At 34.5% G+C, this 115,343-nt stretch carries 83 protein-coding genes and 2 riboswitches; of the genes, 57 read left to right on the top strand and 26 right to left on the bottom strand.

What is annotated here, in order from left to right; genetic code table 11:
- Positions 1-400: 400 nt before the first annotated feature.
- The 5 genes from GIY83_RS17505 (at position 401) to GIY83_RS17485 (ending at position 7,978) form a co-directional block, all read left to right on the top strand.
- Positions 401-1,378 carry a pyruvate dehydrogenase complex E1 component subunit beta gene (locus GIY83_RS17505; RefSeq protein ID WP_072954767.1) on the top strand — a complete coding sequence of 326 codons (978 nt, stop codon included), beginning with the start codon at positions 401-403 and terminating at the stop codon, positions 1,376-1,378.
- Positions 1,379-1,450: 72 nt separating this feature from the next.
- Entirely contained in the window at positions 1,451-3,952 is a 2,502-nt protein-coding gene (locus tag GIY83_RS17500; RefSeq protein ID WP_208682653.1) for a DUF5686 and carboxypeptidase-like regulatory domain-containing protein, read from the top strand.
- A gap of 124 nt (positions 3,953-4,076) precedes the next feature.
- Positions 4,077-4,676, top strand: a complete 600-nt coding sequence (locus GIY83_RS17495; RefSeq protein WP_194615921.1) for a DNA-3-methyladenine glycosylase — start codon at positions 4,077-4,079, stop codon at positions 4,674-4,676.
- 110 nt (positions 4,677-4,786) lie between these two features.
- Positions 4,787-5,317, top strand: coding sequence for an inorganic diphosphatase (locus GIY83_RS17490; protein WP_194615922.1), 531 nt, complete (start codon positions 4,787-4,789; stop codon positions 5,315-5,317).
- A gap of 114 nt (positions 5,318-5,431) precedes the next feature.
- On the top strand, positions 5,432-7,978 hold the full coding sequence (locus GIY83_RS17485; RefSeq protein ID WP_208682652.1) for a sodium-translocating pyrophosphatase: 2,547 nt from the start codon (positions 5,432-5,434) through the stop codon (positions 7,976-7,978).
- Positions 7,979-8,087: 109 nt separating this feature from the next.
- Here GIY83_RS17485 and GIY83_RS17480 read toward each other — a convergent pair whose 3' ends face one another.
- Both GIY83_RS17480 and GIY83_RS17475 read right to left on the bottom strand, forming a co-directional pair.
- Positions 8,088-8,702 (bottom strand): deoxynucleoside kinase, encoded by a 615-nt coding sequence (locus GIY83_RS17480; protein ID WP_041516522.1) that lies wholly within the window; start codon positions 8,700-8,702, stop codon positions 8,088-8,090.
- A complete protein-coding gene (locus GIY83_RS17475; protein WP_208682651.1) occupies positions 8,702-9,517 on the bottom strand; it encodes a hypothetical protein in 816 nt (271 codons plus the stop codon). The genes GIY83_RS17480 and GIY83_RS17475 overlap by 1 nt, the downstream gene beginning before the upstream one ends.
- Before the next feature lie 223 nt (positions 9,518-9,740).
- On the opposite strand from GIY83_RS17475, the gene GIY83_RS17470 reads away from it, so the two are divergent.
- The 3 genes from GIY83_RS17470 (at position 9,741) to GIY83_RS17460 (ending at position 15,684) form a co-directional block, all read left to right on the top strand.
- Positions 9,741-10,631: a GLPGLI family protein gene (locus GIY83_RS17470; protein WP_208682650.1), complete on the top strand. Its 891-nt coding sequence runs from the start codon at positions 9,741-9,743 to the stop codon at positions 10,629-10,631.
- Between the two features lie 40 nt (positions 10,632-10,671).
- Positions 10,672-13,359, top strand: coding sequence for a carboxypeptidase-like regulatory domain-containing protein (locus tag GIY83_RS17465; protein ID WP_208682648.1), 2,688 nt, complete (start codon positions 10,672-10,674; stop codon positions 13,357-13,359).
- Between the two features lie 90 nt (positions 13,360-13,449).
- Positions 13,450-15,684 carry a hypothetical protein gene (locus tag GIY83_RS17460; RefSeq protein WP_208682646.1) on the top strand — a complete coding sequence of 745 codons (2,235 nt, stop codon included), beginning with the start codon at positions 13,450-13,452 and terminating at the stop codon, positions 15,682-15,684.
- A 62-nt stretch (positions 15,685-15,746) separates the two neighbouring features.
- Here the strand turns inward: GIY83_RS17460 and GIY83_RS17455 are convergent, their stop codons facing one another.
- Positions 15,747-17,519: a DUF4153 domain-containing protein gene (locus GIY83_RS17455; protein ID WP_208682644.1), complete on the bottom strand. Its 1,773-nt coding sequence runs from the start codon at positions 17,517-17,519 to the stop codon at positions 15,747-15,749.
- Between the two features lie 180 nt (positions 17,520-17,699).
- On the opposite strand from GIY83_RS17455, the gene GIY83_RS17450 reads away from it, so the two are divergent.
- The gene (locus GIY83_RS17450) at positions 17,700-19,166 is read left to right on the top strand and encodes a M28 family metallopeptidase (RefSeq protein WP_208682642.1); all 1,467 of its coding nucleotides are present in this window, start codon (positions 17,700-17,702) and stop codon (positions 19,164-19,166) included.
- Between the two features lie 341 nt (positions 19,167-19,507).
- On the opposite strand, the gene metK is transcribed toward GIY83_RS17450, so the two are convergent.
- Entirely contained in the window at positions 19,508-20,758 is a 1,251-nt protein-coding gene (gene metK / locus GIY83_RS17445; protein WP_194615930.1) for a methionine adenosyltransferase, read from the bottom strand.
- Positions 20,759-21,288: 530 nt separating this feature from the next.
- Here metK and GIY83_RS17440 point away from each other — a divergent pair.
- The 11 genes from GIY83_RS17440 (at position 21,289) to GIY83_RS17390 (ending at position 35,222) form a co-directional block, all read left to right on the top strand.
- On the top strand, positions 21,289-24,135 hold the full coding sequence (locus GIY83_RS17440; protein ID WP_194615931.1) for a TonB-dependent siderophore receptor: 2,847 nt from the start codon (positions 21,289-21,291) through the stop codon (positions 24,133-24,135).
- A 498-nt stretch (positions 24,136-24,633) separates the two neighbouring features.
- Positions 24,634-24,828, top strand: coding sequence for a hypothetical protein (locus GIY83_RS17435; RefSeq protein ID WP_194615932.1), 195 nt, complete (start codon positions 24,634-24,636; stop codon positions 24,826-24,828).
- A 113-nt stretch (positions 24,829-24,941) separates the two neighbouring features.
- Positions 24,942-26,246 carry an O-acetylhomoserine aminocarboxypropyltransferase/cysteine synthase family protein gene (locus tag GIY83_RS17430; RefSeq protein ID WP_194615933.1) on the top strand — a complete coding sequence of 435 codons (1,305 nt, stop codon included), beginning with the start codon at positions 24,942-24,944 and terminating at the stop codon, positions 26,244-26,246.
- 224 nt (positions 26,247-26,470) lie between these two features.
- Positions 26,471-27,559: an aspartate kinase gene (locus GIY83_RS17425; protein ID WP_194615934.1), complete on the top strand. Its 1,089-nt coding sequence runs from the start codon at positions 26,471-26,473 to the stop codon at positions 27,557-27,559.
- Positions 27,560-28,173: 614 nt separating this feature from the next.
- Complete coding sequence (locus tag GIY83_RS17420) at positions 28,174-28,377, top strand: hypothetical protein (protein WP_194615935.1); 204 nt, start codon at positions 28,174-28,176, stop codon at positions 28,375-28,377.
- Positions 28,378-28,566: 189 nt separating this feature from the next.
- Positions 28,567-28,675, top strand: a riboswitch (SAM riboswitch).
- Positions 28,676-28,752: 77 nt separating this feature from the next.
- On the top strand, positions 28,753-29,736 hold the full coding sequence (locus GIY83_RS17415) for an alpha/beta fold hydrolase (protein WP_228520402.1): 984 nt from the start codon (positions 28,753-28,755) through the stop codon (positions 29,734-29,736).
- A 1-nt stretch (position 29,737) separates the two neighbouring features.
- Entirely contained in the window at positions 29,738-32,152 is a 2,415-nt protein-coding gene (gene thrA, locus GIY83_RS17410) for a bifunctional aspartate kinase/homoserine dehydrogenase I (RefSeq protein ID WP_194615937.1), read from the top strand.
- 68 nt (positions 32,153-32,220) lie between these two features.
- On the top strand, positions 32,221-32,778 hold the full coding sequence (locus GIY83_RS17405) for a hypothetical protein (protein WP_194615938.1): 558 nt from the start codon (positions 32,221-32,223) through the stop codon (positions 32,776-32,778).
- Positions 32,779-32,796: 18 nt separating this feature from the next.
- Positions 32,797-33,222, top strand: coding sequence for an OsmC family protein (locus GIY83_RS17400; RefSeq protein ID WP_194615939.1), 426 nt, complete (start codon positions 32,797-32,799; stop codon positions 33,220-33,222).
- 170 nt (positions 33,223-33,392) lie between these two features.
- Positions 33,393-34,565 carry a PLP-dependent aspartate aminotransferase family protein gene (locus GIY83_RS17395; protein WP_194615940.1) on the top strand — a complete coding sequence of 391 codons (1,173 nt, stop codon included), beginning with the start codon at positions 33,393-33,395 and terminating at the stop codon, positions 34,563-34,565.
- 246 nt (positions 34,566-34,811) lie between these two features.
- On the top strand, positions 34,812-35,222 hold the full coding sequence (locus GIY83_RS17390) for an Rrf2 family transcriptional regulator (RefSeq protein WP_055097114.1): 411 nt from the start codon (positions 34,812-34,814) through the stop codon (positions 35,220-35,222).
- 100 nt (positions 35,223-35,322) lie between these two features.
- On the opposite strand, the gene GIY83_RS17385 is transcribed toward GIY83_RS17390, so the two are convergent.
- Positions 35,323-36,105 (bottom strand): sulfite exporter TauE/SafE family protein, encoded by a 783-nt coding sequence (locus tag GIY83_RS17385; RefSeq protein ID WP_194615941.1) that lies wholly within the window; start codon positions 36,103-36,105, stop codon positions 35,323-35,325.
- Positions 36,106-36,418: 313 nt separating this feature from the next.
- Between GIY83_RS17385 and GIY83_RS17380 the strand changes: the two genes are divergently transcribed.
- The 19 genes from GIY83_RS17380 to GIY83_RS17290 all read left to right on the top strand — a co-directional run bounded on the left by GIY83_RS17380 (position 36,419) and on the right by GIY83_RS17290 (position 61,903).
- On the top strand, positions 36,419-37,321 hold the full coding sequence (locus tag GIY83_RS17380; protein WP_194615942.1) for a sulfite exporter TauE/SafE family protein: 903 nt from the start codon (positions 36,419-36,421) through the stop codon (positions 37,319-37,321).
- Between the two features lie 31 nt (positions 37,322-37,352).
- Positions 37,353-38,063 (top strand): phosphoadenylyl-sulfate reductase, encoded by a 711-nt coding sequence (locus tag GIY83_RS17375; RefSeq protein WP_194615943.1) that lies wholly within the window; start codon positions 37,353-37,355, stop codon positions 38,061-38,063.
- A 257-nt stretch (positions 38,064-38,320) separates the two neighbouring features.
- Positions 38,321-39,226, top strand: a complete 906-nt coding sequence (gene cysD, locus GIY83_RS17370; protein WP_194615944.1) for a sulfate adenylyltransferase subunit CysD — start codon at positions 38,321-38,323, stop codon at positions 39,224-39,226.
- Between the two features lie 132 nt (positions 39,227-39,358).
- Positions 39,359-40,603 (top strand): sulfate adenylyltransferase subunit 1, encoded by a 1,245-nt coding sequence (locus GIY83_RS17365; protein ID WP_194615945.1) that lies wholly within the window; start codon positions 39,359-39,361, stop codon positions 40,601-40,603.
- A gap of 118 nt (positions 40,604-40,721) precedes the next feature.
- Positions 40,722-42,812 carry a HEPN domain-containing protein gene (locus GIY83_RS17360; RefSeq protein WP_208682640.1) on the top strand — a complete coding sequence of 697 codons (2,091 nt, stop codon included), beginning with the start codon at positions 40,722-40,724 and terminating at the stop codon, positions 42,810-42,812.
- Positions 42,805-43,581 (top strand): uroporphyrinogen-III C-methyltransferase, encoded by a 777-nt coding sequence (gene cobA / locus GIY83_RS17355; RefSeq protein ID WP_208682638.1) that lies wholly within the window; start codon positions 42,805-42,807, stop codon positions 43,579-43,581. The genes GIY83_RS17360 and cobA overlap by 8 nt, the downstream gene beginning before the upstream one ends.
- A gap of 147 nt (positions 43,582-43,728) precedes the next feature.
- Positions 43,729-44,310 (top strand): bifunctional precorrin-2 dehydrogenase/sirohydrochlorin ferrochelatase, encoded by a 582-nt coding sequence (locus GIY83_RS17350; RefSeq protein ID WP_194615948.1) that lies wholly within the window; start codon positions 43,729-43,731, stop codon positions 44,308-44,310.
- A 193-nt stretch (positions 44,311-44,503) separates the two neighbouring features.
- Complete coding sequence (locus tag GIY83_RS17345; RefSeq protein WP_055097101.1) at positions 44,504-45,556, top strand: NAD(P)/FAD-dependent oxidoreductase; 1,053 nt, start codon at positions 44,504-44,506, stop codon at positions 45,554-45,556.
- 169 nt (positions 45,557-45,725) lie between these two features.
- Positions 45,726-46,538, top strand: a complete 813-nt coding sequence (locus tag GIY83_RS17340) for a hypothetical protein (protein WP_208682636.1) — start codon at positions 45,726-45,728, stop codon at positions 46,536-46,538.
- A gap of 324 nt (positions 46,539-46,862) precedes the next feature.
- Positions 46,863-46,976: riboswitch (SAM riboswitch) on the top strand.
- 384 nt (positions 46,977-47,360) lie between these two features.
- On the top strand, positions 47,361-48,365 hold the full coding sequence (locus GIY83_RS17335) for a homocysteine S-methyltransferase family protein (protein ID WP_194615950.1): 1,005 nt from the start codon (positions 47,361-47,363) through the stop codon (positions 48,363-48,365).
- An 18-nt stretch (positions 48,366-48,383) separates the two neighbouring features.
- Positions 48,384-48,896: a hypothetical protein gene (locus GIY83_RS17330; RefSeq protein WP_194615951.1), complete on the top strand. Its 513-nt coding sequence runs from the start codon at positions 48,384-48,386 to the stop codon at positions 48,894-48,896.
- Positions 48,897-49,138: 242 nt separating this feature from the next.
- Positions 49,139-51,814 carry a methionine synthase gene (gene metH / locus GIY83_RS17325; RefSeq protein WP_194615952.1) on the top strand — a complete coding sequence of 892 codons (2,676 nt, stop codon included), beginning with the start codon at positions 49,139-49,141 and terminating at the stop codon, positions 51,812-51,814.
- Positions 51,815-51,966: 152 nt separating this feature from the next.
- On the top strand, positions 51,967-52,923 hold the full coding sequence (gene metF, locus GIY83_RS17320; protein WP_194615953.1) for a methylenetetrahydrofolate reductase [NAD(P)H]: 957 nt from the start codon (positions 51,967-51,969) through the stop codon (positions 52,921-52,923).
- Between the two features lie 129 nt (positions 52,924-53,052).
- A complete protein-coding gene (locus tag GIY83_RS17315) occupies positions 53,053-53,706 on the top strand; it encodes a class I SAM-dependent methyltransferase (RefSeq protein ID WP_208682634.1) in 654 nt (217 codons plus the stop codon).
- A 181-nt stretch (positions 53,707-53,887) separates the two neighbouring features.
- Positions 53,888-55,111 (top strand): dicarboxylate/amino acid:cation symporter, encoded by a 1,224-nt coding sequence (locus GIY83_RS17310; RefSeq protein ID WP_194615955.1) that lies wholly within the window; start codon positions 53,888-53,890, stop codon positions 55,109-55,111.
- 130 nt (positions 55,112-55,241) lie between these two features.
- Positions 55,242-56,651: a pyridoxal-dependent decarboxylase gene (locus GIY83_RS17305; RefSeq protein ID WP_208682632.1), complete on the top strand. Its 1,410-nt coding sequence runs from the start codon at positions 55,242-55,244 to the stop codon at positions 56,649-56,651.
- Positions 56,652-56,934: 283 nt separating this feature from the next.
- Positions 56,935-59,301 carry a TonB-dependent receptor gene (locus GIY83_RS17300; RefSeq protein ID WP_194615957.1) on the top strand — a complete coding sequence of 789 codons (2,367 nt, stop codon included), beginning with the start codon at positions 56,935-56,937 and terminating at the stop codon, positions 59,299-59,301.
- A gap of 75 nt (positions 59,302-59,376) precedes the next feature.
- Positions 59,377-60,615 (top strand): DUF4374 domain-containing protein, encoded by a 1,239-nt coding sequence (locus tag GIY83_RS17295; RefSeq protein ID WP_194615958.1) that lies wholly within the window; start codon positions 59,377-59,379, stop codon positions 60,613-60,615.
- Positions 60,616-60,736: 121 nt separating this feature from the next.
- Positions 60,737-61,903, top strand: coding sequence for a PepSY domain-containing protein (locus tag GIY83_RS17290; protein ID WP_194615959.1), 1,167 nt, complete (start codon positions 60,737-60,739; stop codon positions 61,901-61,903).
- 386 nt (positions 61,904-62,289) lie between these two features.
- Here the strand turns inward: GIY83_RS17290 and GIY83_RS17285 are convergent, their stop codons facing one another.
- Together GIY83_RS17285 and gldA are read right to left on the bottom strand one after the other, a co-directional pair.
- Positions 62,290-64,413 carry a TonB-dependent receptor domain-containing protein gene (locus GIY83_RS17285; RefSeq protein WP_208682630.1) on the bottom strand — a complete coding sequence of 708 codons (2,124 nt, stop codon included), beginning with the start codon at positions 64,411-64,413 and terminating at the stop codon, positions 62,290-62,292.
- Positions 64,414-64,912: 499 nt separating this feature from the next.
- Entirely contained in the window at positions 64,913-65,809 is an 897-nt protein-coding gene (gene gldA / locus GIY83_RS17280) for a gliding motility-associated ABC transporter ATP-binding subunit GldA (RefSeq protein WP_194615961.1), read from the bottom strand.
- Between the two features lie 147 nt (positions 65,810-65,956).
- Here gldA and GIY83_RS17275 point away from each other — a divergent pair, with 147 nt between their 5' ends.
- Positions 65,957-66,538, top strand: coding sequence for an outer membrane beta-barrel protein (locus tag GIY83_RS17275; protein ID WP_194615962.1), 582 nt, complete (start codon positions 65,957-65,959; stop codon positions 66,536-66,538).
- A gap of 325 nt (positions 66,539-66,863) precedes the next feature.
- Here GIY83_RS17275 and GIY83_RS17270 read toward each other — a convergent pair whose 3' ends face one another.
- A complete protein-coding gene (locus GIY83_RS17270) occupies positions 66,864-67,013 on the bottom strand; it encodes a hypothetical protein (protein WP_194615963.1) in 150 nt (49 codons plus the stop codon).
- A gap of 140 nt (positions 67,014-67,153) precedes the next feature.
- Here GIY83_RS17270 and GIY83_RS17265 point away from each other — a divergent pair, with 140 nt between their 5' ends.
- The 4 genes from GIY83_RS17265 (at position 67,154) to GIY83_RS17250 (ending at position 73,245) form a co-directional block, all read left to right on the top strand.
- Positions 67,154-68,335 (top strand): OFA family MFS transporter, encoded by a 1,182-nt coding sequence (locus tag GIY83_RS17265; RefSeq protein WP_194615964.1) that lies wholly within the window; start codon positions 67,154-67,156, stop codon positions 68,333-68,335.
- A 108-nt stretch (positions 68,336-68,443) separates the two neighbouring features.
- Positions 68,444-70,678 (top strand): formate C-acetyltransferase, encoded by a 2,235-nt coding sequence (gene pflB, locus GIY83_RS17260; RefSeq protein WP_194615965.1) that lies wholly within the window; start codon positions 68,444-68,446, stop codon positions 70,676-70,678.
- A 298-nt stretch (positions 70,679-70,976) separates the two neighbouring features.
- Positions 70,977-71,759 (top strand): pyruvate formate-lyase-activating protein, encoded by a 783-nt coding sequence (gene pflA / locus GIY83_RS17255; protein ID WP_194615966.1) that lies wholly within the window; start codon positions 70,977-70,979, stop codon positions 71,757-71,759.
- A 139-nt stretch (positions 71,760-71,898) separates the two neighbouring features.
- Positions 71,899-73,245, top strand: coding sequence for a deoxyguanosinetriphosphate triphosphohydrolase (locus tag GIY83_RS17250; RefSeq protein ID WP_194615967.1), 1,347 nt, complete (start codon positions 71,899-71,901; stop codon positions 73,243-73,245).
- 87 nt (positions 73,246-73,332) lie between these two features.
- Here GIY83_RS17250 and GIY83_RS17245 read toward each other — a convergent pair whose 3' ends face one another.
- The 4 genes from GIY83_RS17245 to GIY83_RS17230 are packed head-to-tail and all read right to left on the bottom strand — an operon-like array spanning position 73,333 to position 77,970.
- On the bottom strand, positions 73,333-74,334 hold the full coding sequence (locus tag GIY83_RS17245; RefSeq protein WP_194615968.1) for a DUF3078 domain-containing protein: 1,002 nt from the start codon (positions 74,332-74,334) through the stop codon (positions 73,333-73,335).
- Between the two features lie 31 nt (positions 74,335-74,365).
- Positions 74,366-76,153 carry a 1-deoxy-D-xylulose-5-phosphate synthase gene (locus tag GIY83_RS17240; RefSeq protein WP_208682628.1) on the bottom strand — a complete coding sequence of 596 codons (1,788 nt, stop codon included), beginning with the start codon at positions 76,151-76,153 and terminating at the stop codon, positions 74,366-74,368.
- 36 nt (positions 76,154-76,189) lie between these two features.
- Positions 76,190-77,080, bottom strand: a complete 891-nt coding sequence (locus GIY83_RS17235) for a hypothetical protein (protein ID WP_194615970.1) — start codon at positions 77,078-77,080, stop codon at positions 76,190-76,192.
- A 56-nt stretch (positions 77,081-77,136) separates the two neighbouring features.
- Positions 77,137-77,970 (bottom strand): energy transducer TonB, encoded by an 834-nt coding sequence (locus GIY83_RS17230; RefSeq protein ID WP_208682626.1) that lies wholly within the window; start codon positions 77,968-77,970, stop codon positions 77,137-77,139.
- Positions 77,971-78,030: 60 nt separating this feature from the next.
- Between GIY83_RS17230 and GIY83_RS17225 the strand changes: the two genes are divergently transcribed.
- From GIY83_RS17225 to pbpC, 4 genes are all read left to right on the top strand, one after another.
- The gene (locus tag GIY83_RS17225) at positions 78,031-78,474 is read left to right on the top strand and encodes a nucleoside deaminase (RefSeq protein ID WP_173969762.1); all 444 of its coding nucleotides are present in this window, start codon (positions 78,031-78,033) and stop codon (positions 78,472-78,474) included.
- A 12-nt stretch (positions 78,475-78,486) separates the two neighbouring features.
- Positions 78,487-79,119 (top strand): hypothetical protein, encoded by a 633-nt coding sequence (locus GIY83_RS17220; RefSeq protein ID WP_194615972.1) that lies wholly within the window; start codon positions 78,487-78,489, stop codon positions 79,117-79,119.
- Between the two features lie 308 nt (positions 79,120-79,427).
- Positions 79,428-85,109, top strand: a complete 5,682-nt coding sequence (locus tag GIY83_RS17215) for an alpha-2-macroglobulin (RefSeq protein WP_208682623.1) — start codon at positions 79,428-79,430, stop codon at positions 85,107-85,109.
- 132 nt (positions 85,110-85,241) lie between these two features.
- Positions 85,242-87,617 carry a penicillin-binding protein 1C gene (pbpC, locus tag GIY83_RS17210; RefSeq protein WP_194615974.1) on the top strand — a complete coding sequence of 792 codons (2,376 nt, stop codon included), beginning with the start codon at positions 85,242-85,244 and terminating at the stop codon, positions 87,615-87,617.
- A 565-nt stretch (positions 87,618-88,182) separates the two neighbouring features.
- Here the strand turns inward: pbpC and GIY83_RS17205 are convergent.
- Positions 88,183-89,727 (bottom strand): ribonuclease E/G, encoded by a 1,545-nt coding sequence (locus tag GIY83_RS17205; RefSeq protein ID WP_194615975.1) that lies wholly within the window; start codon positions 89,725-89,727, stop codon positions 88,183-88,185.
- 398 nt (positions 89,728-90,125) lie between these two features.
- Positions 90,126-90,416 (bottom strand): HU family DNA-binding protein, encoded by a 291-nt coding sequence (locus GIY83_RS17200; RefSeq protein WP_007805026.1) that lies wholly within the window; start codon positions 90,414-90,416, stop codon positions 90,126-90,128.
- Positions 90,417-90,556: 140 nt separating this feature from the next.
- Here GIY83_RS17200 and mutY point away from each other — a divergent pair, with 140 nt between their 5' ends.
- The 4 genes from mutY to gldD are packed head-to-tail and all read left to right on the top strand — an operon-like array spanning position 90,557 to position 93,961.
- On the top strand, positions 90,557-91,603 hold the full coding sequence (gene mutY / locus GIY83_RS17195; RefSeq protein ID WP_194615976.1) for an A/G-specific adenine glycosylase: 1,047 nt from the start codon (positions 90,557-90,559) through the stop codon (positions 91,601-91,603).
- A 37-nt stretch (positions 91,604-91,640) separates the two neighbouring features.
- On the top strand, positions 91,641-92,081 hold the full coding sequence (locus GIY83_RS17190; RefSeq protein WP_194615977.1) for a single-stranded DNA-binding protein: 441 nt from the start codon (positions 91,641-91,643) through the stop codon (positions 92,079-92,081).
- A gap of 23 nt (positions 92,082-92,104) precedes the next feature.
- Positions 92,105-93,400, top strand: a complete 1,296-nt coding sequence (locus tag GIY83_RS17185; protein WP_194615978.1) for a gliding motility-associated protein GldE — start codon at positions 92,105-92,107, stop codon at positions 93,398-93,400.
- The gene (gene gldD / locus GIY83_RS17180) at positions 93,401-93,961 is read left to right on the top strand and encodes a gliding motility lipoprotein GldD (protein WP_194615979.1); all 561 of its coding nucleotides are present in this window, start codon (positions 93,401-93,403) and stop codon (positions 93,959-93,961) included. It begins immediately after the preceding gene.
- Positions 93,962-94,125: 164 nt separating this feature from the next.
- On the opposite strand, the gene GIY83_RS17175 is transcribed toward gldD, so the two are convergent.
- Positions 94,126-94,503 (bottom strand): heavy-metal-associated domain-containing protein, encoded by a 378-nt coding sequence (locus GIY83_RS17175; protein WP_194615980.1) that lies wholly within the window; start codon positions 94,501-94,503, stop codon positions 94,126-94,128.
- 103 nt (positions 94,504-94,606) lie between these two features.
- On the opposite strand from GIY83_RS17175, the gene GIY83_RS17170 reads away from it, so the two are divergent.
- Positions 94,607-95,473 (top strand): DMT family transporter, encoded by an 867-nt coding sequence (locus tag GIY83_RS17170; RefSeq protein WP_208682621.1) that lies wholly within the window; start codon positions 94,607-94,609, stop codon positions 95,471-95,473.
- A gap of 188 nt (positions 95,474-95,661) precedes the next feature.
- Here the strand turns inward: GIY83_RS17170 and GIY83_RS17165 are convergent, their stop codons facing one another.
- Both GIY83_RS17165 and GIY83_RS17160 read right to left on the bottom strand, forming a co-directional pair.
- The gene (locus GIY83_RS17165) at positions 95,662-97,710 is read right to left on the bottom strand and encodes a pitrilysin family protein (RefSeq protein WP_194615982.1); all 2,049 of its coding nucleotides are present in this window, start codon (positions 97,708-97,710) and stop codon (positions 95,662-95,664) included.
- A gap of 12 nt (positions 97,711-97,722) precedes the next feature.
- The gene (locus tag GIY83_RS17160) at positions 97,723-99,045 is read right to left on the bottom strand and encodes a pitrilysin family protein (protein ID WP_173969774.1); all 1,323 of its coding nucleotides are present in this window, start codon (positions 99,043-99,045) and stop codon (positions 97,723-97,725) included.
- A 273-nt stretch (positions 99,046-99,318) separates the two neighbouring features.
- Here GIY83_RS17160 and rplU point away from each other — a divergent pair, with 273 nt between their 5' ends.
- The 3 genes from rplU (at position 99,319) to GIY83_RS17145 (ending at position 101,855) form a co-directional block, all read left to right on the top strand.
- The gene (rplU, locus tag GIY83_RS17155) at positions 99,319-99,762 is read left to right on the top strand and encodes a 50S ribosomal protein L21 (protein WP_194615983.1); all 444 of its coding nucleotides are present in this window, start codon (positions 99,319-99,321) and stop codon (positions 99,760-99,762) included.
- Positions 99,763-99,786: 24 nt separating this feature from the next.
- On the top strand, positions 99,787-100,047 hold the full coding sequence (rpmA, locus tag GIY83_RS17150) for a 50S ribosomal protein L27 (protein WP_017497241.1): 261 nt from the start codon (positions 99,787-99,789) through the stop codon (positions 100,045-100,047).
- Between the two features lie 524 nt (positions 100,048-100,571).
- Positions 100,572-101,855, top strand: a complete 1,284-nt coding sequence (locus GIY83_RS17145) for a hypothetical protein (protein WP_228520403.1) — start codon at positions 100,572-100,574, stop codon at positions 101,853-101,855.
- Between the two features lie 238 nt (positions 101,856-102,093).
- On the opposite strand, the gene GIY83_RS17140 is transcribed toward GIY83_RS17145, so the two are convergent.
- Positions 102,094-104,856, bottom strand: coding sequence for an AsmA-like C-terminal region-containing protein (locus GIY83_RS17140; protein ID WP_208682619.1), 2,763 nt, complete (start codon positions 104,854-104,856; stop codon positions 102,094-102,096).
- A gap of 40 nt (positions 104,857-104,896) precedes the next feature.
- Positions 104,897-105,478, bottom strand: coding sequence for a tRNA-(ms[2]io[6]A)-hydroxylase (locus tag GIY83_RS17135; protein ID WP_065448101.1), 582 nt, complete (start codon positions 105,476-105,478; stop codon positions 104,897-104,899).
- A gap of 114 nt (positions 105,479-105,592) precedes the next feature.
- Here GIY83_RS17135 and GIY83_RS17130 point away from each other — a divergent pair, with 114 nt between their 5' ends.
- A complete protein-coding gene (locus tag GIY83_RS17130; protein ID WP_194615985.1) occupies positions 105,593-106,837 on the top strand; it encodes a glycosyltransferase in 1,245 nt (414 codons plus the stop codon).
- On the opposite strand, the gene GIY83_RS17125 is transcribed toward GIY83_RS17130, so the two are convergent.
- The 7 genes from GIY83_RS17125 to porV form a co-directional block, all read right to left on the bottom strand.
- Entirely contained in the window at positions 106,834-107,712 is an 879-nt protein-coding gene (locus GIY83_RS17125; RefSeq protein ID WP_194615986.1) for a helix-turn-helix domain-containing protein, read from the bottom strand. The genes GIY83_RS17130 and GIY83_RS17125 overlap by 4 nt on opposite strands.
- Positions 107,713-107,792: 80 nt before the next feature.
- A complete protein-coding gene (locus GIY83_RS17120) occupies positions 107,793-108,344 on the bottom strand; it encodes a carboxymuconolactone decarboxylase family protein (protein WP_194615987.1) in 552 nt (183 codons plus the stop codon).
- 433 nt (positions 108,345-108,777) lie between these two features.
- The gene (locus GIY83_RS17115) at positions 108,778-110,625 is read right to left on the bottom strand and encodes a hydrolase/aminopeptidase (RefSeq protein ID WP_208682617.1); all 1,848 of its coding nucleotides are present in this window, start codon (positions 110,623-110,625) and stop codon (positions 108,778-108,780) included.
- A 114-nt stretch (positions 110,626-110,739) separates the two neighbouring features.
- Positions 110,740-112,389 (bottom strand): pyruvate dehydrogenase complex dihydrolipoamide acetyltransferase, encoded by a 1,650-nt coding sequence (locus GIY83_RS17110; protein ID WP_208682615.1) that lies wholly within the window; start codon positions 112,387-112,389, stop codon positions 110,740-110,742.
- 6 nt (positions 112,390-112,395) lie between these two features.
- Positions 112,396-113,394 (bottom strand): pyruvate dehydrogenase (acetyl-transferring) E1 component subunit alpha, encoded by a 999-nt coding sequence (pdhA, locus tag GIY83_RS17105; RefSeq protein WP_173969782.1) that lies wholly within the window; start codon positions 113,392-113,394, stop codon positions 112,396-112,398.
- A gap of 158 nt (positions 113,395-113,552) precedes the next feature.
- Complete coding sequence (cdd, locus tag GIY83_RS17100) at positions 113,553-114,035, bottom strand: cytidine deaminase (RefSeq protein ID WP_194615990.1); 483 nt, start codon at positions 114,033-114,035, stop codon at positions 113,553-113,555.
- A 77-nt stretch (positions 114,036-114,112) separates the two neighbouring features.
- On the bottom strand, positions 114,113-115,318 hold the full coding sequence (gene porV / locus GIY83_RS17095) for a type IX secretion system outer membrane channel protein PorV (RefSeq protein ID WP_208682613.1): 1,206 nt from the start codon (positions 115,316-115,318) through the stop codon (positions 114,113-114,115).
- Between the last annotated feature and the right edge of the window lie 25 nt (positions 115,319-115,343).

Here is a 115,343-nt window from a genome sequence, read left to right as displayed (position 1 = left end):
CTATTACGATTTCGCAGATTCTGAAATTTAGAGGCCGTTTTGCTATGTAGAAAAATAAATAATGCAGTCATTTCTACTGATTCTTAGGAATTTTACAAATGCGGTAATCCGGGCAAGTGTTAAATTTTACACTAATTGATACTACTTTTTTGGTTCTTACGTTCTAGTGAGAGAATTTTATGAAATAAAAATTAAACAAAAAGAGTGGAGTTTGTATGATAAGCACTTTATGAAGGAAATAATAGCAATTATATCGATTTCGTAAATGTCACAATAATTTTTAAAAAGTTAAAAGCGTAAGGTATAAGGAAGATCATGTGATTTTAAATCTAATTTATGCTTTTAAGTTATTTAAAATATTTATTTTTGCTCTTCAGAAAATTCAACATACAATATAAATATGAGAACAATACAATTTAGAGAGGCCATTTGCGAAGCGATGAGCGAAGAAATGCGTCACGATGAATCCATATATTTAATGGGCGAAGAAGTTGCAGAATACAACGGAGCATACAAAGCTTCAAAAGGAATGCTTGCTGAGTTTGGCGAAAAAAGAGTAATCGATACTCCAATTGCTGAGCTTGGTTTTACAGGAATTGCAGTAGGATCAGCTATGAATGGTTGTCGTCCTATTGTGGAGTACATGACTTTCAACTTCTGTTTAGTAGGTATTGATCAAATTATAAATAACGCTGCTAAAATGCGTCAAATGACAGGAGGACAATTTAATGTGCCTATCGTTTTTCGTGGACCAACTGCTTCTGCAGGTCAATTAGGAGCTACTCACTCACAAGCTTTAGAAAACTGGTTTGCAAATACTCCAGGTCTTAAAGTTGTTGTGCCTTCTACACCTTATGATGCAAAAGGACTTTTAAAATCTGCAATTCGCGATAACGATCCTGTAATTTTTATGGAGTCTGAGCAAATGTATGGTGACAAAGGTGAAGTGCCGGACGGAGAATACACAATTCCATTAGGAGTTGCAGATATCAAACGTGAAGGAACAGATGTTACTATCGTTTCTTTTGGAAAAATCATCAAAGAAGCTTTTATTGCTGCAGATGAGTTAGCTAAAGAAGGTATTTCTTGTGAGATTATCGATTTAAGAACAGTTCGTCCTATGGACAAAGACGCGATCTTAAAATCGGTTAAAAAAACAAATCGTTTAGTAATTTTAGAAGAAGCCTGGCCATTTGCAAGTATTTCATCTGAAATCACCTATATCGTTCAGGAACAAGCTTTCGATTTCCTTGATGCGCCAATTCAACGTATTACAACTGCAGATACTCCTGCACCTTACTCTCCAGTGTTGTTAAAAGACTGGTTACCAAATGCAGGTGATGTAGTAAAAGCAGTTAAAAAAGTGTTATACAAATAATACACATATAAAATACTCACAAAACTTCATCATTCATAGTTAATTGATGAAGTTTTTTTTTTGCTCAGATAAATGAAAAAAATAATTTTACTCAGCCTATTTTTTGTATTCGCATTTGCGGCTATTGCTACTGCACAAACTAAAGTGAGTGGAATTGTTTTGGACAAATCGAATCAGCCTGTTCCGTTTGCCAATATTGTTTTTAAAGGATCAAATACAGGAATAGTATCTAATGAAGACGGTCGTTTTTATCTTGAATCGCCAACAACTTATACCGCTTTATTAGTAAGTTCTGCAGGATTTTCAGATAGGGAAGTTCCATTAGAGAAAGCAGTAAACTATGATTTTAAAATAGTTTTAAGCGAAGCTGAGGCATTAAATGAAGTAGTAATTTTTACCGGAAAAACATCTAAAAAAAATAATCCTGCATTAGACATATTGAGAAAAATTTGGGAACGAAAACGTAAAAACGGTTTGTACCAATTCAATCAATATCAAATGCAAAAGTACGAGAAGGTTGAGTTTGATATGAACACAATCGATAGTGCTTTTATGAAAAACAAACTCTTTAAGGGAATGGAGTTTGTGTTTAAGCATGTTGACACATCTGATGTTACGGGTAAAACTTATCTTCCAATTTTCATCAACGAATCTGTTTATGATGTTTACGGTGATAATAAATTAAAGAAAGTAAAAGAGAACATTACCGGAAATAAAATGTCAGGTTTCAACGGAAATCAGCAGATTCTTTCCTTTGTAAAAGACCTTTATTCAGATTATAATATTTACGATAATCACCTTAAGTTTTTCGATAAAAGTTTTACTAGTCCGCTTTCAAGAACCGGAATTGACGTTTACAATTATGTCTTAAAAGACAGTGCTTTTATTGATAAAAAATGGTGTTATAATATTGTTTTTTATCCAAGACGTAAAAACGAATTAACCTTCAAAGGAGACTTTTGGGTAAACGATTCAACTTTTGCGATCAAGAAAATTAATATGGGTGTTACCAAAAGTGCCAATATTAACTGGGTAAAAGATATTTATATCGAGCAGGAATTCGAGGTAGAAAACGATTCTGTTTTTCTATTGACCCGCGATTACATGATGTCGGATTTTGCTTTAAACAAAAAAGAAAAATCAAAAGGTGTTTACGGAAAACGAACAACGCTCTATCGTAATCATAAATTTAATATCCAGAAACCGGAGAAGTTTTATAAAGAAGAAGTCAACTATATAGACAATGCTGTTTATGAACGACCGCCTGAATTCTGGGAAGAAAATCGTTTCGAGAAATTAAATAAAGATGAAGCCGGTATTTACAAAATGCTAGATACACTGCAAACCGTCAAGCGATTTAAACAGTTATACAGCCTTGTCTCGATTTTAGGCAGCGGTTACGTCGAATTTAAAAACTTCGATTTCGGACCAATATTCTCCACTTTTGGTTATAATGAAGTCGAAGGTTTAAGGATTAGAGCAGGAGGAAGAACCTATTTTGGACCAAATGATCCTTGGCGTATACAAGCGTATACCGCGTACGGGTTTGATGATAATAAATTCAAATACGGAGTTTCAGGAAAATGGATGCTCGACAAGAAAAAACGAATCATTATTTCCGGAGGAAACAGGCGCGACATCGAGCAAATTGGTGCCAGCTTAACCACAACAAATGATATTTTAGGACGAAGTTTTGCTTCCTCAGCCTTATTTACAACAGGAAGTAACGGAAAATTAACCAATATTAACCTAAGCAACGTTTCAGTCGAAATGGAGCCCTTAAAAAACTTTGTTGTTCAGGCAGGTGTTTCATACAGGACATTAGAATCTGCCTCACCAACGTTTAGTCTTGATTATTATACAACGTTGCCAACGGCCGCAATTCCTGCAGGAGTTATACAAAGTGCAGTAAAGCAGTTTGAAGCCAATGTTCAGTTTGAATTTATGCCCAATCGTAAAACTATTGGTTTTGGGGTAGAACGTAGCCTTGTAGACAGTCCGTTTAGTCATTTCTTTGTTAACTTTAGTTACGGACTAAAAGGAGTTATGCAAAGTGATTTTGCTTACGAAAAAATACAATTATTTTACAAACAGCCTATTATAATTGGGCCATTAGGAAGATCAAACATTATTCTTGAAACCGGAAAAACCTTTGGTACAATTCCGTTAGGATTAATGAGTGTAATTCCGGGTAACCAGACTTATTTTACGATCGAAAACACATTCAGTAACTTAAATTTCTACGAATTTATTACCGACCAGTATACTACTCTGCAATGGAATCATGATTTTGGAGGAAGATTATTCGCCAGAATTCCATTTATGAGAAAACTAAACTGGAGAGAATTCGTTGGAGTAAAAGGAGTTTACGGAACAATTTCAGATGCTAACAGAGCAATCAATGCATCGGCGCAACCCTATAATGCACCAGAAAACGTGTATTGGGAGTACAACGCCGGAATCGGAAATATCTTCAAAGTATTTCGTATCGATTTCTCCTGGAGAGGTAGTTACCTGAATACGCCGGATGCTAATAAATTTGCAGTAAAAGGTTCGTTTGGATTCTATTTCTAAATAAAGCGAAAGCTATTTAATAATCTCGCAAAGACGCAGAGACGCAAAGAATTTAAAAACTTAGCGACTTGGCGTCTTTGCGAGATTCTTTTTTATTTAATTTTGAATAGACTTAAATCAAGCCATGCAAGAAGCCATCGATTTTCTATCCACAAAAAATTCAATATTTCAGGAGATCATCAACAAATACGGATTACCTCCAATCCCGAAACGCCCGCAAGGTTTCGAAACCTTGGTGTTATTGATTCTCGAGCAACAAGTCTCTATAGATTCGGCGAAAGCCACCTTCTTAAAAATAAAAGCCTACACCACTTGCAACCCCGAAACAATGGCTGTTTTGTCAGATGAAGAGTTTCGAACTTTAGGAGTAAGCCGTCAAAAAACAAAATATATTAAAGTATTGGCAGACGCAGTTTTAAACCAGGAATTAGATATCGAAAGTTTAGCAGCAAAAACCGCAAAAGAAGTTCGGGAAGAACTCATTAAGCTAAAAGGAATAGGAAACTGGACCATCGATATTTACTTGATGTTTTGTCTTCAGGAACCCGATTTAATTCCGTTAGGCGATATTGCAGTTGTCAATACAATCAAAGAATTATTGGATATTCATGATAAAAACGAAATGGAAATTCATGCGCAACAGTGGAGTCCGTACCGATCTTATGCAACATATTTGCTGTGGCATTATTACTTAAATAAGAGAAACAGGAAAATTACATATTAACTGTCTGTTATTTAAAAGAAAAGTAGGCATATTAATGAAGTTTTTTATTGTAAAAAAGGATTGTTTAGTTACTTTTGCAATCGAAATTATAGAAATAATAAAAAACGAAAATGACCGCAGACAAATTAACAACTTTCGATGTATTAATCGAAATACCACGTGGAAGTAGAAATAAATACGAGTACGATTTTGAAATCAAAAGAATGCGTTTCGACAGAATGTTATTCTCTTCGATGATGTACCCGGCTGATTACGGATTTATTCCTGAAACTTTAGCACTTGACGGAGATCCTCTTGATGTATTAGTTTTAATAAACGAGCCAACTTTTCCTGGTTGTGTGATAGAAGTAAAGCCAATTGGAGTTTTCCATATGGCAGATGATAAAGGACCAGACGAAAAAATCATTTGTGTACCGGTTTCAGATCCAATCTGGAATTCACTAAATGACCTTTCAGATATTAACGGTCACTTATTAAAAGAAATCGAGCATTTCTTCCAGGTTTACAAAGACCTTGAAAACAAACAAGTAGATGTAGAAGGTTGGGGAGATGTAAACGAAGCATTTACAATTATTGCGGAGTGTACAAAGCGTTTTGATGATATTGAAAATAAACCAGAGGGATTATTTAGTATTAAATAATTTTTACCCTATTCTATTATAAAAAAAGCAATACTGCCGTCAGGAGTATTGCTTTTTTGTTTAAATTCGTTTTACGTAGTGTATTGAATATTAACCAATAACCATTATAATATTATGAACGAATTTATGATTTACTTGCCAATTGTTATGGCAATTATAGGATTACTCTTCATGGCAATAAAAAGGACTTGGGTCCTAAAACAAGATGCTGGCGATGGCAAGATGAAAGAGATCTCAGATTACATCTACGAAGGCGCATTAGCATTTTTAAAAGCAGAATACCGATTACTGACCTTTTTCGTAATTGGTGCCAGTATAGTTTTAGCCGGAATTTCTTTTATTGTTCCTACTACACATATATTAATAGTAGTGGCGTTTATTTTTGGAGCATTTTTCTCGGCGTTAGCTGGAAATATGGGAATGAAAATAGCCACTAAAACAAATGTTAGAACCACGCAGGCTGCCCGTACAAGTTTGCCACAAGCCTTAAAAGTTTCTTTTGGCGGTGGTACCGTAATGGGACTTGGAGTTGCAGGTCTGGCTGTTTTAGGTCTGACAGGATTTTTTATTGTTTTCTTTCAAATATTTATGAATGGGGTTTGGACTTCATCTGAAGATATGACTAAGGTTTTAGAAACTTTAGCCGGATTCTCTTTAGGTGCAGAATCAATTGCTTTGTTTGCCAGAGTTGGTGGAGGAATCTACACAAAAGCAGCGGATGTTGGGGCCGATTTAGTGGGTAAAGTAGAGGCAGGAATTCCGGAAGATGATCCTCGTAATCCGGCTACAATTGCAGATAACGTGGGAGATAATGTTGGAGACGTTGCAGGTATGGGAGCCGATTTATTTGGTTCGTATGTAGCAACTGTTTTGGCAGCTATGGTTTTAGGAAACTACGTGATCAAAGATATGGGCGGAAATATTCAGGATATCTTTGGCGGAATTGGACCAATTTTATTACCAATGGCGATTGCTGGTTTCGGAATATTATTTTCAATTATCGGAACTACATTAGTAAAGATTTCTGATGATAATGCCAAGGAAGCACAGGTACAAAAAGCATTAAATATAGGAAACTGGGTTTCGATTGTTTTAACCGCAATTGCCTGTTTCTTCTTAGTAAAATATATGTTGCCGGAAACCATGCAAATGAGCTTTTTTGGAGAAGGTTCTAAAGATATCTCATCAATGCGTGTTTTTTATGCCACTTTAGTTGGCTTAGTAGTGGGTGGAGCTATTTCATCAGTTACAGAATATTATACAGGATTAGGTACAAAACCTGTTATGGCAATTGTGCAAAAATCATCTACAGGAGCAGGAACAAACGTTATTGCAGGATTGGCAACGGGAATGATTTCTACTTTTCCAACTGTAATTTTGTTCGCAGCCGCAATCTGGATTTCGTATGCCTTGGCAGGATTTTACGGAGTAGCTTTAGCAGCTTCAGCAATGATGGCAACTACAGCAATGCAATTGGCAATTGATGCTTTCGGGCCAATTTCTGACAATGCTGGAGGAATTGCCGAAATGAGCGAATTGCCAAAAGAAGTTCGTACCAGAACCGATATTTTAGATTCAGTAGGAAATACAACTGCAGCAACCGGAAAAGGATTTGCAATTGCTTCTGCCGCTTTAACATCACTAGCTTTATTTGCAGCTTACGTAACATTTACAGGAATTGACGGAATCAATATTTTTAAAGCGCCAGTTTTGGCCATGTTATTTGTGGGTGGAATGATTCCGGTAGTATTCTCGGCTTTGGCCATGAACTCTGTAGGGAAAGCTGCTATGGATATGGTGTATGAAGTTCGTCGTCAGTTTAAGGAGATTCCTGGAATTATGGAAGGAACCGGAAAACCGGAATACGGAAAATGTGTTGAGATTTCTACAAAAGCCGCTTTACGCGAAATGATGTTGCCAGGAATACTTACAATTGGTTTCCCTATTGCAATTGTACTTTTAGGAAAATTAGTTTATGCAGATAACAATCAGTTAATTGCTGAAATGTTAGGAGGATATATGGCTGGAGTTACCGTTTCTGGTGTACTTTGGGCGGTTTTTCAAAACAATGCCGGAGGTGCCTGGGACAATGCTAAAAAATCTTTTGAAGCAGGAGTTTTAATCAACGGAGAGATGACCTACAAAGGTTCTGATGCACATAAAGCAGCCGTAACCGGAGATACAGTTGGAGATCCGTTTAAAGATACTTCTGGGCCATCAATGAATATTTTGATCAAGTTAACTTGCCTTATTGGTTTGGTAATTGCGCCTATTTTAGGTGAAGGACATGCTACAGCAGGTTTGGCTGAAAAAGGTTCGTGTTGTGCTAAAACAGAGATGCATGCAGGTATTTCTAAATGTGGTGACATGTCTGGAATGACAAAAGAAGAATGTATTAAAATGTGTAAAGAAAAAGGCTGCACGGCTGAAGAAACAGCAAAATGTTTAGCCCATTTTGATACCACTGGAAAATACCAAAAAACAGATTGTTTTGATACTAGTAAATATGATAAAACGTCAGTTCGTGTTGATTTAAGAAATGACAATGGCAAAACCGTCGGAACTGTAACGAAAACTGCTAATGGTAAAACAACAACCGAAGTTTACGAAGGAACAGAAGAAGAAGTTGAAGCAAAAATTAGTACAGCTACTGCTAAATAAAACAACTTTGTCAAAGTTTTAAACTTTGACAAAGTTTCTTAAAAACAAAAGTGCCTCTAAATATTTTAGAGGCATTTTTTTATTTCGTGTAAATTCGTGCAATTAGTGTTTAAAACAACCCATTCAATTCAGCATCAATTCTATTAATGATGTTTCCTAAATCTTCCGGATTATCTACAAAGTTTATATTATCAACATCAATAATCAATAATTTTCCTTTAGTATACGTTTGTACCCAGGCTTCGTATCTTTCGTTCAAACGGCTTAAATAATCAATAGAAATAGAGTTTTCGTAATCACGTCCGCGTTTGTGAATTTGTCCAACAAGATTAGGAATAGAACTTCTTAGATAAATTAATAAATCAGGAGCTTTTACCAATGATTCCATTAATTCAAAAAGTGAAGTATAGTTTTCGAAATCGCGACTTGTCATTAATCCCATCGAATATAAGTTGGGAGCAAAGATGTAGGCATCTTCATAAATCGTTCTGTCCTGAATGATTTTCTTTCCGCTTTCGCGAATTTGCAATACCTGACGGAAACGGCTGTTAAGGAAATAAATCTGCAAATTAAACGACCAGCGCTCCATTTGATGGTAAAAATCATCTAAATACGGATTATCAACTACATCTTCATAATGAGGTTCCCATTTGAAATGTTTGGCCAATAATTTAGTTAAAGTTGTTTTTCCTGCTCCTATATTTCCTGCTATTGCTATGTGCATTACGGTGTTACGATTTTATAATTTGTTATTTCTTTAGCTGTAAAAATAGATAAAATTTGGTCTTTGTAGCAGAATTTGTCAAACGATTTTTCTAAAATTTCAATTTCAGAAAATGCACTTGAATTTGTACTTGTAATGTCTTTAAAATACAACAAATTAGCTTTGCTAAAAAGATATTGATGATTATTGATTATTTCGATGGAATCAAAATCAGATACTTTTCCTAAAGCAGTTGTTTTTCCGAAAATATCGCAGGAAAACCAATTGTTTTTTTTATCAATCCAATAAAAGGTATTAAAGTCGGTTTGGTAATATTTTAGGGTTTCTATCAATGGAGTCGAAACTGTTTTGTATTCATTTTTTAAATAGTCGAAAAGGCTTATTTGCTGGTTTAATGCATTGTAAATCCATACCTGATTTTGTGTAGACATTCCGATCGCCGACACAACAATGGGTGTATTGTTGAGAGAAAAATTAATTTCTGTGACCTTATTGAGCTGATTGTCTAATAATACAACGGTATTAAAATCTTCATAGAATAAAACAATCTTAAGTGGATTTTGTAAATCGACTTTGGTAATTTTTCCTAATGAAATATTTTTATACTCAAATAACTCTTTGCCTTTGATTTTGCTGAAAACATTATTTTTAATCTGATAAGAATATCCAAAAGAATCGTAACCTGAAAAATCATCAGCATCAGTTGAGAGACGAGAAACAGAGGTTGCTTTTATTTTTTGATTTTGTGAAAAAACAACAGTAAAAGAGCAGGCTATAAAAAGCAGGTTTAAAAAAAAATGTACCGTTTTACTCATGATGTTGGTTTTCTAAACAGCCAAATTACGAAAAACCATCATAGAAATTACGCAATTAATGGACATTTAGTCCTTAAATCCTATTAGGATCTAATAGTCTAAGTAATAGTCGGTTTTGTCTATATTTTAATGGTATTGATATATTTAACTTTCCGTATTTTAAAATAAATAATACATTTGAGTATATGTTATATTAGGCTAACTCAATTTTAAATAAAACACAATGAAAAAAGTATTCTATTATATGTCTTTCATATTCGCATTTACACAAATGCAGGCTCAAAAAGATTTTCAGGGAATGGCTGTTTATGAATCGAAAACGCAGCCGCCAAAATTTGAAGGCATGCGAGGCGGGAATCGTGATATTACGCCGGAAATGCAAAAGAGTATGGAAGAGCGCATGAAAAAAATGCTGGAAAAAACTTTTATTCTGAATTTTGATAAATCGGCTTCTATTTATAAAGAAGAAGAAAAACTCGAAGCTCCAGGCCAACAAGGTGGTTTTCGTGTTATGGTGAGTTCGATGATGGGAGGCGGAGGCACTTTCTATAAAGATGTTAAAACAAAATCGTATACGGTAGATAAAGAATTTATGGGCAAGGAATTTCTGGTTATAGATTCACTGCCAAAACTAAATTGGAAATTGGAGCAGGAAACCAAACAAATTGGCGGGTACAATTGCTACAAAGCCACTGCGGTAAAAGAACCAAGTAAAACCGATTTTAGAAACTTTAGACCTAAAAAAACCGATGATAAAAAAGAGGAAGCTAAAAAAACTTCAGGACAAACTAAAACCAATTTCGAAGACAATTTTGAGTTGCCAAAAGAAATTGTTGTAACGGCTTGGTATACGCCTGAAATTCCTGTAAACCAAGGTCCTGAAAATTATTGGGGACTTCCTGGTTTAATTTTAGAAATAAATGACGGAACCACTACAATTTTATGTTCGAAAATTGTTTTGAATGCTAAAGACAAAGTGGATATCAAACCTTCTAAAAAAGGAAAAGTAGTCTCGCAGAAAGATTATGATGAAACAGTAGTTAAAAAAATGGAAGAATTTAGAGAAATGAATCGTGGTCGTTCAAGCGGATCGGCACAAACGATTGCAAGATAAGTCTTTATTCTATAAATATTTTATTCTAATCATCTCCTTAATGAACAAAACTCTTTTTATACTCGCCTTTTTATTTACTTCTTTATGTTTTTCTCAAAGTGTTCGTTTTGATGGTTTTATTCAGGATGAGCAAAAAAATCCGTTAGAAATGGCCAATATTATGGCGATTAATATGGCTACCAAAGCAATGGATTCTTACGGAATTACCAACGACAAAGGAAAGTTTCAACTTACATTGAAGCCTAATACTTCTTATGCTATTAAAGTAAGTTATCTGGGAATGAAATCGAAAGAGATTTCTATTGCAACGCAAAGTGCAAACATAGTTCAGAATATTATTATGGATGATGCCGGAATCGAGCTTAAAGGTGTTGAAATTGTACGCGAAATGCCGGTTTCTATAAAAGGAGATACCATTGTGTACAATGCAGATTCTTTTAAATCCGGAACCGAAAAAAAGCTGGAGGATGTATTGAAAAAACTTCCGGGAGTAGAGGTAAATGCCGATGGAGAAATTGAAGTAGAAGGTAAAAAAGTGAGTAAACTTATGGTCGAAGGCAAAGATTTTTTTGACGGAGACACCAAACTTGGCGTTAAAAATATTCCTGCCGATGCAATTGATAAAATTCAGGTTTTAAGGAATTATAATGAAGTTGGAGCTTTAAAAGGTTTAGGAAACGATCAGGATAATGTAGCGATGAATATTAAGCTGAAAGAAGGTAAAAAGAACTTTTGGTTTGGAGATGTAACGGCCGGAACAGGAGTGGGAGAATTGGATAGTCGTTATATCATTAATCCTAAATTATTTTATTACAGTCCTAAATACAGTATTAATGTAATTACCAATTTTAATAATATTGGTGAATTGCCATTAACAGCTCAGGATTATTTTAAATTCACAGGAGGATTTAAAAACATGATGCAAAAGGGCGGAAGTAATTTTAATGTTTCGTCAAATGACTTAGGAATTTCTATTTTGAGAAACAACCGTGCGAAAGAAATTGAAACGAAATTTGGGGCGACAAACTTTGCTTATTCCATTACAAAAAAATGGAATATTAGCGGTTTCGGAATCTTATCGACTTCAAAAACAGATCTGGAAACCAAATCGCAAACGACGATTTTAGAATCGGGAGATGAACAAAAAAGAGATGAAGAAACGCATCAGAAAAATAATCTGGGACTTTTTAAATTAAGTTCGACGTATAAGCCAAATGATAAATTTCAGTTTGATTATGATATTTTAACGAAATTATCCAAGCAAAATGAAGATACAGATTTGTTGCGTGAATCCGTAGTGAATAAAGTTTCGACTTTAGAAACAATCCTTACCGGTAAAAAACAGGATCCAACATCTATAAAACAAGATCTGAGTTTATACTATACACAAAGCGATAAAAATATTTTTGCTTTTGAAATGCAGCATTTGTATCAGGACGAAAATCCGTTTTACAACGCTAATTTACGTACACAGCCTTTTGATTTAGCGGGTTATACTTCTGGACAGCAAAGAAATGACCTGAATCAGGATCGATTTGTAAAAACCAATAAGCTAGATGCTAAACTGGATTACTATTATATGGTAACACCAAAAAGCAACATCAATATTACACTTGGAAATACATTCTCGTATCAGGATTTTAACTCGCATATTTTTCAAATGTTGGATAACGGAGACCGAAATGATTTAAATGATCCCGATAACAACAATAAGGTAAACTATAATTTTAATGATGTATTTCTTGGATTTCATTATAAAATTCTGGCAGGAAAATTTACTTTGACTCCCGGAGTTAGCGTGCATTCCTATAATATGAAAAACACGCAATCAGGAACGGATTACTCTCAAAATTTTATAAAAGTACTGCCTGATTTTTTTGCGCTGTATCAAATCAAAAAAGCAGAAACGCTAACCTATAATTTCTCTCTGACCAATGATTTTACAGATATTAATCAGTTGGCTGGGGGTTATGTTTTATCTGATTACAGTAGTTTGTTCCGCGGAAATCGTTTGTTAGAGAACGCAACTTCGCAGGTACATTCCGTACGTTATTTCAAATACAATATGTTCAATTTCGAGAACATTTTTGCTAATGCAACTTATACCAAAAAAGTAGATGCCATTAAAACGAGTGCAGATTTTACGGGTATTAACCAGTCATCATCACCTTATAATTCTAATTTGGCAGATGAAACTTTTAGCGGAATGGGAAATTACGGACGTTCGTTTTTAAAGAATTATAAAGCCTCTGTAAATGCGAGTTTCAATTGGTCTAAGTTCAATAATATTCAGAATAATGAGTTGGCTACTACAGAAAGTTTTAGTCAAAGTTATACCGTAAAAGCTTCAACAAATTATAAAAACTTACCCAATATTGAGTTTGGTTATAATGCCTTGATTAACAAATATAGCGGCTCAACGTATTATACAGATAAACCTTTTGCAAGATTAGATTATTATTTCCTGGATAGTTTTTCGTTTGTCTCAGAATATGAGTTTTACCATTATTACAATGGCAATAAATCAGTCGATAACGAATATGATTTTTTAAGTGCCAGTTTAATTTATCAAAAAAAGGATAGCAAATGGGAGTATAAATTGTCGGCTACCAACTTACTAAATACTAAATATCTTAATGATGACAGCTTCTCGCAGTTTTCTACAAGAGTGTCACAATATACAGTACAACCCCGTTATATTATCTTTTCGATGAAATATAATTTATAGTATTTTAATTACACTTCATTATATTTTGATGCTTTTTTTAAATAAGAAAGAAATATCTTTGTTTAAATAGTAACAACTAAAATTTTAAGCATGCGTAATTTTATATGGAGTTTCTTGGCTTTCTTTTGTTTAATTTCTGCTTCTTTTTCTCAAACAAAAAATATCGAAAAAGGATCTTATTTGTCCACTAATAAAGGACAGAAGATTAAGTTGAATTTATTAGAGGATAATAAATACGAATTGGTTTTTTATTCAGGCGATTATGAAGTTAAAGGCGATTCATTATTGTTTGTCCCTGGTACAAAATCAGAAAGTGCTTTTGATCTTGCCTTTAAAAATGATAAAAAAGCAAAAAAAGTTAAAGTAAAGTTCTCAGATGCTGTTTACTATTATTCGTTTTATATAGGTACACAAAAGGGACCAGAAGATATTCAGTATCAAAGATTATCCGATATTAGAGAAAAAGTAAATCCTGAAGGAGATAAACTTGATGTAGATTTTGAAATCGAACGTGCAGATTATTTGTATTTAGTTTATGAAGAATATGGCGGAAAAAGCAGAGTGTCTAAATTTGCTTTGCCAAAAGAAGTTTCAGAAATTGCAATAAAATACCAGCCTGAAGTTCTGGGGGATTTAAATATTAAAGGTTTTTTTGATCAGAAAACAAGTGAGTTGATGATCTCTGAACAGTCGGGAAAAGATCCGTTAGTATTTCGCAATGCAAAAGACAAACAGCCTGAAAAAGTTTCGAAAGTGATTCCGTTAGAGAATAAAATAATTTCAGATTGGAATTATCCCGGAAAAGAACCCTTAGTAAGTGAAGATTTTGGTTTAGCAACTGATTCAACAGCTGTAGCAGTAGATTCTTATGCTCCGGCATTTGATTTTAAATTAAAAATCGAAAACGACCTTAAAAGTGCTATTTCATCTAATAAAAATGCCAGGAATAAGTTTTTGGCAGTTGTAGTTGACAATAAAAATCCTTCGGCGAAAGCTGATTTTGATGCTGCTATAAAAGATCAGGAAAGCCAGATGAGTTATACAATGTATGATGCATACCATCCGGAATATGACTTATATAATTATTACCTGACAACAGAAAATGATAAAAAATGGCTAAAAAGCAATAAAATTACAGATTCTCCAAGCATTGTTATTTTGAATAATAATGGAGAGATTCTAGCCACTGCAAAATCTAATTTTAAGGATAAACAATATCAGTTTAATTATTATGACGGGCTTTATAAAAAATTGCAAAGAACAGATGGATTATTAGATTTTAATAAAACACTGAAAAATAAAAAAGCGAGTGATGCTGATTTGATTCAGGCTTTTAATAAGGTAGCAGTTCTCGAAATACCGTATGATTATGAAACGGATTATACTGTAACAACTGATGATAACGCTGCAGAATTTAAGTTTGCAAATGTAACCTTAGATAAAAAGGAAATTGCTCAGGTTTGGAAAAAGTTGATTGAAGCTCATCAAAAAGATACAAAACCGAATATGTATTTGGTAGAAACCATTTTGAAAGAAATAAAAAATCAGGGATTCTCGAAACAGTTTTTTAAAGATGACAAGGTTTTAAATGATACCGATTTTCTTGCAATAGATTATTTGATAAAACATTACGATGCTATTGATGCAGAACGTGCTGCTTTTACTGCCAAAGAAGGAGAAACGCATGTAATAGGAAGTTTAAATACTGAGATTGCGACAGCTTTACAGCAAAATACTTATGTTGTTGAAAACAATACTCCGGCAGCAAAAGGGGACAGCAAAACGATTTCAGTTTATAAAAAACTAATTGCCGCAGGAAAAGGGAACTTTGAATGTTATCAAAATTACTTTACTTATTTGGCTGAGATACAAGATAGAGACGGCTCAAATACCAATTATTTAAAAGAATTTAGTACTTATTTTAATGCTAATCTCGCTGCAGATAAAGGAAGCGTTATCGAAAAACTAGATACAATGTTTACTTCGATCGATCCTAACTCTGAATATTCATATAATGGATGGAATGCTTTTAAGGAATACCATTCGAACTTGTGTAATGAAGCTTCATGGACAGTAGTTTCAAAACTTGGCAATACTGGTTTTATAAAGTCGGCAATTACATGGTCAGAATATAGTTTGGTGGTCAGTAAAAACAATCCTTACTATTTAGATACACTGGCACAGTTGTATTATAAAGACGGACAAAAAGAAAAAGCGATTACAACACAAACTCTCGCTGTTAAATATTTAACCGATTATGTAGAAGAAGAAACCGCTACAGACATTCGCGAAACATTATCTAAAATGCAAAACGGAACGTACTAAGTTTTGTTTTCAATTTCAAAATAAAAAACCCGACAAAGTTGAAAATCTTGTCGGGTTCTTTTTTATTTTTTAATGCCAACCATCACTTTAATCTGATAATTGCTTATGATTTTCTTTTCTTTTCCGATTTTACCATTCACACTAATATAGTTTAATGTAATTGTATATTTTGAATTTTCGATCTTTTGTATGACATTTTCATTTGTATTATTGTTTCTTCTAAAGACAGAATTCTTAGTAACAAAATCATTTATTTTTAAAGGAATAATGTCTTGATTAATTTGTAAATCCAGACCATAATCTGTCTTTTTTGATTTTATACTATATATTTTTCCATCTATTGAAGTACACTTATCGCAATTAAAATCATTATTATTAAATAGTGTAAATAAAAAATCCTGTCCATGAATGTTTTCTACTGTATTATCGTTATGTCCATAAAAATAATAATAGAAAGAGCCATCGTTGTCATTTTTTCGATCATATGGAGATCGGTATTCAAATCCTAAGCTTTTCATGATTTCATAATCACTAGGAGATTTTTGTTTTTTAAGAAGCGCTTCAAGTTTGTCTTTAGCATAAGGAACCAAACTTTCTACACCATAATTATCTTCTAAAAAAGAAACGATACTACTTAAATCCTGTTCTTGTTCGAAAGTTAATTTTTGATTTGGTTTTTCCATATAAAATTCAAATCGGGATAACTGACTGTATTTTGAAATAGAATTAGCACTTTGCGGACCAACAATAGAAAACAGTCCGGCCAGACACATACTTATAGGAATGAACTTTATTTTTGGATGTTTTGAAATTAGAAAATACCCCACAACAATAGACAGCCATATTGATAGTAATATAACATAATAACGTTCGTGCGTAAAGCCGTAAAGATTAATTCTATACAAAATCGCCCAAAATAGCAATCCCAATAACGGAATCAATAAGAAATAGAACCAACGACTAAAGGTTCTCATCCAGAGATTAGCAGTTTCAGTCGCAATGGGATGAATTAATAAAAAAGAAAGAATTCCGAAAATGGCAAATACCAAAACAAGATAGGAAACCCAGCCTACAGGCAATGAAAGTGTGACAAGAATTTTAGCTTCGTAACATATTAAAATAACCAGATAAAGACTTACTAGTGGTAGCAAAACATATTGAGTAAAGTTTTTAAGTCCTTTAGGATATTTTAAAACCAACGGATTTTGGCTGTTATTGGTTTCTGGAACACCGTTTAAAAAGAAAATAGTATTAAAGATTCCCGCAATAACAAAAAAGATATGAAGATAAATATGATCGTAAAATTCAACCTTAAACAATTTATCAATAGCTAATATAGCCAGCACCAGACCGCAGTAAAGTACAATACTATACAATCCGGAAGTTAAAATTCGAAGAAAAAGCTGCTTGTTGAATTCCCAAAATTCATCCTGATTATAGGTTCTTGGTAGAAAACCGGCAAATGAAACCAACAAATGCAACGCAACGTTAAGCACTAAAAATTGCTGCATTTCTATTTCTGTAATTCGTTGATGAAAACCAAAAACAAAGAGTACAATTAATGCACCCAGAACGATACTGGTAACCAAACGCAGAATGGTACTCTTTTTTGCAGCGATAAAAAATAAACTCACAGAAAGAAATAAAACCAGACATAATGAACAGCTCATTAAAGCTTTTTGGTAAATTTCTTTGTTTGAATCCTGATAGTCTAGTTCATTAAGGATAATGGCAAAAATAGTTCCTGAAATCGCAGTTATGATTTCGAGTGGAAATCTAAGAATGGTATTTAGTGTTGCGTTTAGAACGTTTTGTAACGATGGAAGTCGGCTCATTTTTTAATCAGTTATTTTGTATAAAGTAAGCTAAATTGTAAGGGATAACCAAATAAAAATAATAATGCAAAAAAAATGTTCCTGTGATTTTATTGATTTAGCATTTCAGTACTATTTCAAATCCAAATAGCATTTTTTTTATCTATAAATTACTAAGTTTGAAATACTAAATTAAAACGTATGAAAAATAAAATGATACTCGTTTTGATTGCTTACGGAGGAGTAGTTTTTTCGCAGGCAATTAAAAAACCGCTAGTTTCAGCAATTACAGACAAAGACCTTAAAACTGATATGTACCAGATGGCTGGTGATCACTTTAATGGTCGTGAAGCAGGAACTCTTGATGAATTAAAGGTGTCGATGTGGCTGGCCAATAAAGCAAAAGAAGCAGGAATGGCCCCGGCAGGTGATGACGGAACTTATTTCCAGTTTTTTGATATGTACAGGCATCAGGTAACTCCTAATACAAAATTTAAAATTGGATCAAAAGAATATAAATTGTGGAAAGATGTTCTTGTTGCAGAAACTACCAATATAAAAGTAGATGCACCATTGGTATATTTAGGAGCCGCAACAAAAGAAGAGATTGAGAAAGCCGACGTAAAAGGAAAAGCAGTTGTTTTATTAGCTTCGAAAGAAGGAATTGCAGATGATATTTCGCTTTTTGACAGACGTTATCCGGGTCTTGTTCGAAATAAATATTATGAGCTTGTAGTAAAAAAGGGAGCATCGGCACTTATTTTGGTAGCAGATGCATTTGCCGAAGAAAGCTGGTCTCAGGTAGAACCACAAATGACAAGAGGTCTTTACGGAATTGAAGGAGTTCGCGATAAAATTGGATCAACAATGCCGGTTTTCTGGGTGCATAATGATCAGTTAGCCTATTTAAAAACAACAAAAGATCTTTTGTCTACAGAAGTAATTTCTGAAACCTATAAATATCCATCAGTAAATGTCGTTGGAATAGTAGAGGGAACAGATCCTAAATTAAAAAAGGAATATGTTCTTTTTAGCGGACATCAGGATCATGATGGTGTAAGACAAAAATACGGTAAGGATTCTATTTATAACGGTGCTGATGATAATGCAAGTACTTGCGTAGCAATGCTGGCTATTGCAAGAGCTTACAAAAAACAACCGGGAAAAAGAACATCTCTGTTTGTGTTTCACGGTGCAGAAGAACGCGGATTGTTAGGGTCAAGATGGTATGCAGCGCACCCAACAGTTCCGGAAAAAGATATTATTGCAGTATTAAACGGAGATATGATTGGTAGAAATAACGTAAATCAGGCCGCTCTTTTAGGTTCGAGTTCTCCTCATGAAAACTCATCAGATTTGGTTGCAATTGCCAAAAAAGCAAATGATGAAGGGCCTAAATTCGATTTGGATAAACTTTGGGACAGACCGGAACATCCTGAATATTTTTATTTCCGTTCAGACCATTTGCCTTATGCAAAAAGAGGAATTCCATCTGTTTTCTATACCAGTGTTTTGCACAGCCAGTACCACACACCAATGGATGAATCTGAAAACATTGATTTCGTGAAGTTGCATAAAATGACCGAATGGATGTACCGCACAGGATGGATTTTATCTAACGATGCTTCTCGTCCTAAAACATTACCTAATGTACAATTAGAGCGATAAATTCTGTTTTATTTGTATTGAAATTAAGACGCAGATAAAATGGATTCGCTACCGCGAAAACGCAGATTTGTAGTCTCTAAAAATAAAAAGGCTTTCTTAAAACTTTCAGAAAGCCTTTTTTATGCATACTTTTTAAATTGGATTATAATAACCGGTAGTTTTTTTATTTCTATCAAAGAAAATAAACTAGGAAAAAAATCCGTTTTTATCCGCGACTTTACGAAGTAAATCCGTTTTATCCGCGTCGAATTTAGCTACAGATAAAAACTAACAAAAAATAAAAGAGGCTGTCTAAAAAATGAATAGACAGCCTCTTTTTATATGTAAAATTTAAGATTGAATTACAATCCAAATTCAGCTTTTACTTTGTCAACGAAATCAAGTTTTTCCCATGTAAATAACTCAACAGTAACTGTTTTTACATTTCCTCCCGGAGCAGAAAAAGTTTTAGTTACTACTTCTGGTTTACGTCCCATGTGTCCGTAAGCAGCAGTTTCGCTATAAATAGGGTTTCTTAATTTCAAACGTTGCTCGATAAAGTAAGGACGCATATCAAAGATAGCTTCTACTTTTTTAGCAATTTCACCGTTAGTTAAGTTTACTTTAGAAGTTCCGTAAGTATCAATAAAGATTCCCATTGGTTCAGCAACTCCAATTGCATAAGAAACCTGTACTAAGATTTCGTCAGCAACACCTGCAGCCACTAAGTTTTTAGCGATATGACGTGTAGCATAAGCAGCACTTCTGTCTACTTTACTTGGATCTTTTCCAGAGAATGCACCACCACCGTGAGCACCTTTACCACCGTAAGTATCTACAATGATTTTTCTTCCTGTTAAACCAGTATCTCCGTGAGGTCCTCCAATAACGAATTTTCCTGTTGGGTTAATATGGTAGTTGATTTTATCATTGAATAAATGCGCGTGTGTTGGATTTTTTGCAATGATTCTTGGAATCAAAATTTCGATGATATCTTTCTTGATTTTAGCCAACATTGTAGCCTCTTCATCAAAATCATCGTGTTGAGTCGAGATTACAATCGCATCAATACGAGTTGGTTTGTTATCATCGCTATATTCTAAAGTTACCTGCGATTTTGCATCAGGACGTAAATAAGTGATTTCGTTATTCTCACGTCTTAAAATTGCTAATTCCTGTAATAATTTATGAGATAAATCAAGTGCTAATGGCATGTAGTTTTCAGTTTCGTTAGTTGCGTAACCAAACATCATTCCCTGGTCTCCTGCACCTTGCTCTTCTGGCTTAGCTCTGTCAACCCCTTGATTAATATCTGCTGATTGCTCATGAATTGCTGAAAGAATTCCACAAGAATTAGCCTCAAACATATACTCGCTTTTTGTATATCCAATTTTACGGATTACATCACGGGCAATTTGCTGCACATCAAGATAAGTATTCGATTTTACTTCACCAGCTAAAATTACCTGACCTGTAGTAACAAGAGTTTCGCAAGCTACTTTTGAGTCAGCATCAAATGCCAAAAAGTTATCAATTAATGCATCCGAAATTTGATCTGCAACTTTGTCTGGATGCCCTTCACTAACAGATTCTGACGTAAATAAATAAGCCATAATAATTTATTAAATTAAAATTAAGTGAGGAAAAAAATTGCTTAAAAAGGGCTAAAGGAGATAGTCTGCTTTAGCATTTTTTAATGCCGAAATTTATCTTTCAGCATTCATAACGAACCGTTTCATTATGAAGAGGTTGCAATCAGTTCAAATTTTTCCTCCGTATTCGGGTGCAAAAGTACAAAACCATTTTGATTTGCAAATTAAAGTTCAACTTTTTTTATTTTTTATACCATAAATTTAACAGTAATATACTAATTTGATAGGGTAATAGAAAATATTTTAGTTTTTGTTTGGCTGATTAAAAAATAGTTTGCAAATTTGCCTCACGAAAATTAAAGAAAATGAAATTTACAGTTTGCAATATGATGTCTTGTAAGATGCCGGAGTTCTCCGCAGAGACGCTATTGTAATTTTTTTCAAAAATATAAATAGAAACCTCTGCAGACCGCAGAGGTTTTTTTTTGTCTCGATAAAAAATAACTGCAAATACTTTTTAAGCCAAAACCACTAAATTAATCTTAAAAGCAATGAAAAAAAATGTACTAATCGTTTTAGGTCTGCTCACGTTTTCAGGTGTTTATGCTCAGGAAAATAAAAAAGAACAGGATAGCCTGAAAAATAATGAGTTATCTGAAGTAACAATAGTAGGATCTAGGAGTAAAAACAGAGTAAAAACTGATGTTCCTGTTCCTGTAGATGTTTTTAATATTTCAGACATTACAAAAGGTTCACCGCAAACAAGCGTTACTCAGATTTTAAATTACGTTGCACCTTCTTTTACCAGTAATGCGACTTCTACCGCAGATGCTACAGATCACGTCGATCCGGCACAATTAAGAGGTTTAGGTCCTGACCAGGTTTTAATATTAGTAAACGGTAAACGCAGACATTCAAGCGCATTGGTAAACATAAACGGATCTCCGGGAAGAGGATCTGTTGGAACAGATTTGAATGCAATCCCGTCATTTGCTATCGAAAGAATCGAAGTTTTACGTGATGGTGCAGCAGCCCAATACGGTTCAGATGCTATCGCCGGAGTTATTAATATTGTACTGAAAAAGAATGCTAATTTTATCTCAGGAGGTATTCAATATGGTACCAATTTATCTTCCGGATCTAATAATTTCAAAGGCGGAGCTGATGGACAAACCGTACAGGCAGATTTGAATTACGGAACCTCTTTAGGTAAAGAAGGAAGTTTCCTGAATATTACCGGAAGCGCTGTAACCAGACAAGCAACAAGCAGAGCGGGAATTAGAAACGGTACTATTTTTAATGCTTACAATGCAATAGAAAACAGAGCTGCTCAAAATGGTGTTGCTGTCAATTCTTTGTTTAGCAATATTAATAACACGCCAAATACGTCGCAAATTCTTAGCACATTGCAGCAATATGCTCCACAAGTAAGTTATTTTACGCCGGCACAACAAACCGCAATTTCTTCTGCAACAACACTTACGCAAATGCAAAATGCTTTGAATTTTGATGTTACTAATAATGAACTTGCTTACAGAGGTCAGGAAAGAAGTGATTATAATATGAGTGTTGGTCAGTCAGAACTGGCTTCAGGACAATTATATTATAATACCAAATATCCGCTGTCTGATATTACATCTTTATATTCTTTTGGTGGGCTTTCGTATAGAAATGGTAAATCGTATGCTTTCAATAGATTGCCAAATGGTTTCAGTACTTTCACGCAAGTGTATCAAAACGGATTTTTACCAGAAATAGAATCGTCTATAGTAGATGCTTCGGCGGCGCTTGGAGTTACTACCAATATATTAGGTTTTGATACCGATTTAAGTACAAATTTAGGAACAAACTCTTTTCAATATGATGTAAATAATACGATTAATGCTACTTTAGGAGTAAATTCCCCATCTAGTTTTGATGCAGGTAAAGTTTCATTTTTACAAAGTACAACCAATTTAGATTTCAGTAAAAAATTAGATGTTCTGGAAGGATTGAACGTTGCTTTTGGTGCAGAATTCAGATATGAAAACTATCAGATCAAGGCAGGAGAAGAAGCTTCTTATGGATTATATGATACAAACGGAAACATAGTTCCGGGAATTTTACCAAGTAATTCACCATTAATTGTAACAGATTTTTACGGTAATAAACGTGGAGCAGGAGCACAGGGATTCTCAGGATTTCAACCTTCTGATGCTAAAGAAAAAGACAGAAAAAGTGGTGCCGCTTATCTTGATTTAGAATTGAATGCTACTAAAAACTGGCTTTTGAACGGAGCTGTTCGTTATGAAAACTATTCAGATTTTGGAAGCACGGTGATTTTTAAACTAGCTTCTCTTTTAAAAATAAACGACAATATCAACTGGAGAATTTCAGGTCAAACTGGTTTTAGAGCGCCATCATTGCAGCAAAAATATTTTGAATCAAGTTCTACTCAGTTTATAAACGGGGCGCCTTATCAGGTAGGTTATTTTACAAATGATTCTCAGGCAGCAAAAAGTATTGGGGTTGAAAGCCTAAAACCTGAAAAATCTAAAAGCATCAGTACAGGATTTACATTCAAAATTCCTGAAGCAAATATTACGATTGCAACAGATGCCTATTTTACGAGAATCGACGACAGAGTGGTGCTAACAGGACAATATGCAAGACCAACAGATGCGCAAATTACTGCAGCAACATCTCCTGCACAAAAAGATGCATTGACATTGTTTCAACAGGCATTTGACTTAAAAGGTGTTGAAAGAGCTTCATTCTGGACAAACGGAATTGACTCTGAAACAAAAGGTATAGATGTGGTAATTTCTCAAAAATATGATGTAATCCAGGATTTTACCATTAGAAACGATTTTGCTTTAAGTTATAATACAACAAAAAGAGTAGGAAAATTAAATGTTCCTCAATCTATTATTGATGCAGGTGGAGATCCTTATGTTTATTCATTTTTCCCGGAATCAAGTCGTATTTATTTAGAAGAAGCGATTCCTAAATTAAAAGCGAATTTGATGACGACTTTTAGTATCAAAAAACTGGATATTTATCTGAGAAACAGTTATTTCGGAAAAGTGACTGACCCGGGAGCTACAGATGTAAATTTAGACGGATCATCATCAGTTTACGAGCATCCTGAATACAGTGCAAAAATTGTTACCGATTTATCTTTAGGATATCAAATCAATGAGAAATTCAGATTTACAATTGGTCTTAATAATATAGGAGATGTTTATCCGGACAGAAACAATCCTTCAACGCCGGCCTTTACCAATACAACGCCAACATTGTCTCCTGCGCCAAGCACAGATTTAACAAACGCAAATCAGTTTGCTTATTCAAGAGCAGTATCACAATTTGGATTGAACGGAAGATTTGGTTTTGCCAGACTAAGTTTTAAATTCTAAAAATATAAGATTGACCCACGGGTTTTGCGGATTAAACGGATTAACGCAGATTTTTTAATCATTTTAATCCTTTATACTGATAGCTATGGGAGTGGCTAAATTTTTAAGTATTGAGAAAATAAAAACATTCCGCGTTAACCAGTTCCAATCCGTACAATCCGCGGGCTAATTTTTTTTACAGATGAATACCAGTGTTTAAAGGGCTTCATAAAAAATTAATGTTAATTGTCAAAATTTAATTTGGTAGATCTAAAAATAGTTTATATATTTACTCTATCGAATTAGTCGAGTTTAAAAAAGCAATTAATTTTTAAATAAAATAAAATGAAAACAATAGCGAATAATATGATGATATGTTGTGAGATGATGCAAATGTGCATCCCAAATCGCTGTTGCCAAAAGTGAAAGATAAAATCTTTGTTATAGTTAGAACTATAAGCCCTTTTGGTAGCCATCCGAAAGGGCTTTTTTCATTTCAACACTTTTAAATTTTATATTATGAAAACATTAAACTCCATTGCAGTAGAATATTTATTGAGAAACGATTCTCAAAAAAGCAATAATAAATCCGAAGACATAACAAGAGAAGTTACAAGACTAAATGCAGAGCAGGCTGTTATAAAAAGTCAAAAATCATTACTGCTCTTAATGTATAACCTTGAAGAAGAAGGAGAAGATTTTTTTCTACAATAAGTAACAATAACAATTTCAAAAATCAATTTTAATTGCAATTTCAAATAACAATATTGGAAATCAATTTCAATAACAATATATATAGTATTAACAATATCTAAAAAACTAAGATCATGAGCACACAAAAATTCGCAACAAACGCACTACACGCAGGACACGATGTTACTAAAAATGCAGGAACCAGAGCAGTGCCTATTTACCAGACATCATCATATGTATTTAACGATTCGGATCACGCAGCCAATTTATTTGGTCTTGCCGAAGCCGGATTTATTTACACGAGATTAAATAACCCAACAAATGATATTTTAGAACAACGTCTTGCGGCACTTGAAGGCGGAATTGGAGCTGTCGTTACAGCATCCGGAGCATCGGCAATTTCTACAGCATTATTGACTTTGCTAAAAGCGGGCGATCATATTGTGGCTTCGAATAGTTTATACGGAGGAACTTATAATTTGCTAAGTGTAACCTTACCCCGTTTAGGAATTACAACCACTTTTGTAGATCCTTCTCAACCGGAAAATTTTACAAAAGCAGCCAAAGAAAATACAAGAGCCTTTTTTGTAGAATCTTTAGGTAATCCAAAATTGGATGTATTAGACCTGAAAGGAATTTCGGCGGAAGCCAAAAACTTTAAAGTGCCTTTTATTGTAGACAATACAGTTGCTACTCCTTATTTATTAAACCCAATTGAATATGGAGCAGATATTGTAATTCACTCTTTAACCAAATATATTTCAGGAAACGGAACTTCTTTAGGAGGAGTTATTATCGATGCAGGAAAATTTGACTGGTCGAACGGAAAATTCCCTGAATTTACAGAACCTTCTGCAGGATATCACGGTTTAGTGTATCATCAAGCTTTAGGAAATGCCGCTTTTATTGCAAAAGCAAGAATCGAAGGTTTACGTGATTTTGGTGCAGCTTTGAGTCCGTTTAATGCTTTTCAGATTATTCAGGGATTAGAAACATTACCAATCCGAATCAAGAAACATAGCGAAAATGCTTTGGCTTTGGCCTCTTGGTTAGAAAAACAAGATGAGGTGGTTTGGGTAAATTATCCAGGTCTTAAAAACAACAAATATTATGACTTAGCACAGCAATATTTACCAAAAGGACAAAGTGGAGTAATCACTTTTGGACTAAAAGGTGGTTTTGATGCCGCTAAAAAAGTAGTCGATCAGACTAAGTTGTTCTCGCTTTTGGCCAATATTGGTGATACAAAATCACTGATTATTCACCCGGCAAGTACAACACATCAGCAATTGTCTGATGCTGACCAATTAGAAACGGGAGTTTCAAAAGATTTAGTTCGACTTTCTGTCGGAATTGAAGATATCGAGGATTTAATAGCTGATTTGCAGGCTGCTTTCGCAAGCGTTACCCAATCGCAATACAGTATTAATAAAAATTAGGTTTTTTTGTTTTTTGTTTGAAAAATTGCCTTTAGTAGCGTGAGTTCTGCTAGAGGTGATTTTTTATAAAAGAAATTCAATATAAAAAATTTCACCATATAAGTGATTATAAGTTCATTTTAGTAGAGACGCACAGCAGTACCGTCTAAATAATATGCGTTGATAATATTACATGAACTTATAATCACTTATATGGTTTAATCAACCCCAATAAATTAGAAATTATGTCAAAGCTTAAAATAAATATCATCCTTTTTGGAATTGGAAATATCGGAAGCACTTTGATCAATCAAATCATCGAAAGCCAGGATTTTTTTCTTGAAAGTAAGAACATTGATTTTCATTTTCCAATTATAACAAATTCAACAGTAGCTTTTTTCGAGAAAGAAGGCGTGGGATATGCCTGGGAAACCAATTTTCTTGAATTGGCAGTTCCGTTTAAAGTGCAGGATATTATTGAATTTGCCAAAGAAAACGAATTTGAGAACTTAATAGCCGTTGATGCTACAGCAAGCGACGAGCTCATTGATCATTATAATACTTTGATCGAGAACGGATTTAATATAGTAGCGGTAAATAAAAAAGCCAATACATTGCCTATTGATTTATATAAAGAAATCAGGGCGAATCTTAAAAAATACGACAAAGAATTTTTGTATGAAACATCAGTAGACACAGGTTTTCCGGTATTGCAAACCTTGAGAGATTTGTATTATTCAGGAGAAAAAATCACAAAGATCCGAGGAGTTTTCTCAGACAATCTGAGTTATGTCTTTAATAGATTTGCTAACGAAGAAGCTACTTTTTCATCCCTTTTAAAAGATGCAAGCTTATTAGGTTTAATGCGCTCTACTTTTAAAGAAGATTTATCAGGAAATGATACGGCAAGAAAACTACTGATTCTGACAAGGGAAATTGGGAAGGATTTTGATTTCTCTGATATAAAAATTAATTCGCTTATCACAGAAGAACATCTGGAGAAAAACGGAATCCTTAATAAAGATGCCATCGACAAATCATTTAAAATTGCCAAAATAGCCCAGGCAGATAATCATGTCCTGAGATACGTAGGTGAATTTGATTTGCAGAAAAATACTTTAGAAGTCAAATTAGTTTCAGAACCAGTTTGGTCAGCCATTGGTCAGTTAAAAGGGTCAGATACCATTTTTGAAATTTATACCCAATCTTATGCCGATGTTCCAATAGCAATTCAAAGCGCCTCGGCATGTAAGCAGGCCATTTCAAGAGGGATAATAACTGACATTTTAAAAGTAGCCGAAAAAATTAAAAATAAAGAAGTAGTTTGGCTGTAAGTGGTTTCGAATAGTAGTTAGTTGTTCTTTGATATAATGAAACAGGAAAGTTCATTACGTATTTTTTTGTAGGTTTTAACGCTCAATTATTTAAATCTTAAATTTGTAAGATGTTTTTTAACGATAAAAAGATGTTTTTTAACGTTTTTTAGGATTAATTTGCTGATCCTCACTTGCATAATTGAAAAAATATTCGCACATTTGTAATACCTCAAAATTACCAGAAAAATAAACTTAATATTCTGAAAATAGTTATGTCGATCGGGACAAAAGTTGAAACAACTTTATTTCTTAATTGATTAAAAAAGAAGATAAAAGTAAAAAGATTTCGGCAGTTTCCGGGAAGCTTATTAAAATAAAACAAATGCAAGAATTTTTTAAAATAGCAAGTAAATCCAAGATGAATAAATCCCTACAGATGAACAAGATGTTTAATGTCGCACGTATTTGTGTACGCGTCTGTTGATACTAAAAGTATATATAAGTTGTATAAAACTTAAACCCTTTTGGTATTGTGATCCAAAAGGGTTTTTTTATTCCATTTGGTTGCCATAACAAAAAATTAAACAAATAATAAATATTATAAAACGTAAACTAACATAAATTTAAATATCATGAGCAAATTAAACTACATAACAAAAACGTTTTCTACATTGAAAAACTTGAGAGCTAAAAGAAACAATCCGCCGCCGCCAACAAATGAATTGGTACATCCTAGATTCGGGATAACTGAGGCAGATAAGATAGCAGAGAAAAAAGAGCCAAATTCATTATTATTTTTGATGTATTCAAAAGAGAATGAAACACTTTTTATCTAAATCAAAAAGTATCATAAAATAGGGGAATACCTGCTTAATTTTACTGGGCAAATTGTTCGGTAATTTTTTGCGTACAATAGTTTTTGGTTGAATTATGTTTAAGAAATTAAGCAATCAGTTTCGATAAAATTTGTTTGTTTAAGAAATTAGTAGTTAATTTGCACCTTTAAGTTCAAGCACGTATTGAAAATGTTATAAAGAAAGGACGAGGGATTAGACCCGATGAATCCTTAGCAACCCTTCGTTAAATCGAAGAAGGTGCTGCATTCTACCACGCCCAAACGTGGAAAGATAACAACAAGAATTTTCTAGTTTCACTCTAGTACTTTCTTTCTAATATTTCCACATACAAATCAAAATTAAAAAGATTTGAAATTGGAAAATATACCAAGTCCCATTATAATTCAAGATTTCATCACAGAAAGTGGTGCATCATATCCATTATTGCCATTAAGTTTTACACTTTCCGGTGTACCACTGAATAGCGCGCCTATTGTTTTGGTCAATCATGCTTTGACTGGAAACGCTCAGGTTACTGGCGAAAATGGCTGGTGGAATGACTTAATTGGCGACGAAAAAACAATCGATACCCATAAATATACCGTATTAGCATTCGACGTTCCCGGAAACGGAAATGATTCGTTTGTAATCGAAAATTATCAGGACTTCACCACAAGAGATATGGCCCGTATTTTTATAAAAGGTCTGGAGGCATTAAATATCAGCCAATTGCACACCATTATTGGAGGTTCTGTTGGTGGAGGAATTGCCTGGGAAATCCTTGCATTAGAACCTAATATTACCCGAAACTTAATCCCGATTGCGACCGACTGGAAATCGACCGACTGGATGATTGCTAATTGTTATTTACAAGAGCAAATCCTGAACAATTCTTCAAGACCTATCGAAGATGCCAGAATTCATGCCATGTTGTGTTACCGCTCTCCTGAATCATTCAAAGAAAAATTTCAGCGTACGATCAATACCAATCTCTCGATCTTTAATATCGAAAGCTGGCTGGCGCATCACGGCGAAAAATTACAAAAGAGATATCAATTGTCATCTTATAAACTGATGAACCAATTGCTCAAAACCATAGACATAACCAGAAATAGTGACGATTTCGAAACTTTAATGTCCAGAACAAATGCAGCGATTCATATTATCGGGATCAACTCTGATTTGTTTTTTACACCAAAAGAAAATCGCGAAACTTTTCAGGAATTAAAGAAGTTCAAAGACAATGTTTTTTACAGCGAAATAGATTCGGTTCACGGACATGACGCTTTTTTAATCGAGTACAAACAATTAGATCATTTACTTGCCGATATTTTTAAGGCAGAAACAATAGAAAAATAAAATGAAAATATTAAAATTTGGAGGCAAATCGTTATCAAACGGAGAAGGACTTAACAAAGTAGTTTCAATCATTTCTGATAAAGTAAATCAAGGAGAACAAATTGCAGTTGTGGTTTCTGCCCGTGGAAATGCAACAGACGAATTAGAATATATTTTAAAACTTGCTGCTAAAAATGGTAGTTACAAACCATTATTTGAGAATTTTAAAGCCTATCAGATATCAGATTATCCGCAGGTAGATTTATCTGAAGAGTTTAATATTTTAGAGAAACTTTTTGAAGGCGTTAGTTTAATTGGCGATTACAGCAATAAAATAAAAGATCAGATTTTATCCAAAGGCGAATTGCTTTCGGCTAAATTGCTGACGGCTATTTTAAAAGAAAAAGGAATTCCTGCTAATTTTGTCGATTCAAGAGAATTGCTAAAAACCGACTCTAAATTTGGTGATGCACAGCCATTAGAGCAGCTTTCTAAGAAAAATGTTGTCAATTATTTCAAAGAGCACAACGGTTCGACGGTGAATATTGTTACTGGTTTTATTGGTTCGAACAACAATAACGATACAACAACTTTAGGAAGAAACGGCAGTAATTATACCGCATCATTAATTGCAAATTATTTGAATGCCGAAGAATTACAAAACTTCACCCACGTTGACGGAATTTACACAGCAAATCCTGATTTGGTTGCTGATGCTAAAAAGATCGAATTTTTGTCTTTTAATGAAGCGAACGAATTGGCCAATTTTGGCGCAACAATCCTTCATGCCAAAACGATAATTCCTTTATTAGAAAAAAATATTCCGCTTCGTATTTTAAATACATTCAATCACGAAAACCGCGGAACATTAATTACATCAGATTCAGCTAAAGAAGGAATCAAAACACTTTCGGTTTTAGAGAATTTATCATTGGTAAATCTTGAAGGACGCGGATTGCTTGGGAAATCCGGCGTTGATGCCCGAATTTTTAAAGTAATGGGCGATCACAATATTAGTGTAAGTATCATTTCGCAAGGTTCTTCAGAAAGAGGAATCGGCTTGGTTGTGGCTACAGATAAAGCAACAACGGCTATGATCGAATTAGAAAAAGAGTTCGAAAATGATTTTTATTCTAAAGATGTAAACCAGATTACGGTAACAGATAATGTTTCGGTAATTTCGATTATCGGGCAGGATTTAAGTACTTTTCATAAACCTTACACCGCATTAATCAAAAATAAAATTGTTCCAATTTTGTTTAACAATACCGTTACGGGTAAAAACGTGAGTTTGGTCGTTAAAAAATCAGAACTTAATAAAGCGTTGAACGTAATTCATGGAGAGATTTTTGGAGTTTCTAAAAAAATCAACATTGCCATTTTCGGTCACGGATTGGTAGGTGGAACTTTGATCAATCAAATTTTAGAATCTGCTGCAGCAATCGAAAAACGTAAAGACATTAAACTGAATGTTTTTGCTATTGCGAATTCTAAAAAATTACTTTTAAATAAAAATGGCGTAACTTCAAACTGGAAAAATGACATTCAAAAAGAAGGTCTTGAATATACCATAAATGATGTAATTGCTTACGCGAACCAACACCATTTAGAAAACTTAATTGCGATTGATAATACAGCAAGTGCCGCTTTCGTAGAAAATTATATTTCGTTGATAGAGAGTAGTTTCGACCTGATCTCATCAAACAAAGTAGCCAATACATTAAGTTATGGCTTTTATAAAGAATTGAGAAAATCATTAGCAGATAATCAGAAAAATTATTTATATGAAACCAATGTTGGTGCAGGTTTACCGTTGATTGATACGATTAAATTATTACATCTATCAGGTGAAAATATCACTAAAATAAAAGGGGTTTTCTCAGGAACATTGAGTTATTTATTCAATAATTTCTCTGCAAAAGATGCTCCTTTTAGTGAGATTCTGCAAGAAGCAATTGATAACGGATATACAGAACCGGACCCGCGTGAGGATTTATGTGGAAATGATGTGGGAAGAAAATTATTGATCCTGGCAAGAGAGTTAGATTTACAAAATGAGTTTGAAGAAATCTCGATTCAGAATTTGATTCCGGAACATTTACGTGACGGAAACGTATCAGATTTCTTAACTAAACTAAAAGAATTTGACCCAATTTACGAGAAAATAAAAGCCGATCAAAAGCCAAATCATGTATTAAGATACATTGGTGAATTGTCTGGAGATTTACAAAATGACAAAGGAATTCTGGAAGTAAAATTAGTTTCAGTACCATCTGATACTGCTTTAGGAGGATTAAAAGGATCTGATTCTTTCTTCGAAATTTATACAGAATCTTACGGAGATCGCCCAATTGTAATTCAGGGAGCCGGTGCAGGTTCTGCAGTAACGGCGAGAGGAGTTTTTGGAGATATTTTGAGATTATCAGATAAAGGGTAAAAGAATTTAGTCCCGAAACTTCGGGATACAGTGTTGATTTTTAAAAGCCGATTAATGAACATTTAGGAATGAAAAACGTACTGATTTTACTATTTTTTTCGAACATTTTGACTGCTCAGATTTCTAATGTTATTAGAAATAAAGACAGTTATAGGCAAGATGTTTTTTCTTATAAAGGAGTTAGGACAATTCAAATAGACGAAGTGAGTGCTGTTGGAAATGAGGACAACGTATTTATTTTTTCGAAAATTGAAAAAAATGCCAATCCTGATAAAATGTATTTCCAAAGATTTACAAAAGTCAATGATAAATGGATTGTAAAATCTATTCTTGAAGTAAATCATAACGGAATTATTTCGGCCTGGGGAAGCAGAAAAGCTTTTGCAGATTACAATAAAGATAAGAGTGTTGATGCTCTTTTTATTTACGGACTATATGATTCAGATTTTAAACAACAATCTGTTCATTTGGTTTTTTCGCAAAAAGATCAATTCTATACGATAGAATCCAGTGTTTATGATGATTTTAAAACAGATCAATTCTCACCTAATTTTAAATCTTTAGATGCAGAATCTAAAAAACAGATTTTAGAATACTGGGGGAAATTAGACAAAAAAGACAAATAACTTAGGAAAACAAAAAACATGAAAGTAACCTTAAACAGAGTAAACGACGCATTTCATTTTAAACTCAAAAATGAGCGTGGTCATGTAGTTGATGTTGATAGCAGAGCCGAGTTTGGCGGAAGCGATTTAGGTGCAAGTCCAATGGAATTAGTATTGATGGGTGTTGCAGGATGCAGTGCTATTGATATGATTTCGATATTAAAGAAACAACGTCAGGAAATAACTTCTTTTAACGCTGAGGTAGAAGGAGAACGCGTAAAAATTGGAGAAGCGACGCCATTTAAAGAAATCAATGTGGTTTTTTATTTAGAAGGTGACATCAATCCCGAAAAGGCGCAAAAAGCGGCACAACTTTCTTTTGAGAAATATTGTTCAGTAGCCAAAACGGTTGAACCAACGGCTACAATAAAATACAAAGTTGTTTTAAACGACAAAGAATTATAGAATTAGAAAATGAGTCAATTTGATAATTAGATAATTTTTACCCTTACTGATTACATCACAAATATTTGCATCAATTTCTTAGTGAATCTCTGAGTTTCTTTTGCGGGTCTTTGTGAAATTAAAAAAAGAATTAGTGCCAATTGGTGCAATTCGTGTTAAAATAAAAAAAAATGAACGAAGAAGAATTTGGCTTTGAAACTTTAGCCATAAGAACACATTTAGAAAAAACACAATTTCAGGAACATTCAACTCCTTTATATTTATCATCAAGTTTTGTATTTGAGGATGCAGAGGATATGAGAGCGTCTTTCACTGAAGAAAAAGTACGTAATATCTACTCACGTTTTAGCAACCCAAACACAACCGAGTTTGTAGATAAAGTTTGTGCTATGGAAAGTGCTGAAGCAGGTTATGCTTTTGCAACTGGAATGGCTGCAATATATTCAACTTTTGCTGCATTGCTGGAATCAGGCGATCATATTGTTTCTGCAGGAAGCGTTTTTGGGTCGACTCACGCGTTGTTTATGACTTATTTTCCAAAATGGAATATTGAAACCACTTATTTTGATATTAATAAGCCTGAAACAATAGAGAGTTTTATTAAACCAAATACCAAAATTTTATACGCAGAAACGCCTACAAATCCAGGTGTAGATGTAATTGATTTAGAATTATTGGGTCAAATAGCTAAAAAGCACAACTTGATTTTAATTATCGATAATTGTTTTGCTACGCCATATATTCAGCAGCCAATTAAATACGGTGCTGATATAGTGATTCATTCTGCGACAAAATTAATCGACGGACAAGGTCGTGTTTTAGGAGGAGTTGCAGTTGGAAATGCAGAATTAATTCGTAAGATATATTTATTTTCAAGAAATACAGGACCGGCAATGTCGCCTTTTAATGCGTGGGTTTTGTCCAAAAGTTTAGAGACTTTGGCAGTTCGTGTTGATAAACATTGCGAAAATGCCTTAAAAGTAGCAGAGTTTTTAGAAAATCATCCTAATGTTGAGAGTATTAAATATCCGTTCCTAAAATCGCATCCAAAGTATGAAATTGCCAAAAAGCAAATGCTTTTGGGAGGTAATATAATTGCCATTGAAATTAAAGGTGGAATCGAAGCAGGAAGAAAATTTCTGGATAAGATTAAATTATGTTCTCTTTCGGCAAATATTGGAGACGTAAAAACTATTGTAACACACCCGGCATCGACAACACATAGCAAATTATCTGTAGAAGAAAAGTTAGCTGTTGGAATTACAGAAGGCTTGGTGCGAGTTTCTGTAGGTTTGGAAACCGTAAAAGATATTATTGCCGATTTAGATCAGGCGCTTTCTTAGATAATTTTATATTGAAGAGTTTAGATCTTATTATACCATAAATGGCGATTTTTAATTGTAAATTAGTTACGGTTGAAAATCGCTTTTTATTTATATTTTCTTAAACCATACTAATTTAGTAGAACTTACTTTTTCATTGTGTTATTTTTCTCATTCAAAAAGCTTATTTTTGTTGCAGAAAAATATGCAGTTTGTTATTTTAGACATAAATCTAAACTGAACATTCTACAATCTAAATTTATTTAAGTGCTTTCAAAGAAAACAAAATACGGAATTAAGGCTTTAACTTATTTGGCTAGACGTGAAAATAATGAACCTGTACAGATTGCCGAAATTGCTAAAAGCGAACATATTTCGATAAAATTCTTAGAAAGTATATTGTTATTGCTGAGAAATTCCGGTTTCCTTGGAGCTAAAAAAGGAAAAGGCGGAGGTTATTACCTGATAAAAGATCCAAAAGATATCAGTATGGCCAAAGTGTACCGTATTCTTGAAGGTCCAATAGCTTTGCTGCCTTGCGCAAGTCATAACTTTTATGAAAGATGCGATGATTGCGATGATGAAACTACTTGTGCAGCAAGACGTTTAATGATGGAAGTTCGTGATAATACACTTAAAATATTAGAAAGTAATTCTTTGGCAGATATTGCATTTTAGTTTTAACCATATAATTTATGTAAGGCAATATAAGTGTCGCTTTGAATAAACTTCGTAAGTTTTTATTAAATGAACTTATATCACTTATATGGTAGAGAAATTAAAAAATCAATTTATATCCGGCTAAGAAAAGCATTACGGCAATAGCATTTCGTAGAAATAAATCAGGAACTTTTCCACTTAGCATACTTCCAATAAAAATTCCGGGAAGGGATCCCAATAATAGCTGGCCCAATAAAACTAAATCTAAATTTCCCATTGAGGCGTGCCCAATTCCGGCAACAAGAGTTAGCGGAACAGCATGGGCAATTTCGGTTCCTACCAAACGAGGCGTTGGTAAAAGCGGATACAGGAAAAATAAAGTAACCGTTCCTAAAGCTCCGGCACCAATAGATGTTAAAGTTACAGTTGCGCCCAATAATACCCCAATCCCGATAGTCAGCATGTTTTGAGTATGACTTTCGCTGTGAAATTTATCTCCCGCATGTTTTTGAGAATACACTAAAAGCTTCTTTTTGAATAGAATTGCAATTGAAGTAAAAAGCAATGCCCAGCCTAAACTGTATTTTATAACGGAATTTATAGTCGAAATATCTGTTTTAATGCTGTTTAGTATCCATAGCGTTAGTAAAGCTGCAGGAACACTTCCTAAAGTTAGCCAACCCGTGATCTTCCAGTTGATGTTTCCTTTTTTGTGGTGTACAAATACGCCTCCCATCTTGGTAAAAGCAGCATATAATAAATCGGTTCCAACGGCTGTTGTCGGGGGAATACCAAAATACAATAAAATTGGAGTCATTAATGAACCGCCCCCAACACCTGTCAATCCCACAACAAAACCTACTACCAAACCTGCAATTACAAGACCTATCTGAAAATCCATGAATAAAAATTTGCTGTAAAAATAAGAACAATTTTATAATAATCCGATGGATTTGGTAGACTTTAAAGTAGTATATTTGCAAATGAATATCTTTAATGTTTTATGTGGTTGAAATACAAGTCGATACGATTTTTAACTTAAGAAGCCAATTTGTTATATTTTTTAAACTTGCGGCTTGCTTAACCAAAAGAGGATTAGAGTTGTAAAAAACTTAAATAATGTTTTGATATTTAGAAATAAGTACTAATTTTGCATAGTAATCTATTAAGCCGATAGGGTAATAGATTTATCAGCACAAAACCAAGCCATTAATATGGAAAAAGAATTAAAAATTAATAGTTATGATGTTAGATCTGATGCATCAATAAAAGAAAAGTTGTGGGTTGTTATTCCTGTGGTTTTGTTAATAGGTTTGTTGTCTACGTTGATATACAAACATCATGCTGAATTTTCAATAGAGGGATTAGTTTCTGGATTTGATGCAGATTTTTTAATTTTTTTTGCTATTGGAGTTTTTGCTCAGTTAGTAGACGGGACATTAGGAATGGGTTACGGAGCTACTTCAACTTCATTTTTATTGGCTTACGGAGTTCCGCCGTTAATTAGCAGTACAGGAGTTCACGTTGCAGAAATGTTTACAACAGGAGCGTCAGCGATTTCGCATCATAAATTCGGAAATATTAATAAAAAGCTGGTAAAACATTTATTAATTCCGGGAGTTTTAGGTTCGATTATAGGGGCTTATTTACTGTCTGATGTTATTAGCGGAGATGTTATAAAACCATTTATTGCGGTTTACATGATGGTATTAGCAGTTATTATCATTAGAAAAGCATTAGCTAAAACTATCGTTAAAAAGAAAACAAAAAAGCTTGGATATTTAGCCACTTTTGGAGGTTTTATGGATGCTGTTGGCGGTGGCGGATGGGGGCCAATCGTAACGTCTACATTATTAGGACGTGGTAGGAATCCAAGATATACAATTGGTTCTGTAAATGCAGCTGAATTTGCAATTTCGTTTGCAAGCGGAATTACTTTCATGCTTTTTGGAGGAATTCACGGCTGGCAGGTTATTATAGGATTGATTTTAGGAGGAGTAATTGCAGCACCATTAGGAGCTTATTTGGTAAATAAAATCAAAAGAAAACCAATGATGGTTGCAGTTGGAATATTAATTATATTATTGAGTTTGAAAACATTATCTAAATTATTGTAATAAGTTTTTTAGAAAGGGAAAGAAAGAGATTATGAGTGCGACAATTATACAATCATTATTAGATAAAACAAAAGATTTTTCGCTGGAAGAAACGTTGGTTTTTTTAGCAAATGAATATCCGGAAAAAGTAATTTTTTCGACTTCTTTTGGTCAGGAAGATCAGGTAATTACAGATTTTATTGCAAAAAGTAATACTGATATTACCATTTTTACCTTAGATACCGGAAGATTATTTCAGGAGACTTATGATGTTTTCCACAAGACATTAAAAAAATACAAAAAACAAATAGAAGTTTACTTTCCCGAAGCGGCATCAGTAGAAAATCTATTGAAGCAAAAAGGACCAAACAGCTTTTATGATTCGGTTGAAAACAGAAAAGAATGCTGTTTTATTCGTAAAGTGGTTCCGTTACGAAAAGCCTTGGCAGGAAACTCAGTTTGGATTACAGGTTTAAGAGCCGAACAATCTGAGAATAGAAACGACTTACAATTGTTTGAATACGATGGAGGTTTCGAAATTATTAAATTCAATCCGTTATTAAAATGGACTCTAGAAGAAGTAGAAACGTATTTATCAGAAAATAATGTTCCTCAAAATGCCTTACACAAACAAGGTTTCGTAAGCATAGGATGTGCGCCATGCACAAGAGCAATTTTCCCCGGTGAAGATATAAGAGCTGGAAGATGGTGGTGGGAATCAAGCCATAAAGAATGTGGTTTGCATAGTGCGAAGAAAGATTAAGAGAGGCTTAAGAAGCAAGAGAAGAGAATAGAATAAAGAATATAGATCGAGTTCCAGAGGAACGATTTATATTGTAGCGTCGGGTTTCAACCCGATGGAATTGTCAGATTGTGATGTATTTAGAATAAAGCAACGCATTAAAATCCGTTGAAAAAACAAAAACAAAAAACACAGAATAACGATGGTTTAGAAGTTTTAGATTAAACTCACAACGATTTAAAACTAAAAAAACTATCAAGCATTAAACAAAATATCAAATGAGTTCAAGTTCAGTATTAAAAACAAACGCTTTAGAGAGTGAAGCGATATACATTTTCAGAGAAGTAATTTCGCAATTTGACAAGCCTGTTTTACTTTTTTCTGGGGGAAAAGATTCTATAACATTAGTGCGTTTGGCACAAAAAGCATTTTTTCCGGCAAAAATTCCGTTTCCTCTTTTGCACGTTGATACGGGACACAATTTCCCTGAAACAATAGCTTTTAGAGATAAATTGGTAGAAGAATTAGGTTTAGAACTAATTGTTCGTAATGTTCAGGATGCTATCGATGAAGGAAAAGTGGTAGAAGAAACCGGAAAGTATTCCAGTAGAAACAGCTTGCAGACAATCACACTTTTAGATGCGATCGAAGAATTTAAATTTGATGCTTGTATTGGTGGTGCACGTCGTGATGAAGAAAAAGCGAGAGCAAAGGAACGTATTTTTTCAGTTCGTGATGATTTTGGTCAATGGGATGAAAAAAATCAACGTCCGGAGTTATTTGATATTTTGAACGGAAAAATAGAAAATGGTCAAAACGTTCGTGTTTTCCCAATTTCAAACTGGACAGAATTAGATGTTTGGAGTTATATCGAAAAAGAACATATCGAGATTCCATCGATCTATTTTTCACATAAAAGAAAAGTTTTTTTGAGAGATGGTTTAATTTGGTCGCATTCTCCTTATGTATACCAGGAAGAAGATGAACAAATCGAAGAAAGAATTGTTCGTTTCAGAACCGTTGGAGATATGAGTTGTACCGCTGCTGTTGAATCTTATGCTGCAACAATTCAGGAAGTTGTTGGAGAAATCAGAGAATCGACTATTTCTGAAAGAGGAGCCAGAATCGATGACAAACGTTCTGAAGCCGCAATGGAAAAGAGAAAACAACAAGGATACTTTTAATTCAATTAAAATTTTAGTATTAAAAATTAAAATCAAAAAAACATACAGCTTTAATTTTTAGATAAAGTTTTTCAGCAACTTGAGACCTGAAACTTGAAACAAAAAAATTAAACCTGAAACAAAAATATTAGAATGGAAGTTTTAAAAATAGCAACAGCAGGTAGTGTAGATGATGGGAAAAGTACTTTGATTGGAAGATTATTGTACGATACAAAATCATTGACGACTGACAAAATAGAAGCAATCGAAAAAAGCAGTAAACAAAAAGGATATGATTATCTTGATTTTTCATTGGCAACTGATGGTTTAGTAGCAGAGAGAGAACAAGGAATCACGATTGATGTTGCTCATATTTATTTTTCGACTGCAAAGAAAAGTTATATTATTGCCGATACTCCGGGTCACGTAGAATATACCAGAAACATGGTTACAGGAGCTTCGACTTCTCAGGTTTCTATTATTTTAATCGATGCCAGAAAAGGTGTAATTGAGCAAACCTACCGTCACTTTTTTATCAATAATTTATTGAGAGTAAAAGAGGTAATCGTGGCAATCAATAAAATGGATTTAGTTGATTATTCTGAAGAAGTTTACAATAAAATCAAAGCCGATTTTCAGGCATTAAACGCTAAAAGTACTTTCAAAGAACAAAACGTAAGCTACATTCCGTTAAGTGCAATCAATGGCGGAAACGTGGTGGATCAATCTAAAGATATGCCGTGGTATACAGGTCAGACTGTTTTACAACATTTAGAAGGATTAGATTCTGCAGATGTTTTTGAAACAGGAAAAGCACGTTTCCCGGTTCAAACTGTGATTCGCCCTAAAACAGAAGAATATCATGATTTTAGAGGTTACGCAGGAAAATTATATGGAAACTCTATTAAAGTAGGAGATGCCGTAACGGTTTTACCTTCTTTAACCGAATCTAAAGTAAAAAATATTCACTTTTTCGATAAACAATACGATGAAGCTGTTGCAGGTTCTTCAATCACAATCGAATTAGAAAATGACATCAATGTAACAAGAGGCGATATGATTGTAAAATCAGCTGAGCTTCCAAAAATTGAAAAAGAAATCAATACAACCGTGTGTTGGATGGACAGTAAAAAACTGGTTGCGGGTACAAAATATATTGTACAACACAACACCAATTCGGTTTTGGCAAAAGTAGAAAGCATTAAAAATACCATTTCAACTGATTATTCAGGTACGAAAGAAGCTTCACAATTAGCCATAAACGAAATAGGAGAAGTAAGCATCAAATTAAGTAAACCATTATATTTTGATGCCTATAACGATAATAAATCAAACGGCGCTTTTATCTTAATTGATACAGCAACCAATACCACCGCTGGAGTTGGATTTATTAGATAAACCTGCTATAAGCTTTAGGCTGTAAGCTTTAAGCGAAAATGTATAACGAGATATTTTAAAAGCTTATGGCATATAGCCTAAAGCTTAAAGCAAATAAAAAGCCTAAAGCCAAAAACAAATGGAAAGTTTTAGAACAGAAATAGAAAATCCGATCGTTCAGAAAGAGATCATCGATTTAGAAAAAAAGATTCATTTATTCCGTGGAGGAAAAATTGATGATGAGCGTTTTCGTAGTCTTCGTTTAGCGCGAGGAATTTACGGACAACGTCAGGAAGGCGTTCAAATGATTCGTATTAAATTGCCTTATGGTAAAGTAACCAGCGAACAATTGGTACGTATTACTAAAGTTTCTGATGAATATTCTACAGGACGTTTGCATATTACAACACGTCAGGACATTCAGATTCACTATGTAAGTCTGGACAGAACTCCGGAACTTTGGGCAAATTTGGCAAAAGACGATGTTACCTTGCGTGAAGCTTGTGGTAACACCGTAAGAAATATTACAGGAAGCGAATTGGCAGGTGTAGATGTAAATGAGCCATTTGATGTTTCGCCTTATGCACATGCTTTATTTCAATACTTATTAAGAAATCCTATTTGTCAGGAAATGGGGCGTAAATTCAAAATTTCGTTCTCATCATCTGATGAAGATACCGCGTTGAGTTATTTGCATGATTTAGGATTTATCCCGAAAATTGTTGATGATGTTCGCGGTTTCAAAATCATGTTTGGAGGAGGTTTAGGATCTCAACCAGCACATGCTGAATTACTATCAGAATTTGTACCGGCAAACGAAATCATTCCAACAGCAGAAGGTATCATCCGTATTTTTGACAGATACGGGGAACGTGCCAAAAGAATGAAAGCGCGTATGAAATTTTTAATCAAAGAAATGGGAAGAGATGTTTTCCTTGATTTGGTTGAAAAAGAGAAAAAAGCAATTGCTTTTGAAACTTACGAAATTGATACCACAGCTTTTGACGGGCCAATTGCGGAGCCGTTATTAGAAACGCCAGCCGTTACTATCGAAGATACTGCAGCTTATGAAGCGTGGAAAAAATCGAATGTAATTGCTCAGAAACAAGAAGGTTATTACGCTATTGGGATCAAAGTTTTATTAGGAGATTTTTATACCGATAAAGCTAGATTATTAGCTGATTTAATTAAAAATTACGCAGCCAATGAATTACGTTTTTCATTGCGTCAAAATATTGTAATACGTCACGTAAAAGAGGCAAATTTACCTTTCTTTTATCAGGAATTAGCCAAATTAGGATTTGTAGATTTAGGATATAATTCTACAGCAGATATTACAGCATGCCCGGGTACAGATACTTGTAATTTGGGGATTGCAAGTAGTACCGGAATTGCTGAAGAATTAGAAAAAGTGCTCAATGCAGAATATCCTCAGTATTTAAACAATCAGGAAATCGAGATTAAGATTTCCGGTTGTATGAATGCTTGTGGGCAACACAATATGTCGGCAATTGGTTTTCAGGGAATGTCAATCAATTCAGGAAAATTAGTCGCTCCGGCTTTGCAGGTTTTATTAGGTGGTGGAAGATTAGGCAATGGTGCAGGACGCTTTGCTGACAAAGTAATCAAAATTCCAAGCCGTAGAGGACCAGATGCATTACGTACGATCTTAAATGATTTTGATGCGAATGCAAACGGAGAAAAATTCCTTAATTATTATGATCTTAAAGGAGAGAAATATTTCTATGAAATTTTGAAACCTTTCGCAGACGTAACCAATTTAACCGAAGCTGATTTTATAGACTGGGGTAACGCAGATAACTACGTAAAAGCAGTTGGAGTAGGAGAATGTGCCGGAGTTGTAATTGACTTGGTTGCAACTTTATTATTAGAAGCCAAAGATAAATTGACTTTCGCACAAGAATCTTTCGACGAAGGAAAATGGTCAGATGCCATTTACCATGCTTATGCAGGATTTGTAAATGGAGCAAAAGCATTGTTGCTTTCAGAAAATGAGAAAACAAATAATCACGCCGGAATTGTAGATTTATTTGATACTGTTTTTATTGCAACTGACAAAATTCAGTTACCAACAACATTTAGAGAATTGGTATATCAAATCAATCAAAATGAACCTACAGAAGCATTTGCGAAAGCATACATTCAACAAGGAATTTCATTTTTTGATACCATAGAAAAATACAGAGCTCAAGAATTAGCAAATGCATAATACAATAAAACCCAAAGTAACTTTAGTTGGCGCTGGTCCCGGAGATCCGGATTTGCTTACGCTGAAAGCTGTAAAAGCCCTTGCTGAAGCGAATGTGGTTTTGTACGATGCCTTGGCGAATGACGAAATATTTGCGCACGCTCCTAAAAATGCCATCAAAATTTTTGTTGGAAAAAAAATAGGAAATCACGCTTACACGCAAGATCAAATCAATCAGTTGATTGTAGATAATGCGTTAACCTACGGAAACGTAGTAAGATTAAAAGGTGGAGATCCGTTTATTTTTGGACGCGGAAGCGAAGAAATAGAATTTATCGAAAGTTTCGGAATCCCGACAGTTGTAGTTCCTGGAATATCTTCAGTGGTTGCAGTTCCGGCAAGTCAGGGAATTTCGATTACCAAAAGAGGCGTTTCAGAAAGCTTTTGGGCGATTACAGGAACAACTTCAGATAGGAAATTATCTTCAGATGTAGCTTTGGCCGCACAATCATCTGCAACGGTTGTTATTTTGATGGGAATGCACAAATTGCCTCAAATTATCGATTTGTTTCAAAAAGAAGATAAAGGAGATTTACCCGTTGCGATCATTCAAAACGGAACAACAGCCGAAGAAAAAGTAGGAGTTGGAACAGTAGATTCAATTTTAGAAGTTGTAAAACAGCAAAAATTAAGTTCGCCAGCAATTATCGTTCTGGGAAATGTGGTTCGCGAAAGCAACAAGTTAAAAGGATTTTACGAAGAATTTTTGTCAAAAGAAATCGTCCGATAATAAAAGTTCCGAAGGAACGATCCATATTATAGCGTCGGGTTTTAAACTGATGGAGGTATGGAATTAAATTTATTAGGTTAAAAAAGGCTGAATTTAATTTGATAAAATAAAAATCATCTAATTTTGATTGGATGAAAATAAAATAAAATGGAACAGAATGAATTATATCCAATATTCTTAAAACTTCACAATCTGAATGTTTTAATTGTTGGAGGAGGAAATGTTGGGTTAGAAAAGCTTTCTTTTTTACTAAAGTCGAGTCCCAATGCAAATGTTGAGGTTGTAGCGCCAAATTTCCATTTAGAAATAAAGGTTTTAGCTGATAAACATCCTTCGATTACATTAACAAAATCAAAGTTTAAGAAAAAAATGCTCAAAAAGCGTCACATGGTAATCGCTTGTACCGATGATTTAAAAGTCAATAAAAAGGTATACGATTTATCCCGAAAGCGTTATTTGATATGCAATATTGCCGATACGCCGGATTTATGTGATTATTATTTGGGCGGAATTGTAACGAAAGGAAATGTAAAAATTGCCATTTCGACCAACGGAAAATCGCCAACAACAGCTAAAAGGCTACGGGAGTTTTTTGAAGAAGTAATTCCTGAGGATATCAATAAAATGGTGGAAAACCTCAATGAATATAGGAAAACTTTAAAAGGGAATTTTGAAGAAAAAGTTAAAAGAATGAATGAGATAACTGATTCATTAAAAAATAAAGAATAGCTAAAGAGTTCCGGAGGAACGTTTCATATTGTAGCGTCGGGTTTTAACCCGATGAAAAAGATGACCGAATTACCGCTCATTAAAAAATAAAGAGTAAAAAATTTCGCAGGGAAATCAATGATAAAAATCATTGTCATTAGAATATATTATTCGTTTCTTTGTATTATTAAGAATGATTATAAACAACAACATAATGATTAAAACAGATATACTTATAATTGGAGCAGGACCAACAGGTTTATTTGCCGTTTTCGAGGCAGGATTATTAAAATTAAAATGTCATATTTTAGATGCTTTACCACAAGCAGGAGGACAGCTTTCAGAATTGTACCCTAAAAAACCTATTTATGATATTCCTGGTTTTCCGGAAGTTTTAGCAGGAGATTTAATTGATAACCTACAAGAGCAAATTAAACAATTTGAGCCAGGTTACACATTAGGAGAAAGAGCTGAAACAATCGACAAACAAGAAGACGGAAGTTTTATTGTAACCTCAAACAAAGGAACTAAATTTCACGCACCGGTTATTGCTATTGCTGGAGGTTTAGGAAGTTTTGAGCCTCGTAAACCACTTATAGAAGATATCGAGTTTTATGAAGATAAAGGAGTAAAATACTTCATCAAAAATCCGGAAAAATTCAGAGACAAAAGAGTTGTAATTGCCGGAGGAGGAGATTCAGCTTTAGACTGGAGTATATTCCTGGCGAATGTAGCTTCTGAGGTAACTTTAATTCACCGTAGAAATGAATTTAGAGGAGCGCTTGATTCGGTGGAAAAAGTACAGGAATTAAAAACAGCCGGAAAAATTAAATTAATTACTCCTGCAGAAGTAATCGGAATCAACGGTGCTGAGCATGTGGAGTCATTAGATATCGAAGAAAACGGAGCACACCGTAAAATCGAAACAGATTTCTTTATTCCACTTTTCGGATTAACGCCAAAATTAGGACCAATTGGAGACTGGGGATTAGAAATCGAAAAAAATGCTATTAAAGTAAACAATGCATTAGATTACCAAACCAATATTCCTGGAATCTTCGCCATTGGAGACATCAATACATATCCTGGAAAATTAAAGTTGATCCTTTGCGGATTCCACGAAGCGACTTTAATGTGTCAGGCAGCATACGGAATTATCAATCCGGGTAAAAAATATGTCCTTAAATATACAACAGTTTCTGGTGTAGACGGTTTCGACGGAACTCGTAAAGAAGCTCCAAAAGCGGTTGTTAAGGCGATTGTTTAAGTTGCTAAGACACTGAGTTGCTAAGTTTCTAAGATTTTTATATAGTAAGCCCAAACCATTTACGGTTTGGGCTTTTTTTGTTATTTATTCGACTTTTATAAATTAAAATGAGGAAGAGTTATTCATATCTTTATTGAGCAAAAAAAATTTAAAAAATCAAACGATATAAATGAAAAACAAGATAATTTTATGGTTGATTTCCTGTAGTTTCTTAGTTAGTTGTAAAGAACCAAAAAAAGAAATTATTACAGTAAAGCCAAAAGAAGTCAGTGCAAATAAATGCTTGCCTCATATTAAGGATAATCCGAAACTTCAGGATGAAATGGTTCTTGTCTTTGCAGACGAAGAGATTGATTCGATAGTATTTTCTAAAAACGAATTAAACAAAATTGAAATACTATTTCCGGTATTCAAAGCAAAATTTCCTTCAAATCCAAATGAATCATATGCAGGTAAAGCATGGGAGAATTATATAAATCAGGACGGAAAAGAGGAGACTATTACATTTGGCAGCGAAGTTGGTCGAGATGATTTTTGTTTAGTGTATGCTTATTATCTCAAACAAAAAAATGGAGAACAGAAATATAAATTAGAAAGAGAGAAACTAATTCAATTGTATCATGCTGTAAATGGGCTTTACCAAGGTTTAAATTATGGTGGAACCTATTTTGCACATCAATTTAAAAGACTATATGCAGATGCAGAATATTCTATCTATCAATTAGCGGTTGGGAAAGAATATTACGATAAGAAGTATGACTTTCAAAAACAGAAAAAATTATACATACAATCTTTAACTCAATATGTTGCAGACGAAGAGAGTCAAAATTCCTATAACCAAGATGATTCTATAGATGGTAAAGGAAAAAATAGTGAAAGAGCAAAAAGACTTCAAGGAGAAATAGATGTTTTACAAAAATTGATTACTAACTATTTCTATTTAAATGAAGTGCAAAAATTTGAAATGAACTATTATAAGTAATCCCAGAGGAATGTTATATTTATAGAAATTAAGATGTTTATGAGGAGAAACCCCGTTGGGGTGACATATTGATATTGCGACAATAATGTATCGCTCCGCTAGAGCTTTATTTTGTGGTGAATAATTTTTTCTATAAATATTACGCTCCGCTGGAGCTTTCTACAGAATGATGTTTTTTGCTATAAACATAATCTCCTCTAGAGCTTTTAATACAAGCAAAACATTAAACTTAGTGTCTTAGTACTCTAGAATCTCAGAAACTTAAAAAAAACTTGCAATTGTTCAGGTTATGTCTTTACTTTGCACTGTTCTTAAAATTACTGAAAGTTATCACGAAAGGCGGAGGGAAAGACCCAATGAAACCTTAGCAACCCTTTATCATAAAGAAGGTGCTACATTCTACTTTATACTACTCTTAGTATCAAAGATAGATAACACAAATACATAAAAGTATTTCTCAAAACTCTTCCTGACAACTTACAATATAATTTTACCGAATTCACTTTGGTATCATGAGCGAATCATTGGCGCATTTTTGCTGTCAATCGTTCCTGCTTTCGCCTATATCTCTCTCTGTTTCACTACGAGGATACTGGCTCAAACGAAGTTCACTGAACTGCTATGAAAAATAGAAATTAAGTGAAGTAATCGGGGCTAATTGGCCATGAATAGTGAATTTTTGGAATTAATGTGAATCAAAATTTCGTGATAAACCTGGCGGGTTTTTAAAACCCGTCAGGTTTAATAAACGTTAGAAATTATAATTAAAAAACTTAGCATCTTAGCGCCTTAGCGTCTTAGTAGCTAAAAGACAAATAAGTCATGGCAATAACAATTCAGGAAGCAATAAAAAAAAATATCCTAATCCTTGATGGAGCAATGGGAACTATGCTGCAACGCTATAATTTCTCCGAAGAAGATTTTCGTGGAGAGCGTTTCAAGGATTTTCCGCATCCGTTAAAAGGAAACAACGATTTACTATCCATAACACAACCACAAGCGATCCGCGATGTCCACGCCGCTTACTATGAAGCGGGTGCAGACATCGTAGAAACCAATACTTTTTCAGGAACTACGATTGGTATGGCCGACTATTTCCTGGAAGATTTGGTTTATGAATTAAACTACAAATCGGCTAAACTGGCCCGAGAAGTAGCCGATGAATTTACAGCCAAAAATCCGGACAAACCACGTTTTGTAGCCGGTTCGATTGGGCCAACAAACAGAACCGCAAGTATGTCACCAGACGTAAACGATCCGGGTTACAGAGCCGTAACGTTTGATGATTTACGAATTGCCTACAAACAACAAGTAGAGGCCTTAATGGATGGCGGATGCGATTTACTTTTGGTAGAAACCATCTTTGATACTTTAAATGCCAAAGCAGCACTTTTCGCGATCGAAGAAGTAAAAGACGAGCGTAATATTGATATTCCAATCATGGTTTCAGGAACGATTACCGATGCTTCAGGAAGAACACTTTCGGGACAAACGGTTGAAGCTTTCCTTATTTCAGTATCGCATATTCCGTTATTGAGTGTTGGTTTCAATTGTGCTCTTGGAGCCGATTTGTTGAAACCATATCTTAAAACATTGGCACAACATACTAGTTTTAATGTTTCGGCACATCCAAATGCAGGTTTACCAAATGCGTTTGGACAATACGATGAAACTCCGGAACAAACTCAGGCATTCATTAAAGAATATTTAGACGATAATTTAATCAACATAATTGGTGGTTGTTGCGGAACAACTCCGGATCATATTCGATTAATTGCTGAGGTTGCGAAAGATTATAAACCTAGAGTGGCACCTATATTTTCTTAAAAAAAACAATCTTTAAGAATGAAGCTATTGAGGATAATATTTGCTGTATTTATAATTTTTGGTTTGTTTGGATTTGGAGATAAAAAAGATTCAGTAGTAGTGAAACAAGAAATACCTACGGATTTTTATTTTACAATTCATGATGGAGGAAATGATGGTTATAATTCTCAATATAAAAGTTTTTATAGGAAATATTTAAATGAGGAAAAGACAATAAAAGTAGATTTAACGAAAGCAGAAATAGAAAAAATATACTCATTTATTGTCAAAATCAAATTTTTCCAAATGCCTATTGCATTCGAGCCAAAAGGAAAGGAAAATATAAAGGGGACAATACCAAGTTTTAATATGAGTGTAGTAGTTTTTGCGAATGGGAAAAAGAAATATGTCAGTTACGATAATGGTGCAACAAATGATGCAAATGACAAAAGAGCAAAACCTTTTTTAGACTTGTGCGATATGATTCGTGAAATTTTATATAAGAAAAAAGAAATTATAGAATTGTCAGAATCTGATTATCGATATGAATAATTAAAATATAAAACCGAGTGTCGCGTGAGGTATAGAAGCGGCTACCCCACAGCCTGACGAAGGAAGTGCGAGCACTAATAGCGGATAGCCCGGTTCGCCGCGGCGAAACACGCCCAAAATAAGACATTGAAAAGTAGAATGAGATTGCTTCGTTCCTCGCAAAGACAAGCAAGACGTTGAATAAAAATATAGAATAAAAACTCAGAACCTAAGCAACTTAGGAACTCAGTAACTTAGAAAAAATGGCAGAAAATAGAAGAGACCTTGTATTAGCAGGATTAGAACCGTTGATTATTACGCCTACGAGTGTTTTTGTAAACATTGGGGAACGTACAAACGTAACAGGTTCAAGAAAATTCCTTCGCCTGATCAAGGAAGAGAAGTATGACGAGGCACTTGATATTGCAAGACAACAAGTAGAAGGAGGAGCTCAAATCATCGATATTAATATGGATGAAGGGATGCTTGATGGTGTTCAGGCAATGACTAAATTTTTGAATTTAATTGCATCAGAACCCGATATTTCGAGAGTGCCGATTATGATCGACAGTTCGAAATGGGAAATCATTGAAGCAGGTCTAAAAGTAGTACAAGGAAAAAGCGTTGTAAACTCGATTTCATTGAAAGAAGGTGAAGAAGCCTTTATTCATCACGCTAAATTAATCAAACGCTACGGAGCTGCGGCTATTATCATGGCTTTTGACGAAGTAGGTCAGGCCGATAATTTTGACCGAAGAGTTGAGATTTGTCAGCGTTCGTATGATATTTTGGTTAACAAAGTTGGTTTTCCACCACAGGATATTATTTTCGATTTAAATATTTTTCCCGTTGCAACCGGAATGGAAGAACATCGCTTGAATGCTTTGGACTTTTTTAGAGGTACAAAATGGGTTCGCGAAAATTTACCACACGCACATATTAGCGGTGGTGTGAGTAACGTTTCGTTTTCATTTAGAGGAAACGATACCGTTCGTGAAGCGATGCACTCGGTGTTTTTATACCACGCGATCAAGAACGGAATGACAATGGGAATCGTAAATCCGGAAATGCTTTCGATTTATGATGATATCCCAAAAGATTTATTAGAACATGTTGAAGATGTAATCTTGAACAGACGTGACGATGCAACTGAACGACTATTGGATTTCGCCGAAAACGTAAAGGGTGAAGTAAAATCAGATGAAAAAGCGATTCAGGAATGGCGTTTAGGAACGGTTCAGGAGCGTATTACGCATTCATTGGTAAAAGGAGTTGACGCTTTTATTGAAGAAGATGTTGAAGAAGCACGTTTGGCAGCAACAAAACCTATTGAAGTTATCGAAATCAATTTGATGACAGGAATGAACGTTGTTGGAGATTTATTTGGAAGCGGAAAAATGTTCCTGCCTCAGGTTGTAAAATCGGCACGTGTAATGAAAAAAGCCGTTGCGTATTTATTGCCATATATTGAAGCAAGTAAACAAGCCGGAGACAAACAAGGAAACGGAAAAATATTGATGGCAACCGTAAAAGGGGATGTTCACGATATTGGTAAAAACATTGTTTCGGTGGTATTGGCTTGTAATAACTATGAGATTGTTGATCTTGGTGTTATGGTGCCTCCGGAAAAAATTATTGCTGCGGCGATTGAGCATAATGTTGACATTATTGGTTTAAGCGGATTGATCACACCTTCGCTTGACGAAATGGTGTATCTGGCCAAAGAATTAGACAAACAAGGAATTAAAATACCTATTATGATTGGTGGCGCAACGACTTCGCGCGCGCATACGGCCGTGAAAATTGCTCCTCAATATAGAGAAACTGTAATTCACGTAAACGATGCTTCGAGAGCTGTTACTGTTGCAGGAAATCTTTTAGATCATAACCGTAAAATATATGCAAGCGATATTCGCGCTGAATATGATGCTTTTAGAGAAACGTTTTTAAATCGTTCAAGAGATAAGAACTTCTTGACAATAGAACAAGCACGTAAAAATAAATTACTATTGGATTGGGATGAATATACGCCAACCAAACCAAAAGTAATTGGAAAACAAATTATCGAAGTAGAACTGGATGTTTTGGTTCCGTATATCGACTGGACACCATTTTTTAGAACTTGGGAATTGTTCGGGAAATATCCGGCGATTTTGACCGATGAGGTTGTGGGAGAACAGGCAACTTCGGTTTTTGCAGATGCTCAGGAAATGCTGAAAGTGATTTTGGCCGAGAAAAAATTATCAGCAAAAGGTATTTACGGCATTTTCCCAGCGAACCAGATCGATGATGACGATATCGAATTACGTGATGAAAACGGAAAAGTGTTGGAGAAATTCTTAACGCTTCGTCAGCAATCACAAAAAACAAAAGGAGCACCAAATATTGCTTTATCTGATTTTATCTTACCAAAAGATTCAGGAATTACAGATTATATAGGAGCATTTTGTGTAACAACAGGTTTTGGTGTAGACGAATGGGCAGCCGAATTTGAAAAAGACCTTGACGATTATAATTCGATTATGGTAAAAGCATTGGCCGATCGTTTTGCTGAAGCTTTCGCCGAATATCTTCACGAAAAAGTACGTCAGGATTTCTGGGGTTATGATGCTGAAGAATCACTTTCGACAGAAGATTTGATCGAAGAAAATTATAAAGGAATTCGTCCTGCGCCAGGATATCCGGCTTGTCCGGATCATTTAGAGAAACCAACAATCTGGAAACTCTTGAATGTAGCCGATGAAATTGGAGTAACCCTGACAGAAAGTATGGCAATGTGGCCGGCATCTTCGGTTTCGGGATATTACTTCGGGAATCCGAAAAGTAAATACTTCGGACTCGGAAAAATAAAAGAAGATCAGGTAGTAGATTACGCCAAACGACGCAATGTACCAACAGATTACGCAATGAAATGGTTAAACCCTAATATAGCAGACTAAATGATTTATGATTTCAGAGTTCAGATTTCAGATTTCAACTCATTATCATAATTTTAAAATAAAGCAGATAATTGATTTACGTTTTTTGATTTCAGATTTTTTACACCAAACTAAAACTCAAAACTCATAATTCATAACTCATAACTCAAAGAATGAAAGTAACAGAACATATAGAAAACGCCAAAGGAAATACATTATTCTCATTTGAAATTATTCCGCCTCAAAAGGGGAAAAGCATTCAGGAATTATATGATAATATCGATCCGTTGATGGAGTTTAAACCACCGTTTATTGATGTAACGACTTCTCGCGAGGAATATATTTATATTGATAAAGGCAACGGACTTTTAGATAAAAAACTAACTCGTATGCGTCCGGGAACGCTTGGAATTTGCGCTTCTATAAAACATAAATACAATGTAGATACTGTTCCGCACGTACTTTGCGGAGGATTTACAAAAGAAGAAACCGAATATCTTTTGGTAGATTGTAACTACTTGGGAATCGACAATGTGATGGCTTTACGTGGTGACGCCATGAAAGACGAGCAATATTTTATGCCAAAAGCCGGAGGAAACGATTATGCAATTGATTTGGTCAAACAAATTAGTTTACTAAATCAGGGTAAGTACCTTCATGAAGTAATGGATGCTGATAACAGAGCCAATTTCTGTATTGGAGTTGCAGGTTATCCGGAGAAACATCTAGAATCTCCATCGTTGCAATCTGACTTAAAAAGACTAAAGGAAAAAGTAGATGCCGGAGCTGATTATGTGGTAACACAAATGTTTTTCGACAATTCAAAATATTTCAAGTTTGTAGAAAAAGCCAGAGAAATGGGTATCACAATTCCTATTATTCCAGGGATTAAACCAATCGCGGTTCAAAGGCATTTACAGGTTTTGCCACAAATTTTCCGTATCGATTTACCGGAAGATTTAATTCATGCCGTAGATCAATGCAAGAACAATGCTGAGATCAGACAGGTAGGTATCGAATGGGCGATTCAGCAATCGTTAGAATTAAAAGCGGCCGGAGTTCCTGTTTTACATTATTATTCTATGGGGAAATCTGAGAATATTCGTCAGATTGCGAGCCATCTTTTTTAATGTCATTGCGAGGAACGAAGCAATCTCATAAAGCATATCTATAGTGCTTTTGTTAGTGCAGTAGCTTCGTTCCTCGCAATGACCAAACAGTTTGGAATTTGGATTTTTTTAATTGGAATTTAAAATTTTATGAAACAAGAAGAATTACAAGCAATAGCTTCTCAGCTTAAACATCCCACGGGAGAAAAAGGAATCGTAATGGGCAATATGATGAATGAAACCAACATCAACATGACGCGCCATTCGGTTCAGAATCTACATATAGAGCCAAGAAATACAATTCTGGAATTAGGACACGGAAATGCTGGACATGTAGAATTTATCTTCGAACAAGCTGAAAATATTAAATATTACGGACTAGAAATGTCTGAATTAATGTTTCAGGAAGCGCGTCAGATCAACAGAAATTTTGTCTCCCAAAAACAAGCTTTCTTTTCGGTTTATGATGGAAATACAATTCCGCTTGAAGATAATGCATTCAATAAAGTATTTACGGTAAACACCATTTATTTCTGGCAGGAACCTGAAAAGTTGCTGTTGGAGATCTATAGAGTTTTACAGCCAAAAGGAATTTTATGTATCACTTTCGCCGAAGAGAGTTTTATGAAACAACTTCCTTTTACTCAATTTGAGTTTGAGCTGTATAGCACAGAAAAGGCGGAAAAACTAATTAAAAAATCGCCTTTTAAAATCATAAACAAAGAAACGCTGACAGAAAAAGTAAAAAGCAAAAGCGGTGAATTGGTGGATAGGGCTTTTACTACTTTGGTTTTAGAAAAATAATGATTAATTCGAATCAAGGGGTTAAATGTGCCTAACGACACATTTAATGGCATAAATTGAAAAATCATTTGAAATCCTTTTAATCAGTTGCATAAAAAAAATAATTTCAGCACTCTTTTTTTGAGTAATTTAATTGATTTATTTCACGTTTCTATATTCCAATTTATAATACGATTAAGCCATGGAAGTTAAAAAAGTCAATTTTCTAAAAAGTTACAGTAGTGTCTTGTTACTTCTGGGCGGAATCATAATTGGAAGTATTTTTGGATTAATTTTCAAAGAAAAAGTTGCGGTTATAAAACCAGTCGGGGATATATTCTTAAACTTGCTTTTTACAGCGATTATTCCACTTGTTTTCTTTACCATAACTTCCTCTATTGCTAATCTGGAAAAAACAGAAAAGTTAGGAAGACTCTTTATTATTATGATAGCGGTCTTTTTAGGCACGCTTCTTCTTTCGGCTATTGTTATGATAATAGCGGTTTATTTTTTTCCTATTCACGAAAATATTATCATTACCAAAATTCCGGTGGAGAATATACAATCCGGAAACGTTGGAGATCAGATAGCGCAATTACTGACGACCAATGATTTCTACGAATTGTTATCAAGGAAAAGTATGTTGGCGCTCATTATCTTTTCCTTTTTGATAGGATTTGCGACCTTACAATCAGGAGAAAAAGGTAATGCTTTCAAAAGTTTTCTGGATTCAGGAAACGAAGTTATGAAACAGCTTTTGACTATGATTATGAAATTGGCTCCAATAGGTTTAGGAGCTTATTTTGCTTATCAGGTTAGTTATTATGGTCCGCAATTATTTGGAGTTTACGCCAAACCATTAGGCGTTTATTACGTGGCTTGCGTGTTTTACTTTTTTGTCTTTTTTAGTTTATATGCTTTATTGTCAGGTGGTAAAAGAGCTTTTGTTGTTTTCTGGAGCAACAATATAACACCTTCATTAACAGCAATAGGGACTTGCAGCAGTATTGCCACTATTCCGGCAAACCTTGATGCCGCCGAAAAAATGGGTATCCCAAAACATGTTAGGAATTTGGTTATTCCGTTGGGAGCACCTTTGCACAAAGACGGTTCGAGTATGTCATCGATCTTAAAAATCACCTTTCTTTTTGCCATGTTTGGTAAAGATTTTACTTCACCATCAACAATACTTTTAGCATTAGGAATTACAATAATCGTGTCGATTGTCGAAGGCGGAATTCCGAACGGAGGTTATATTGGCGAAATTTTAGCCATTACTGTTTACGGCTTCCCTATGGAGCAAGCTTTGCCGGTTGCCATGATTTTGGGGACCCTCGTTGACCCTATCGCTACTTTACTAAATGCCAACGGCGATGTGATTTCCTCTATGATGGTCTCGCGATTCTCGGAAAAGACCAAATGGTAAAAAGTAATTTTTCAAAATAAAGCAATCGACCGTAAATTAAAATCAGTATCAATCCGTATAATCTGTGCGATCCGTGAGCTATTTTTAGCAACAAGGAATTATACAGCTGAGCAGATAAAAATAATATAGAATGAATTCAGTACTTCAACACGATCTAAATGATATCGAAAACATACTTAATCAAGCCAAACAACAAGGATTAGATTTTCTGTATGATCTCGACAATATTCCAACTTCAAATAAAAACACAATCGATCCAACCCGAAATTTAAATGAAGAGGGTTTAGGATCGTTAGCAGCTTTAAAAGAATTTAAAAAAAGATTAGCGCCCTTGATGGTTGCTTCCCCAGGGCCAAGATATCTGGGTTTCGTAACAGGAGGTTCAACTCCGGCTTCGATTGCAGGGGATTGGCTGGCATCTGTTTATGATCAAAATACGCAAGCAATAAAAGCGCAGGGAGGAGTTTCGGCCTTGATAGAATTTGAAACGATTAATTTGTTGTTGCAATTATTAGACTTGCCAAAATCATTTTTAGGAGGTTTTGTAACAGGCGCAACAATGTCAAATTTTACTTGTTTGGGAGTGGCAAGACAATGGTTTGGAGCGCAATCAGGAAAAGATTTTGCAAAGACCGGAATAACTGAAACCATTCATATTCTGACTGCTACGCCGCATTCTTCATCCATAAAAACATTGGCTATGTTGGGTATTGGAAGCAATAATTACACGACAGTTAAAACCATCGAAGGTAATCGAGAAGCTATTGATATTGCTGATTTAGAAAAGAATATCCAAAATTTAAATGGAAAACCTTTTATCTTAATTTCGAGTGCAGGAACCGTAAATACAGCCGATTTTGATGATTTTACGGAAATTGCAAAACTGAAAGAAAAATACAATTTCTGGTGGCATATTGATGCCGCTTTTGGTGGTTTTGCTGCAGTTTCAGATAAATTTAAACATTTGGTTGAAGGATGGAAAGGTGCAGATAGTATCACCATCGACTGCCATAAATGGCTGAATGTTCCTTATGAAAGCGCTTTTTATTTGATTAAAGAAAAGCATGTAAATCTTCAAACAGAAACTTTTCAGAATTCGAATGCACCTTATTTAGGTAATCCGTTAGAAAATTTTAATTATCTGAATGTATTACCGGAAAATTCACGTCGTTTACGTGCTTTACCGGTTTGGTTTTCATTAGTAGCATACGGAAAAGAAGGTTTTAAGGACATTATAGAAAATAGCACGGCATTGGCACTTCATTTTGCTAATGAACTTATTGAGGATGATAATTTTGAACTTTTGGCTCCTATTCGTCTTAATAATGTTAGCTTTACTTTAAAAGGAGATCATAATCAGGAAAAGGTAAGTCAGTTTTTGACTCTTTTAAATGATAAAGGAAAAGTATTTATGACCCCAACGGTATATCAAAACCGAAAAGGAATCAGAGCTTCTTTTGTAAATTGGAGAACATCCGAAACCGATATAAAAATAATTATAGAAGAATTAAAGGAAACTATTTTGGACTTGGAAATTTAAAGTCTATCATGATTTTTAAAAGCCCGCTTATATTATAAGCGGGCTTTTTTTATGGTTTTTTTTAAGATTTTACTAAATCATAATTTGAATTTTAACTTTTTAAATATAAAACTTTAAGCAAATCTTAAGTCAGTCTTAATTATTTATTAAGGAATCAGTAGTTTTTTTATTGATTTCTCTATTTGAAAGCTAATCATTGAGTTTATTTAGAATAATTAAAAATAGCTTGCAAATACTGTTTTTTGATGTTAATTTTGTGCCAAATTAATTTCAACTTTAAGTAATGCAAATAAGTAAAATATTTTCCTTAGCCTTGATTCTCTTAACTTCAATTCAGGGTTTCTCACAAAGCAAAAAAGTAATTTTAAACGGAATCATTTTAGAAAATACTGGTAAACCTGCTGAAGGTGTTTCCGTAGCATTAAAAGGAACAGATTATTCCACTTTAACAAATGAAAAAGGAGAATATGAAATAGCTGCAGAACCAGGAAATTATGTGTTATCTGTTAGTTCAGTAGGATTTAAACCTAAACAAACAAAGATTAATCTGCAATCAGACCAAACGGTGCCAAATATTACGATTCAGGAAGATATGGCAGCTTTAGATGAAGTTCAGGTAAAAGGAAAATCAAAAGTGCAGCGCGTTAAAGAAGAGGCATTTAATATTACAGCTGTTGATTTAAAACAGTTGTATAATACTTCTGCTGATTTGAATCAGGTTTTAAATAGAACAACTGGTGTTAGGGTTAGAGAAACAGGAGGAATGGGATCTGCTTTCAATTTTTCATTAAATGGATTTTCAGGAGATCAGGTTAAGTTTTTTATGGATGGGATTCCGTTGGATAATTATGGACCATCATTTACATTGAACAATATTCCAACTAATATGGCAGAAAGAATTGACGTCTATAAGGGAGTTGTACCAATTGAATTAGGAGGAGATGCTTTAGGTGGTGCTGTTAATATTGTTACTAATAAAAGTGTTAGGAGATATATTGATGCTTCTTATAGTTATGGATCTTTCAATACCCATAAGGCTGCAGTAAATACACGTTTTACAAGTAAAAACGGCTTTGTAACCAATATTAATGCATTCCTTAATTATTCTGACAATAGTTATAAGGTTGAGGCTCAGGTTCCTGATCCTGTTTCTGGGCTTTTTGGTCCGTTAGAGAAACTTAAACATTTTCATGATGGTTATAAACAAGCAACTGTTATAGCAGAAGTTGGAGTAAAAGATAAAAAATATGCAGATTATTTATTAGTAGGCGTTACAGGAAGTGCCAATAAAAAACAAATACAACAAGGGCCAACTATGTTTAGAGTCGTAGGTGATGCTTTTGAAGATAGTCAGAATTTTGTGTCTTCGTTAAAATATAAGAAATCAAATTTATTTACTAAAGGCTTAACAGCAACTTGGGCTGCGTCTTATAATATTGCAGAAGAACGTAAAGTAGATACTTCGTCGAGAAGATTTACCTGGCGAGGAGTACGAACTGACGTTCCTGCTTACAGTTCTGCAGGTGAGATTAATACAGTTAAAACTTTAATGGTATATGATGTAAAATCTCTTCAAAGTAATGCTAATCTTAAATATGAACTAAATGAAAATAATTCATTTGCTTTAAATTACACTTATGTTGGTTATAAACGAACTGAAGACAATGAATATATAACTACAGACAAGCCAACAAAACCATTTTTAAATAAAAATATCTTAGGTTTTTCATATAGCTTATCAGCACTTGAAAAAAGGCTGTCTTTCACCGCTTTTGGAAAAATGCTCGATTTAAAAGGGGAAGTTATAACAAATCCAGGTACAACTTCAGAGCAAAAAGTAAATCCTTCTTTTAACAATTTTGGTTATGGTACTGCTGCTGCTTATTTCTTAATTCCTGAGGAGTTTCAGGTTAAAGCATCTTTCGAGCATGCTTATAGAATGCCATCAGCTCTTCAATTATTGGGAGATGGACTTAGAGTAAGTCCAAGTCCGAATCTTCAGCCTGAATCTAGTGATAACTTTAATTTTGGACTTTCTTATAAAAAAGCTTTTACAGTTCATTCTTTCGGAGTAGAAGGAAATTTCATTTACAGAAGAGCGAATGATTTTATCCAGGACAGGCAAGATCAAAGTAACCCATCAAAAAGTAAAGCAGTTAACTTTAAAAATATACAGGTAAGCGGATTTGACGGAGTTGTTCATTATGGTTATAAAGATTGGTTGGTTTTTGATATTAATGCAACTTACCAAAAGACTCTAAATAAAGATGCAACTGTTTCACCTGGAACTAATCAAATTAATTATTTATACAATAAGCAATTAGCAAATGTTCCTATTTTTTACGGAAATGCAAATGTTGGATTTAACTTCAAGAAAATCAAATTCGATGATGACTTTCTTACGATTAACTTATTGACTAATTATTCAAGCAGTTATTATCTGAGAAACCCAAATCTTGGTGAGACAGGTAAAAAAGAAATTCCAGAGCAACTTTTTTACTCTGCGTCTATTGCTTATTCACTTAAAAACGGTCGCTATAATATTGCAGTAGAATGCTTTGATATAACAGACGTAAAACTATATGACTATTTTAATGTACAAAAACCTGGAAGGTCGTTTACATTGAAACTTCGTTATTTCTTTATGTAATAAAAAATAAAAATAATATCTCATTCAAAAATCTATGCTTCTAAGGCAGATGATAATTAACTAAATTAAAGTAATATGAAAACAATTAAAATTAAAAATCTATTAGCTCTTGTGCTGATGTCGGGTACTATATTTTCTTGTAGTAGTGATGATTCTCCTTCAGATGATACAATTCCGGGAAGTAAATATGTAATAGGATATCAAACAGATACCTGGAATGAAAATTATATGTGGAGTTTTAATTCGCTAGACGAGTTAATGACAGGGACAATTGATATGAATGGAAAAGGAATTGAGCAAGGTGGTTCATATATTCCTATTGCAAATACAATGTTTGCATTAGATAGTGAAGCAGAAGGTGCAGCTCCCTTTTCTTTAAATGCAACAGGTCAATTAGTAGCCGGAAGTCGTGTTTTTATTGAGTCTCCATATGCTTACGGTGTTACAGATGACAATAAACTATTAATAGTTGGTGCTTCATGGGAAGGTACATCTACAGATAATGAACTAATTGTTTACGATCCGGTAAAACAATTTATTACAAGTCGTAAATTTAATAATTTTGCTACATCTACTGGACGTTTTGACTTCCCAACGGGAGTAACAGTAGTGGGAGATAAAGTATTTGTGTCTGTTTTCAACAGAGATGCAAGTGATGACTGGGATATCGATCAAACGAATGCTTATGTAAGAGTTTACGATTATCCATCATTAAACTTTGTAAAAAGAATTGCAGACCCACGTACGACAGCAGTTGGAATGTATTATACAAATACAGGTATTATTCGTACTGATTCTGGTAACGTATATACTTTTTCATCAAATGCATTATCAGCTGGTTATGATGTAAACACTGAGGCACATTCTGGGATTTTACGTATCAACAAAGGTCAGACAGATTTTGATGCTTCTTATTTCTTCGATATTCAGGCAAGTTCACTTAACGGTAAAGTAGTTGCCGCTTATCCTATTGGAGGAGAAAAAGCTTATATCATTTATATACCTACAGCAGATGATACAATTTCATGGGGATTCTTAAGACATTATTCATTTAAATTTAAATCAGCAATCATAGACTTACCATCTAAAAAAATTACTCCGGTTACAGGATTACCTGGACATGCTGGTGATAACTATTTTGGAGTTGGAAGTTTATTCTACGAAGATGGTTTTGCTTACAAAGCTTTTGTAACTAATGATGAGGTTCGTGTTTATAAAATCAATCTTGAAACAGGTGCTGCTACAGCTGGTGCAAAAGTAACTGGTGGAGGAACAGATATTTCTGCTATAACGAAGCTATCGCCAAAACAATAATTACACTTTTTTTAGTAAATAACCATATAATCATTGCTTTGAGAGTGCTGATTATATGGTTTTTATATATATAAACTTTTTTCACGTATTGTCTGACGTAAAATAAATAAAAATTAAAACCATGACTGTTATCAAAAAACAGAATCTTAAACCGCCCAATAAAGGAAAATCACGTTTTAGTAAAATCAATGCGTGGCTGCATTTATGGCTTGGGCTAGCGTCAGGAATAATCGTATTTATTATGGGAATTACGGGTTGTATTTTGGTTTTCGAACAGGAAATCAAAGCACTAACATCCCCATATTTAAATGTAGAAGCGCAAGGCCCTGAGAAATTATTACCGCCTTCAAAAATATACGCTGCAGTTCATAAAGCATTGCCTAATAAAGAAATTCATGGCGTTTGGTATAATGGTTTAGATAAATCAATTAAGGTCGATATCGAATCGGATTCATTGATTTATGTAAATCCGTATAACGGTAAAATTACCGGAATGGTACATCATGAAGATTTCTTTCATTTTATGGATGAAGGACATCGTAATCTTTGGTTAGAGCGCGAAATTGGTTCTCAAATAACAGCTTGGGCAACGGTTATTTTCTTCTTTTTGCTTATAAGCGGACTGATACTTTGGTTTCCGAAAAAATGGAATAAAACAACCCGAAACGCTAGTTTTAAAATAAAATGGGACGCTAAATTCAAACGCCTTAATTATGATTTGCATAATGTTATGGGATTTTATACCCTGATTTTGGCCGTGCTTATTGCTTTTACAGGACTGTTGATGAGTTTTCATTGGTTACGGGAAAGTACCTATTGGATAGCCGGAGGATGGGCTGATGATAAGGATAAGAAAGAACAAGTTGTTGCAGTAAAAAAAGATACTTTATCGCAACAGCAATTAGATAAATTGGCTGGAGCGGATTTTATCTGGAAGAAAGTAAGAACAGAAATTGCGAAGGAAAATAAAGAAGCCGTTATCATTCATTTTCCGGATGAACCTAAAGATGATTTTTATGCCTGCACCGATATGAATAAAGGAGTCTGGAGAGATTTATATTTTGATTCGAAAACATTAGAGTTACTTCCAAGTTCGCAGGACTACATTGGCGATGCCCGTTTTTCAAAATGGTTAATGCGATCCAATTATAGTCTTCACATTGGCGCCATAGGAGGTATCCCAACCAAGATTGTCTATTTTTTGGGTAGTTTGATATGCGCCAGTTTACCTGTTACCGGATTTTATATCTGGTGGGGAAGAAAGAAAAAACAAAAGCCCAAAGCGTAATTCGCTTTAATTTTATTTAATTTTTTGTTGGTTAGTAATTAAAGTCTTTTGGTAGAAGTAAAATTCGTCAAAAGACTTTTTTGTTTAAGAACTAGAGAAAAGTATCAATCCAATATTAGTTATTCCGGTAAATGATTTCTATTTTGTCAGACTGAAAGGAGAAGTCGAAGTCCCGCAAAGTAATTCAGTATATGAGGACTTCGACTTCGCTCAGTTTAAACCAGTAAAATAAAACCAGCGTAAATTCGTTTAAATCTGTATCATCCGCGGCCGTTCATCACTACCATTTGTGGTAAGTGTATTAAAACAGAAAGAGCCCGCTAACTACAACAGGCTCTATTCCATCAAAAAAATAAAAACAAGGGGGAAACTAAAGATTCAAAATATTATATTCTATAGGTAAAGGCTATTGTTGCAATGCGATTATCCAGGTCATATCTTTTATTGATGCTCGTTTGCGCTATAACCGAATTGATGTGGAAATTATTGGTATTAAAAATGTCAGTAACATTAAGTTTGATATTGCCTTTTTTGGCAAGAACTTGTTTCGAAATTCCTATGCTAAAATCAAAGAAAGAATCTCTTTCATAAATACCAAGATTCGATTTTGACTGATATTGTGCGTTGGCTTCGGCTTTCCAGCTTTCTGTAATGGTAAATGAGTTTTGAACGCTTAAATTCAATGTAACAATTGGGTCTATTTTATCAGTATTTACCACATTGCCCATAAATTTATTTTCGAAAATATTAAAAAGCGTATTTACAGACCACCATTTATAAATTTCGGCTGTATTGGTAATATTGGCTCCATAATTATAAGACTTGTCAACATTAATTTGAGAGGTTACCGTTGTGTTATTGGCCGGATTGTAGACATAAACTTCGGTAAAAACATCTTTGGTTTTACTAAAGTATAATGAAGCCATAAAGGCACTTTTCCAGGAATAACCAATTTCTGCAGAATGCGTGATTTCAGGAACAAGATTCGGATTTCCCTGAGAGTAATTAAACGAATCATCGTAAAAACGAAACGGATTCAAATCGAACTGACTTGGTCTGTTGATTCTTTTACTGTAAGAGGCATGTATAGAATGATTGCTGCTCAGTTCATATTTCATAGAAACACTCGGGAACCATTTTAAATAATCGTCTTTATGCTCTTCATTCAACGTTTTTTGTAAAATGTTTATCGCAGTATATTCAGTACGTAAACCACCTTGAATATTCAATTTTTCCATTTGATACTTAAAGTTGGCATAAGCCGCATAAATTTGTTCTTTATATTCAAAATGATTGGTCGAATTAAGATCTACAATCCATTGATTGTTGTCATTGTATTCGTAAACCGACGGATTATTGTTGTTTTTTATACTGGCTTTAAATCCCCATTCGATAGATTGTTTTTCCTTCAGCGGATTTGTAAAATCCACTTTTCCGGTAAAAACCTTCAATTGTGACGGAATAAAACCTCTTCGGTCATTAATGTTATTGGTGTTCAAAGGATCTATATTTGTAGCGCTCTGAAACTGATTCGATCTGAATTTTGAAGTTTCATATTCAAAATCAAAAGACATATTTTTTCCTTCGGTATTAAATTTATGGACTCCGGAGAATGCATATGTATAATCATTCCATTTCTCTTTGCTGTCATTAGAGGTAGAAGCATCAAATTGCACCTGATCCATAGCATTAAGCAAGGTGTTTCTTCCATTGGCGATGTTTTCGTAGCGGCCCAATTTAGCATCAACATATACTTCTAAATTCGTTTTAGGAGAAACTTCATAAGTTGTTCCTATTTTAAAATTGTTTGATGTCAGCGGTTCATCAGTCGTTGAGGTCTGATGATTTTTTGTCGAAATGGTCTGGCGGGTAGCATCAGTATATTGATTTTGGTCAAACTCTTTACGTTCTTCTTCACCTCTAAAAGTATAGCTGTAGTTTCCGTAAACACCAAATTTTTCTTTATTGTAGCTTAAGTTTGCACCAGAATTGGTTCTGTTTTTTCTACCTCTTCCGTAATTGGTAAAAACAGTTCCTTTAAGTCCGCCTGCATTCGGTTTTTTTAAAATGATATTAATGATTCCGGCTTTTCCGGTGGCGTCATATTTAGAGGAAGGATTCGTAATAACTTCAATTTGTTTGATGTTGGATGAGGTGGTCGATTTTAAATAATTGGCCAGTTCCTTTTGCGAAAGCTGTGTTAATTTGCCATTGATCATTACGCCAACCCCTTGTTGTCCGCGAATCGATAATTCGCCATCCTGAGACACGACAACACCCGGAGCACGCGATAAAACATCTAATGCAGTTCCGCCTTCAGAAACAATACTGTTTTCGACATTAAAAACCAGTCGATCGGATTTTTGGGTATATAGAACTTTCTTTTTTGTAATTACAATTTCATCTAATGCATTGATAGAAGTTTCGACAATACTGTCGGTTTCTTTTTCGGTCTGCGAGTAACCGTAGACCGAAAATGCAAGCATAATAGATGTTATAATATTCTTCATGATATTTGGATTTGATTTTTTTGGGAGTAAGGCTTTTAATGCGATTTTTGATTTGTCGGGAGGAAGACTTATCGTTTAAGAAGAAATGCTTATTCTAAAAACGATTTGTTCTAATTTATCAGAAAGTACTTTTAGAAGTTGTAAAAAATACTTAGAAAGTTTCGAAAAATAAGATGAAATAAAACTGAGTACGGAGAACATTTGAGTGGTATTTTGAAGTTTCTATGCCCAAATATAACACTATTTATAACAAGTCTAAATAAAAATAATTAAAATTTGCACATGAGATCATAACGAATTGATAATTAGTTCTTCGCGATTTATTAAAAATTGATAAAATGTACTCTAAAAACCAAATTTTGATAATAAAGCCAATAAAAATAAGGCAGGTTGTAGAAAAGTAAGATCAGAAAGAATGGCAAAAAAAAGCCAATTATTTCTATAATAGAAACAATTGGCTTCATCTGTAAACTGTAAAATGAGACTGTAAACGGAAACGCTACTTAGTAATTTCTCTAAAAACAGCCTCCAGGTTTTTATTTTTCTGGTTGAGTTGTAATGTTTTTAAACCATTTTCGTTGGCGAAATCAAAAATAGCAGGGCGCATATCTTTTTCGGCAACAAAAGTAAGTTCCCAGGTCATATCATGAATGTTTTTGTATGAAGTAATATTTTCGAGTCTGGCCAAAAGCTGTTCTTCGATCTGATAGTCAAATTCTACTTCGATAACCTGTTCTTTATTCTCAGATACTAAATGATCTAATTTTTTATCGGCAACAATTTGTCCCTTGTCAATAATTATGACACGGTCGCAAATGGCTTCGACTTCCTGCATAATGTGAGTCGATAAAAAAACCGTTTTATCTTTCCCAACATTTTTAATTACGTTACGAATTTCCATTAACTGATTCGGGTCCAGACCAGTAGTAGGTTCATCCAGAATCAAAACATCAGGATTGTGCAATAAAGCATTCGCAAGTCCCACACGCTGGCGGTATCCTTTAGACAGCTGCCCTATTTTTTTATGACTTTCCGGTGTCAGTCCTGTCAGTTGAATTACTTCTTCTATTCTTGATTTTGGAACTTGATAAACATCGGCATTAAAAGCCAAATACTCACGAACATACAAATCCAGATACAACGGATTATGTTCCGGTAAGTAGCCAATCGAACGTTGAACTGACTTTGCGCTCGTCATGACATCATGACCATTTACAAGGGCTGAACCGCCATCGGCAAGTAAATAAGTAGTCAAAATTTTCATTAAAGTAGATTTTCCTGCTCCGTTTGGACCAAGAAATCCGACGATTTCTCCTTTTTGAATAGAAAACGAAATTGAGTTTAATGCTTTTTGAGTTCCGTAACTTTTTGATATGTTGTTTACTTCTATCGACATGACTTTTTATTTGCTACAAAAGTAAACAGAAATACGATCGATTGCTACGATTTTGTCTTTTAAAGAAATCATAAAAAAAACTTAAAGGCCAACAGCAACGGCATCGTTATTGCTAAAGCAGTAGTAATTAAAAAAAAATAATTTATAATGAAAAAAATTTTACTTATTCTGGCTTTAGCTATGTTTAGCTTTGCAAATGCACAAAAAGGAACAATCTTAGTTGGTGGAAACATCGATTACTCTTCTGAAAAATCAGAATATCGATTTAGCGAAGACAAAGTTAACAGCTTTACTTTTTCTCCTAGAGTAGGTTACCAATTTAATGACAACTGGACAGTTGGGGGTGAATTAACAGCTGGATCTGCAAAACGTGAAATAGCAGGAGATGAAACTAAAATTAATGTTTTTAAGTTAGGTGCTTTTTTACGTTATTCTGTGCCATTGAATCAAACATTTTCTGTATTTGCTGATTTAGGAGCTGGTTTTCAAAATCAAAAAAGTAAAGATTATGAAAATGGAAATCTTGTTAATAAAGATAAAGCTGATGGAATGTACGTTGGTGTTACTCCAGCTCTTTTTATTAATATGAAAAAAGGTTTTGGTTTAAACTTTAGTATTGGTGGTTTAGGTTACGAAACATTAAGTTTTGATAATAACGGTGCTGATTATAGTAAATTCTACTTAAACTTTGGTAAAACAGCAAGTATCGGGATTTCAAAAAATTTCTAATTTTTAGAAATATATTTCAATTTCGAAAAAGCATCAGCTATAGCTGATGCTTTTTTTTTGTTTGAAAGTATAACATCTTTTGAAAATTAAATTTTCTCATTTAGCCCCGATAGAAACGGTATCCTGTTGTGGCGGGGTTCGCCATAACAGATATAGTGGAGAGCGGGACAAAAGGTGTTTTTGAAAACTGAAACTTTCTGCTTCAAAAAAAGCTAAACGCAAAAATGCCAACAAAAGTGAAGTCGGAAGAATTCATAACTACAAGAATTCCGAATCCACCAGTTGGCACTAAAAAACAAAAATATTTCTAATAAAAATGATTAATTCACAGAGCTTCAACAGCGGCTCTCATTTCCTGAGCAGCGGCAACCATTTCGATCAAAGCTTTTTTGGTTTCATCCCAGTGACGGGTTTTTAGAGCACAATCAGGAAAAACGAACAGTATTTTTGTAATGGGAGAGATCAAAAACAGCACAGCATTAGAGTTTTAGGGATGTTTTTATATAACGTTTTCGTAAATTTATTGGCTGTTTTTGGCCGAAACACGATAAAAATCACCTTTTCTACAAGTTTCGACTTCTAAATTTGTAAGACGCATATTAAATGTATCGTCTTATGATAAAAATAAATAAATGGATAATTGCATCAGCAGGAATGTTATTGCAATTGTCAATAGGTTCTATTTACGCTTATAGCGTCTGGATTAATCCTATTCATGAATTGAATGGCTGGGATGCACATCAATTAAAACTATCTTTTAGTTTAGCCATTTGTTTTTTAGGACTTACAGCTGCTTTTATGCAAAAGTTTGTTCAAAAAATTGGTCCTAAAAAAGTCGGATTGCTTGCTGCATTATTTTTTGGTGTAGGATTAATAGGCAGCGGATTTGCTATTGCAAAACAATCATTGTCTTTGTTTTATTTGTTTTATGGCGTAATAAGCGGCATTGGTTTAGGTTTCGGTTATATCACACCCATTTCGGTTGTTGTAAAATGGTTTCCTGAAAAACCCGGATTTGCAGGAGGACTTGTTATTATGTCGTTTGCTGCGGGCTCGATATTAGCTTCGCGCATTATTTTACCACTAACAGAATCAATTGGGGTTTCACAAAGTTTTTATCTGCTGGGATTGGTTTATTTCTCAATAATGGTTTTAGCCTCATTGTGTCTTTCGCTTCCTTTTTCTGCTACTTCTATAGAGGACGATTTAAAAAGTAATTCTCCTATTCCTTTAAAAGAATTATTAACCGATGTTCGTTTTTACAGTCTTTGGTTCATGTTATTTTTAAATACTACCTGTGGCATTGCCTTAATCTCTATTGCAGCACCAATGGCAAAAGATATCATTCATATTGATGATCGACAAGCTATCAATTTTGTTGGTTTCATTGGTTTTTTCAACGGATTTGGCAGGTTGTTTTGGTCTAGTATATCTGATAAAATTGGCCGATGGTCTACTTTTTTTGCGTTTTTTACGATTGGTGCCTGTTGTTTTCTTGTGCTAAGTCAGACGAATACGCCAATTGTATTCCAGCTTATGGTATTTGTTATTATAAGTTGTTACGGAGGGGCTTTTGCTGCCATGCCTGCTTTTGTTAAAGATGTTTACGGGCCTTATAAAATGAGTTCACCGTTTGGTTTTATATTAATCGCCTGGTCTGCTGCGGCTTTTGTTGGTCCGGGACTGATTTCGTTAACTAAAAATTATACGGTTATCTTTTATTTGTTTGCAGGGATTTTAAGTCTTACTGCAATAATGTGTTTCTTGGTGAAGCCAAAGCTTGTTTGTCGAAAATAATTGCGATTTTTATAAAAATAAGCTCTGTTTATGATTATTGTCATGGTTTTTTGGCTAAAAAGTGTCGAAATTTGATCATATAATTAATGCAATTAAATTATTTGAGTTATGAAAGCAAATGTCGAAAAAAAGGTATTTACACCCGGAAAGTGGGGAGCATCAGTGAACGTTCAGGATTTTGTATTAAAAAACATTACGCCTTATGAAGGAGATTCATCTTTTTTATCCGGACCATCAGTAAAAACTACCAATTTATGGAATATCTGTAAGGAAGCTTTATTAAAAGAACGAGCAAGTAACGGATGTCTGGCAATAGATGTAGAAACGATATCAACTATAAATGGATTTAAGCCCGGCTATATTAAAAAAGAAGACGAAGTTGTTGTTGGTCTGCAAACAGATCAGCTGTTAAAGAGAGCAATGAAGCCTTTTGGAGGAATTAAGCTGGTAGAATCTGCTGTAAAAGAGAGAGGACTAAAAGTGTCTGATCGTGTCATCGATATTTTTAACTATGCTAAAAATCATAACGAAAAAGTTTTTGATGCATATGATAAAGAAATCAGAGATTATCGTTCTAAACATATCTTAACAGGATTGCCTGATAATTATGCCCGCGGACGAATTATTGGGGACTTCCGTCGTATGGCTTTGTATGGAGTGAATCAGCTTATCGCTTTTAAAAAAGAGGATCATAGTAAAGTTGGCGGCGAAATGACAGAACATAAAGTTCGTTTACGTGAAGAGATTTCTGCTCAGATTAGTGCCCTGCAAGACATGCTTGTAATGGCAGCAGATTATGGTTTTGATATTTCTCTTCCTGCACAAAATGCAAAAGAAGCAGTACAATGGGTTTATTTTGCTTATTTAGCTGCGGTTAAAGAACAAGATGGAGCTGCAATGTCATTAGGAAACGTATCATCATTCCTTGATATTTATATACAAAGAGATCTGGAAGAAGGATCAATTACCGAATTTGAAGCACAGGAATTAGTAGATCAGTTTGTAATGAAATTGAGAATGGTACGCCATTTAAGACCTGGTGCTTATGATGAAATATTTGGTGGAGACCCAACATGGGTAACAGAATGTATTGGAGGTATGTTTAATGACGGAAGAACGAAAGTAACCAAAACATCATTCAGATTCCTTCAGACATTATATAATTTGGGAGCATCACCGGAACCAAACTTAACAGTTTTATGGTCAGATGATCTTCCGCAAGGATTTAAAGATTTCTGTGCACAAGTGTCAATTGATACATCATCAATTCAATATGAAAATGATGATTTAATGAGACCTAACAGAGGTTCTGATGATTACGGAATTGCTTGTTGTGTATCGCATCAGGAAATTGGTAAATCTATTCAGCACTTTGGAGCACGTGCCAACTTGCCTAAAGCATTATTAATTGCTTTAAACGGAGGTAGAGAAGAACGTGGCGGAGCATTAGTAATGAAAGATATTCCGTTTATTCATGACGAAGTATTAGATTATAATGTAGTAAGTAACGTGTTTAAACGTACGCTGAAAGAAGTAGCCAGGGTATATGCTAAGTCTATGTATATTATTCACTATATGCATGATAAGTATTATTATGAAAGAGCACAAATGGCGGTGATTGATTCTGATCCGCATGTTGATATCGCTTATGGTGCAGCAGGAATTTCTATTATTGCCGATTCATTATCGGCAATAAAATATGCGAAAGTAAGACCAGTAAGAAATGAAAACGGAATTACAGTAGATTTTAATATCGAAGGTGATTATCCTAAGTTTGGAAATGATGATGACAGAGTAGACTCTATTGCTCAGGAAATTACAGCTTTCTTTATCAAAGAACTTAGAAAACATACCGCATATAAAAATGCAACACCAACTCTTTCATTATTGACGATTACATCGAATGTAATGTACGGAACCAATACAGGAGCAACTCCTGACGGACGTAAAGATGGTGAGTCTTTTGCACCGGGAGCAAACCCAATGCACGGACGTGATTCTAGTGGAGCAATTGCTTCATTAAATTCTGTAGCAAAACTGGATTATAATGATGCACAAGATGGTATTTCTAACACGTTTTCAATGATTCCGAAATCACTAGGAGATACCAGAGAAGAACAAGTAACCAATTTAGTGAATGTAATAGATGGTTATTTTGCACAAATGGCACATCATTTAAATGTGAACGTATTAAACCGCGAAACCCTTCAAGATGCTTATAATCATCCTGAAAATCATCCACAATTGACCATAAGAGTTTCGGGTTATGCTGTTAATTTCGTGAGATTATCAAGAGCGCATCAGCTTGAAGTTATAGCACGTACTTTTCACGAAGCAATGTAAAAACAGGCCAGGCGTGAATCAGAGATAGGTTGGCTAAAATTAGCCAGCCTATTTTTTATTTTATTATTAACTTGTTGGGTGTAATTAATAAAAAAATTAAACACATAGAAACATAGATTTTATAGGCAAAAGAAGGAGACAAAAAGAAACTCATTTCTTTCACATAGATAGTCCCGAAGCTTCGGGATGTATTTCAAATAAGTGAAACGCCTTTTTAAGTATAGAAAAGCTATGTTTCTATGTGTTAAAATAATTACTCCCAATTCGTTATTATCGTTTTAATTTCATTCAAACAACTATGTATTTTCAATTACAAGATATTGAAGCCGCTAAATTAAACATTGATGATCCTGATCATTTAAGAATACATTCCCTTGAAACCTTTGGTACTCATGATGGTCCCGGTATTCGAATGGTGGTATTTGCGCAGGGATGTCAGTTCAGGTGTTTGTATTGCCAGAATCCTGACACACTCGATGTAAAAGGAGGTTCTTTGGTCGAAATAGAAGAATTAGTAAAAAGAGCTGTTCGCCAGAAAAGCTATTTTGGAAAAACCGGAGGAGTTACAGTTTCCGGAGGAGAACCTTTACTTCAAAGAAACAAATTACTGCACTTTTTTAAATTACTGCACGAACAGGGAATCAATACTTGCCTTGATACCAACGGAAGACTAAATAATCATCAGGCACAGGAACTTTTTGATAATACGGATCTTTTGTTATTGGATGTAAAACATATTAATGACGAGATACACCACAAATTAACTGGTTTGACCAATAAAAATACATTGCAGGTTGCTGCCTATAGAGAATCTACCGGAAAACCAATGTGGTTAAGATATGTTTTAGTTCCCGGCTGGACAGACCAGCCACAATATCTGGAAGAATGGGGACAGCATTTTACCAATTATAAAACTGTTGAACGTGTAGAGATTATTCCGTTTCATCAGCTCGGATCTCAAAAATGGGAATTGCTTAATATGCCCTATGCGCTTAAAGATACTCCAGCGCCAACAGCAGAAAGTAAAGCAGAAGCATTCGCGATTTTTAGTAAATATTTCAAAAACGTCATACTCAAATAGAAAGTTGCGTATAGCCTGAATACACAGGAGGTTTATCTTTTAAATAGTATATTTTGTTGAATGAAATCCTAAATAAAACGTATTTTTGACGCTTAGATGAGAAATCTACAATCTACAATCTGAAATCTAAAATACAAAAATGAACTGGGAAGAACTTTTATCACTCAAACGCCAAGGCGATACTAGCAAGAGATTACGTGTAGAACAAGACGATACCCGACTGGGCTTTGAGGTTGATTATGACAGGATTATCTTTTCGGCTGCGTTTCGATCACTGCAGGATAAAACACAGGTTATTCCGCTTTCTAAAACAGATTTTGTACATACGAGACTTACGCATAGTTTAGAAGTTTCGGTTGTAGGACGTTCGTTAGGACGTTTGGTGGGAAAGAAAATCATCGAAAAATATCCTCACTTAAAAGAAATTCACGGTTATCATATGAATGATTTTGGTGCTATTGTAGCTGCGGCTTCTTTGGCACACGATATTGGGAATCCTCCTTTTGGACATTCTGGTGAAAAAGCCATTGGAGAGTATTTTTCGATAGGAAATGGTCTAAAATACAAAGATCAGTTAACAGCCAAACAATGGCAGGATTTAATTGATTTTGAAGGAAATGCAAACGGATTTTCGGTTCTTACAGCTAGTCGTCCGGGAATCGAAGGCGGACTTAGAATTTCATATGCCACTTTAGGTGCTTTTATGAAATATCCAAAAGAGAGTTTGCCTAAAAAGCCAACAAATGATATCGCAGATAAAAAATACGGTTTTTTCCAGACTGATAAAGTATTCTTTGAAGAAGTAGCAAAAGATATGGGAATGATTGCCAATAAATCAGGAGATGATATTGGTTTCGAAAGACATCCTTTAGCGTATTTGGTTGAGGCGGCAGATGATATTTGTTACACCATTATCGATTTTGAAGACGGAATAAATTTAGGATTGGTATCTGAAGATTATGCTTTAGAATATTTAATCAAACTCGTAAAAGACAATATTGGAGTTGCGAAGTACAAGACTTTAACCACCAAAGAAGATAGAATTAGTTATTTGCGAGCTCTTGCAATAGGAACATTAATCAACGATGCAGTAAATGTTTTTATCGAAAATGAAGAAGCCATTCTGGCCGGAAAATTCCCTTTTGCCTTAACAGATAAAAGTAAATACAAAGCGCAGATGAATGATATCATCAATTTAAGCGTTGATAAAATTTATCAGAGCCGAGAGGTTATAGAAAAAGAAATTGTAGGCTATCAAATCATCCAGACTTTATTGGATAAATTTATAACGGCCTTTAATAATAAATACGAAGGAACGGCATCCAACTACGATAAATTAATTTTGAAAATGTTGCCTGAAAAGCATCAATTAGAGAAAGAGAATTTATACGAGCGTTTATTGCATATTTGTCATTATGTCTCACTTTTAACAGATGGAAACGCTCTGGAATTATTCGAAACCATTAACGGAAGAAAAAAGAATTAAACAATCTTCTCCTTTTTGATTGTAAAAAAAACACCCGATAGAAATTTGTTTCTATCGGGTGTTTTTTTGCTTAATAGCGATACTATTTTATTGAAAAGCGTATACTAAACCTACGCCTAAAACCTGTCTTAATTGCGCTCTCGGCCCGTCATTGACCTGAGAAGTAGATCCTGTAGTAGGGTCAACAACATCTTTCTTGGTTTTGATATCATCATCATAAACCAAATGAATACCAATATTTGCTTTTACATAAGCATTTACAACAAGATCTAAACGAGTATCATAATCTACGTCTACATTTCCAAATTTGTTCAAATAATCAGTGTATAAGCTTAATCTGTTCTCGTAGAAAATGTTTTTGAAAATTTCGTTTTTCATGTAAGCAGTTAGTAAAATACCAAATTCGGCTTTTACTTTTTGTCCGTTTTCAATTATAATTTGAGAATTAGGATCCATAGGATCAGGAGCATAAACGGCTTTTTTAACACCAAAAGATCCCTGGTTGGCCAAATCCTGATCTAAAACCAAAGTAGTTTTTAACGTAATAGGAGAGAAGTAAAACGTTCTGTTTTTCTTTTTATTTGAGTTTTCAGCTCCAGCTCCCAAAAATACATAGGCTGGTGCAAAAGGTTTCGAAATAGCAATATCTCTGTTTGGGTAATTATATCCGTTTGTAAATTGCGTATTGAAATTAAATTTAGCCGAGTAATACCAATTCGAAATCGTGTCTTTTCTGAATCCATAAGTAGAATTCAGCATCACGGCATCATCAGTCTTTCTTAATTCAGTACCGTCTTGTTTGTTTAAACCATACTTTATGATAAGTTCGTTCGCCCATTTATGATTTCCTTTGATGTAAGTTCTTCCAAATTCTCCTTTAAATAAACCAGAGATCGAACTTGTTCCCCCTGCACTCCAGTTTACAAAAGCAATTTCGGAGATGTCAAATCCTAATTGATTTTTTTTAGTCCAGTTAGAAGGTGGCGGAGGCAGCTGATTAGGAGCTAAAGTCGTTTGTATGATTTGAGCAAAGTTATGTGAGGTACACAAAAGCAATAAAAGCAAAAGGGTAGAACGCAATAATTTCATTAGAATTTTAGTTTTTAATAGTGCAAAATAATTATTTTGTGCCGTTTGAAAAAAGATTTACCAAACTTTTAACGTCTATTTTGCATAATTGTTGTAATTGGTTTGCAGTTCCGTGCTCAATAAACTGGTCAGGAACACCTAAAATTTCTATTTTATTTTTGAAATTATGTGCTGCGGCAAACTCTAAAACGGCGCTTCCAAAACCTCCATTTACAGTCCCTTCTTCAATGGTTATAATCCTGTCGAAAGTATTGAAAATACTATTCAATAAATTGATGTCTAGTGGTTTGATGAAAGGAAAGTCATAGTGTGCAATTGTCTCGGAATTGTCACATTCATTAATTGCTAAAGTGACATTATTTCCAATTGTTCCTGTAGATAAAACGGCCGTTTTTGTTCCGGGTTTTAATTGACTAGCCTGTCCTATAATTATTTTTTGATAATGTCCGAAATTTTCTACTTCCCAATTTGGTAAGACGCCACGACCTCTCGGATATCGAATTGCAATAGGATGATTTAATCCTAATTGGGCAGTATATAAAATGTTTTGCAGCGCAACTTCGTTGCTTGGAGCATAGATAATCATATTAGGGATAGCGCGTAAATAAGCAATATCAAAAACACCGTGGTGCGTAGCTCCATCTTCGCCAACCAAACCTGCACGATCGATACAAAAAATAACCGGTAAGTTTTGTAACGCCACATCGTGAATAACCTGATCGTAAGCGCGTTGTAAAAAAGTAGAATATATGGTACAATAGACAATCATACCCTGTGTGGTCATTCCGGCAGCGAGTGTTACAGCATGTTGTTCAGCAATTCCTACATCAAAAGCACGTTCGGGAATTTCATCCATCATGAACTTTAAAGAACTACCAGATGGCATTGCAGGTGTAATTCCGATGATTTTTTCGTTCTTTTTGGCTAAATCCAAAATGGTCAATCCAAAAACATCCTGATATTTAGGAGGTAAATTTTCTTCAGATTTTAAGATGATTTCTCCAGTTGAAGCATCAAACTTTCCGGGTGCATGATATTTTACCTGATTTTCTTCAGCTTGTTGCAGGCCTTTTCCTTTTGTGGTTACAATATGCAGAAATTTTGGACCCGTTATATTTTTTAATCGTTTTAATTCTTTTATTAAAGTCGGAATATCATGCCCGTCAATTGGTCCGGAATAATCGAAGTTAAGAGACTTGATCATGTTGTTCTTCTTCGGGTTCTTTCCTTCTTTTACAGCAGTAAGATATTTTTTGAGAGCACCAACGCTTGGGTCGATTCCGATAGCATTATCATTTAGAATAACCAGTAAATTGGCATCTGTAACTCCTGCGTGATTTAAACCTTCAAAAGCCATTCCGGATGCAATAGAGGCATCACCAATTACTGCAATATGCTGTTTTTCGAAATCTCCTTTCAATTGAGACGCAATTGCCATTCCGAGTGCAGCAGAAATAGAAGTAGAGGAATGCCCAACGCCAAAAGTATCGTAAATACTTTCGCTTCTTTTAGGAAAACCTGAAATCCCGTCGATTTGCCTGTTGGTATGAAAGATTTCCCTTCTTTCGGTCAAAATTTTATGTCCGTAAGCCTGATGTCCAACATCCCAAACTAATTGATCTTCGGGTGTGTTAAAAACATAATGTAAAGCAATTGTGAGTTCAATAACACCAAGACTAGCGCCTAGATGTCCTTCTTTTACAGAAACAACATCAATGATAAATTGACGCAATTCCTGTGCAATTTGAGGAAGTTGCGCTTCGGTTAATAAGCGTAAATCAGTTGGATTGTATATGCTGGAAAGTAAGTTGCTTTTCATTGTAAGGTAAAAAGCAAATTTACGGTTTTAAATTTATTAGTGAGAAGTTTCAGAAGTGTCTTTTTCAAATGCTATTGGCATACTATATTTTGTTCTTGTTTTTTTGCCATTTTGTGTGCCTGCTACCCAATTAGGTAATGTTTTTAAAGCACGTGTTATTTCGGTTTTTATTTTTGGGTCTGTATTTTCTGAAAAATCAAAAGTTGAAAGTGAGCCATCTTTTTCTATCACAAACGAAACTATAATTCGATTTCTTAAATTTTCAGTTTCCTCCGGTTGTTTAAATTCGTTTATAAATAATTGATAAAAATTATCAACTCCATTAGGGAAGATTGGCGTTGTTTCAATTGCCGCTCCCATAAAGTAAGTTTCATTCTCTACTATAGAATCTTTAGCTACTTTATTTTTATCTTTTCTTTTTGATAAAGATTCTTCATAAGTAATCTCTGTGCAATTTGTACGTACTGGTTTTACAAGTTTTGCATTTTTAATTCTGGCTTTTCCCTTCACAAATTTAACCTGATCTATTTTTGGAGGAGGTGGAGGAGGTAAAAGAGGGGCGTTTGAATTACTAATTTTTGTATCACCAACAGAAATATGTTCTGTTGTAGGATCATTTTGAATAATCTCTACTTTGTCTATCTTTTTCTTATTTCCATCTTTATCAGCACAGCTAAATAAAGTCGTTCCCATAGCAATAAACAATGCTAATAAAAACATTTTGTGATAATGCGTTTGACTATAAAGAACACGACTTGGGATTTGAATTGTTATCGTATCTAATTGAGATTTTTTAAATCTTCCGCAAACATTGGTATTTTGATTTTGAATGAAAAAATGCTGAACTTCATCTGGTAACATAGTTGTAAAGTCCACAACCGTTTTAGAACAACTCAGGCAAAAACGACCATTTTCGTTTGGAGTCATTTTGTTCCAGTCTTCATGGCAAGGTTCAGGAATTGTTATTTTGTAGCTATTGTTCATCATTTAATTGTAATTGGTAAAACGTAAGTTGATCGAACGATTTTGTCTTTTAGTTTTCCAGGAACCCAGTTTGGCGTCGTTTTTAAAACTCTAATGGCTTCTTCTCCTATTTCTTTCGGTGTATTTTTAGTAATGTTGAAATTACTCAGGCTACCATCTTTTTCAATCACAAATATAATAGAGTATTTACCTTTAAATCCTTTCTCTGTTTTTGGAATAATATAATTTTTGGTAAAAAAATCAAGAAAATTTTCCATTCCTTTTTCCGGAACGGGTAAAATATCTAGATCAGTTGAATTATAAATAATGTCATAGTTGAAACTTCCTGTTTCAATAGGATTAACAGGAAGCAACATTCCGACTGTAAATCCACTACTTGTTTTTTTTGTTTTTTCTTTTTTAGATTCGATCTGATGGCCATAACACCAGGAAGTTGTTTCGCTTTCCTCTTGATTTTGCCCTTTATTATCTACAATTTCTATTTTACCAATTCTATTTTTGTTTCCCTCTTTATCCTGACAACTAAACAGGGTAGTTCCCATAGCAATGAATAAAGCTAGCAAAAACATTTTAGTATAATTCGTTTGTGTATATAAAACGCGACTTGGAATTTGAATGGTAATGGTTTCTAATTGCGAATTTTTAAATCTTCCGCAAATATTGGTATTTTGATTTTGAATAAAAAAAAGCTGAACTTCTTCAGGAAGCATGGTAGTAAAATCAATAACTGTTTTAGAGCAGTTCATGCAAAAACGACCATTATCTTTCGGAGTCATTGCGTCCCAACTTTCATTGCAAGGTTCAGGAATTGTTAATTTAAAATTTTGCTCCATATTTAAATTTCAAAATCTAAATATAATAAAAATAAAGTCTAAAGTTCTATTTTTGCAATTATGATAAATCCCTTCACCGACGAATATTTTATGAAAAAAGCTTTGCAGGAAGCTGAAATAGCTTTTGAGAAAGGCGAAATTCCTGTTGGTGCTATTATTGTTGTGGCTGATAGAGTAATTGCAAGCAGTCATAATTTAACCGAATTGCTTAATGATGTTACGGCTCATGCCGAAATGCAGTCGATAACTGCTGCCGCAAACTTTTTAGGCGGAAAATATTTGAAAGATTGTACTTTGTATGTTACCCTCGAACCTTGCCAAATGTGTGCAGGAGCTTTGTATTGGAGTCAGATTTCGAAAATTGTTTTTGGTGCCCGTGATGAACAACGCGGTTTTATAACTATGGGAACAAAACTACATCCTAAAACTACCGTGGTTTCCGGAGTTATGGCCAATGAAGCGGCAGATCTTATGAAAAGGTTTTTTATTGAAAGACGTAAATAATAGCTAATCATCATGACGGATTTCTCTATAATAAAAAAGCTTTTTGGTATAACTGAATCTAATGGTTTTACCGGAAACGAAATTCAGGTTGTAAAGGATGTATTTGGAGATCTTCCAAAAGTATTTAAAGATTATTATACTGAATTGGGTAAAATTCAAAACCTGAATCATACGCAGGATTTATTAATTATACCAGAGCGCTTTCAATATTACAAACATGACGATTATTTGATATTTTATTCTGAAAATCAAAGAGCTTGCGTTTGGGGAATTCACAAAGATGATTTGTCGAAATCTGATCCGCCGGTGTACATGAGTGAGGATCAAAAAATATGGAACCTGGAAACAGAAAACTTAACCGATTTTTTTACTGCAATGGCTTTTCTTCAGGCGGGTTTTGCATTAGATTTTCCATGTAATACATTTTATGAATTAGAACCTCATGAGCTCGATTTTATAACTGAAAATTTCGATAACAAAGATGTTTCTTTTAGACAATGGCTAGATGGAATAAATTTCTATGGTAATTACGATGATGATGTGATTGTAATTATGGCTGGCAACCAATTGTTTTATGCTTCAAATTCAGAAACTCATTTTCTTGAAATGGATAAAGTTTTATCGAAGCTGGGAACAGAGCTTTAAATACTCTTATGAAAACAAATGCGCTGGCCCAGATGGAGCGGCATCCTTTTTCTTGCTTCTTTAGCAAGGAAAAGATATAGTTGAGATATAGTGGACAGCTGGAAATAGCTCCTTATAAAACTAAATTACCTTTTTCTGTTTAAGAATTTAAATAATTAGCTTCGGTGGAATTTTCCTCTTAAATTATTTAGAAAAATAATCTATATTTACTACAACATAATTGGCAAACTAATAGTTATGCATTTAATTGTAAAAAGTTAAAATTTGCTGCCAATTTTGAATTTGTAACCTTATAATTCTATATAAAAGTGAAAGTAAAAGGATTAGTTCTCGCGTTTTGTGTGTTTATTATTTTTCAATCTTGTGGTAGAAAATCTGCTGCCGATTTCAATTCCGATTTTTCACTATTTAAAGATTATATCGTCAGCTTTACGGGGGGAATTGTTTCCTCGGAATCTGATATTCGGGTGGTTTTGGCTTTCGATAAAAAAGACTGGAAAGTCAATCAGGTTTTGGACAGCGATTTGCTGGATATTTCGCCAAGTGTCGACGGAAAAGTAGTCGCACTTTCGAGCAATACTCTGGCTTTTATTCCGGAGAAGAAATTAAAACCCGGAACAGAATATCAGGTGACTTTAAACTTAGATAAACTTACCGCAATTCCGAAAGAGAAAGAAAAGGAACTCTCGAAATTCAACTTCACGGTAAAAACAATCAAGCAGGATTTTACAATTAATACAGCAGATATTCAGTCGTACAGTAAACAATACCAATATTTGAATTGTGTACTTAAAACGGCAGATAATATTGATATTGAAACGGCTATAAAATTAGTTTCGGCAAGTCAGAAAGGAAATAATCTTAAGATTAAATTCGAAAAAAAAACAGGTACAGCCAAAGAATTTAATTTTATAATTGATAGTATCCAACGTTATGATGAGTCCACAAATCTGGAGATTGCGTACGATGGAAACGATTTTGATATCGATCAGAAAGGGCAATTAGATTATGCGATTACCAGTATAAACGAATTTAAAATTGTAAAAGTTGATGTTCCGGAAGGAAGTAATCAGTCGGTTTTGATTAATTTTTCGGAACCATTAGAAAAAGGACAGGATTTTAAAGGTTTGGTTTCGATTCAGAATACCAATAACTTAAAATTTTCAACTCAGGGAAATGTATTAAAAGTTTATTTTACGAATGAAGCTGCAGCTAAAAAAGAAGTTCCTGCTCCGGTCGTAGTACAGCAAACAGATTATGCTTCTGCTGATTCTACTTCGGTTACTGTTGATTCTGCTGTTGTTGCAGTGGATTCGGTTGCTGAAGAAGTAGTTGAGGTTGTTCCAGACGAAACCCCGGAACCGGTTATTACAGGAGAATTACTTCTGGAAGTTTTTGAGGGAATCGAAAGCCAGTACGGTAAAAAGATGGACTCGAATTACACCGAGAAAATTACTTTTGATCAGATAAAACCAAGTGTTCGCTTTATTAAAAACGGAACAATTCTGCCAAGTTCGAATAATTTAAAACTGAATTTCGAAGCTGTAAATTTAAGTGCTGTTGATGTAAAGGTATATAAGATTTACAAAAACAATATTCTGCAGTTTCTTCAATACAATCAATTAAACGGAAGTCAGAATCTTAAAAAAGTAGCACAGCCCATTGCGAAAACAACGCTCAAACTAAATGAAAGCGGCTTAATAACTCCAAGTAAATGGAATACGTTTGCCCTGGATTTATCTAAGATAATTACGCCGGAACCGGGAGCAATTTACAGGGTAGAATTTGTTTATAAAAAGAAATATTCTCTTTATAAATGCGACACTTCTGAAACTGAAGAAAATAATGATGACGAAGAAGAGGTTGACGAGAATGATGTCAACTACAGCGGAAACTCTTACGATGATTATGACTATGATTATGAAGGTTATGACTGGAGAGAAAGTGAAAATCCGTGTACAAACTCGTATTATTATAATGCTAAAATTGCCACCAATATTTTAGCCACAGATTTGGGTGTAATTGCGAAAAGAGGTGAGAATAAATCATATTTATTTGCCGTAAACAACATTGTTACTACAGAACCGGTATCTAATGCTAGAGTAGATTTATATACGTATCAACAGCAAAAAATAACTACTGGAGCTACCAGCAGCGAAGGAATTGCATCTTTTCAGCTGGATAAATTCGCTTATTTTGCAATCGTTACTTTGGGCGATCAGTCAACTTACGTAAAACTCGATGACGGACTTTCATTATCGTTAAGTAATTTTGATGTTGCCGGTGAGACTTTGCAAAAGGGATTAAAAGGATTTATTTATGGAGAGCGCGGCGTTTGGCGTCCGGGAGATAATTTGTATTTATCTTTCATTTTAAACGATGCTGCGAATAAATTGCCGAAATCACATCCAATAAAATTTAGACTGAATGACCCGAACGGGAAAACGACTTATCAGACGATTCAGAAAACAAATGAATTAAACCATTATTCATTTGTAGTTCCAACAAGTTCAGAAGCGCCAACAGGAAATTGGGAAGCCATGATAAGTGTGGGCGGAGCTAAGTTTTACAAAAGCATTAAAATTGAAACGATCAAACCGAATCGTTTAAAAATAAAAAATAATTTCTCAAGAAAGACACTTTCATCTTCTTATCCAAACACAAGTAATCTTGAGGTTACATGGCTTCATGGCGCTATTGCGAAAAATCTGAATGTAGAAATGCAGGCTAAGTTTTCGCAACAAACAACTACTTTTAAAGGTTATGAAAAATTTACTTTTGATGATTTGGTACGTAAATTTAGTACAGAAGAAATCAATGTTTTTTCCGGAAAATTAAATGAAGGTGGAAAAGCGTCGGTAAATATTGAGCCAAAATTACAAGGTCAGGCTCCGGGAATGCTTCGCGCATCATTCATCACAAAAGTATATGAAGAAGGAGGAGATTTTAGTACAGATGTAATTTCGACGACTTATTCGCCTTATAAAGCCTATGTTGGTATAAAATCTCCGGAACCTAATAAATACGGAATGCTGGAAACCAGAGCCAACAATCGTTTTGAGGTGGTTACTGTTGATGAAAACGGAAGACCAAAAGCAGTTAAAAATCTTGAAGTTAGAATTTATAAAGTAGACTGGAGATGGTGGTGGGATTCTTCAAGTGATAATTTATCTAATTATAATTCATCGAACTCAACAACAGCTTATAAGTCTCTTACAATTGATACCGATTCCAGCGGAAGAGGAAGCTTTCAATTTACATTATCTGATGAAGAATGGGGACGTTATTTAATTCGCGTTTCAGATGAAACAAATGGTCATGCAACTGCTTTGACTGTTAATATTGACTGGCCAATTTGGTCCGGAAAAACACGTAACAGAGATGCATCGACAGCCAATATGTTAGTTTTCTCAACGGATAAGAAAAACTATGCAGTAGGTGAAAAAGCGCAGATATCTTTCCCTTCAAGTGAAGGCGGACGTGCTTTAATTTCGATCGAAAACGGATCAAGAGTAGTGCAGACGCTTTGGGCCAAAACAAAACAAGGCGAGACCAAAGTAGAGATTCCGATAACGTCAGCGATGGCTCCAAATGTATATTTTAATATTACACTTTTACAGCCACATGCTTCGACCAAGAATGATTCACCTATTCGTATGTACGGTATTGTACCTATCGAAGTTGTCGATAAAAATACCATTTTGGCACCTACACTCTCGATGCTTGATGTTTTAAAACCAGAGCAAAAATTCACAGTAAAAGTAGGGGAGAAAACCGGTAAAGAAATGACATATACCATTGCGGTTGTCGATGAAGGTTTATTGGATTTAACTCGTTTTAAAACGCCAAATGCGTGGGATAGTTTCTATGTTCGTGAAGCTTTGGGCGTAAAAACCTGGGACATTTATGATGATGTAATTGGCGCTTATGGCGGAAAAATAAATCAGATTTTCAGTATTGGTGGAGATCAGGATTTGGGCGGTGGAAAAGCTAAAAAAGCAAACCGTTTTAAACCTGTTGTATTGTATTATGGCCCTTTTAAATTAGAAAAAGGACAAACCAAATCGCATGAATTAAAATTACCAAAATACATAGGTTCAGTTCGAACTATGGTGGTGGCGGGTGATGCCAATACAAGTGCGTACGGAAGTGTAGAAAAAGCAACTCCGGTTCGTAGTCCGTTGATGGTATTGGCTTCATTGCCAAGAAAAATTTCACCTTCAGAAAAAGTGACTATTCCGGTTACGGTTTTTGCGACGGAAAGCAAGGTTAAAAACGTTTCGATTCAGATTAAAACAAGCGCCGGACTTAAAGTAATGGGAAGTGCCACTCAAAGACTTACTTTTGCACAACCTGACGAAAAAATGGCGTATTTTAATTTAGTTGTAGGTTCTGCAACCGGAATTGCAAAAGTTCAGGTTATTGCCACTTCAGGAAGCGAAAAATCGGTTTATGATGTCGAGATTGATATGACGAACCCTAATCCGGTTACGAGTACATTTACCGATGTTATTTTAGCGCCAAACAGCACCAAAACAATTTCATGGAAAACCTTTGGAGTGTCGGGAAGTAATAAAGCGAGACTGGAAGTTTCGTCTATGCCAACCATTAATCTGAATGGAAGATTGCAGTTTCTTATTCAATATCCACATGGATGTGTGGAGCAAACGACTTCATCAGTTTTTCCTCAGTTATTCCTGAATGATGTTGTTGATCTGGATGCAAATCGTAAAGCATTAATCCAAAAAAATATTACAGCAGGGATTACCAGATTAGGCAGTTTTCAGTTATCGAACGGAGGATTACCCTATTGGCAGGGAAATACAACTGCTGATGATTGGGGAACTTCATATGCAGGACATTTCCTGATTGAAGCAGAGAAAAAAGGATATGTGTTGCCAATAAACTTCAAATCAAAATGGACTTCGTATCAGCAAAAAGAAGCGAAACAATGGCGTTTTGAAGCTAAATACGGTAATGATCTGGCTCAGGCGTATAGATTGTACACCTTGACTTTAGCTGGAAATGCTGATTTATCGTCAATGAACAGATTGCGCGAAACAAAAGGTATTTCGAACGAAAGTAAACTTCGTTTGGCTGCTGCATATGTTTTAGCCGGGCAAAAATCAGCGGGACAAAATCTACTGCTGCGTACCAGTATTGATAATGAATCAAGTGATTATAATTACTACTATTATGGTTCAAGCGAAAGAAACAGAGCAATGGCTTTAGAGACAATGTTACTTTTAGACCAGAAACAAAAAGCATTCTCGATGGCTTCAAAATTAGCCAAAGAAATGTCTAATAATCAATGGATGAGTACCCAAACTACTGCTTATTGCTTGTATGCGATGTCGAGATTTGCGGCAAATAATGGTCCAAAAGGAATTGATATTCAGTTTAGTAAAAACGGAAAAGGAGAAACAATAAGCACTCAAAAAACAATTGCCGACAGAAGTCTGGTGGTGCAAACGGGTTCTAATAGTATTACTTTAAAAAATAATAAAAGCAATACGATTTATGTTCGTGTTCTGAATACAGGAATATTGCCAATCGGACAGGAAAATGTAGTTCAAAGTGATGTTTCGGCAGCAATTGTTTTCAAAAACAGAAAAGGCGGCGTTATCAACGTTTCTAAAATAAATCAGGGAACCGAATTTGTTGCAGAGGTGACAGTTAAAAACCAAAGAAACGAAAGTGTTCAAAATGTAGCCTTATCACAAATTCTGCCTTCAGGTTTCGAAATTGTAAATACACGTTTCACAGATTATGGAGACGCTACAAACAATATTGCCGATTATATCGATATCCGTGACGACAGAACTAATTTCTATTTTGGAATGAAATCCAGAGAAACAAAAGTCTTCAGGATTCTGCTTAATGCATCCTATCTAGGTAATTATTATTTACCAGGATTGCAATGCGAAGCGATGTACGATAATACATTCCTGGCCAGAACAAAAGGATTCTGGGTTGAAGTGGTGAAATAGAAGATGAAATGGCCCACGGGTTTTACGGATTATACAGGTTGACATGGATTTTTTTATTGGATTGAATCAGATTAAAATTGATCTGCGAAAACCCGTTCAATCCGTTTAATCCGTGGGCCAAAACTAAAAGCTTTGAAAAATAAACTTATAGCGTTCTCAAAACGCATTATAAATTGGATTAAAAAGAATAAAATAAAATCAGCAATTGCATTTCTGCTCTTGCTGATTTATTATTTCTCTATACCCCGAACGTTGTTTCAGGAGCCTTATTCTACCGTTATAGAAAGTAAAGAAGGAGAATTATTAGGCGCTAAAATTGCTCGTGACGGACAATGGCGTTTTCCTGCGCAAGACAGCGTGCCGGATAAATTCAAAAAATGTATCGTTTATTTTGAAGACGAATATTTTTATAAACATCCGGGTTTTAATCCGGTTGCGATGGTAAATGCGATCAAACAAAATAGAAAAGCGGGTAAAGTTGTACGAGGAGGAAGCACCTTGACACAACAAGTGATCCGATTATCCCGAAAAGGAAAAGGAAGAACGTATTTCGAAAAGTTTATCGAGATTATCAAGGCAACGCGATTAGAATTAGGGTATTCTAAAAATGAAATTTTGGAATTATATGCCGCTCACGCACCTTTTGGAGGAAATGTTGTGGGGCTTGAAATGGCTGCCTGGCGCTATTTTGGCGTACAATCGAATCAATTATCCTGGGCAGAGAATGCTACTTTGGCCGTTTTACCTAATGCGCCGAGTTTGATTTATCCGGGTAAAAATCAGATTAAGTTACTGAATAAGCGTAATAGGCTTTTGCTGAAACTTCATAATGAAGGAATAATTGATCAACAGACGTACGAACTTGCTATCGAAGAACCATTACCTCAAAAACCGTATGATTTGCCTCAAATAGCGCCTCATTTATTGCAACGAGTAGCGAAAGAAGATGAAGGAACACGGGTAAAAACAACAATTGATTATGCTTTGCAGAATAGAGTCAATCAAATTGCGCGTTATTACTACAATCAGTACAAACAAAATGAGGTGAATAATCTGGCGATTTTGGTCATTGATGTTTCGAATCGAAATGTAATGAGTTATTTAGGAAACGCACCAACAGATAAAGATCACCAGAAAGACGTTGATATTATTGATGCACCTAGAAGTACGGGAAGTATCCTAAAACCCCTTTTATATGCTGCAATGCTTGATGATGGCGAACTATTGCCGAATACTTTAGTGGCTGATATTCCGACTCAAATTTCAGGTTATACGCCACAAAATTTTAATCTGACTTTTGACGGGGCCGTACCTGCACATCGTGCTTTGTCAAGGTCTTTGAATATTCCTTCTGTTTTGATGTTGCAGGATTTTGGGGTAAACAAATTTTATGAAGAACTGCAAAAGTTCAAATTAAGAGATATTAATAAAACGCCGGACCATTACGGGTTATCGCTTATTTTGGGTGGTGCCGAAAGTAATCTATGGGATTTGTGCCGAACTTACGCGAATCTATCTTCTACGGTGAATTATTACACTAAAAATAACGCAAAATACCGAACCAAAGAATTTACCGAACTCAATTTCAGAAACGATTTTGAGCCTGATTTTGGTTCCGAAACAGATCAGAAGAATATATTAGGCGCCGGATCGATTTGGTTAACGTATAATGCGATGGAAGAAGTAAACCGACCTGAAGGCGATGAAGCCTGGAAGTTTTATGACAGCTCCTTGAAAATTGCCTGGAAAACAGGAACGAGTTTCGGAAACAGAGATGCCTGGGCTATTGGAACAAATTCAAAATATGCTGTGGGAATTTGGGTCGGAAATGCAACAGGCGAGGGTAGACCAACTTTAACCGGAGTAACAAGTGCAGCGCCCATTTTATTTGATGTTTTTAATTTATTGCCTAGACAAAGATGGTTTCAAACACCTTATAAAGATCTGGATGAAGTTGAGGTTTGCCGTTTAAGTGGTTATTTGGCAAAAGAAGAATGTCCTAAAATCAAGCAATGGGTTTCTAAAAAAGGAAAATCCACTGCAGTTTGCCCTTATCATAAAAAGGTTCATTTAGATAAAACCGAAAAATTTCAGGTCAATAGCAGTTGCGAAAGCATTGATAATATAGTCACTAAAAATTGGTTTGTTTTGCCTCCCGTTATGGCGTGGTACTATAAAAGCCAGCATATAGAGTATTTGCCTTTGCCGCCTTTTAAAGAAGATTGTCAGGGAACGCAAACGACCACTATGGATTTTATTTATCCAAAGGCAAATAGTAAAATATATCTAACAAAGAATTTTAATAGCGAAGTCCAGCCTGTAATTCTAAAAGTTGCTTATTCCGAAAGGGATAAAGAATTGTTTTGGTATGTTGATAATGTGTATAAAGCAACCACAAAAACGTTTCATGAATTGCCTATTTCTCCAACGACAGGAATACATTATATTACGGTTGTAGATGCTTGCGGGAATGAAATTAGAAGAAAAATAGAAATTGTGAGGGAGTAACGGTGAAATATTTAAATTATGAAAACAATATATACCTACTTAATAGTTCTTTTTATATCATCAATATTTAATTGTTATACGGTTTTTGGATTTTTAGTTGACATAAATTCAAACAGAATACAAGGTTTTTGGCTTTTGTTTTATGCAATTATTTTACCAGTAAAGTCGATGACATTAGTTTTTAATAAATACAAAGCGTTCTCAAATTTTCATAAGTATAATTTGTTCGTATTTTTTTCGTATTTTTTTAGTACTCTTATTTCAGGAATAGGTTTTTTTGACTTCAAAAACTTTGTAATATTAGGAGATGGGGCTACAAAATATATAATAGGAGTAATCTATTTTACTTGTTTCATTTCTGCTTTTAGTTCATTAGTGATTTTTCAATGGAAAAGTAGAAGTTTTAAACGAAAGTTTTTTATGAAAATGGATAGCTGCAAATAACTCCTTAAAAAGAAATTTTAATTTTTAAAACTCCAAAATTGAAAATCGAAATGAGATTGCTTCGTTCCTCGCAATGAGCCACAAAAAAACCGCCAGTCTTTCGAAAGGCGGTTTTTGTTTTTTATTCTGAAATAACATTTCCTTTTTTATCGTAGAAATGATATTCTAAGTACGTGTAAGCGTCACGAGGTATGATTTTCACCCATTTCTTATGCTCAAAAAACCATTTTGAACGTAATGATGGAAAACCTTTACTGAGGTATGCAGCCACAAACGGATGTACATTAAGTACAACACCCTTGTGGGTTTTTAAAATTCTGTCCAGATCAGATGCGATTCTGTCAATGATCAAAATTGGCGCTTCAATTTCGCCATGTTCATTGTTTGGATCTTCTTCTCTAGTCTTAATATTTACTTCTGGTCTTACGCGTTGTCTGGTAATTTGAACTAAACCAAATTTACTAGGCGGTAAGATTTTATGCTTTGCTTTATCGTCGCTCATTTCTTCTCGCAAGAAGTCGAACAAAACCTTCCTGTTTTCAGGATTAGACATATCGATAAAATCAACTACGATTATCCCACCCATATCACGCAAACGAAGTTGTCTGGCAATTTCAGCGGCTGCAATCATATTTACTTCCATGGCGGTGTCTTCCTGATTAGTCGCCTTATTCGAACGGTTTCCGCTATTTACGTCTATAACGTGAAGAGCTTCAGTATGTTCGATGATAAGATATGCGCCTTTACTCATGGAGACGGTTCGTCCAAATGAAGTTTTGATTTGTCTCTCTATATTGTATTTCTCGAAAATTGGAGTGTCATTTGATTGATAAAACTTAACAATCGATTGTTTTGAAGGTGCAATTTCTTGCAGATATTCCTTCGTTTGATGGTACAACTCTTCGTCATCTATCTGAATACCGCTAAAGGTATCGTTGAATACATCTCTTAATATCGAAGAAGCTCTGTTGAGTTCTCCTAATACTTTTGAAGGATGATGAGCAGTTGGTAATTTTTTACACATTGCAGTCCATCTGCCAAGCAGGTTCTGCAAATCTTTTTCTAATTCGGCTACGTTTTTGCCTTCGGCTACTGTGCGAACAATAACACCAAATCCTTTAGGTTTGATCGATAGAACAAGTTTTTTTAGTCGGTCCTTTTCTTTTTTGTCTTCTATTTTTTGAGAAATAGAAACGCGGTCAGAAAACGGAACGAGAACAATAAATCTTCCTGCCAATGAAAGCTCAGCGCTTATTCTTGGACCTTTGGTCGATATAGGTTCTTTTACAACTTGAACTAAAACAGATTGATTGGCACTTAAAATATCAGTAATGATGCCATCTTTGTCAATCTCTTTTTCAAACTGAAAGGTTTTTAGGGAGAAATCTTTTATTTTACCTGCGCTTACAAGTTTTATGAATTTCAGTTGAGAAGCTAAGTTAGGTCCTAAATCGTGATAATGTAAAAAGGCATCTTTTTCGAAGCCTACATTTACAAAAGCAGCATTAAGTCCGGCAACGGGTTTTCGTATTTTGGCAATAAAAATATCACCAACCTGAAAGTTGCTTTTCTCTTCTTCCTTGTGTAATTCAATTAGTTTTCCATCTTTTAATAAGGCAAAATCTACGGCTTCAGAACTAGATCTAATGATTAATTCTTTATTCACACTGTAAATTTTTATCTGTTTTTTCAGAAAATAGAGTATAGAGAGAAGAGCATAGATTCAAAAAAAAATCTAAAATCTAATGTCTAAGATCTAAAATCTTATCTACAGATGGATTAAACAATATTTTTTAACAGGTATTGAACCCGGGGAAAAAGAAGATTAATAGAAAATAGAGCAACGAAGATAGATTTTTACGTCTATATTCTATTTTCTTTTTTCTTTCATCTTTTTTTCAATTTCAATGAACTTTTAAAAAGAAAAAAGTAGTTTAAAACTACTTTTTCTTTTTGTGACGGTTAGCTCTCGCTCTTTTTTTTCTTTTGTGCGTAGCTACCTTATGTCTCTTTCTTTTTTTACCACTTGGCATATCGTGTCGATTTTATGATTAATTAATAGTATTATTTTGCTTCGTTATTTGTTTTTACTCCTTCTACAAAAACTTTTGCAGGTTTAAACGCAGGAATGTTGTGTGCTGGAATCTTGATAGTGGTGTTTTTAGAAATGTTTCTACCTGTTTTTTCAGCTCTGGTTTTTACGATAAAACTACCAAATCCTCTTAGGTAAACATTGTCTCCAGTTTCTAGTGAAGTTTTAACTTCTTCCATAAAAGTTTCTACTGTTGCTTGAACATCTCCTTTTTCAAGACCTAGTTTCTCTGAAATTTTCGCTACGATATCTGCTTTCGTCATTTTCTTTCCTATTTTATTTTATAAATGGTGTACTATTTTTTTGAGTTTGCAAATATAGGAATTAAAAAAATAATTAATCAAGCTAATTCGTTAAATTTTAATTACATAAACATTTACTTTTGTATTCTAAGTATTTTGCAATGAATTTTTCTAACATATTGATAAAATGGTATTTACAAAACAAACGTGATTTGCCATGGCGAAAAACGGCCAATCCATACCATATTTGGCTCTCAGAAATTATGTTGCAACAGACTAGAGTTGCGCAGGGAACGCCGTATTTTTTTGCTTTTACGGAGGAATTTCCTACTGTATTTGATTTGGCAAATGCCTCAGAAGAGCAGGTTTTGAAACTTTGGCAGGGATTAGGGTATTATTCCCGCGCCAGAAATTTGCATAAAACGGCTCAATTTGTTTCAAATGACCTTAATGGAGTTTTTCCCGGGAACTATAAAGATCTTTTAAAATTAAAAGGTGTTGGTGAATATACCGCAGCGGCAATTGCTTCTTTTTCTTATAATGAAGCTGTTCCCGTAGTCGACGGAAATGTGTTTCGTGTACTTTCGCGTTATTTTGATATCGAATCTGATATTTCTCTTCCTGCAACAAAAAAAGAATTTACGGAGCTCGCTTACGAATTAATGCCAAAAGATGATCCTGCAAGTTTTAATCAGGCAATAATGGAGTTTGGTGCTTTGCAATGCGTGCCTAAAAGTCCGGATTGTTCTATATGTGTTTTTAATGATAGTTGTGTTGCACTCCAAAAAAAGAAAGTATCGGTTTTACCGGTAAAATCAAAAAAACTTAAAGTGACCAATCGCTTCTTTAATTATTTAATACTAGAAGATGTTTTAGGCAATACCTTAATTCAGAAAAGAACCGCCAAAGGTATCTGGCATAATTTATATGAGTTTCCTCTTTTTGAAACTGCAGAAATTGTTGATTTTGATGTGGTTTCAAAAGCTGTCGTAAATGATGTTTTTCCTTCTTATACTATATTAGGTATGGAAGGATGTAATGAAACTACTGTTGTGCATAAACTTTCGCATCAACATCTTCATATTCAGTTTTGGAAGGTTAAAATTGCAGAAATAATCGAAAACGGATTGAATTCCAGTGAATTAAAAACTTTTCCTTTTCCTGTAGTGATTTATAATTTTATAGAAAAGCAAGAAATAAATTGCTAAAAAAATGTATCTTTGGGATAAATACCACTGTAAAATTATGAATGGAACATTAAATAAAGTGATGCTAATTGGCCATTTAGGCGATGATGTGAAAATGCATTATTTTGATGGCGGAAACTGTATAGGTCGTTTTCAATTGGCTACAAATGAGGTTTATATCAATAAAACGACCAATGAAAAAATAACTTCAACAGAGTGGCATAATTTAGTTGTACGCAATAAAGCCGCCGAAATTTGCGAAAAATACCTTTCTAAAGGAGATAAAATCTATATAGAAGGGCGTATAAAATCACGCCAGTGGCAAGCTGAGGATGGTACTACAAAATATACCACTGAGATTCAGGTGACCGAGTTTACTTTCCTGACGACCAAAAAAGAAACTGGAAATCATAAACCGCAGCAGGAATCAGAACCAGCAAAAAACACTAACTTTGATGCGACAAATGAAGGTTTGCCTATAAATGACTTACCTTTTTGATTGTTTAACTAATCTTTTTTAATTTGGACCCGGAGCCCAGTTTATTTTTTAATACCACTTTAGACATCAATTTAATCATTGGTTTTGTCGGAATATTTATTTTGCTGTTTCTTTCGGCAATTGTTTCAGGTGCCGAAGTAGCGCTTTTTTCTTTATCTCAAAAAGACATTGACGAAACATTGCAGGAAAATAATCCAAGAGGGAAAATTATTTCGAATCTTTTAGATAAACCCAAAAAACTTTTAGCCACCTTATTAGTAGCCAATAATTTTTTTAATATTGGAGTTGTTATTTTGTTCTCTTTTATAGGACAAAATATTTTTGCGAATGTAAGTTCTCCGGTCTTTAAGTTTATACTCGAAATCATTCTGGTTACTTTTCTTATCTTATTGTTTGGAGAAGTTTTGCCTAAAGTTTACGCCAGCCGCAACAATATAAAATTCGCAAAACGCGTTGCATATCCAATCGCTATTTTAGATACATTACTATCGCCAATAAGTTTGCCTATGCGCAGTGTTACGCTATATTTGCACAACAAACTAGGGAAACAAAAAAATAGTTTTTCGATAAATCAGCTTTCGCAAGCCTTAGAGCTTACAGATTCTGAAGGTACATCAAGCGAAGAACAGAAAATCCTGGAAGGAATTGTTTCTTTTGGAAATACCGATACAAAACAAGTAATGAGCCCGAGGATTGATATTTTTGCGTTAGAAATATCGGAGCCATTTTCAGTAATTTGTCCAAAAATAATCGAAAAAGGATTTTCAAGAATTCCGGTTTACAGGGATAATATCGATCAGATTGAAGGAGTTTTATTCGTTAAGGATTTACTGCCTCATATTGATAATGATGAGTTCGATTGGACTTCTTTGGTAAGAGAAGCATTTTTTGTTCCTGAGAATAAAAAACTCGACAATCTATTAAAGGATTTTCAGAGTCTTAAAAGCCATTTGGCAATTGTAGTTGATGAATATGGCGGAACATCAGGATTAGTCTCTCTGGAGGATGTTATTGAAGAAATAGTAGGGGATATAAGCGATGAGTTTGATGATGAGAATTTGAATTTCTCTCAAATCGATGAAAAGAATTTTCTTTTTGAAGGAAAAATTAACATGAAAGATTTTTACAGAATCGTAGATGTTAATGAAGATGTTTTTGAATCTCACAAAGGTGAGGCAGAAACGTTAGCCGGATTTATTTTAGAAATTTTGGGTAATTTCCCTAAAAAAGATCAAAAAGTAGCTTTTGAAAATTGTGTCTTTACGATAGAAACAGTCGATAAAAAGCGTGTTAAACAAATAAAAGTAACAATAGATTAAATGTTTAAAAAAACAATTTCGATAGCAACAATTTTACTGGCATTGACTGTTTTAAGTTGTAAAGATGATGTGGTGCCTAAGCCATCAGGTTTTCTTCGTTTAGATTATCCGGAAGCAAAATATGTTAGTTTTGAAAACAATTGTCCGTTTGCCTTTGATATGAACGAAGGGGCTGTAATAAAAGGTGAGAAAGATTGCGGATTTGCGATTACCTATCCTAAAATGAAAGCAACAATTTACCTTACCTACAAACCTGTAAACGGCAATATTGAGAAATTGCTGAAAGATGCTCAGAAACTTACCTACGAACACGTAATTAAAGCCGATGATATATTAGAACAACCCTATTTAAACCCTCAAAAAAAGGTTTATGGTATGTTTTACCAAGTTGACGGAAATGCGGCTACAAACTCTCAGTTTTACCTTACCGATAGTACAAAGCATTTTATAACAGGATCCGTTTATTTTTATGCTAAGCCAAACTTTGATTCAATTATGCCGGCGGCGAGTTATATCAAAAATGACATGCAAAGATTAATGGAAACTTTGAAGTGGAAGTAAATAAAGAAGACATAAAAAAAGGGCGTTTAGTTTTATAAACGCCCTTTTTTTATGTCTTGAAATTAATATCACTTTAAGAAAAATGCCAAATCGAAATACCGATTGCTATTGGAATTTGGAATTTTAAAATATTGGATTTTTTTTAAATATTGGAATTTAATTTTTTAAGATTTGGTATTCAGAACTTTATAGGTTTTTCCGTCTCCGGTTGCCTCAACTACTTTTGTGAAGCTGTCTTGATTTTGAACTGTTTTGTCAAATACAACAGTAGCTGTTTTTTTATCGAAATCTACTGTAGCTTTTTCAACACCGTCTAAATTAGATAATTCTTTTTCGATTGTTTTGGCACATCCCATAGCGCAAGTCATTCCTTCTATTTCGAAACTTGCCGTTTGTACATTTTCAGCAGCAATTGCTTTGTGTTCTTTTACAGCTGTGTTTAAGGGTTTTATATTGGCAAGGTTTTTATCTTCTTCTTTTTTGCAGCTTACTAATACTAAACTCGCGATGGCGAAAGCGGCTATGATCTTTGTAAATTTCATTATATATGATTTTTAAATTGATAAGTTGTATTCCTTTCAAAATTAGTAAAAAGGAAGAGGTCAGTTCATAAATTTATTACAAATTTGCATCAAAATGGTATTTATGGATGCAAAGCAATTAAAGTGGGCTTATTTATTTGTTCTTTCGCTTATTTGGGGAAGTTCTTTTACTTTAATAAAAAGAGGCCTCGTTGGTTTAACGGCGATTCAGGTAGGTTCATTCCGAATTATTTTTGCGGCCCTGTTTTTACTGATTTTTGGGTTTAATAGTCTAAAGAAAATTTCGCGCCGCCAATGGAAATTTGTAGCCATAACTTCTGTTTTCGGAACTTTTACTCCCGCTTTTCTTTTTGCAATTGCCGAAACCCAGGTCGATAGTTCGATAGTGGCTATTTTAAATTCGCTTACACCTTTAAATACTTTAGTTCTGGGAATAATTGCTTTTGGAATCCAGTTTCAAAAACGACAGGTTCTTGGTGTTTTTGTGGGTTTAATAGGTTGTTTGTTATTGGTTTTAAGCGGAGCCTCAGCTCATCCCGGGCAAAATTATTATTATGTAGTTTTGGTTGTTATTGCAACGCTTTGTTATGCCATCAATGTCAATCTCATCAAGAAATATTTATCAGATCTGAATTCGGTAAGTATTACAACAGGAAACTTTGCTGTTTTGCTTCTGCCGGCTTTGATCATTTTGAGTTTTACAGATATTACACAAAGAATAAATATCGATGTCACCCAGCATTCTATTCTTTTTGTAATGATTCTGGGAGTTCTGGGAACCGGAATCGCAAATGTTGTATTTTTTAAATTGATACAAATGTCTTCGCCCGTATTTGCAACATCAGTAACCTATTTAATCCCAATAGTCGCTTTCTTTTGGGGATTATTAGATAACGAAATGCTAACGCCAATTCAGTTTTTTGGAGCATTTATTATTTTAATCGGAGTGTATTTATCGGCTAAGAAGTAGCTTTTAATTGTGAGATGTTTTTTTTTTTTTTTTTTTTTTTGAAATGTAATTGATTCAGAGTGACAAAATAGAGCGTAAAAAAAAGCTTTGTCAAAGTTTAAAACTTTGACAAAGCCTCTAAGAATCTTAGTAACTCAGTCCCGAAGCTTCGGGATTGCGCCTCTGAGCCTCTGTACCTTTGAACCTTCCTAAAGAAAATCTTTCTCAGAAACCCCTTCGTTGATTTTGATCTCAGACATTTTAATATCCAATTCAAAACCTACATTCTGAACCAGATTAAAAGGAACTTTAATACCTTTTACTTCTCTGTAATCGTTGAAGTTTGTGATTTGAGAAGATGATTTTCCGTCTTGTTCGCGAACTTTGCCTTTTGCTGTTTTTAAACCTGATTTTACATCGTAGTAATACGTTGTTTTACCATCTTTTATTACATAAGCATCGCTGCCGTTTATCGGTTCGATTCCTTCTACTTTTAAGTCTGTTCTTTTTTGTAATTGTAATTCCTCAAAAGGAGCAGCGCTGGCTTTCATGTCGGCAAGATCTGCGCCTTCAAGATTTTTGCGTTGACCTTGTTGCTCGATATAAGCACCTTTTTCGTTTACAACCTGTTTCATTAAATTCATAGTTCCCATGGCAAGCGAAACCATCATTTTTCCTTTCGAATCTAATTTAGAAGTAAAAGTTAAAGGTCCCGGCGCCTGAGGAACCGTTGTTGTTCCTGTCATAGCTAAAGTTTTTACAGCAGCAACTGCTTTTTCGCCACCAATTGCTTTCAGGTAATTTTCGAAAACTGTTTTGGCAGTAATTCCTGCCGGAGCTTCTTTTTTGGTCGCAGGTTTTTCAACAGGATTTCCGTATTTATCAAAGTAGAAAATCGGAATTTGAAGTTTTTCTAAACCAGTAATTACATCAGAACCTTTTCCTGCAATTACAATTCGCATATTATCTAATAGGAAATATTTGTTGGCTACACGGTAAATATCGTCAGCTGTAACATTATTGACAGTCTGGATGTATTTTTCATAAAAATCAGCTGGAAGATTTTCTGTTTCAATGTTTAAAGCATATCTGGCAACAGTTTGTGGTTTTTCGACCTGCATTACAAAGCGGCCAATGTATCCTGCTTTTACATTTCTCAAAACTTCCTGAGGAACTCTTTCGGTTCTGATTCTTTTAATTTCTTTTATAAACTGAACTACAGCACTATCCGTAACCGTATTTCGTACAGCAGATGATGCCTTGAATTTAGTAACATATTTTCCTGCTCCAATACTTGAACTTGCGCCATAAGTCCAAGCGTGCTCCTCACGTAAATTCATGTTCAGGTAACTATTAAAATCTCCACCTAAAATTTGATTGGCAATTACGGCCGGGAAAAAATCAGGATCACTCATTTTTAAATTCACGGTATTTACCAATGAAATTTCAGATTGTACCGCATTAGGAACGTCTACAAAATCAATTTGAAGTTGAGAAACATTCTCAGGATTAGGGTAAGTGTTTTTTGGAGCTGCTTGTTTTTTCCATCCGCCAAAAAGTTTTTCTACTGCTGCTTTTGTTTCTTTAAATTTAACATCACCAATGATTACCAAATAAGCATTTTCAGGAACAAAATAAGTCGAATAATTTGCCTGAACATCTGCAAGTGTTACGTTTTTTACCGTTTCTTCTGAAAGGAATTCTCCCGAAGGATGATTTTTTCCAAAAGCTAAAACATCAACAACTCTTGTTGCGATTGCCGGAACGCTTTTTTCATCGGCTTTAAGCCCTTCGATTAATTTTGCTTTTTCTTTATCAAATTCAGTTTGAGTAAAATTCGGTTGTAAAGCACCTTCTGCCAAAAGTTCCAGAACGCGTCCTGAATATTTAGAAAGAGAACTTGCATAAGCGCCTGTTGAAGAAAAGTTAATACTTGCTCCGTAAAAATCAATTTCTTCGTTAAAAGCCTCTTTGGTTGTTTTTTGAGTTCCGTTACCAATCAGGCTGCTGGTTAATTCATCAACACCTTTTTTGTTCCCTTCTGTAAAAGGAGCATTATTCAGGGTTAAATTAAAACTTACTCGTGGTAGTTTATGATTTTCAACTACTAAAACTTTCATACCGTTTGCCAAAACAAAAGTTTGTGGTTTTTTGATATTGACTACTGGAGAAGGGCCTGGTTTTGGTTGTGGACGATTTTGTGCTTGCATAATTCCAGTCAGGAATAAAAGAATTAAAAATGTATGTATTTTTTTCATGATTCGATAAGCTTAGTTTTGAACTTTAGTTGAAGGAACGTAGTCTAAAATTAAACGCTGGTTAGGGTTTAAGTACTTTTTAGCCACTTCTCTAATTTCTTCTCTGGTAATAGAGTGGTAAATATCAATCTCAGTATTGATTAAATTTACATCTCCGTAAAGCAGGTAGTAAGAAGCCAGATTTTCAGCAATTCCTTCTACGCTTGCATTGGCGTTCACAAAATTATTATCGAATTTATTCTGTAATTTTTCATAATCTTTTTCAGAAATCAGGTCGGTTTGAATTTTTACAATTTCCTCATCCATTTCTTTTAAGATATCAGCTGTTGTATTGGGAGCCATTGGTAAACCATATAAAATGTACATTCCGTAATCTTCCTGACTAAAACCAACAGCGCCAATTTGAAGTGCCATCTTTTTGTCGTCAACTATTTTTTTGTACAATTTTGAGCTTTTTCCGTCACTTAAATAAGAAGAGATTAAATCTAAAACTCTTGCGTCTCTGGTTTTCATCGAAGGTGTTCTGTAAGAAGCAACAATCATCGGGATCTGAATATTCGGATCTTCATATGTAGCTTTTATAGTCTGATTGATTGGTTCTTCGACAAAAGTTTGTTTTTTTACTTCTTCGCCTCTAGGGATTGGAGCAAAGTATTTCTGGATCCATTCTTTGGTTTTTGCTTTGTCAAAATCTCCTGCCACAACTAAAACGGCATTGTTTGGCGTATAGAATTTTTTATTAAAAGCCTGAAATTCTTCGAGCGTTGCAGCATCCAGATCTTTCATTGAGCCAATAGTTGTCCAGCGATACGGATGGTTTTTGAACATGTTTTTCTTAACCTCCGGAAGTATGTTTCCGTACGGCTGATTGTCGTAACGCATTCTTTTTTCTTCTTTTACGACTTCATTTTGTGTTTCAACACCAATCTTGTTGATGATTGGGTGCATCAATCTTTCAGATTCCATCCATAAACCAAGTTCTAAACTGTTTGATGGGAAAACTTCGTAGTAATACGTTCTGTCGTCAGAAGTATTGGCGTTGTTTACTCCGCCATTCGCAGTCACGATTTTCATCCATTCGCCGCGTTTTATATTTTGTGTTCCTTCAAATAATAAATGCTCAAAGAAATGCGCAAAACCAGTTCGGTCCGGACGCTCGTCTTTTGATCCTACATGGTACATTACCGAGGTGATTACAACGGGAGCCGACGGATCGTTGTGCAAAATAACGTGCATGCCGTTATCTAAATTGTATTCTTCAAAAGCTACCTTTTGAGCATGAGCCACTCCGCCGAGCATTAGTGCTGCACTTAACATCATTATTGATTTTTTCATAAAGATTAATAATTTTTATTTACCTATATATGTAGGTAGCCAAGAGTTGATTATCGTTACATCAAAATTAACTTTTTTTAATTATCAATTAAGGGTTAGTGTTTGTTTTGGTGATACTTTAACAGTATTATACGGCTAAATGTTTCTTTTTATGGCATGAAACGCCTTGAAAAACAGACTTTAAAATGAAATAAATATTTTTAGAATAAGAGATTGCACAGTAAATTATTAATTGTATATTTGCAACCTTAAAAATCAATAAATCAATTTGGTATGTATGCAATCGTAGAGATAGCAGGGCAACAATTTAAAGTAAGCAAAGACTTAAAGGTTTATGTTAACCGTTTGTCTAATGAAGAAGGTTCAAGTGTTTCATTTGACAAAGTTCTTTTATTAGATGATAACGGAAACGTAACTTTAGGCGCCCCAGCTATAGAAGGTGCTTCAGTAGAAGCTAAAGTGTTACAACACTTAAAAGGAGATAAAGTAATCGTTTTCAAAAAGAAAAGAAGAAAAGGTTACAAAAAGAGAAATGGTCACAGACAATATCTTACTCAAATTGTAATTGAAGGTATTACTGCAGCAGGTGGAACTAAAAAAGCAGCAGCTAAAAAAGCGGTTGTAGCAGAAGATGCTCCGGCAACTGAAGTTGAAGCAGCTCCAAAAGCAAAAAAAGCAGCAGCTCCAAAAGCAAAAAAAGAAGCTACTAAAGAATAATAACAATATTTAAACTCATACGTCATGGCTCACAAGAAAGGTGTCGGTAGTTCGAAGAATGGTAGAGAATCAGAATCAAAACGTTTAGGCGTAAAGATTTTTGGTGGACAAGCTGCTATTGCTGGGAACATCATCGTTAGACAAAGAGGTTCAAAACATAATCCAGGTGAAAACGTTTACATCAGTAAAGATCACACACTACACGCAAGAGTAGCTGGAGTTGTTAAGTTCCAAAAGAAAAAAGATAACAAATCTTATGTATCTATCCTTCCATTCGAAGCATAATCATTAGATTACTTATTACAAAACCCGTTCTGAAAAGAGCGGGTTTTTTTGTTTTTATGACTTTACCATATAAGTTATATAAGATAATTTAAGTTTGCTGTGTTTTGTTATTTGTTTAAAGTAGGAGTAATTGTGCTTGTTTTGGTCTAATTCAAAAACCTATGGAGAGCGAAAAAAAATTTACCGCAAATAACGCTAAGTTTTTTTACTTTTCTCTTTTATAAAAGAGTCAAAGTTCGCAAAGCTTTGTATTGACTTAGCTTTGCGAACTTTGTACTTTTTAGAAGTATTCTTAAGTAAAAAATCTTTGTGCTCTTTGCTGTAAAAAATAAGTGCTGAGTTTAGTTTTTATGTTCGTCACAACATTTTAGGATTGGTATCTTGTTTTTGTCATTTTAACCGAAAGTAGAAATCAGTTTCCTTTTTTGAAATATACATAAGTGTTATTGGAATTTGGAATTTTAAATTTTAATTTTTTCCGCGGTATTATTTGTATTTTTGATTGAACTAATACGTTATAAGCCTTGAAAAAAATAGTTTTCCTTATATTTCTTTTCTGTATAAGTCTGTTTGCAAAAGAAATTCATCCTGCTTACGAAATTGTTTTCTTAAATGATTCTCAAAAAAAGATTTTATACGAATTTGCGGTGCTGCAAAAAAGCGATTCTAATGCTGATTTATATTGGCAGCAACATAAGAATCAGTTTTCGGTTATTAATGATAGCGTAAGAAATCGACTCGCAAATGAAATTTATGCTAATTCGCAAGTAATTTATATTCCTGTAAAAGATTCTGCAGTTCAGTTATGGATGCAAACGCAATCGCTAACCAATTGGATGTTGTATTTGGCGGCATTTATTGCAATATGCGCGATAGTGGGTTTATTACGCAATTATTGGGACAGGCTTATAGATATCCTGATAAAACAATTCGCACCATTGTTCAGGCTTTTATTCTCTGCAATTTTGTTAACCTACGAATTATTGCTGCTTGGAATCGTTTGTATCGTTGGCGGATGTTATATAGAAGAAATGACCTTGCGCACTGTAGTAATTCATATAGGTTTGTTTTTATTATGGAGTCAGTCAACAGCTATTTTTACACGGAAATACTTAGTTAAGAAATATGTTTTTGAAATAAGAAATACGTTCTGGGGAAGTAATAAGTGGGAAATAGTAAAAACAATTTGTCTTCCCGCAATTATTGTGACTATGGCTCTTTTGTATTTGTTGTATAAAATTCCAGGTGATGTATTATACAATTATGAAATTGTTGTAGCTGCTATGGCGGTAATTTGTGCTTTGCCTGTTTGGCGTACTTTTGATAAGTATATTTATCCAATTCTTATTCCGTATAAAGATACTTCTATCGAAAGAACTATTTTTACCCTTGCGGCTTGTGTTGTTTTGGCCTTGATTATTGATGGCTTTTTTATCGTACAGCATAACCCGCTTTTCTCGTATATTATTATTGCCTTGACAGGTTTACTTATTATATCATTTTTGATTATATCTCTCAAAGAAAATTTCAAACGCAATTACAAGAATTACTATTACTTGCAATTTATTACAATTCTTTTTCTGGTATCGACTTTAGTTTATAGCTTTCAGATTCGTTCCGGAGAACTTATTTGGGCATCCTTAATAGGAACCAGTATTTATATTGTGATCAAATATTGGGAGATTCCAACTTTCTGTATTAACTGGAAAAGAAACAGAACTTCTGCCTGGGGATTTTTAGGAATGGCAGTTTTGTTGTGGGTATTAGCGAAAGGAATTTTGTATGTTTCTGGAATGTTGTATGTGTAGTTTAAGATATTTTCTATTTATGATAAAGTTTTTTTTTAGTTGTAAACTTACCAGACCTAGCCCGTGGTTGAAACCACGGGCTAGGTTTTAAGATAGGAATTAAATTAGGTTGCAACGTTGTTATTTATGAAATGACAAAAATCCACATACCAACCTTAAAATTAGGCTTTCATAAAAGTTCCTTGTGCTCTTGGTTTTAAACTTTGACAAAGGCAGATATCAATAAATTGGAATTTTATTATTCAGTATCCTTAGTCTCTTCCAAATCCTCAGTTTTTCTTCCTAATTTTACTTTAGGACTATTTTGTGTTCCGGTAACCGTTAGCGGAATTCCGAATATGCCAAGAGGAGGTAAGCCTAAACGCATTTTTAAGTTCAGTTTTCCGTCGAGACTTGTTGTGCCTTCGATTCTTGGTCTAAAGCCTGCAAACTTAAATTTAAAGCGCTCTACGGTCATGATGTTGTTCTTGATCGTGGTTTTAATGTCGACCTTAGAAAGATCAGGATTTTGCATGGATTCAGAACTTGTTGCTTTGCTTACGGCGTTAAACATTTTCAATCCTCGCACTTTTACATCTTTTACAGAAAGTGTTCCGCCACCCGCAAGTGATGGATATACTGGATCCATATTGCCGTTTAAACGGCCTTTTAATTGATAATCAACCGAAACGATTCCTTGTGCTTTTTCAGCAGCGCTGGCCATTTTTCTGAAAACTTCAATTTCGTTGTATGCTTTTTTAATATCAAAATCAGACGCTTTAATAGTAAAATCAAAATTTGCTTTTTTAGTCGTAACAGCCTGATAATTGGCATTCATGGCAACATTACAGCCAATTAAATTAAAACCGGTATTCTGCATGCTTAATTTCCCTTTTTTCATGCTTAAATTTCCAACCGCATTTTGAAGATTTAATTTATCAAAATTCACTTTTTGGGCATTAGCGGTGAAATTCAAATTCAAATTAGTCGGAATCATAATCACTCCAGTTTGTTTTGCTTCAGTCTGAGTAGGAGCTGGAGTTTCGGTTTTTGTTTGCGTTACCGATGTATTTGCCGAAGTACTCGACATAAATTCATCCACATTAATGTATCGTGATGTGGCATTAAAAGAACCTTTTAAAACACCTGTATTTGTGGTTGCGTAATTAAAAACGTTTTGCAGATATCCGTTCATCTTAAAATCAGACTGACCGTAAGCAGCCAGAAAGTTGTTAAAATACATTTTATCCTGATTGATTTTAAAAACACCTTCTTTGATAATAAATTTCTTTGGCAAATATTCTGATGTAATGCCAATATTTCTAAGCTCAAGCGTTCCTTTGTTATGAAGCTTGCTGTATTTTCCTTTTTCGGCATCGCTTTGTTTGCCTTTCAAAACCAAATCAGCTTTTACAAAACCATCTAAATCAAGTCCTTTTTGAGAGAAAACTTTATAGATTTTATTCACGTCAAGTTCTCCCTTCGCTTTTATGTCGTAAGTCAAATCGTTGAAATTGCTCAAATCTGCTTCTACAAAAACAGGTTTCCCTTCAAAAGTAAACTGAGTAGGTTTTAAACTCACTTTCAAATCATCAAAAGTTCCTTTTTGATTGTTGATTTTAGATTTGATGGTAATATTGGTGATAGGATTTGGGTAATAAGGTGTTTTTAAATACCCGTTTTCTAAATCGATAACACCATTAGTAACCGGAAAAAGTTTGTTTTTAAGATCAAATTTTCCGTTTGCTTTTACATCACCCGCCAAATTTCCTTTTAAAACAATATCAGGAATTCCAAGAGCTGTAATTAATTTTTCAAGATCAATTTTAGCTTTAAAGTCAGCATCGATATTTGGAGTATTAATGCCTTCAACATAAAATTTAGATTTTAAGTAATCCTTGTTGATGTTCAGGGATAAGTTTTTAGCATCAACAATAGCAAGATCCGGATTCAGCGACGGAACTTTTGTTTTTACTTCTAAGTTTAAGTTAGAAACCGGAAAAGCACTTTTGTTATAATTTACAAAACCGTTGTCTATTTTTACATCTAAATTAAGGTCCGGAGCAATATTTTGCGAGACAATATAATTTCCTTTTAAGGTAAAAAGTAAGTTTGTTTTTCCTTTTAATTCGGTTTTAGAAAGCCAGGTAATATATTTTGGAGGGAAAGCAGTAAATACATCGTACAGGTCGCTATTGTCAGATTTAATCACAAAATCGATGTTGTAACCATCTTTCAGGAAGTCAAATTTTCCTTTAAAATCGACCAAGAGCTGATTGATTTTAAGGTTGTTTTGTTGAAAGAAAAAAGATAACGAATTCACATTTACTTTTGTGATCAGGTCGGCATCGATTTTTTTATTCATTAAATACGGTTCACCTTCATAAACAATATTCAGTTTTTCAATTTTGGCTTTCGAATACAAGTCAAAAACAGCCTTGTTTAAATCGCCTTTTCCTAAATAATTAAAACCAAAAGCATCAAAATGAACTTTAGTCGACTGATCGTCGTAAATAATTTTACTGTTCAGGATCTCAATTTTCTCCAGTTTTAGCGATGCATCAGCATCAGTACTGTCTTTTGGATCTGACGGACTTGATGATTTGTAAACATTGTAATTGGCTTCTCCTTTTGGATTCACTTTTACATTAATAAACGAATCAGATAAATAAATCTGGTCAATTTTTACCTCTTTACTAAATACTAAACTGGCTACATTTATTCCAAAAGAAACCTCTTTTGCGGTAATGAATTTTTCGCTTTTATACGGAGCTGATCCGTTAAGGCTTAAATCATTTAAGGTTAAAGTTAACGAAGGAAAATGATGAAAAAACGAAACCGAGACATCAGAATAATTCAATTCTGCGCTCAGTTTTTCGTTAGCAGTTTTTTTAATTTGCTCCTTAATTTTGTCAGCAAAAATAATAGGGGTCAGAAACAGTAATCCTATAATAACGACAAACGTTATTCCAAGATATTTGGCTATTTTTAATAAAATAGATTTCGTTTTATTTGCAGACATAACAAATTGTGGTATTTATAGGTAAGGTTTAAATTGAATTTTATCCGTGAACAGTTTCTTTTTTACCATAATTGGTGATGATAGAACCTTCGTATTCAATCCATTCTTTCCAGCGTTTATCTATATCTATATTGTCAGTATATTTTCGTGCAAATCCTAAAAAAGTAGTGTAATGACCCGCTTCAGAAATCATTAAATCACGGTAAAATTTAGCTAATTCTTCGTCTTTTATATTTTCAGAAAGTACCTTAAAACGTTCGCAGCTTCTCGCTTCGATCATGGCTGAAAACAATAAACGATCACAAAGAGCATCTTTACGGCTTCCGTCTTTTTTCATGAATTTAAAAAGTTCATTTACATAATGATCTTTTCTTTCGCGGCCCAAGGTCAAACCTCTTTTTTTGATGATATCGTGTACCATTTGCAAATGCTCTAATTCTTCTCTCGCAATTACAAGCATTTCCGTAACTAATTCTTCTAGTTCAGAATTGTAAGTAACTAAACTAATGGCGTTTGAAGCTGCTTTTTGTTCGCACCAAGCGTGATCTGTTAATATTTCTTCGATATTCGACTCAACAATATTTACCCAACGAGGGTCTGTTGCTAATTTTAATCCTAACATAATTTCCCGGCATTTTAGTTCTTGCAAAATTAGTGTTTTTTATTACTAAAAATCAGGAAATATTGTATGATTGCGCTCAAAAAAGCATTATTTTGTAGCTTGAAATAATTTGTAATGAATCACATAAAAAAACTTTTAATTATTGGCTTTGTTTGGCCTGAACCAAATTCGTCTGCAGCAGGTGGAAGGATGATGCAGTTGATTTCTATTTTTAAGCAAAATGGATTTGAAATTACATTTGCAAGCCCGGCTTTAGACAGCGATTTTATGGTCGATTTGTCTGAATTTGATGTGAAGAAAGTGTCAATTAAACTCAATAATTCCAGTTTTGATGATTTCATTATCGAATTGAATCCTGATGTTGTTTTGTTTGATCGTTTTATGATCGAAGAGCAATTTGGATGGCGCGTATCTGAAAATTGCCCAAAAGCGATTCGTTTATTAGATACCGAAGATTTGCATTGTTTGAGAACGGCAAGGCAAAAAGCGTTTAAAGAAAATAGAGTTTGTGAGCTTCATGATTTATTGTCTGAAGAAGTAGCGAAGCGCGAAATTGCCAGTATTTTAAGATGTGATTTGTCTTTTATTATTTCTGAATTTGAAATGAAAATCTTAAAAGATGTTTTTAAAATCGATTCAGGTTTATTGTATTATTTGCCGTTTTTGGTATACGAAATGTCTGAATTGGATTTATTGAAATTGCCTTTGTTTGAAGAGCGTAAAAATTTTGTTTTCATCGGGAATTTTCTTCATGAACCCAATTGGAATACAGTTCAGTATTTAAAAGAAACCATTTGGCCTTTAATAAAAAAGCAATTTCCAGAAGCTGTTTTAGAAGTTTACGGTGCTTATCCTTCCCAAAAAGTGCTGCAGTTGCATCAGTCTAAAAATGGTTTTTTTATTATGGGAAGAGCCGCAGACGCTAATGAAATTGTTAAAAAAACGCGGGTTGTTCTGGCGCCAATTCGGTTTGGAGCAGGATTAAAAGGGAAATTATTAGAAGCCATGCAATGCGGAACGCCAAGTGTAACCACAACAATTGGTTCTGAAGCCATGCACGCCAATTTATCATGGAATGGTTTTATTACAGATGATGCTGAATTGTTTGCAAAAAAGGCGGTCGAATTGTATCACGACGAAAATCTTTGGATACAAGCTCAAAAAAATGGAGTTGCTATCGTCAACGAATGCTATCAATTGAGTAAATATTCTACGGCATTAATAGCAGCAATCAATTCATTATTAAATGATTCTGAAAGTCATCGTTTACATAATTTTATGGGAAGTCTGTTGCAGCATCATGCTTATAGAAGTACAATGTATATGTCAAAATGGATCGAGGCTAAAAATAAAAATTAGTCTGTCATTTTTCCAAATCCTACAGTTTCACGATACAATTGTGGCGAAACATCGGCATTGGTTTTAAAGAAGCGGCTAAAATAATGTTCGTCGTCATAACCCAATTCATAAGCGATTTCTTTTACCGTTTTGTTGGTCATGTACAATTCTCTTTTCGCTTCGATTATAATTCTTTCGGCAATTAAGTCTGTCAGGGTTTTGTTGAAGTAATTTTTCGATAATTTGGCTAAGGCTTTCGCCGAAATATTCAGCATTTCTGCATAATGTCCCGCTGAATGTTTGATCTTGAAATTCAGTTCGATAGCATCTTTCAGATTTTGAAGAATGAAAGGTTCTTTAGAATCCGGAACCGATTTCATCTCTTCTAATTGTTGGTTTTTGAGCCTCGAAGCCGTGATTAAAAATATTTTTAAGTACGAAATCAATAATTCATATTGTGCCAGTTCTGAATTTTGCATTTCAATTTTCATCTGCTCCAGAACCATTTTAAAAGTCGAGGCCGCTTCTTCTGTAATTATGGTAAAAGGCGGCTGATAAACATTGTTAAACAAAACACCATTGCACGAAACTTCTTTTTGGTGGTAATGAATGCAGTAAAAATCAGGATGAAAATGTATTGCAATTCCTTCAATGGGTTCGCTTACGCAAAGCATAAAAGGTTGATACGGTGAAAAGGCGAGGAGCGAGTTTTCTTCAAACTGATGCTCGGCAAAATCAGCTTTTACTTTGCCTTTTCCTTTGGTAACCCAAATCAGGGAAAAATAATTATTGCGTTGCAAATGATCAAAATGGCTATTGTCATCAAACGGAAGCAGCTTAAAAGCAAGGTTCCCGGTTTGCGGATTGATTAAAGTAAAAACACTTTGATTGCTCATAATTCTATGTTTTTTAAAATATAAAGATAGTCATGAAATAAATTCACAACTATCTTTATAAACTGTTTTTGTTTGAAAAATTAGTTTTGTAATGCTAAATCAGGAACTGCCGGAAAATCAATTTCTGTATTGGCAGTATTGTTAAAATAGTTGGTTAAAACATTTAATGCAACATGTGCTACAGTTTCTGCAAGTTCAGCGTCTGAAACTCCTGCATTTTTAATTGCATTTACATCCTGATCGTTTACCAGACCATTTTTACTAATTAATGTTTTAGCAAATTGAAGGATCGCTTCAGTTTTTGCATCAGTAGAATTTCCTGTTCTTGCGTCGTGTAAAACTTGTGCATCAGTTTTTAATAATTTTCCGCCAATAAAAGTGTGGGCAGCTACACAATACTCACATGAATTGCTTTCTGAAACTGTTAGAGCGATTAGTTCTCCGGTTTTTGAACTTAGTTTTCCGTGGCTCAATGCACCGCTTAAATTTAAATATCCTTCAAGAACCGCCGGAGAATTTCCCATTGTTCTCATCATGTTAGGAACAACTCCTAATTTAGCTTGTACAGCGTCGAATAAATCTTTAGTTTTTCCTGTTACTTCTTCTGGGTTTAATGCTGTTAATCGTGTCATTTTATTTAATTTTTTATGTTAATTATTAATTGTTGTCTTTTGACATTACAAAGGTGCGACGATTACAGATTGTAGAACATGGAGGATTTACGCTATGTGATGGACAATTTTCCCTGAGGTTATTTTTTGAATAGAAGAGTATCCCGATTGTAATTTATCCCGTAGCGATTACATATTGGTAGAAATTATCAAGTATTATAGCCATTTGTCCCGTTAGGGACTACTTATTATTGCGTATTGGTGTAGTTCCTAACGGGACAAATGAACAAAATGAATATTTTTTTTCTACCAATATGTAATCCCTACTGGATAAAAAAAATCCCCGATTACAAGATGTAACTGGGGATTTTTTAGTTTGCAGTTTTCAGTCTCGGTCTTCGGTAAGATTATAAACTGAAAACTGCGACTGCGACTGTAAAACCGCGACTGAAAACTATTTCAAAATGCCTTCAACCGCCTGAATAGTCGTAGCATGGTAACCTGATTTTGCTTTATCGAAAATTTTGTTTGCCCAAACTTTTCCTTCTGGAGTTTTTACCATTTCTTTATAAAGCATCATTACAGATCCGGTTCTGCTTATTGAAACTAGAAACTGCTCAATCGCAGGATTCGCTGCTTTGTATTGGTGGATTATTGCCTGAACAAACCATTGACGTTTGATGATGAAATTACCGCCTTTTGTAAAGTTGAATTCTGCATCGATAGCTTCCATTTCTTTTGGCGTAATATCCGTTGGAAGATGATCTATAAAATACTGTTTTTCGCTGGTGGTTGTAATTTTCTGGCTTAATCCTTTTACGCCGGTTTCTCTCCAGCTTTTTTGGATTTTGTCAATAGCATCAAAATCGGCAGAACTTACCGAAGTAATATTTGATGGAATTCCAGGTTTGTAAATCCAGTCTTCGGCTTTTATTTTATCTGCCAGTGCTTTGTCTCCTTTTATAAGATTCTCGTTATAGTATTTAATAAAATCTTCTGTTGTAATAGATTTAAAAGCGTGTGCGTCGAAATAATTTTTAATGAATACGTCAAATTTCTCACGTCCAACAGCGTTTTCGATTACTCTTAAAAAAGCATAACCTTTTACATAAGGAATCATGCTGATCCCGTCGTCAGGATTTCTTCCTGTAAGACTTACTTTTAATCTTGTATCCGGGCTTGTCTCTCCATATTCTGCTACATTATCAACTAATTCTTTGCGGGTGATAACATTTTGCATTTCAAATTCTTTCTTTCCAAAAATTGCTTCGCCAATACGGTGTTCTACATAAGTAGTAAAACCTTCGTTTAACCAAATATCATCCCAGGTAGCGTTTGTAACTAGATTTCCGCTCCAGCTATGGCCTAATTCATGCGCTAATAAGCTCGTTAAAGAACGATCTCCGGCAATAACTCCCGGAGTTAAAAAGGTTAGGTTTGGATTTTCCATTCCTCCGTAAGGAAAACTTGGCGGTAAAACCAAAACATCATAACGTCCCCAACGGTAAGGCCCGTAAAGTTTTTCTGCAGCTACAACCATTTTTCCAAGTTCAGCAAATTCCCATGCCGATTTTTTTAGCATCGATGGTTCTGCGTAAACTCCGGTTCTGTTGTCGATAGATTGAAATTTGATATCTCCAACAGCAATCGCCATTAAATAAGAAGGAATCGCTTTGTCTTGTTTGAAAGTATAAACGCCCGTATCATTTTTCTTTTGTGGATTTACAGCGCTCATTACGGCTAATAAATCTTTAGGAACGGTAACTTTTGCATTGTAAGTAAAACGAATTCCAGGTGAATCCTGGCAAGGAATCCAGGTGCGTGACCAAACACTTTCTCCCTGAGAGAAAAGGAATGGTTTCTTTTTGTCTGCCGTTTGTTCTGGTTTAAGCCATTGTAAGGCAACAGCTTCTTTAGTCGTGCTGTAGTAAATGTTTACCTTAGTTGTAGTAGGCTCGATTGTAATATGAAGAGGTTTTCCGTGAAATTCCACGTCTTTTCCTAATTCGAATTTAGTTTCTTTTTCGTCGTCGCCTAAAGTTACTTTGGTAATATTAAGTGTGTTTTCGTCAAAGATAATTTCGTTTCCTTTACTCACATTGTCAATTAACCAGGAAGCTTTTCCTGAGATAGTCTGAGTGTCAAAGTCGACTTTTATATCCAGATCTAAGTGTTTTACAACAGCAAGTTCTGGTTTAGAATAACTGTGTTCGTCTGTAACAGCAGTTGCTTTTTCTGTTTGTTCCTTTTTCTGACACGCAATTACGGTCAGGAATAAAGTGGCAAGGATTAATTTTTTCATTTTATGAAGAATTGAATTAGTGGAGGAAAATTAAACAAAAAATCCCGTTTTGAATAAACAAAACAGGATTTTATTATAAATAACCTTAAGCTTGGCTCAGGATAAACATTGAAATTATGCCAACATTGTAACAGGGCTTTCGATGTATTGTTTTAATGTTTGTAAGAACTGAGCGCCAGTTGCACCATCAATTGTTCTGTGGTCACACGCTAATGATAACATCATTGTGTTTCCTACTACAATCTGACCGTTTTTAACTACTGGTTTCTCAACAATTGCACCTACAGAAAGGATAGCAGAGTTTGGTTGGTTGATAATCGAATTGAATTCAGTAATACCAAACATTCCAAGGTTAGATACTGTAAAAGTACTTCCTTCCATTTCTTGTGGTCCTAATTTTTTGTTTTTAGCTCTTCCTGCAAGATCTCTTACTGAAGCTCCAATTTGAGATAAACTCATAGCATCTGTAAATTTCAATACAGGAACTACTAATCCGTCTTCAACAGCTACAGCAACACCAATGTTAACGTGGTGGTTGATGATGATAGCATCTTCTTTCCACTGAGAGTTAATTTTTGGGTGTTTTTTCAATGCTAAAGCACAAGCTTTAATTACCATATCGTTGAAAGATACTTTTGTATCCGGAACAGTATTGATTGTCGCTCTTGCGCCCATAGCTTCGTCCATGCTTACTTCGATCACTAAGTTGTAGTGAGGTGCAGTAAATAATGATTCAGCCAAACGTTTTGCGATAATTTTACGCATTTGAGAGTTTTTGATCTCTTCGGTGAAAACTTCTCCGGCAGGAACAAATACTTTTGGTGCAGCAGGAGCAGCGTCAGCTTTTGGAGCAGCAGCAGTTGCTGTTGCAGTTGGTTGTGCTTGTGCAGCTGGAGTAAAGTTTTCGATATCGCTTTTTACGATACGTCCGTTTTCTCCTGAACCTTTAACCTGAGTTAATTGGATTCCTTTGTCAGAAGCAATTTTTTTCGCTAATGGCGAAGCTAAAATTCTTCCTCCGTTTGAAGTTTCAGCTACAGCTTCAGTTGCTTTTTCAGCAGCAGGAGCAGCTTTTTCTTCAGTTGCAGGAGCACTTGCAGTTGCAGCGCCTCCGGCAGTATAATTGTCAGCAATTCCAGAAATATCAGTTCCTGCAGGTCCTATAATAGCTAATAAACTATCAACAGGTGCGGTATTTCCTTCCTGAATACCAATGTATAATAATGTTCCTTCATTGAAAGACTCAAACTCCATAGTAGCTTTGTCAGTTTCAATTTCAGCAAGGATATCGCCTTCGGCAACAGCATCACCTACTTTTTTCAACCAGGTTGCTACAGTTCCTTCTGTCATTGTATCACTCAAACGTGGCATAGTTACTACTATAACACCTTTAGGTAATTCAGTTGCAGCTTTTGCAGGAGCAGCAGTTTCTGTTTTTGCTTCAACAGCAGGAGCGGCTTCAGCTTTTGGAGCTTCTGCAGCAGCAGGAGCATCACCACCAGCTAAAAGAGCAGAAATGTCTTCTCCTTCGTTACCAATGATGGCTAATAATGAATCAACTGGAGCAGTTTCTCCAGCCTGAATTCCGATATGTAAAAGAGTTCCTTCGTTGAAAGACTCAAATTCCATTGTTGCTTTATCTGTTTCAATTTCAGCAAGGATATCTCCTTCGCTAATTTTGTCGCCTACTTTTTTTAACCAAGTCGCTACCGTTCCTTCCGTCATAGTATCGCTCAAACGAGGCATTGTTACTTTTATGGCCATAATATATTATAGTTTATGAGGTGTGAATGGATAGTCTTCTTGTGCGTATACTACATCGTATAATTGTTCTAATTCAGGATATGGAGATTCTTCAGCGAATTTCACACATTCTTCAACCAAATCTTTTACTCTTTGGTCAATTACTTCAATTTCTTCTTCTGTAGCGTACTTTTGATCCATAATTACATCTAAAACCTGAGTAATAGGGTCAATTTTTTTGTACTCTTCAACCTCTTCTTTAGAACGGTATAATTGTGCATCAGACATAGAGTGTCCTCTGTAACGGTATGTTTTCATTTCAAGGAAAGTTGGTCCGTCACCACGACGAGCTCTGTCAATAGCTTCTGTCATTGCTTCAGCAACTTTTACAGGATTCATTCCGTCAACTGGTCCGCACGGCATTTCGTATCCTAAACCAAGTTTCCAGATATCAGTATGGTTTGCAGTTCTTTCAACAGAAGTTCCCATTGCATAACCGTTGTTTTCAACGATAAATACAACTGGCAATTTCCATAGCATAGCCATGTTGAAAGCTTCGTGTAATGAACCTTGTCTTGCAGCACCATCACCAAAGTAGGTCATAGTTACTCCGCCAGTTTCAAAATATTTATCAGCAAAAGCTAAACCAGCTCCTACCGGAATTTGTCCACCTACGATTCCGTGTCCTCCGTAAAAACGGTGTTCTTTAGAGAAAATGTGCATAGAACCTCCCATACCTTTAGAAGTTCCTGTTGCTTTTCCTAAAAGCTCAGCCATTACTCGTCTAGGATCAACTCCCATACCAATTGGCTGTACGTGGTTTCTGTAAGCAGTAATCATTTTATCTTTAGTCAGGTCCATAGCGTGCAAGGCACCTGCTAGTACAGCTTCCTGACCATTATATAGGTGTAAAAAACCTCTAACTTTTTGTTGAATGTATAATGCTGCAAGTTTGTCTTCAAACTTTCTCCAAAGTAGCATGTCTTCGTACCACTTTAAATATACTTCTTTTGTAACTTCTTTCATCTGAATTCTTTCTTTTGCTAAAGTTTGTTTGTGTTATCAATTGTTGCCTATAACGCAAAATAGTTTCCTCCCACAAATTTGCGCCCGAAAGGTCGGGATGCAAAAATAAGACATTCCTATTAAGAAGTAAAATTTAAACGTGACTTTTTGGCTTTTTTTTATAAGAACTTTTTATCGAACATAAAAGGAAGCAAATTTTTAAGGGATGCAGATTTGTAAACTTCGCCAATTTCGCCCATAAAATAGATTTCTATAGGGGTATCTTGCTTTATTTCGTATTCGGCAATAGATTGGCGGCAAGAACCACAAGGCGGAATTGGTGCTGTAGTCTGATTCGTATCTGAAGCTGCTGTAATTGCTATTTTTAAGATTTTGGCATCAGGATACATACTTCCGGCATAAAAAATGGCAACTCTTTCTGCGCATAATCCAGATGGGTAAGCTGCATTTTCCTGATTTGATCCCAAAACTATTTTACCGTTGTCTAATAATAATGCGGCGCCAACTCTAAATTGAGAATAAGGTGCGTAGGCTTTTTTGCGAATTTCAATTGCCTGGCTCATTAAGTCCTTTGTGTCTTTTGAAAGTTCTTCTAATGAGTTGTAAATGGTAAATGATGATGTAATGCTTATTTCTTTCATTCTTTTTATGGGAAAAAAAATCCAAATCTCTAAAAAGTAGAAATTTGGATTGTTATTATTTTTATTATTTTATTCGTTTAGTAAACTTCGTATTTGTCGCCAAAGTTAAAGGTTAAAGAAAAGCGAAGTGTATTTTCTAAAGGATTTTTAATTTTTGATGCCGAAAATAAGTAAGAAACGTCAAGTTTTACTACATTATATTTGAAACCTGCTCCTAAAGAGAAAAACTGAATGCCTCCTTTTTGTGGGCTTTGGTGGTAGTATCCTGCTCTCATAGAAAAAGCATCCTGGTACGTATATTCTCCGGCCACACTATAAGTGATCTCTTTTAGTTCTTCGCTAAAACCACCCGGAGCATCTCCAAATGATTTAAAAATTCCGGAAACCCAACCGATATCATTGTAGTTTTTGTAATTTGTAGCATTTGCCTGTTCCTGAGAAATTTCTCCCAGATCATTATAATCGCCATCTCCGTTTAAATCTACGGGTGTTCCTGGTCCCGGAGGAGTAGGTACTAAAAGTTTGGTAAATTCGACACTCAGTCCAACTTTATTATAGTCGTCCAGAATAAAATCAAAACCACCACCAACTCTTAGGTTTGCCGGTAGAAAGTTTGAGCTTAAGTCGTCATTGTCGTAACTTATTTTCTGACCAAGGTTTTGCATGTTGAAACCTGCTCTCCATCGTCCGTTAAAGTCAGAATAAGCAATTTCCTCAGATTGATAGAATCCTGCAATATCAACTGCAAAAGTACTGGCAGCAGAAGCATCTACATCTTCTGAGGCAATTTTTAGGTTTGAATTGATGAATCTTGCGGCAACTGCCATCGAGAATGTTTCGCTTAATTTCAAAGAATAAGATCCGTCTAAGGCGAATTCGTTTGGTGATACTATTCTGGCAGCTTCACTTGGATCTCCTGTTGTTCTTAACTCAATATCTCCAAAACCAAAATAGCGAAGACTTCCCGCAAAGGCACTTCGTTCGTTGATTTTGTTGTAGTACGTAACCTGACCTAATGAAATGTCATTGGCTAAGTCTGTTAAATAAGGAGTGTAACTAATAGAGAAACCTTGCTTATCTACTGAGAAAGCATATTTTGCAGGATTCCATTGCTGGGAGAATGCATCTGCTGATGTGGCTACACCCTGATCAGCTAAACCGGCTGCTCTGGCATCTGCTGCAACTAATAAAAATGGGACTCCCGTTGTAATAGGTCGGTTGTCCTGGGCCTGTGCTTTAAAAAGAATAAAAGAACAAATTAAGAGTAGTGATATTTTTTTCATTTAGGGACTTAATGTATTTATGATA

The sequence above is a fragment of the Flavobacterium sp. SLB02 genome, from assembly GCF_009664855.1.
Taxonomy (GTDB): domain Bacteria; phylum Bacteroidota; class Bacteroidia; order Flavobacteriales; family Flavobacteriaceae; genus Flavobacterium.
This window is presented reverse-complemented; position numbering and strand designations above follow the sequence as displayed.

Bases quoted from the DNA above. Each gene is read 5' to 3' on its own strand.
- GIY83_RS17240 (WP_208682628.1), bottom strand. From the start codon at position 76,153: ATGAAAAGCAACTTACTTTCCAGCATATACAATCCAACTGATTTACGC.
- GIY83_RS17300 (WP_194615957.1), top strand. From the start codon at position 56,935: ATGCAAATAAGTAAAATATTTTCCTTAGCCTTGATTCTCTTAACTTCA.
- cysD (WP_194615944.1), top strand. From the start codon at position 38,321: ATGAGTTCAAGTTCAGTATTAAAAACAAACGCTTTAGAGAGTGAAGCG.
- GIY83_RS17110 (WP_208682615.1), bottom strand. From the start codon at position 112,389: ATGGCCATAAAAGTAACAATGCCTCGTTTGAGCGATACTATGACGGAA.
- rplU (WP_194615983.1), top strand. From the start codon at position 99,319: ATGTATGCAATCGTAGAGATAGCAGGGCAACAATTTAAAGTAAGCAAA.
- thrA (WP_194615937.1), top strand. From the start codon at position 29,738: ATGAAAATATTAAAATTTGGAGGCAAATCGTTATCAAACGGAGAAGGA.
- GIY83_RS17315 (WP_208682634.1), top strand. From the start codon at position 53,053: ATGAAACAAGAAGAATTACAAGCAATAGCTTCTCAGCTTAAACATCCC.
- rpmA (WP_017497241.1), top strand. From the start codon at position 99,787: ATGGCTCACAAGAAAGGTGTCGGTAGTTCGAAGAATGGTAGAGAATCA.
- GIY83_RS17505 (WP_072954767.1), top strand. From the start codon at position 401: ATGAGAACAATACAATTTAGAGAGGCCATTTGCGAAGCGATGAGCGAA.
- GIY83_RS17345 (WP_055097101.1), top strand. From the start codon at position 44,504: ATGATTAAAACAGATATACTTATAATTGGAGCAGGACCAACAGGTTTA.
- GIY83_RS17140 (WP_208682619.1), bottom strand. From the start codon at position 104,856: ATGTCTGCAAATAAAACGAAATCTATTTTATTAAAAATAGCCAAATAT.
- GIY83_RS17455 (WP_208682644.1), bottom strand. From the start codon at position 17,519: ATGAGCCGACTTCCATCGTTACAAAACGTTCTAAACGCAACACTAAAT.
- metF (WP_194615953.1), top strand. From the start codon at position 51,967: ATGAAAGTAACAGAACATATAGAAAACGCCAAAGGAAATACATTATTC.
- GIY83_RS17480 (WP_041516522.1), bottom strand. From the start codon at position 8,702: ATGCACATAGCAATAGCAGGAAATATAGGAGCAGGAAAAACAACTTTA.
- GIY83_RS17350 (WP_194615948.1), top strand. From the start codon at position 43,729: ATGGAACAGAATGAATTATATCCAATATTCTTAAAACTTCACAATCTG.
- GIY83_RS17330 (WP_194615951.1), top strand. From the start codon at position 48,384: ATGAAGCTATTGAGGATAATATTTGCTGTATTTATAATTTTTGGTTTG.
- pflB (WP_194615965.1), top strand. From the start codon at position 68,444: ATGAAAGCAAATGTCGAAAAAAAGGTATTTACACCCGGAAAGTGGGGA.
- GIY83_RS17285 (WP_208682630.1), bottom strand. From the start codon at position 64,413: ATGAAGAATATTATAACATCTATTATGCTTGCATTTTCGGTCTACGGT.
- GIY83_RS17265 (WP_194615964.1), top strand. From the start codon at position 67,154: ATGATAAAAATAAATAAATGGATAATTGCATCAGCAGGAATGTTATTG.
- GIY83_RS17245 (WP_194615968.1), bottom strand. From the start codon at position 74,334: ATGAAATTATTGCGTTCTACCCTTTTGCTTTTATTGCTTTTGTGTACC.
- porV (WP_208682613.1), bottom strand. From the start codon at position 115,318: ATGAAAAAAATATCACTACTCTTAATTTGTTCTTTTATTCTTTTTAAA.
- metK (WP_194615930.1), bottom strand. From the start codon at position 20,758: ATGGCTTATTTATTTACGTCAGAATCTGTTAGTGAAGGGCATCCAGAC.
- GIY83_RS17375 (WP_194615943.1), top strand. From the start codon at position 37,353: ATGAGTGCGACAATTATACAATCATTATTAGATAAAACAAAAGATTTT.
- GIY83_RS17360 (WP_208682640.1), top strand. From the start codon at position 40,722: ATGGAAAGTTTTAGAACAGAAATAGAAAATCCGATCGTTCAGAAAGAG.
- GIY83_RS17230 (WP_208682626.1), bottom strand. From the start codon at position 77,970: ATGGAGCAAAATTTTAAATTAACAATTCCTGAACCTTGCAATGAAAGT.
- GIY83_RS17380 (WP_194615942.1), top strand. From the start codon at position 36,419: ATGGAAAAAGAATTAAAAATTAATAGTTATGATGTTAGATCTGATGCA.
- GIY83_RS17120 (WP_194615987.1), bottom strand. From the start codon at position 108,344: ATGACACGATTAACAGCATTAAACCCAGAAGAAGTAACAGGAAAAACT.
- GIY83_RS17405 (WP_194615938.1), top strand. From the start codon at position 32,221: ATGAAAAACGTACTGATTTTACTATTTTTTTCGAACATTTTGACTGCT.
- GIY83_RS17335 (WP_194615950.1), top strand. From the start codon at position 47,361: ATGGCAATAACAATTCAGGAAGCAATAAAAAAAAATATCCTAATCCTT.
- GIY83_RS17440 (WP_194615931.1), top strand. From the start codon at position 21,289: ATGAAAAAAAATGTACTAATCGTTTTAGGTCTGCTCACGTTTTCAGGT.
- pdhA (WP_173969782.1), bottom strand. From the start codon at position 113,394: ATGAAAGAAGTTACAAAAGAAGTATATTTAAAGTGGTACGAAGACATG.
- GIY83_RS17220 (WP_194615972.1), top strand. From the start codon at position 78,487: ATGACGGATTTCTCTATAATAAAAAAGCTTTTTGGTATAACTGAATCT.
- GIY83_RS17165 (WP_194615982.1), bottom strand. From the start codon at position 97,710: ATGAAAAAAATACATACATTTTTAATTCTTTTATTCCTGACTGGAATT.
- GIY83_RS17290 (WP_194615959.1), top strand. From the start codon at position 60,737: ATGACTGTTATCAAAAAACAGAATCTTAAACCGCCCAATAAAGGAAAA.
- cdd (WP_194615990.1), bottom strand. From the start codon at position 114,035: ATGAAAGAAATAAGCATTACATCATCATTTACCATTTACAACTCATTA.
- GIY83_RS17160 (WP_173969774.1), bottom strand. From the start codon at position 99,045: ATGAAAAAATCAATAATGATGTTAAGTGCAGCACTAATGCTCGGCGGA.
- GIY83_RS17295 (WP_194615958.1), top strand. From the start codon at position 59,377: ATGAAAACAATTAAAATTAAAAATCTATTAGCTCTTGTGCTGATGTCG.
- GIY83_RS17430 (WP_194615933.1), top strand. From the start codon at position 24,942: ATGAGCACACAAAAATTCGCAACAAACGCACTACACGCAGGACACGAT.
- GIY83_RS17470 (WP_208682650.1), top strand. From the start codon at position 9,741: ATGAAAAAAGTATTCTATTATATGTCTTTCATATTCGCATTTACACAA.
- GIY83_RS17170 (WP_208682621.1), top strand. From the start codon at position 94,607: ATGGATGCAAAGCAATTAAAGTGGGCTTATTTATTTGTTCTTTCGCTT.
- GIY83_RS17435 (WP_194615932.1), top strand. From the start codon at position 24,634: ATGAAAACATTAAACTCCATTGCAGTAGAATATTTATTGAGAAACGAT.
- GIY83_RS17175 (WP_194615980.1), bottom strand. From the start codon at position 94,503: ATGAAATTTACAAAGATCATAGCCGCTTTCGCCATCGCGAGTTTAGTA.
- GIY83_RS17135 (WP_065448101.1), bottom strand. From the start codon at position 105,478: ATGTTAGGATTAAAATTAGCAACAGACCCTCGTTGGGTAAATATTGTT.
- GIY83_RS17310 (WP_194615955.1), top strand. From the start codon at position 53,888: ATGGAAGTTAAAAAAGTCAATTTTCTAAAAAGTTACAGTAGTGTCTTG.
- GIY83_RS17475 (WP_208682651.1), bottom strand. From the start codon at position 9,517: ATGAGTAAAACGGTACATTTTTTTTTAAACCTGCTTTTTATAGCCTGC.
- GIY83_RS17365 (WP_194615945.1), top strand. From the start codon at position 39,359: ATGGAAGTTTTAAAAATAGCAACAGCAGGTAGTGTAGATGATGGGAAA.
- GIY83_RS17250 (WP_194615967.1), top strand. From the start codon at position 71,899: ATGAACTGGGAAGAACTTTTATCACTCAAACGCCAAGGCGATACTAGC.
- GIY83_RS17490 (WP_194615922.1), top strand. From the start codon at position 4,787: ATGACCGCAGACAAATTAACAACTTTCGATGTATTAATCGAAATACCA.
- GIY83_RS17500 (WP_208682653.1), top strand. From the start codon at position 1,451: ATGAAAAAAATAATTTTACTCAGCCTATTTTTTGTATTCGCATTTGCG.
- cobA (WP_208682638.1), top strand. From the start codon at position 42,805: ATGCATAATACAATAAAACCCAAAGTAACTTTAGTTGGCGCTGGTCCC.
- GIY83_RS17465 (WP_208682648.1), top strand. From the start codon at position 10,672: ATGAACAAAACTCTTTTTATACTCGCCTTTTTATTTACTTCTTTATGT.
- GIY83_RS17485 (WP_208682652.1), top strand. From the start codon at position 5,432: ATGAACGAATTTATGATTTACTTGCCAATTGTTATGGCAATTATAGGA.
- pflA (WP_194615966.1), top strand. From the start codon at position 70,977: ATGTATTTTCAATTACAAGATATTGAAGCCGCTAAATTAAACATTGAT.
- GIY83_RS17130 (WP_194615985.1), top strand. From the start codon at position 105,593: ATGAATCACATAAAAAAACTTTTAATTATTGGCTTTGTTTGGCCTGAA.
- GIY83_RS17305 (WP_208682632.1), top strand. From the start codon at position 55,242: ATGAATTCAGTACTTCAACACGATCTAAATGATATCGAAAACATACTT.
- GIY83_RS17200 (WP_007805026.1), bottom strand. From the start codon at position 90,416: ATGACGAAAGCAGATATCGTAGCGAAAATTTCAGAGAAACTAGGTCTT.
- GIY83_RS17460 (WP_208682646.1), top strand. From the start codon at position 13,450: ATGCGTAATTTTATATGGAGTTTCTTGGCTTTCTTTTGTTTAATTTCT.
- GIY83_RS17340 (WP_208682636.1), top strand. From the start codon at position 45,726: ATGAAAAACAAGATAATTTTATGGTTGATTTCCTGTAGTTTCTTAGTT.
- GIY83_RS17420 (WP_194615935.1), top strand. From the start codon at position 28,174: ATGAGCAAATTAAACTACATAACAAAAACGTTTTCTACATTGAAAAAC.
- GIY83_RS17115 (WP_208682617.1), bottom strand. From the start codon at position 110,625: ATGAAAAAATTAATCCTTGCCACTTTATTCCTGACCGTAATTGCGTGT.
- mutY (WP_194615976.1), top strand. From the start codon at position 90,557: ATGAATTTTTCTAACATATTGATAAAATGGTATTTACAAAACAAACGT.
- GIY83_RS17495 (WP_194615921.1), top strand. From the start codon at position 4,077: ATGCAAGAAGCCATCGATTTTCTATCCACAAAAAATTCAATATTTCAG.
- GIY83_RS17450 (WP_208682642.1), top strand. From the start codon at position 17,700: ATGAAAAATAAAATGATACTCGTTTTGATTGCTTACGGAGGAGTAGTT.
- GIY83_RS17395 (WP_194615940.1), top strand. From the start codon at position 33,393: ATGAACGAAGAAGAATTTGGCTTTGAAACTTTAGCCATAAGAACACAT.
- GIY83_RS17190 (WP_194615977.1), top strand. From the start codon at position 91,641: ATGAATGGAACATTAAATAAAGTGATGCTAATTGGCCATTTAGGCGAT.
- gldA (WP_194615961.1), bottom strand. From the start codon at position 65,809: ATGTCGATAGAAGTAAACAACATATCAAAAAGTTACGGAACTCAAAAA.
- GIY83_RS17425 (WP_194615934.1), top strand. From the start codon at position 26,471: ATGTCAAAGCTTAAAATAAATATCATCCTTTTTGGAATTGGAAATATC.
- GIY83_RS17225 (WP_173969762.1), top strand. From the start codon at position 78,031: ATGATAAATCCCTTCACCGACGAATATTTTATGAAAAAAGCTTTGCAG.
- GIY83_RS17385 (WP_194615941.1), bottom strand. From the start codon at position 36,105: ATGGATTTTCAGATAGGTCTTGTAATTGCAGGTTTGGTAGTAGGTTTT.
- gldD (WP_194615979.1), top strand. From the start codon at position 93,401: ATGTTTAAAAAAACAATTTCGATAGCAACAATTTTACTGGCATTGACT.
- GIY83_RS17400 (WP_194615939.1), top strand. From the start codon at position 32,797: ATGAAAGTAACCTTAAACAGAGTAAACGACGCATTTCATTTTAAACTC.
- metH (WP_194615952.1), top strand. From the start codon at position 49,139: ATGGCAGAAAATAGAAGAGACCTTGTATTAGCAGGATTAGAACCGTTG.
- GIY83_RS17125 (WP_194615986.1), bottom strand. From the start codon at position 107,712: ATGAGCAATCAAAGTGTTTTTACTTTAATCAATCCGCAAACCGGGAAC.
- GIY83_RS17275 (WP_194615962.1), top strand. From the start codon at position 65,957: ATGAAAAAAATTTTACTTATTCTGGCTTTAGCTATGTTTAGCTTTGCA.
- GIY83_RS17235 (WP_194615970.1), bottom strand. From the start codon at position 77,080: ATGACTCCAAACGAAAATGGTCGTTTTTGCCTGAGTTGTTCTAAAACG.